Source organism: Nocardia arseniciresistens (genome assembly GCF_046764875.1).
In the GTDB taxonomy this organism is placed as follows: Bacteria; Actinomycetota; Actinomycetes; order Mycobacteriales; family Mycobacteriaceae; genus Nocardia; species Nocardia arseniciresistens.
On sequence record NZ_JBKORD010000018.1, the window covers coordinates 1 to 113,313 of the forward strand.

A 113,313-nucleotide genomic window follows, 5' to 3' on the forward strand; every position below is an offset into this window, starting at 1 on the left:
TTTCCGGCTTCGGTCAGCAGTAGCGCTTGTGGATCAACCTCGCACTGGGACCCCCATTCGAGTATCACGGTCACAGTCGAAGCGGTGATTGGAGCGTTTCCGCCACGTACGAGCTTCACGTTGTGCACACCGTTGATGCGGGGCCCCTTGTTACGCATGCGGCGGCGTGTCTTCTTTGCTGGTGGAGCTTGCGTGTCGTCGTCGCTGGTCGACACGTTCCCGGCCTCCAATCGCAGGCAGCCGCGGAGCTGCAGCCTGCGACCCAAATCGCAAGAGCAGATGGACAATCGGTGGTCGACGCAGAGGACTGAGTGAACGGGAGCCTGATCGGTGGAACGCTTCGATTTGATCTCCGTGGACGGCATCCGGCTGGATGCCGTTGTTCACCAGGCCGCGAGCGATCCGGCTCTCGGAGTGGTGCTGCTGGTACATGGCATCACGGTGGACAAGGACGAGGGTGGAGGGATGTTCGTCAGGTTGGCCCAGCGTTTGGCGGCCCAGGGGTTGAACGTTGTGCGGTTCAGCTTCCGCGGGCATGGGGCGAGCGCAGGCACTCAGGAGGGAGTCACAATCGCAGGTGAGTGCCTGGATCTGGAAGCCGCGGTGGTCGCTGTTCGTGAGCGATTCGGCGGGCAACGGTTGTCGATCGTGGCGGCCAGCTTCGGCGCTGTTTCCACCCTCCTGTCGCTGCACTGGCTCGATGACCTCAAACGGCTCGTGCTGTGGAATCCAGTCTTGGACCTACGCCACACGTTCGTTGCGCCGGAACTGGAGTGGGGAGAAGAGAACTTCGGTATTGATCAGCGGAAACAATTGGAAGACAACGGGTTCCTCCTCGTCGACGGCGAGTTCCGGCTCGGCCATGTCATATTCACAGAGTTCGAGCACTACGAGCTGTTGGATGCCTTTTCAGCCGCAGGGCCGCCGATGCTGATCGTGCATGGTGACCGTGATACAGCCGTCTCCTACGACATCGCCGCCGACACTGCGCGATCGCGACCGGACACCACGCTGCATACGGTTGTTGGTTCAGATCATGGGTTCGACTCTCGGGAGCGGGAAGATCAGGCAATCGGGGTGACAGTCGACTGGCTGGTCGCCCAGTCTGTAGTGGGGCCGTGAGAGTCGCGGACCTGTATGCACCTGTCCAGCTTGGTGATTCGGTCGCTGTGGGGAGCAGTGCACGCTCGGTTACCCGAATTGACGATGCGGGAGCACGGAACGTGAGACCGAGAAGAATCCGGTTGACCGTCGGCCTGCCCGCGGGGACGCTTCGACCCTGTGAACGAATTCCGGTCGTCAGTCACGCTCGAAGAGCTCAGCGAGGACAATCTCGGGCTGCTGCTCGAAGCGGCCGTCGCCGATGCCGATCCGCTCGAAGTGATGGCGGCTGTCGACGGGCCGCCGGGATGGACTTCGCGCCGCCGCTGGGCGTTCGTCGAATTCCATCGCGGGCGCGCGCTGCATCCGAGCGCGCCGACCGAACGAACCTTCGTCATCAAGGTCGACGGCCTGGCGGTCGGCGCCACCCGGCTGCAACCGCATGGTGCGGATGTCGAAGCGGGAATCTGGATTGGCCGCTCGTATCGCCACCGAGGTGTCGGCGGCATCGTCGCCGCCCAGGTGCGCGCGCTGGCCGCCGGGACCGGTGCGCGCCGGATCACCGCAGTGACGACGTCGGGCAATATCGCGGCACGGCGGCTCATCGAAACCGGTCTGATGGCACCGGTGCACATCGAGGGCGACGAGGTCACCGGCAGTTCCCACCTGGTTTGACGCCCGTAAGCGCGCTGATTGGTTCGCTGGCCGTCCCATGCGGTGCCACCCGCCCGTGCCGACCACGCTGTCACCGCGACGGATCTCGAACAGGTTCCGTCCTTGCAACAAGCACACAGAACGTTGCGCCGCAACCTACCGTCACCGAAACATGATGATGTCAAAATTCGCCTGCACCAACATCTTCAAATTGAGGGAGCCGCCGAGATTACCCGGTAAGTGCTGTCACAGATGACCTGTACAACCACGTCAGCGGGGTAACCGGCGTGTTGAAGGCCGGTCGCGGTGTCAGTGGAGTTGTCAGGTTGGTGTCCGTCAGCCCGGCGACAGTGTGTACATCGAACAAACGACCGGCACCGACACGGGCGGTGCCACAATCGATTTCGAGGAGTACACGACATGTCCATCACCATCGCCCTGACCGACCAGGACAAGAGCGCCCTGCGCACCGCCGCCCTCGACGCCGCTTGAAAAGGGGTGACGCAGCTGGTAGCTGCTCGCGGGGTCCTACCCCGCGCCTCAGCCACCAGCCGTGGAACTGAGGGTTGCCGATGCCTGAGCGACAACAGCCGCCACCACGCAGCATGTCGGTCCGAGAAGCGCTATAAAGCGAGCGATCCGAAAGAACCTGCGAGGGTCGCGCTGTCTGATTTCACCGATGCCTACCCGGCGGCGCGCCTCGCGCTTTGCAGTCTGACCGCGAATCTCGATGGCTCTGAATCCTGGTGGTAGGCAAGCCCCGCCGCCCAGTCCGGGCATGTCATCCACACTCGCTGCTCCGGCGAGTGTGACGGTGGTAGCTTCGCATGGTGCACAGCAATCCCGGTCAGATGCACGCCACGGCCGACCGCATGTCGTCCAGAGCCGACGAGTTCTGGGACGATATCGAGACTTTGCGCAAGGAAGCCGATGCGCTCATGTCCGCTGACTGGGTCGGTGAGGCAGCCGATACTCATGCCGCGCTGTGGACGGAGTGGGTCGAATCTGCCCGAACAGTCGCTGTCGCACTGCGTGAGGACGCGATGTTGGTACGTCAGGCCGCGGAGAGGTATACGAAGACCGACAGCGACAATGCGAGCGACGTCACCTATGTGCAGTTCGATCTGGGCGATTCTTGATGTCGGCCTATGTAGCGAACACTGACCAGATTCTGGCGCTCGTCGCCAAGGCTCGTTCGATCGGGCAGCAGATCGAGCAACGTATCGCCGACGTTGAGCGTGACGTTGCCGCGCTGCATATCGAATGGGAAGGCAGTGCGGCCGAAGCGCACCGGACCAAGCATGACACCTGGCAGCGCGAGATGCAGGACATGAAATCGGCACTCACCGAGCTCGAAACCGCTGCCGGAGCCGCGCGGGATCGATATCTTGCCAATGTCGAGCACAACAAGCGAATGTGGCCCTGATGGCACCTATCTCCGTGGACTCGCGCATCTTGTACAGTGCCGCGACACTGTACAAAGCTGCGTACCACAGTGCCGACAATGTCATCAAGACACTCGCGGCGGCACTCGACAAGGACTGGGGGTGCGCTGGCAGCGACAGCGCAGGGCGAACGTGGACAAACAGCTATGACCCAGCCGCATTCAAAGCTGTCGCCGCCGGAACAGATATTGTCAGCGCGTTCGGCAAGTTACACGACCTCCTCGCCTTTACTGCCGTCAACCACGCAAACACAGAGAAACTCAACAAAAACCCTCCCGAAACGTCCGACCCCGCCCCCGCGGTTCTCGCGGGCGTGACCGCACCGATATTCAAGGGCGCATTCGGTGGTGACTCCGATCCTCCATTCGGCTGGAGCATGATCAGCAGCTGGCTCCAAGGCCATACGTGGCCGAATGGAGATCCCGACAAACTGAGGAGGCTCGGCACCGCGTGGCGAACCGCCGCCAGAGGGCTACGTGACGCCAGCGCCGGAACGAGCCAGGCGTGGACGAATCTCGAGGAGAATGCGTCCGACGAACTACCGCAGGCTATCGACCAGATGGACGCGGTATGGATGGGCGTCGGTGAAGTCGCAACACAATACGAGAAGCTCGGCGGCGCATGTGAAGACTGGGCGCAGCAGATCGAGGACGCGCATCAGAAAATACTCGCCATACTCGCAGGAGCGATCGGGGTCGGTCTTCTCGCGGGCGTCGTGGTCGGCTTCTTCACTGCGGGAACAGGGGCGGTAGCGACAACAACCGCTACAGGCAGCGCCGCTGGCGCCGCCGTCGTCACAGTGCTCATCGCATTCGACACAACTGCAGCCGTTGCGACTGGGGTGACGGTCGCCGCGGGTGCGGCAGCTATCGGGGTAGCCACGGAGTTACAACCGCTCCTCGAAGCCAATCCTTCCCAGTTCAATACCAGTGCGAATGCGGGTGGGGGTGGAAGTAGTAGCAGTTATTCTCGCCCGCCTGAAGTTCCAAATGACTGGGTGCCTCGTACTGCGGACAATGGGAAGGGAGTGGTCTGGCAGAAGCCAGGATCGTCCGGGAATTCCGACACGATTCGGGTCATGCAGCCGAACTCGCAGTATCCGAATGGGTATGTCAGGTTTTACAATTCACATGGCCAGCCAGTCGATCTCGCAGGCAAGCCGGGCCCCAAGAGCACAACACATATCTCAATAAACCCAGATGGAACTTTCCCCAAGCCACAAGGATGGTAATGGAATTGCCGATTACCGGGCAGCGCGTCTCGGTCGCAGCCAGCGAATACATGGTCGAGGTCACGACCGCCGACGGATTCGAACTTCAGATCGAGGGAGATATGGAGATCGAATCCAATCGAGGCGACCGATGGGCTGTTGTGCTCGCGGACGGGGGCGGTTCGCAAAGCGATCTCGAACCTGTCCTTCGCGGCGCGATCACTTCCGCTGTCGTGAACTCTTCGGGAACCCTGACCATCGACTTGGACTCCGGGAACCGGCTCGTGGTCCCGCCAGATGAGGAATACGAGGCATGGACACTCGTTGGTCCGAACGGTTACCGGGTCGTATGCATGCCGAATGGTGAACTGGCAATTTGGACGGCCGACTGATCGGCTGCTCGCAGGCGCGTAGCGGCCGACCAGGTGTCGAACATCTTAGGAGTCCTGGTGGAATATTTGGACCAATGGAACGAAGAGCAACGTCGGGCCGCCGCGGACTGGCGGCGCAAGAATCGTCAGTTGCAGCAAGCACTCGCACAGATCACGGTCCGCGCCAGTTCCCGTAACGGCGAGCTGAGCGCGACGGTGGACGCACACGGCAAGGTCACCGATCTGCGGATAACTCCGCAAGCGCTACGGCTCGGAGAAGTCCAGCTCAGGAAAGCTCTACTGGAAGCCATCCAGCGCGCGCACTCGGACGCACAGCGCCAGGCCGAAGCAATCGCACGCCCATACACCGAGGAACCCGCTACCGCCGCCGCGATGACGTTCATCCGCGACATCCTGGGCCCCTCGACATGAACCGGTCGTCGGCATGTGCATCGTTGAGTTGTCATGTGCCCGAGACCATGTGGACGGCGAGGATGTAATTCGGGTGAATCCTCGGCGGGGCCTCGCAGTCGTCGTGTGGCGCAATGTCGATCCATGGCGCCTTCCTCGAGTATTGAGCAGGATAGGTCCGTGGCAGGGCCTGATATGACCGATTGGGCGGAATTCGCCAAGCGACTGGCCGAGCTGGCAGACACCCGATGTCGATCACCGACCGTACTGGTGGATCGAACTGCCATGGCCGATCAATTCAGCCATATACCGCCGGTTGTCGGCGATGGTGGTGACTGGACTCCGTGACGCTTTCCGAATCACCGACCCGGGCGCCTTGACCTACACCGCATGGAACAAGAACGAGGACGAGCGCGACCTTGACCTGCCCGTGCTCGGGCTGGCACGTCAGGTCTGATCGGTCGTCATACCGTCATGCGGACCGAAGTGATTGAAGATCCTGAACCATGGCCGATGATCTGGGCAGCATGACCCCTGTCCGCTGTCGGGTTGCCCCGCCGTTCGAGGGCCCTCCAGTCACCCAAACGGCTCGGCTGTCATCGGGGATACCGTGAAACCGATGGCGCACACCGGAATCGAGATCACCGCCGAGTTGGTGCGGGACCTGCTGTGTGACCAACACCCCGACCTCGCCCATTACCCCGTGCGGCTCGGCGCACGAGGCTGGGACAACCAACTATGGCGACTCGGCGAGGACCTCGCCGTCCGACTGCCCTGGGCAACAGAATCCGCCGACGCCCTACTACGCAAAGAACACACCTGGCTGCCCACCCTCGCCCCACACCTACCCTGCCGGTCCCCGTCCCCCAACGCCTCGGCGAACCCTCCCAACGATTCCCCCGCCCATGGCTCGTCACCACCTGGGTACCCGGCACCCCCGCCGACCACGCCCCCGCCACACACGCCACCGAGGCCGCCACCACCCTGGCCGCCTTCCTGACCGCACTGCACCAACCCGCCCCCGAAAACGCACCCACAGGCCGAGACCGCGGAGGACCACTGACCAACCACACCGAAGCGTTCGCCAAGCAACTCGCCTCAGCCACCGAACTAGCACTCATACCCGATCCAGACGTCATCCAAGCAGTCTGGGAAGACGCCGCCACCGCGCCCGGCTGGGCAGGCCCGCCTCTCTGGCTGCACGGCGACCTGCATCCAGCGAACGTCCTCACCGCCCACGGCACGATCTGTGGCGTGATCGACTTCGGTGACCTCTTCGCAGGCGATCCGGCCTTCGACCTCGCGGCCGCCTGGATCTTGTTGCCCGACAACGCCACCGACCACTTCCATACCGCCTACCGGCCGACCCCCGACGCCGCGACCCTGCACCGCGCCCGCGGATGGGCGGTACTACGCGCCTTCGCCGGAATCTTCATCGGCCACGCTGGGCTCCACAACCGCCCAGGCGGCAAACCCACCTGGGGTCCACCCGCCCAGGCTGCCCTGCAACGCCTCATTGCAACGACACATCGCTGATCAATCGTGAGCTGAGCCGGTGCTTCCCGCGCGGGGTGACGCGGCGGTTGCTCTCCACGGCAATAGCAGCGAACCCACCGGCAATACGACAGCCGCGTAATGCGTCTCGTTCTCTACCGCGCGGCATGCGGCATTACCCGATGCCAGTGTGCCTTGCTATGTAGTTCTTTCGGACCTTCAGCCGGGCCGCCTCGCCCGCCTGGGGCGTACTAGACACTTGACTGATGGAGGCAGTTTCACCGTGGTGGAGATCTGCAACTGCGCGATTTGCCGCGCTCAAGCAGCGCTCGATCGGCCGGGCGTGGCGGAGGTGCAGGTAGAAAGAAGCGCTCCATTCTCCTGCTGTGTGCTCGTCGAGCTCTGTTGGCCATCCAATCGCTTTGCAGCCCTCGGATATCCTGCTCGCTGCCTGATATGAGCCGCAGAAATTCAGGACCACGGTCTGTGGCGAATGATCGGTGTCGGCGATCGCGTCGACGACAGTGTCGATGTCGACATGTGCGTGTCCGCCGCTGCTGCGGAGGCACAAGCCAAGGTCGTTGACGTGTGCGCAGATGTGTAGCACTTCGGGCTTGTGCCGTTCGATTTCGATCGGAATGTCATCAAGGGTCACATCCAGCGCCGGATATGTCGCGATGTACCCGGTGGTCACGCGTTGGATCCTGCCGATCTCCTCGTCGAACCGGTTCTTGCCTGGATGGGGGTTGCCAGCGAGGATCAGGATCCCGCCTCGTAGCGCTCCTCGATAGGTTGTGGCGGCAGAACTGCTTTGAGTGGTGTGCTGTGAGAACGATTGGTTGCTGGATTGAAGGAAGGAGATGTTCTGCGTTGCAAAGAGCGGGCGGTCGGTTTCTTGGAGAGCAGGCTCTTTTGGCGCGACGATCTTCGGCTCACGCGCGGGCTCGCCGGGCTGATGTTTTGGCTCGGCTAGATTTCGCTGTAGCTCGGTTGCGATCGCGCTGCCAAGCCATCGTTCGATGTCATGCCAGCGCACGCCGTGGTAGCGCGCGGTGCGGGCACTCTCGCACAAGCGGCTCCAGTGGTTCTCTGCGGCGAACCATGACTTGGCCTGGATCAGGTCCTCGTAGGCGCGCCGAAGGAGCCTTTGGTACTCCGGCAGATCGGGCGAGCGCTCGATGGGCTGCATGTATTGCTCATCCACCGGCAGCGGTGGAGTTGGGCACAGCCGAGATGGTTTGGCCGACCACGTCTCGGAACTCCTGGCGGCGTTCGATGAGCCGCCGCAGGGTGGCCCGCATGGTTGCTCGGTCTTGTTCAGTGCTCTGGGCAGTGGCCTCGGCGAGGGATGCCGCGGCGCTACCGGTGTCGCCGTGTGCCAGCTGGGCGACCGCGGTCAGGAAAGGGCCGTAGCAGTGCATTTGGGCAAGTCGGGGAGCGGCGAGCAGAATCGGTTGCAGGAGTTCGGGTTTGCCGTCTTGGACGGCGTCGAGCGCAGCGTCGCGGGCGGCGATCGGGTCGGTGACTAGGTCGAAGACGTCGGATAGCTTCCACCGGCGCGCAAGCTGCACGATGCCGAGATGCTGGGCAGCGACCGGGTCGCCGCCACTGCCGGGGCGGTCGAGACCACCCAGGTGTGCCAGGATTTTATCGGTCCGGGAGTTGTTCAGTACGGTGTCGTGGATAGCCTGGTCGGACAAGAAGTTTTGGGACTCGCGCCAGGACTCCGTCCGGGTCCAGTCGTTCAGTAGTTCGAAATGTTCTTGGTTGTGTCGGTGTTCGGTGAGTACGGGGTCGAGGCCGTGTTCGGCGATATCGGAGGTGAGCTCACTGATTTGGGTGGCGCTGGAGTTTTCGGGGTAGAGGATGCTGATCGCGTGCAGTGTCGGCGTAGTGGAGGCCAGGGCTGCGTGGTTGTCGCGGATCAGCGCTTCACGCTCGCGCCATCGCGCAGCCCGGGTCCACGTGTTGAGGATGTCGATGATCCCCTCATCGAGATCCATCAGCGCCCAGGGTGGGATGTCGTCAGGAGCCTCGCCGTCACGGACGATCGCTCGAACGGTATCGCGTATCTCGCGTCGTGCCGGGCCGGCGCAGTGCGGGTCCTTCTCAGCCAGCGCAATTTTGATCGCGTCGAATAAATCCGCTATGGCGCCGGCCCGGTCCTCGTGAGCGTGTCGGAACCGAGCACGAGCGGCCAGTACCCGCGCACCGCTTGCCTGGCGCAGTTCCGCAGCCGCCACGCCAAATGCTGCTAACGCGTCGCTGTGGCGTCCGACCTCCGATAGCCGGGTGCCGAGGTTGTTCAACGACTTGGCCAGGTTTGGTAGGTAGGCGGCAGGGCTGGCCGCTGCCAGTCGGCGGTAGAGGGTGACTGCTTCCTCGACGGGGCTCAGTGCCTCGTCGCGGCGCCCGACCTCCGACAACATGGTGCCGAGGTTGCTCAACACGCCCGCCAAGCCCGGTAGGTAGGCGGCGTTGTCCGCTGCCAGTCGGCGGTAGAGGGTGACTGCTTCCTCGACGGGGCTCAGTGCCTCGTCGAGGCGCCCGACGTCTGATAACCGGGTGCCGAGGTTGCCCAACGACATGGCCAGGTCTGGTAGGTAGGCGGCAGGGCTGGCCTCGGCCAGTCGGCGGTAGAGGGTGACTGCTTCCTCGGCGGGGCTTAGTGCCTCGTCGAGGCGCCCGACCTCCGATAACCGGGTGCCGAGGTTGTCCAACGACATGGCCAGGTCTGGTAGGTAGGCGGCAGGGCTGGCCTCGGCCAGTCGGCGGTAGAGGGTGACTGCTTCCTCGACGGGGCTTAGTGCCTCGTCGCGGCGCCCGACCTCCGATAACCGGATACCGAGGTTGCCCAACACGCCCGCCAGGTCTGGTAGGTAGGCGGGGTTGGCCTCGGCCAGCTGGTGGTGGAGGGTGACTGCTTCCTCGGCGGGGCTTAGTGCCTCGTCGAGGCGCCCGACCTTCGACAACGCGGCGCCGAGGTTGTTTAACGACATGGCCAGGTCTGGTAGGTAGGCGGGGTTGGCCTCGGCCAGTTGGCGGTAGAGGGTGACTGCTTCCTCGACGGGGCTTAGTGCCTCGTCGCGGCGCCCGACCTTCGACAACGCGGCGCCGAGGTTGTTTAACGACATGGCCAGGCCTGGTAGGTAGGCGGGGTTGGCCTCGGCCAGTTGGCGGTAGAGAGTGGCTGTTTCCTCGACGGGGCTAAGTGCCTCGTCGCGACGCCCGACCTCCGACAACCGGATACCGAGGTTATTCAACGTGCCAGCCACGTTCGGTAGGTGGGCGGGGTTGGCTTTGGCCAGTTGGTGGTAGAGGGTGACTGCTTCCTCTGTGGGGGCCAGTGCCTCGTCGTGGCGCCCGACCTCTGATAACCGGGCGCCGAGGTTGTTCAACGCAAGAGCCAGGTCTGGTAGGTAGGCGGGGTTGGCCTCGGCCAGTTGGTGGTGGAGGGTGACTGCTTCCTCTGTGGGGGCCAGTGCCTCGTCGTGGCGCCCGACCTCTGATAACCGGGTGCCGAGGTTGTTCAACGCAAGAGCCAGGTCCGGTAGGCAGGCGGGGTTGGCGGCCAGCTGACGGTGGAGGGTGACCGCTTCCTCTGTAGAGGTCAGTGCCTCGTCGCGGCGTCCGACCTCCGACAACATGGCTCCGAGGTTGCTCAACGACGTGGCCACCTTCGGTAGGTAGGCGGCAGGGCTGGCCGCTGCCAGTCGGCGGTAGAGGGTGACTGCTTCCTCGGCGGGGCTTAGTGCCTCGTCGCGGCGCCCGACCTCCGATAACCGGATACCGAGGTTGCTCAACGACATGGCCAGGTCTGGTAGGTAGGCGGCAGGGCCGGCCTCGGCCAGTCGGCGGTAGAGGGTGACTGCTTCCTCGGCGGGGCTTAGTGCCTCGTCGCGGCGTCCGACCTCCGATAACCGGATACCGAGGTTGTTCAAGGCACCCGCCAGGTCTGGTAGGTAGGCGGGGTTGGCCTCGGCCAGCTGGTGGTGGAGGGTGACTGCTTCCTCGACGGGGCTTAGTGCCTCGTCGAGGCGCCCGACCTCCGATAACCGGAATCCGAGGTTGCCCAACGACATGGCCAGGTCTGGTAGGTAGGCGGGGTTGTCCTCGGCCAATCGGCGGTAGAGGGTGACTGCTTCCTCGACGGGGCTTAGTGCCTCGTCGAGGCGCCCGACCTCCGATAACCGGATACCGAGGTTGCCCAACACGCCCGCCAGGTCTGGTAGGTACGCGGGGTTGTCCTCGGCCAATCGGCGGTAGAGGGTGACCGCTTCCTCGTTGCTGTTCAGCGCTTGTCCCAGGTTGTCTTGGCCACCGAGATCCGACAGCCGCCCGCTGAGCGTGCTCAACCTGTCGGCTTGGGCTGCAAGCTTGCTGTTGCTGTTGCTGTTGTCGGGCGCGGTGTCGATGGCGTGTCTGGCCGCCACGGCCGCCAGCCGTGCCAGCGCCGAATGGCCGAAGGGGATAGCGGTAGCGAGCTGGGTGAGCGGCAGCGGAGTGTTCCCGACTCTCGCGAGGTCTTCCAATGCGCCCGCGAACGGACCGCCGATCGCCAACGCGATCGCGTACGCCGGCTCCCAGTGGATCCGCTGCTCCGGTATCCCGTTGCTACGCAACGCGGTTTCGGCAAGTCGAGCGGCTGCCAGCGGATCGGTTTGCGCCGAACGAGTAATCGTCAGATACACATTCAGCCGCTCATCGCGGCTCATCGTGTCTTCGTCGTCGATGATCACGTCCGTGCACCGATCGAGGCAGCGCAGCAACAATGGGCGGCTCTCCTCAGCGGTCAAACCGGGCTGCGGGTCCAGGTCTGCGACAAAGGTTGTCGCGGCGAGATGGTCGCCGACCGGGTCCGGTTGTAGCCGTAGCTGTCCGTCGCCGTCGTCGGGCAGCATCGCGGGTATCAGCTCGGCGAGTTCGGCTCGCTGTACCGGAGTGAGAGTTGGGCATGCCCGCAGGATCACCTCGAGCCGTCGAGTGGTTGTGCCGGTGGCGGTGACGCACGCCAATGCCTGCCGCAATGTCGCATCGGGCAGCGGCGGTGCCTCGATCTCCTCCCCGTCGGCCTGCGTTGTCGCGAAGCGTCTCGCGTACACGCGATTCCAATAGCGGATCTCGTGGCGCAGGATCTTGTCGTAGAGGGCTGTCGTGTTCTGCGGCGCTGCGCCTTCCGGGTCATGCGCGGCAAGCCAGGCGAACATGACGATATCCAAGGTGCTCAACTGTGCGGTCGGCTGCCAAGGCTCGCCGGTCCCACCGAACGAGTCGTATGCGCGGTAGAAGAGCCGGTCCGGGTCGGGGTGGCGTGGTTGCAGAGCGATCGGCAGGGGCCGAGCGATGTGCCGTTGCCCTTCCCGTGGCGGCTCTGCCAGCAGACTTGTCAGTGTGGCCCACCAGCTGCCCGGTTCGGTGGGCAGGGAGCGCGAGGTGAGCAGCACGCATGCACGGAGCCCGCGGCGATCGCGGCGCAGCGCCAGCAACAGCCGCTCTAGATCTTGTTGGCGGGCGGCTTCGGCGTAGTCCACGACCACCAACAGCGGGGTGACGGTGCGGGCGAGCCAGTCGATGTCCTGCTCGGTCGAGTTACGAGGCAGGAATCCGGTGATCCACCCGTTCTGCTCAGCTAGCCGCTGGGCCAGCTCGGCCGCCAAACGGGTTTTGCCTGCCCCGCCCTCGCTGTGCACGACGGCGAGGCGAATCGCGTCGGAATCAACGCCGCCGTACTCGAAATGGTCACGCAGCAACAGCAATTCCGGGCGCGGCGTGAACCGCACCGTCGGGAACCGTGCCCACAACGCCCGCAATGGCCGATCGTCCTGGTCGGGGTCGGGGTCTTGCGCAGGGTTGGCGTACGGGGAAGTCAACGGGTTCGCACCCGGCCACACCTGATAGCAGTCGCCGCCGTCGTACACCCGGCCCACATCGACACCGACCGACCACCTGTCACCTACCAGCAGCCCCGCCCCGGAGACGACCGCCTCCTCGAACGAGACAGGCGTGCGCTGCGTACTTCGCGCGGCCAGCGCGACATCTATCGCCAGGAATGCCCCGTGCCCGTCGGCCTCGTCACGCACAGCGCCGACCAGCGCGCCGGGGATGCCCGACATGGTGTGCGGCTCATCACCTAACGGAAAGTCGGGGTGCGTGCCGCCGCGCCACTCGCCGTCCATCCACACCACCACGAAGGCGTGCGCGGGCGCGTGCTCACGGTCCACCACGACAATTATCGGATGCAGTCCCGCGTGTAGGCAGGCGCCTGCGTAGATCAGCGACAGGTCCAGACAGTTACCGATGCGGGGAGAACCCAGTACCTCACCCGGGTCCCGGACATGCTGGCCATGCGCAGCGAATCTCTCATCGGCGTAACGGATCCCGGCGAACGACAACGCTCGATACGCCTCGCGGGCTCGTTCTAGCCGTGAGCCGCTTCCGGGCCCTGGTAGCCCGCCTGTTGTGCCGTCGCCGCGCCGCTCCACCATGGCGGCGACGATGTCCGGGTGCACATAGCGCCACAACTGCCCTGGCTCGCGGTGGCGGTCCCACACCGGCCATACGGGTATTTCGCTGCTCATCGGCCCGTCTCTCCTGGCAGTACCGCGATAAGGTCGGTGCAGGTCAGGTTGTCGTGGCCGGGAACTCGGGCGGCTGAGACCTCGACGCGATAGTTGCCGGGCGGCAGCGGATCCACCGTCGCCGCCCACCATCGACTGTCGGTCGAAGCCAAATACGGGTCGGCCACCGGCATTCCGAGATCCCCGCTCTCCGTCAGCGCTCGCACCTGGACACGAAAACTGGTGGCCGCGTCGGGCTCGATGCCACGCAACCGGGCGCCGATCCTGATCGGCTGCCCGCTGACGTACTGCTCATCCAGGTCCAGTCCCAGCCACGCCACCGGCGTTCTTCCAGGACCCCGAACAGGGTCTGCGGGAACATTCCAATATTTGCGCAGCCTGTCCACGATCGCGTCCGTGGTCGCGATGGCCATGTGCCGGCAACCCTTCGGGTCCAGATCGTGGTCATCGACGTACTCGTCGGTGTCGAACTGCCAGGGCACCGCCGACAGACCCGGCACGGTAGCGTCCCCGTCTGGTCGCGGATTGTTCTCGGCGTGCCACTCCGGGTCATCCTTGGTGATGCTCAGCTTGCCGTCGGTGATTTCGGCTCGCCCCAGCGTGGCATGGCCATAGGAGTACAAGCAGACGATCTTCGGCCGGAGGTTCTCCGAAATCGTGGACCAGTCGCTGTCCATCTTCTCGTGCAGCAGATACGCCTCGCGCGCCTTCGCACTGTCCAGGCCGGGAAGCTGCAACTGATACGGGCGCAGCAACTCGTCGCCGTCTTTAATCATTTCGTAGCGCGGCAGCAGCTCATACATCGACGGCCACTTGCGTAGCACTGCCACGACCCGCTCAGGCGCACCCGAAATCCCGGCCAGCCAAGCCAGTGCCTTCGGCGCGCCCCGATGCGGAGTGCCCAACGTCAGCAGGCGATTACACACCTGCCAGCCGCCCAGGACGCTAATCCAGTACCGAGCAACCACGCCACCCATCGAATGAGCCACGACAATCACTTCGCGGTCGCCCCGCCAGTCGTGGACCACCTGATCCAGGTACTCCGCCGCATACGCGACACTCCGGCGGAAGTCGTACGGCACCACGACAACATCGGCATTCGGATCAACCGGTGCTCCAGGACGCGCCGTGGCTATCGTCGCTCCGAGTGTGCTTTCCAGTCGCCGAAACAGTCGCCGATAACGCGGTACTCGCGGGAGCGCTTGCACCACCGCAAGATCGGGCATCAAACCAACTGGAACGAGCTCCCGATCCAGATCCAGCCCCGACGGATCGAGGAAAGCACCTGGCGCGGACAAAGTACTCCAGCGCCCACGATCACCATCCGGATCGTTCAACCGCGAACCGGCGATACCTGGCAGATACACCACCAACTGACGAGCCTTGCCCACACCCCTCCTTCCAAGACCCATGACGGGCCTACCCCACGTGGTGCTGTACCGACTTCGATGTGAAGGACGCGAAAATCCTACGCTTCATTGGGGAAGCCGGTCCCGAACCAGCGTAGAGACGACAAACACTCCCCACAGTCGTTCAAACAGCTCACACCACCACAACCCAACCAGCCAGGGTTCTGAGGCTCCACACATCAACCTTCGAGGCCGTCGTATCCGATATTCGGCAGAAGCGGACGTTCACCAACCGCGCGCCCAGCGGCAATTGAGGACGTCGAATCGGTGGCGCAAACCATAGCTCTCGGTCTTGAATGTCTTGCCAACAGACGATCCGTCTAAGTGTTCGTTTCATTCACGCAGTGAAGGATGGGCTTGGTTGATAACAGTGCAGCGCGGTCTGTGAGTCCGATTGTCGGAAGCAGGTAGCTGGCAAGGGGCGGAGGGATCGATCGCTGGCGTGAGATCTGATCGATGGTTTCCTACGCCGCCAGGGCATTCACGCCCACTCGAGACCCGCGATTTTCACGACCTTGGCGGAGGTGAATACGGCGCGCGGAGAAGAAACGGCCCTGTCCGTGCAGCCCGTTATCCTCGCGTCATGGGAGCAGCGATATGGGTAGATCGTCAGGGTGTGTCCGAGATGGCCAAGGCGGCAAGGGAATTCGAAGAGGGGTGGACACGGTTGGGAGTCGAGGGGTTGCTCGCACAAGTCTGGCCGAATGCGCGGATTTCTGGCACCGATGATCGGGTGGACCACATTGTCATCGTGGTCGCGGATGCGCGCGAGCTCGACGAGGGAGATTGTCGACCGGCGTTGGCGGCCGCCCTGCACGAGGTGAGTACCGAACTGTGGCGGCTGTGGGACGAGCCCAGTGGTGTCCGAGTGGCGGCGGAAACTGGTGCGAGCTGGACGTTTCCGAAGATCGTGGTCGGAGTGACGGTCGGTGAGCGCTCGATCGACCTGTGGCTGATCAACCCGGCCGAACAGCGGCGATTGGCCGACATTGAACAGCGGGCGGTGGCCGAGTTCATTACGTCGAAAGAATGGACCACGGTTGTCGCAGCAGTAGCGGTGTTGGCGCAAGCAGACCCGGACACCTGGTCGCGCACCGATATGGGCCGTACTTTCGGCGTGGTCGGGTGGACGCTCGAGGAGGACGAGTCGGGGACTGTCCGAGCCAACTCCGGTGCGGCCTCCCTGGGCGCATTGCGCTCGTCAGAATTTCAGCGCCGATACGGCTACGGCGAATTCCAGAGCATGTGGCTGATGGCGCGCCTGCCCGCGCAGGTCCTTGACCTGGCCTACACGGCTGCGTTGGCGGAGTGCGTGCAGATACTCGGTACTCCGTCGTTCGTCGGTGGTCCCAATGCCTTCGCCACCTGGCGGCGTAGCGCGACGACACTGATGCTGTCGCGGAGTGCGCGGTTGGGGACCGGTCTGCTCGAAATGGATCTGCTTCCAACCGAGGCGAAGGAGAACGCGGACTACTCCAACGCCAAGTGGGACGAGGATTGGGAGCCGTTGGAGTGCTGGCGGATCCGCCCGGATGACACGACGAGTCGCGCCGATATCGACGGGATGTGGTTGGCGTCGGATCCGAAGGCTACCGACTGGACGTCCTTCGATCGAAATGTGCAGCGGCTGTTCAGTTCACTTGCTACCGATTTGCCGGTGCTGCACCCGTACGCGACTGCGATCGTGTGGGTGATCGTTCCGGCGGACGAGCAGGGTTTCGTCGCTCAGGGATGGTTCGAGGCGACGCGCAGCCGGGTGGAGACCAAAGAGGGGGGTGAGACGGTGTTTCGTGACTTTCCGCCGGGTGTCGCCGCGGCCGAGGAGATCATCGCGATCACCCAGGCAGCGGTGCGGGTGGCGGCTGAGGCTCCGGACGGATTGCGGTATTACGCGTTCGCGACCGCGAAACCGCAGTGCTTGATGGACTTCCGGCTCGGTCTCGCCGACAGCGTCGACAGGTAGCCCGACAGGCTGTTGACATTCCCTGAGAGCACGGATGGTCGCCGGTGTGCGCCCACGGGAGGTCGATATGACACATCCACCCACACGCCCCGGTGCCGATTCGAGTGGCGTTGCCTACTGCATGGATAGGGCAGGTCAATCTGTCACCTGATCGTGCAGCAGTCCCGTTTGAGTCTGCGCCTATGGCGATCGCAGTATGCTCGCCCGGTGAACCAATCTGCGGTGCTGGCTATCTCGGCGGTGCTTGCACTCGTGCCGTTGATCGCCAACCTCAGTGCTTGGCTAAGAGCACGCCGAGCGACAGTTCGCATCAGTCTTGTTGTCGATGGGACGTCTATCGAGCTGCGTGGGAACAGTTCTGCCGATGCATCAGCCATCGCTCAAGCACTATCCAAGCTGAACATCACTGCGGACTTAACCGCCGAGGCCGAGGTCGAGTCTGCTGCAACCGAAAGCAAAGAACCGCCTCAGGAGACCCGGTATGACCGCGACTGACGTTCAAGCTCAAGTACGTCGGCGCAGATCAACCGGTCATATAGACACGAGGGGGCCGCGGGGCGGCAGTCAGATCGGCGGCGCCACTGGCGGGACCGCCCTTGTTGTAATCGCTCAACAGCTAGGTACCCATTCGTGGCCCGGGATGCTCTTGATGTATGCGGCACCGATGATCGCCGTCGGATACAGCGGCGTGCTCATGCAGTTGCACATGTTGGTTGAGTCGACAAGAAGGCGTTCGGAGGAGAAGGAAGCCCAGCGGAAGATCAATGCCGCCCATGCCGGTGTCGAAGCGTTACTGAAGAACTCGCACGCCACGGAGAAGCACAAAAGAGAGCTTCGCGGTGTACTGGAGGGTATCGAAAGGGAGGCTGCCAATCGTCACCTTGGTCATGTCAAGGCATTGAAATGAATGCCCGCCAAACGTCCTGTAGTCAGTGCGGGTTCAGGCGGTCATCGCAACGCTTGGTTGAGTGCTTCTGATGGTGTCTTGAACCCCAGGGTTTGTCGAGGTCGTTGGTTGAGTTCGTCAGCGATGGCATCGAGGTCGGTTTGGGTGTAGTCGCGCATATCGACGGTGCGGGGAAGGTATTGGCGGACAAGTGGAGTGGTGAACCGTCCCGGGTTTGATGCCCACCTTCTTGATTGGGAAGGTAGACATCATGCCGAGCAAGTACGACGCGGCGACGAAGGCGAAGGCGGTTCGTCTGGTTCGCGAGCACCGGGACGATTACGCCTCGGAGTGGGCAGCGATCACCACGATCGCGGGCCGGATGGGGATGACCCCGGAGACGTTGCGGAAGTGGGCTCGCCAAGCCGCGGTCGATGAGGGCGATTCCGAGGGTGTCTCCACGGCGGCCTCGCGGGAGATCCGCGAGTTGAAGCGCAAGAACGCCGAGCTGGAAAAGACAATCGAAATCCTCAAGGCGGCAACGTCTTTCTTCGTTCGGGAGTGCGACCCGAAACAGAGGTGATCTGCCGGTTCATCGCCGAGCATCGAGCTCGGTTCGGGGTCGCACCGATCTGCCGCGCGCTGTCCGCGCACGGCTGCAAGATCGCCCCGAGGACCTTCCATGCCTGGAACAAACGGGCACCTTCGAAACGGTCGCTGTGGGACGCGGCGGTGACCGAGATCTTGGCCGGCTATTACGAGCCCGATGAGCAGGGGCGGCGTCGGCCGGAGTCGTTGTATGGGTCGTTGAAGATGTGGGCTCACCTGCGACGCCAAGGCATTCCGGTGGCCAAGTCCACGGTGGAGCGGCTGATGCGCGCCAACAGCTGGAAGGGAGCCACCCGAGCCAGAACCGTGCGCACGACCGTGGCCGATCCAGCGGCGCAGCGGGCACCGGATCTGGTCGACCGTCAGTTTCGGGTACCGGCACCGAACCGCCTGGTTGTTGCCGATTTCACCTATGTTCGGTTGGCGACAGGGACGTTTGTCTATACCGCGTTCGTGATCGATGCCTACGCCGGAAGAATCATCGGCTGGGAATGCTCGACATCCAAGCACACCAGCTTTGTCGAATCCGCGATCCGGCAAGCGGCCGCGGTGCGAGCACGCGAAGGTAATCCATTGTCCGGAGCCACAATTCACCATTCGGACGCAGGGTCGCGCAATACACGTCGGTGCGGTTCGGTGAATCGCTGATGCTGTCGGGGATGATTCCATCGATCGGCTCGGTCGGTGATGCATTCGATAATGCGTTGGCAGAGACGATAATTGGGCTCTATAAGACCGAAGCGATACGAGATAGCTCACCGTTCCGGCGCGGCCCCCTCAACAGGCTCGCCGACGTCGAAACCCTCACCGCGGATTGGATCCACTGGTATAACACCAGCCGACTCATGCACCGACTCAGCCGCACACCACCGGTCGAATACGAAGCCGACTACTATGCACACCGCGCCGAGCAACCGGCCGGTGACAGATAAACCGGTGAGTATCAAACCCGGGACGGTTCAGTGACAGATAAACCGGTGAGTATCAAACCCGGGACGGTTCAGTGGTCCCCTGAAGTTGGACACCGTAAGTAAGCGTCCATCTTCAGGAGGGCAGGCCGATGTACTTGGGAAGCACGTTGAGTCAGGCCGACGCCGTCTCGGCCGTCGAACTGTTTGAACAGAGCTTCACCGCGAAGTCCGCGTCCCTGTCCCTTGACCTCGCCCCGAACCCCGTTCAAATGTTGTACCAGCGATGGCAGCTGAGAGGACGGGACGCGCTGGTGACGAGGGAACGCAGGCAGTACGACTTCGGGACCAAGCTCGAGATCGTGCTCCGTCATGTAACGGGCGAGTCGGGACGGGCTCTCGCCGAGGAATACGGGCTCCCCTCGCCCAGCACCGTCGCCAACTGGACGAGTATCTATCGACGCGAGGGCGAAGACGGGCTGCGACCCAAGACGCGCGGCCAGCCCCCGACCGATCGCGGAAACCCTCCACCGCAGAACGAGATCGAGACGCTGCGCAAGGAGAACGAGCGGTTGCGCGCAGAGGTCGCGTACCTGGGAAAATTGCGGGCCTTGAAGTCACAGGAACGACGCTGAAGGTTCAAGCCGTCGAAGACCTCAAGGCGCAGTACCCACTGTCGCTCTTGCTGCAGATCGCGCACCTTCCCCGGTCAACGTTCTACGACCACCGGAACAGAATCGCCCGCGCGGATCGGCATGCTGAGCTGAAAGAAGCCATCCGTCAAGCCTTTGAAGAGGCAAGACGCGCATACGGGCACCGGCGCATCCCGGCGATCCTGCTGCGTCGCGGGTGGCGGGTGTCGAAGAAGACTGTGCTGAAACTGATGCGCACGCTCGGCCTGCAGTGCCCTGTGCGCCGCCGGCGAAGATACAACTCCTTCCGGGGCGAGGTTGGCCAGGCGGCCGACAACGTGTTGAACCGCGAGTTCACCGCAGCGGTCAAGCACACCAAGTGGGTCACGGAGACCGAGTTCGCGATCGGTGCCTCCAAGGTGTATGTCTCGCCAGTCCTCGACCTCTATAACAACCGAGTCATCTCTGCCGCGGCCGGGCCATCACCGAGCGTGAAGATGGTCACCGATGGCCTGCGCACCGCAATCGACAGCCTGCAGTCAGGTGAGAAACCGCTGGTTCACTCCGATCAAGGATTTCAGTACCGCCACCCCCTCTGGCAGGACGTGCTCCGCGAGGCCGGCCTCACTCAATCCATGTCCAGAAAATGCACGTGCCTCGACAACGCCGTCATGGAAGGATTCTTCAGCCATCTCAAAGAGGAATGGTTCCGAATCCAGCAGCCCGCGACCATTGACGAGTTCCACACCGGACTGACCGACTACCTGCAGTGGTGGAACACGACCCGCATCCAACAACGGCTCGGCTACCTCAGCCCCGACGAGTACCTCGCCCAAACCTCCGCCGCCGCATAAGGTTTAATTCCAAGGTCCAACTTTTGGGGACCACTCCGGATTCCAAGGGGGCAATCGACCTGTACACCGAGAACGAGCCCTGTCCCGCGTGCGACAATGTTATCGAACAGTTCCGGCAGAGGTTCCCAGGAGTGAAACTCAATGTCACCTACACCAACGTTCCCAAATGACACCAGCCTGCGAGAAGCGGAACGCTTCCGGCAGGCTTTGCTTGACACCGGCTTCGCAACTGCTGACGAGATCGCCGGTTGCACCGATGAAGAGATATCTCGCGTTGCAGCTGTAGCAACTTTTCCGTTGCCCGATGAGTGCCTGGCTTTTCTGAAAGTGCTGGGCCGTAAGGCTGGAACTTTCTTTCAGGGGAAAGGAATGTTTTTTCCTGAGCCGTTGGATACTTACGAGGCGGCTGAGGGTATCGCGGCGGAGCCTGGTGAGGATTTGACCGTTGAGGACAGATTCTTTTTTGGTCACCATCAGGGTTATCAGGTCTTCTTTTTTGAAAAAGGTCGTCCTGAGGTGTTTGTGTACGTTGAAGGCCATCCAGGTGAAATACAGAAGCTCGGGGAATCGTTCTTTGGCTGGTTGTGGTTGGTGTGTGAACGGTCCCAGCTTCTGAGGGAGGATACCGAGCGGCGACGGGCGGAGAACGAAGCCGTAAGACAGCAGATGCGCGCCGAGGGGAAACTTTAGGTGATGGCTGAACCGAGTGACTGGGAAGCGAAGCAGCGTGAGGTAGTCGCGGACCTGACGCAAAGGTCACGTGCTGTGGAAGAGGCGCTGAGCCGGATAAAAATCCGAGTGCCGTCACGCAACGGCGAACTGGGCGTAGTGGTGAACGCGCAAGGTCACATACTCGACGTCCGACTCGCCCCGCAGGCACTCCGGTTGGGAACAGCCGGACTGGCCCAGGCGCTCGTGGAGACCATAAAACGAGCCGAGGGTGAAGCGGCGAAACAGGCGGCGGAAGCCGCGAAACCCTTGACGAGCGACCCACGCATCACGGCCACCCTGTCGGAATCACGCCAAATGCGCAACGAGGCGGACTCGACTCGATCAACCACTCGATGATGCAGATAAGCGATGTTATAGGCCATGCGAAGGTCAACCCGCGGTCTGATATCCGCCTGGCTACCTTCGAACCCGCTCAACGCCTGAATTCTGTTACACACTCCTGAACAGCGGCGGCCATCGGACCTACCACTGCTGCCGCGTTCAGGGCGGCAGGTGGCTAGGCCTGAGTCAGCAGAGGCCTCCGAGAGCACCGCCGGGCCACGATGTATGGATGTGCGGCTGCGCCGCTGACAGGCTGGTCTTGGCAGAGGACGTCTCGGTGGCGAAGGAGTATGAGGGGTTGTGTTGCGATAATCAGTTGAGACCGGCAATCCGCAAGCACGACGATAACGCGGTGGCCGACAACGAAGACTTTACGAATCGGATCGAATGGCGCGAGCTGCCCCGTTCAGCGCGGAATGCGGTCGAGCGCCGCCTCGGCTCGACGATTCGATCGGCGACCACCCAGAAGGGTGGGTTCAGCCACGGTGTAGCCGCTCGACTTGAATTAAGTGACGGCCGAACGGTTTTCGCGAAGGCAATCGACAACGACGATGCCCTCGTAACGATGTATCGCACCGAAGCCGAGACTGCGGCCCGACTGCCGCGCACCGTGCCCGCACCCGCAGTTCAGGCCTCGATCAATACCGCAGGATGGCTCATCACGATATTCGACGACGTCGAGGGCCGTCATCCCCGACTCGAGCAACCCATAGAACTGGCGGCCGTGCTCGCCGTGGTCGAGCGGCTGGCCGAGCTACTGACTCCCAGCCCACTGCCTGATGCACCGACGATCGCTGATGAATACGGACCAGAGCTGATCGCCTGGCGGCAGTTCGCCGAACACGGACCGCCCTCGGATCTCGACGAATGGTCGCTTCGCCACCTGGACCGTTTAGCCGAACTGGAAACGATGTGGTGCGAGGCGGCGGCGGGTGAAACGTTGCTGCACACCGACCTTCGCCCGGACAACATGCTGCTTCGATCCGACGGCAGCGTCGTGGTTGTGGACTGGGCGTGGCCATGCCGCGGCGCCACCTGGGTCGATCTGGTCTCCCTGGCACCCTCGATCGCCGCCAGCGTGATCGACCCCGACCCGATACTCGCCACCCATCCCACAACTCGTGACACCGATCCCGCCGCGATCAGCGCCTTTGTGTGCGCGCTGACCGGCTATTGGGAACGCAACAGCCGCAGGCCAGCACTGCCCCGGTCACCGAAACTACGTCGCTACCAAGCCCATGCGGCCTACGTATCCACTGAATGGTTGAGCCGCCGACTTGGCTGGCAATAGCGCCAGCCTTGGAGATTCCCGGCCTTTACGCCGACCACGCGGGGTATGCCGGGGGAATCACGATCCATCCGTGGTCAATGCTTTCGGCTTTGGCGTTCGCTCCGAGTTCTCGACGTAGATGTCCCCTGAGGTCACGAAAGGCGTCATCGACTGACTGTGGTGCCGCCTTATGTCTGCCACGAGGCTTCATCAAAGTGACCGATACTGGTTTGATGGCTGACACCCTTGAGGGGATCGCTGGTCGGGTGATGCAGGCGGTTCCGTCAGATCGCGCACTCGTCGCGATCGATGGCGTTGACGGGAGCGGCAAGAGCACGTTCGCATCGAAACTCGTGAAGCATGTGCACACTCGGCCCGCAATCGTGCTGCACGCCGACCACTTTTTCAATCCGTCCGCGGTCCGTCACGCGAGGGGCTGGAACTCCCCGGAGGGCTTCTGGCTCGACTCGTACAACTATGCCGCGCTGCGCTCGTACGCTCTTGAGCCTCTCCGCCGAGGTGGTGACGGTTGGTACCACAACGCTTCCTACGATTCGGCAACAGACACCACCACGTGCCCTCCCGAGATACAAGCGCCCCGCGACGCACTTGTGCTGGTCGAGGGGTTGTTTCTGCATCGCGATGAACTCGTGGACCTCTGGGATATGTCGATCTTTCTCCATGTGCCGTTTTACGAGACCGGGGCTGGACCCAGGAGCAACTGGACAAGGAAGTCAACAGCCTCCCCGAAAAGTTCCATGTCGAGGATTCAACCGGAAACCGAAGCGGCCGAAGGGAACAGAAGTAGATGACGCAACGAGACGAATGGGGCCGAACCCCACTGCACTACGCCGCCTTGAATGGTGATCTCGACGCGATCGAGCGCCTGCTCGCGACCGAGGATGTCAATGTCCGTGACAACGAGGACTGGACCCCGCTGCACTTCGCCGCGCAGGACGCGCACCCCGACGCAGTCGAGCGGCTCCTCGACGCTGGAGCCGACGTCGATGCGTTGACCGACAAGGGGATGCCAGCGATCTACTGGGCGGCCACCGCCACAGGCGGTGACCCTGTGGCCACGATCCGTGTCCTGCGTGCACGCGGTGCTGATCCGAGGCGGGAGACGATCAAAACCTACTTCGGTCCCAAGAGCCCGTTGCATTTCATCAACGAAACCACCAACAAACCCCACATCAAAGCTGAGTTCGCGGACCTGCTGTGAGTGACGGCCCCGACATCGACGCCGCGATCGAGGAGATGAAAACCAAAGCCGCGCAGGTGCAGGCAGCGCTCGCCAAGATCCGCGGCATCGGCACAGCAGGCAATGGCACCGTCACCGCGATCGTTGACTCGGGTGGGCATCTGCGTGATCTGAAGCTCCACCGCAGCGCCCTGCAATGGGGGGACAAGCTGTCAGGCATGATCCTGCAAGCGACCGTCACCGCCGAGCAGGACGCGGCGGCTAAAGCGGAGCTGGCGATACGTCCACTCACGCAAGACCAACGCGTCGAGGCCGGGATGCGAACGATCCGCGAAACACTCGGACAGGCCGAGCCCAAGCCGCGTGCCCCGGAAATTATGACCGAAGAGCAAATCCAGGCCGCCGACGATGCCTACTTCGAGCGCATGAACGAACGAGGCTGGAACCAGTAGTACCTGATCAACAAAGCCCACGAGGTACAAACAGCCTGCCCGTTGGCTTGTAGCTATCCGCCAGTCGATACCGAACTGTGGATGGGTGTGGAGTCGCACCCGGTGGTGCAGAACGGGATCGAGGCTGGCGATCGTCTCGCCGCCACACTGGGCGCGCACCGCACTGTGGGCGGAGTGTGCACCGTGTTCGTGAGGCGCACCAAGTCCGCGGTTTTCGTCTGGATGGGTGATCCGCCATCACTGCGGATAGGCAGCTTGACCGATGATGCACCGGTAACGGACCGGTTGGACATGATTGCTGTCATCCTGACGGACGCGGGCATCAGTACTAGGGTCTCTTCCGACATTCGCCAAGATCTATGGCGCAAACTGGTGTTCATCGCATCCTTCGGTGGTGTTGCCGCACTGTCGGATGCATCTGCCGGGTTGTGCGCGGCCAGCCGCGGACTCGAGGGTTGATCCATGCAGGTCTGCGCGAGTGGCGACGGTAGCGCGAGCGGCATCGGTCGATATCACCGAAGCCGATGAAGCGCGGCACTATCCAGACTGGACGGGTCAGATCCAGACGCCACAGCATCGATGATGCGAGATGTCTACGCTGGCAGGCCATTTGAGCTGTATGACCATACTGGTGCGGTCGTGCACTATGGGGAGTGGCTCGGCGTTCCTATCCCCACCCACACTGTTATCTACAGCGCACTACTACCGCGCGAACTGCGGGCACGTGGCGATATAACAGATCCGACTTGGTCGCCGTCACCACGCTGTGCCTGCCGGGTCATGCAGCCGTTATCTCAATAGGGAGGAGATACATCATCGCGCGATCCGCGAACACCTCGCATGACGCTGTTGTGGGTCCCAGACGGCTGGCTGCAAGAGGCCAAACCAGTTCGCGTGGTGTTTCGCCGTCGTGCCGATCATCTCGGCGATCCTGCACTAGCTACTCAGCTGCAAGACAAATTCTACGAACTGTTCCAGTGTCATGCTCCTGGTGTCGCTTCCGCCTGAAGACTGGATCTGGCACGGTTTGCGTGATTGACCCGACTCGGATTGCCAACGGGCGCTTGATGATCGATCATGTCGCTGGTGTTCTGATCTTGGACCGTTCGCGGTCTTGTTCCCGCATCTGGCTGGGCTGCAGGTCGACGGCGTGGCCTCGACCGGGCTTCGAGTGAACCTTGACGTGAGCACCGTCGACGAGGTGGCCACCTGTCCAGACTGCGCATCGCAGTCCTGGCGGGTTCATAGCCGCTATCGGCGGCGGTTGTCCGATACCGCGATCACCGGTCGGGAGGTGGTGATCAGGTTGCGGGTGAGGCGGTTGTTCTGCGATAACTCCGATTGCGGCAGAAGAACTTTCGCCGAGCAACTGCCAGGACTGACCGCGCGACATTCCCGGCGAACGGCCATTCTGCAGCGCTTGTTGTGTGCGGTCGCGTTGGCATTGGGTGGGCGTCCAGGTGCTCTCCTCTGGTCGGGTAAGGATCGCGCGGGCCTGGCGGATCTACTCGGCGGTCATGGCAGGTGGCCGGCCGAGGCGTTGCCCGCGGGCGCGTGCGGCGGCCAGCCCCTCGTTGGTGCCCTGCACGATGAGTTCGCGGATGAACTCGGCGAGCGCGGCGAACACGTGGAACACGAGCCTGCCGCCAGGGGTGGTGGTGTCGAGGGCTTTGTGTAGGGAGCGGAATCCGAGGCCGCGCTTGCGAAGTCCCGCGACGATCGAGATGAGGTCTTGCAGACTGCGGCCGGGCCGGTCCAGTGACGGCACCACGAGGTGTCGCCGGGGCACAGGTAGTCGTGGCACGCCGCCAGTTCCTCGCGTTCGGCGTTCTTGCCCGATTTCTTGTCGGTGAAGATTCGCTGGCATCCGGCCGTGGTGAGCGCGGCGATCTGGCGGTCGAGCAGCTGGCCCTTGGTTGAGACCCCGTGGCCGACGAGGGCGCCGCCGCCTCCGATCGGATCGAGTGCGTCACCGTCGAGTGCGAGCGGGTTCGGCGATGTCGAGGGCATGAGTCTGGCTGGCCATGGCCGAGACTGTACGAGAAACGTCCGACAGGACTTGCTGAACACCAATCGTTTTCGACACGTTTGTTGAACACCGTGTCGGCGCGAACGACTGTGACTCACAGCCATAAGTGGCGGTGATTTCGCGCTGTACGGTGGCGGCCGGTGATGAGGGGCGACGCTGCTGCGACCCCCCAGCTATAGACGGCGGTTCCCAGATTTTGTTGGGCTCGGCGATGGTCTGAAAGCCCTACGGCCCACTGGTTGATCATCTGTACGCGACGGGCCCTACGAGCATGGCGCGGCTGAGCATGTCCGATGTGAACCGCACCTGGGTGACTTTCGCGGCCAAGGCGAAAGCTCTCGGTACGGCGGCGTGGTAGTCGGTGTCCCAATCGCTCTCGTCGTCCCGTGTGTCCAGCGCCATGCCCAGCTCCCGCATGAACCCGTTGAGCCGGTCGGGCTCGGAGCCGTATCGGTCGTGCGCGCGCGTCAATCTGTAGCCCGTGACAATCGTGCCGTCGATCGCGTACTCGAGACTGTGCTCGGCGTAGTCGTGCCGAGTGATCGCCAGCACCTCACAGCCTCGCGACAATTCGGCCAGGACCTCGTGGAGCGTGCCCATCCACCCGAACAGCTCGATGGCTACGCTCCACTCACCGACCTCCAAGACACCCACGCTGCCGCCGCCGTACCCCCCGTCGGTCTTGCCGACGAACTCACGGACTTTCTCGGTGAGCCCATTGAAGGTCGACTCCTGGCCGTAGTCCTCGCCACAGCTGAAGCGGCGCACCACCTCCGACGGGTCGAGCCCGCGGAAAAAAGCCACGGTGAAGATCTCGCCCAGCAAGAAGTCCTTGCTGTTGTGGGTGTTGAGCCACTGGAACGGAGCCAACGGGTCGGCAGTCGTCATGCGGTCCATGTTGGCAGGTGTTACCGACAATCAGCGGCCCGCGCTGCTCCTTCGCCAGACGACATCTCGCCGACCTCGAGGGTGCGAACGGTTACAAACGCGGCCGTATATACACGAGCTTCACACTGAAACGACCGCTCATAGCCGCATACCGCTCTTCCGGACACTTCGGCGCAGATCGTGTACGTGGCCGCCAAGGAAACCTGGCAACACCCGCCAACTTCACCGGGGAATCGACGGAAACAGGCTTCTCAGCAGCTCCTCCGGGCTGCGAAACTCTCGATCGCGACTGGAGCAGCCATCGCGTTCACCTGAGAAGGGTGTCGGCAAACGAACTTGGGCTCAAGGAATCACTGCATCACCGCGTGGATGATCATGTCGGCCTGGAGGTTTGGGTGCGGGATTACGGGATGTCTGCTGCTCGCCAGGACGAGGTGTGGCGCCGGTGCGCCGCGAACGCGATCGAGACCTACACCCGACCCTGCTATGTGGTGCTGGATCCGATGTCCTGCATCGGGACTACCCTCGTCGAAGCCCTGCACCGAGGCCGCGGTGCCATCCGGGTCGAATGTGGATCTCGCTAGGCTGAGATCGCCCGCGTTAATACCGATCTCGCCCACACAGGAGGTCGCAAGATTCAATGGCTAGGTGGGCCGTGTTCTGCTTAGCTGAATGTGATCCCGGTGTGGGTGCAGTCGGTGTTGTCTGTGTCTCGGGGGTACATGGCGCTGAGTGGGTGGCAACGGGGAGCGGGGTGGGTATCGACGCAAGTGTGTTGAGGTCGGCTCGGCGGGCTCGGGGATGGTCACAGACGCGGCTGGTCTCCGCTCTGCAGGAACAAGCCGACCGCGACCGTGTGGGGTTGATGACGACTGCGAGTCTTCGGGTGGCGTTGTCGCGTTGGGAGAATGGCCATGTTGTCCCAGACGAAGTGCACAGCCGCCTGCTCTGCAGCGTTCTCGAGCTCGATGAAGCGAGTATCGCGCCAGTTCCGACTTCGCATGATGGCGCAGGCGATGGCTCGTTGTTCGCGCTGTTGAGTGGGCATACGAATAGTTTGCGGCTGCTGGATCGTCGGCTGGGCGCGCCAGCAGTGCGGGTTCAAACAGCAAGCCACGTCATCGCTTTGGAGACGTTATGGCGGGGGGCTTCGGGTTCGGACCGGGTGAGTATCGCGCGTGCGCAGGCTGACACGGCCGCGTTGGCCGCGTGGCAGGACCTCGATGTCGGCGACAACGACGGTGCATCACGGCACTACATGTTGGCCAAACAGGCTGCCTCGCGCGCCGGGGACTCGGCGTTGCTGGCTCACGCGATAGGCGAGCATGCGGTGATGCTCGCCGAGACTGGCAAAGCGGCCGAGGCCGCCGCCAACATTGCCAAAGCCGAGGCAATGCCGATGCTGCCGATGCTGCTGCGATCGTGGCTGGCCGCAACACACGCTCAGGTCGCCGCAACGCTGCCGGGCCACGAGCAACCCGTGCGGGCGGCGTTATCCCGCGCGGAGATTGACTTGGTCCGATCAACCGACGGCGACGAGGCATCTATGCCCTATCTGTCACTCAACGCTGTGCACCTGCAACGGTGGCAGGGCCATGTCCTCGTCAGAGCCGGTGACACGGCCGGTGCCGATGTAGCGCGAGCAGCGTTGAACGGCCTGCCCGAGGAGTTTGTTCGAGCCCGTTGCGGACAACTACTCGATCTTGCAGAGGCGAATCTGGGCCATACGTGGGACGAGGCGCGCGAGCACCTGGATGCCGCCGACTCGACGATCGCTCAACTCGGCTCAGTGAGACTCAGGAAGCGCCACGAACTGTTGTCCTGGCGACTGCGTTGTAGGTTCGCCCTTGAATAAGGCTGCGGCGGCGAGCATTCCGACTGCGGTCCCCGAACCTAACAGCATCCCTTTCGCCAGCAGGGCGGTGGTTTCCTCCAGCGGAATCCAGAGCAGTTGGGCCGCTTCCTCCGCATCGCTGGGCATCGCGACCTGGCGTGGATTGCTTCCGAGGTACACCAGGTGACGGGTTCGGACAAGGCTGGGCATAGGTTCGAGATCGGCCACGAGCGTCAGCTCGTCGATCTCAAAGCCGGTTTCTTCCAGCAACTCTCGCCGAGCACAGTTCAGCGGTTCCTCGTCCAGATCGACGATTCCGCCGGGAGACTCCAAGCCGATCGTGTCCACGATCCATCGGTGGCGGCGCATCAGGAGCGCGCGGTGATGCTCGTCGACGGCGATGACTGTGGCGACCGTGTTCAGCTGGATGGAGTGGTGGGTGCGGTCGAGTCCGTCTGGGGTCGTGATCTCGTTGCGGGTCACCTCGAGCCACGGAGTTCCGTCGTAGACGGTCCACGTCCGGTGAACGATGGTGCGCGGCGGTTCGATCATGGATTCACCGTAGCGGGACACCGGCGCTACGGGTTGCTACCTTCCGCCAGAGGCCCATCCCCGAGAATATTGGGGGGCGGCCAGTGATAACTACACTCGTATCGGCATGGCAACCGATCCGATTGAGGCTCCCGTGGTTGCCGATCTCAGACTTGCCTGGCCGACCTCGAGATCGGGGCGAGCCAGTCGCAGAGGCCCGCTCGTCGCGGTCCAGCTACCGAGAGGACTATTGCAGTCGTGACCCAGACCCGGGCCAATGCCCTTGACGAGCTCTCCTGGCGCGGGCTTGTCGCGCTGTCCACCGACGAGGACGCGCTGCGTGCTTCCCTGGAGGCCGGCCCGGTGACTACGGCTGCCCACAATCCGCGGCCAGTTCGGCGAGATATCCGACACCGCATCCCGCGAACAGATGTCTTACCGAGCCTTTCTGGCCGAGCTGCTATTGAGCGAATGCGATGACCGGGCGCGGCGCCGCTCCGAGCGCCGCATCCGCGCTGCCGGATTCCCACGCGACAAGTCGTTGCGCACCTTCGACTTCGACGCCAACCCCAACATCGACGCCGCCGCCATCCACACCCTCGCCACCTGCGACTGGATCCGAAAGAATCTGCCACTCTGCCTGATCGGTGACTCCGGCACCGGCAAATCCCACCTACTCATCGCTCTGGGCACCGAAGCGGCCATGCAAGGCTTCCGCGTCAAATACACCCTGGCCACGAAGCTGGTCAACGAACTCGTCGAGGCCGCCGACGACAAGGTTCTCGCCAAAACCATCGCCCGCTACGGTCGCGTCGACCTGCTTTGCATCGACGAACTCGGCTACATGGAACTCGACCGCCGTGGTGCTGAGCTGCTGTTCCAGGTCTTGACCGAACGCGAAGAGAAGAACAGCGTCGCCATCGCATCCAACGACAGCTACTCCGGCTGGACGAAAACCTTCACCGACCCACGCCTCTGCGCCGCTATCGTCGACCGGCTTACCTTCGGCGGTCACATCATCGAAACCGGCACCGACTCCTACCGCCTCGCCCACACCCGAGCTGCCAAGGGCTGATTCGAATCAGCTCACTGACACACGCTGTATTCAGCCAAACTGGATGCGTGAGTTGTCGCAAGGGAACTCAGGTCGAGTCGATGACGAAGTATTCTCTACGATGGTCAGGCGGCGACCGGATATTTTGCTTGGAAGGCGAGCCTCTGGTCGGCGTCTGCGGCTATCCGATCAAGCTCATCGTCGAGTGTCATGAACACCTGCCATGACTGTTGACCACCGACGGCACTCAGGTGCTGCACAACCAACTGTTCGAGCTCGGGAACCCGCTTGGCCTTCCATATCTTGTCGGCGAGGCTGACAAGCAGGTCCTCCACGCCGATATCGGCTTCGGTCCATGATCCGTGGGTTCGTGCGAAGCGAGCCGAACTGTTCTCGAAGCCCTGCGCCAGGAGAAGTTCATATCCGGCCTGTTCGTGGGCGGAGCCGGGGCCTGACAGCTCATTGGGATGGATGGTCTTTCCGATGTCATGCGTTGCCGCACCGAACAGCATGGCTGTCCGGTCGAAGCGCGCAGCGTCGTAGTGCTGTTGAACCCAGTCGGCCAATTGCCAGGCCACGTCGTGGACCGCACGCAGGTGAGCAGCCAGCCGGGGTGGGGCATTAAGGCTTTCGAGGAGAACCTCGACTCGTTCTGGCAAAGACCGCAGTGCCGGATAGCCGGTCTCAGCCAGGGCAAGCCGCAGCACAACGGAGGTCACCCGAGCCATGGTAATCCCGGGCAGCCGGATGTCCATCGGGACAGGACGCTGTCCGACACGCTGGTGGAGCGATGCCGAAATTCGCGACCAGAAACGGGCTGCAGGTGGCCCGACTGATGCCCGAATTCGCGATCAGCCGACCCCCGAATTCGCGACCGAAGCCACGGGTCCAAGCTCGGTGAGGGCTCGACGCCGTCGGCGATCCTGCCGCCGTAGTGCCTTGCCTTGCCCTGAGGGCTGCGAGATGGTGACCGGCCGCTCCCACTGCCAGTGGAGCACGGACCCGCCTCACGTCTTCCCTGGCAGTCAGTCGCGGAACGTGCGGGATGGGCGTTAGCGTGTCAGTTGAATCTCGTCAGGTTCGTGACCGAGCAGGGTCGCAATGACCTCGTTGGTGGGTCCGGCGACGGGGAACTCCCATTGATTGATGGATCCGAAGGCTTTCTCAAGAAGATGGTCGGCGGAGTTGATGCCGGTTCCGTCGACTAGCGCGACCTTCACGTCGTCGGGCGACCCTGGAGGGAACACCGCCAGCGCTGGCCCGAACTGCAACCCGGTCGGAGCACGGCGGGTGTGGATCGCAAGTCGCAAGGCTGTCATGTCGCGGTGACCACGGTGGCCGCCAATGGTGATCGTCTCCGAGAGGCGGCGGGCAACTTCTTGGTCGCGCACGTGGGAGGCGCGGATGTGTTCGGTCAGTGACGGTTCGTTAGTGGGGACCTTCCGTCGTGGCTGGGTTTTGTTGAAACGGCGGGCGTTCTCCCAGAGGTCGGAGAAGAGATCTACGACTGGGTCTTCGATTCGAGGCTCCCCGCGTACCTCCGTCGTAAAGTTCATGATGCTCTGCCCCGGTTTGAGCGCGAAGAGCCGTTCGAGGTTGTAGAACGTGTATGGGCTGTCCATCGATTGATCCGCGGGGATCTCTTTGACGAGGACGGTGTCGAGGCCGCGGAGATCGGCCCAATAGGTGGTGTCGCCAACTTCGGCGACACCAATTCCGATCGCGCGGTCCAGTCCCAGCGCTTCGCGCTCTAACCCGCCGGTCTGGGATCGTACGAAACGCATGGCCTCAAGTTGCCGCCAGGCGAATACGTTGATAGGCAGTGTGATGTCGGTACGCATCCACCACTTGCTCTGACTCCGCTCCATCTGCAGACCGGTTGCCATATTGAGGGCTCTGAAGAATCGCACCGAGGGAATCGGTTCGCTGGGGTCGACCACGACCTTGTCGACCGTGAAAGTACGCCCGAAAGACGACTCGTTGAGATCGTCGAGTATCCCAAGTGCGGCGGTCCGGAGCGCCTGGTTGTTGAACACCGCGGTCGCGAAGAACGGCTGCTCTCCAAAACGGGCACGGATGGCGACGCCAGGCGCGCCTCTCATCAACGGCGGCCGGATGTCGTCGATGAGCGCGATGAGGTCGTTGGTGTCGATGTCTTGGATGGCGAACGTCATGGATGTCGATTCGAGTCGGACCTTCTCCAGATGCGTCCGCGTGACGTGCTCGGCAAGGTTGGGAACCGCGACCTTGCGGAGCTCCCCCTGGATCCTTCCGTGCAGCACAGTGATGGCATGGCCGGTGCCGAAGTTCGGATCGATCCGCATCTGTTCGGAGGGGACCCCGGGGCTTGCGACACCCTCAGTCGCCACAGCCAAGCCGAGCGTTCTCAGTTTATCGAGCGACCTGATCAGGTTGCCTTCAGCACCGAACATGTTGCGAGCGTGCACGAGGATGGCATCTGCGGTAGTAAACGCCAGTTCGGACGGAGAGGTCAGCTCGATTGACGCGGCGGCCACAGCAATGTCCGGCAGATCGAGTGCTACAACCGCGGCGAGCATGGGATCCCTGTCCTGCGAAGCATGAGCGTAGTTCGCCATACGCGCGATCCGCACGACCAGACCGGCACTGATTTCCGGATTGGCTTCGAATTCGTCGATGAGCTCGTCGTACGCTTTCTGCCCGATTTCGCGACGCTCCTGATCGTCGAGGACGACATCCCACAGATGAGCGCGGCGCTGCTCATGGAACCACGCCATCCCATCTCGGTCGGTCGTGAGGATGCGTTCTCGGGTGAGTGCTCTCCGGATCGTGCCCCATTCGATCGCGGTTACTCCCATGTAGGTCGCGATCCGGTCACTCCGGGGCGGCTGGTTGAACGCGGCAAGCATTCGGGCCGCATGCTGGGCGTTCGGCGAGAGTCGGTCTAGGGCGGCATCGAGTACGCGGACAAACATGCCCGAGCCTCGGAAGTCGGCCGGGTCGCCACCCGCTTCGAGGTGTGCGAGCATGCCCTCGATGAGCAGTGGGTATCCTGCGGTGAGCGAGTGAACCTCTGCGGCCACTGCCGAGTCGATTCGCTCGTGATCCATCCATTGGCCGACGGCCCTTGGGGATAGGCCGGTCAGTTCGAAAACCGTCGCACCTGCATCCTGGAGGATTGCGATCCCGGATGCGTCGGGTGCAGCTGTCGACCAGGCGGCGACAATTCGAAAATGCGGAGATGAACGTGCCGCTAGTGACGCAAGGATTCGGCGGTCCTCGTCTGAGAGTCTATTGGCGTCATCGATGGCAAGGACGATGTCACGGTTGAGGGCTTCCGCTACCTGCTCGGCGAGACGTGCGATCTCCCGCACCACTGTCGCGTCGGAGCGGGAAAGGATGTCTCGGCGCAGTTCTGCGTCGTTGGACGTACGAAGTTCCTTCACGAAATGCGCCAGCGCGTCACCGGTTTCGGCGCCGATCTTTCCCTTCACGAACGCTAACAACTCTTTCGCGATGGCCTTCGCCAGATTCTTGCCGACCTCGCTGGCCGTCGCGAGCGCTGCCGCCTTGACCTCACGCCCGAGCTGCTCAATCTGACTACGTCCGGCCCGTCCGATCGCCAATGCCGACGCAAGCGAGTCGAGCAGGGCCGCCTGCAGCGCTCCGGTTTCGTAGCTGCATGACACCGGTGCGGGTGCCAAAAAGGTGGCCGCAGCGATACGTTGGGCGTCCTGCAGCACAAATGACTTTCCGGTACCAGAGTCGCCGATGAGGATCGCCACCGGTGCAGACGCTCCGGCCAGTGCCTCGGCCTCGCTGCGCTCGACTCTGAACAACATGAACGACCTCCCACCGACGGCTTCTACCAGCGACTTGTCGTGGGTGGACGCGACGACGTTACGCTGCCAGCGTAACGATACCGCCCACTGCTGACATGACCTCTGCATAAAGGTCGAGACCTCCACTGCGCCTGTACAAACTGGGCGAACTTGGTCACGAGACGAGCTAGTGTCTCGCCCAGGAAGGTTGATGCGGAAATCGAGTAGCGGGTTGCTCCACCTGGCGTGAACCATGATGCTGCTCGGTGAGGTGACGCCGGACGCTCGGAAGCCGGATGTGTTCGCCAGAGCGGTGACCCGGGAGATGGCCGCAAGTTGGCGCGCATCGCGCGGCGTAGTAGAGCGCCTACGAGACTCCGACCACCCGAAGAACCGCCGCTACGAGATCCAGTTACCTGAGTTCGGCAGAGTGACGGACGTGCAGTTGCACGAGGTCGCTGCCGCAGTCGAACTAGGCGACGCCGGAGAGGCTATCCGCATAGCCGAATCGATCGACGCATCGACCGTGTTTGCCGCACGGCGCGGTCGGCTGATGATCGATGTCGCGCGTGCTCGGGCACAACGGCGAAGTGTTGCGCGAGCTCTGGCCGCGTTGGCGGAAGCCGAGAGGTTGACACCCGAACAGGTCCACGCTCACCGGCTCGTGCATGCCTGCGTCCGCGATCTGATACCCATCGGAGACCAGCCGCAGCCGGGATTGGTCGAGTTCACGCAACGCGCGTTGGCATCGAGGTCTGACCAGACGCGCGATATGCGGCTATGAGCGGATTTTGGCTGCGGACATGATTAGTCGCAGGGCGATTGGCCAAGCGGTCAACGCCAGAAGCGGATGTTCGGGTTCAATTTCGTGCTTCCAAGTGGTCGCGCCGTGGCGACAGTGTGATTGGGCTGCGAGCAGTGTGTTAGTGACGCCAGGCGTGCCCGCTGCGGTTGTCAGGTTCACCCCGAACGGTGGACAGTGTTTCAAGCAGCGTGTGCTGCGACTGTCAGGGATTGCTCGTAGCGTACCGGGCTGAGCATCCCGATTGCGGAGTGGCGTCGGTGATTGCTGTACCAGTCGATCCAATTGTCAACCGAGGCAACAAGTTCGGACTCCATGGCGTAAACGTGTCGGTAGTAGTGTTCGTGCTGTGCGACGCGAAGTCGCGTGTGTGAGTGAGCTTCTCGATAGGAGGCTGGCTGTGCCAGACGGGTAGCTCTCGACCAGTGTTCGAGGTCGATCCCCGCCCTGACGTGCGTCGGCAGATCCTGTCTGTCCCGGGTGCGAAGCTCAGGGAAGAAGCCCAAGGGCCTGCGTTCCGTCCGCGGGAGCAACCGGGCCAGGGGAAGACCGGACGGGTGAACGCAAGTGAATCCTCGTTGATGCCTCGTCACACTAACTCCAGGGAGGCGGGATGAATGCCTGGTGCAGGACGGTGCCGCTGGAAGTGGCGGCGAGCGGCGACCGGTGAAGCACGGCCGGTCGTGTGAACACCGCTGGTCCCGGGGTCAAGAGGGCACCCAACCCGGTCGTATCTCATGCGCGTGGAACGCGGAAACCCCGCCGGGGTCCGGGCTTTTGGGCACCGGTAGGCCGATCGTGAGCGGAACGGAAGTCCCCGGCAGGAACAGGAAGCCCAAGAAGCGAATGCCGATGACCGAAAGGTGACGGGACGCGCGCCCCAGCGCCGCCGCTCCGGCGGTGGTCGCGGGGAACCGGTCGGATACCGGCCCTGGTGGCCAGGCTCGAAAGGGCGCTGACGTGGGCTGGTGAGCCTTGAAACATGCTGGTGCCGAGCAATATCACGAACCGGAGGGACAAGTTGGACACCGTCGAGGTGAACGGACCCCAGGGCGCTGCTGGATTGGTGTGGGGCGCTGTGGACTGGCGTGCCCATGAACAGAACGTAGCGAGGTTGCGGCGCAGGATCTTTCAGGCGACACGGAACCGGGACTGGGCGCAGGTCCGGTCCTTGCAGAAACTGATGCTGGTTCATGGTCGAACACGTTGTTGAGTGTGCGGCAGGTGACCCAGCGCAACGCCGGACGGCCGGAATCGACGGACAGACAGCGCTTTCCGCCGAGGCCCGCGCGGATGTTGCGGTGCGGGTGCATCGCTTACGGTCGTCGTGGGAACCGGCGCCGGTTCGGCGGGTGTATATCCCGAAGGCCAACGGCAAACAGCGGCCACTCGGAATTCCGGTGATCATGGACCGGTGCCATCAGGCCCGGGTCCGCAACGCACTGGAGCCCGAGTGGGAAGCCCGGTTCGAGCCCCGTTCGTATGGGTTCCGGCCGGGCCGCAGTTGTGCCGATGCGATCGGTGCCCTGTATCTGACGCTCAAAGGGCCACGCGCCCAACGGGTATGGATACTTTATGCCGATCTTTCGGCCGCGTTCGACAACATCGGACATGCCGCGCTGCTCGACCGCCTCAACTCGTTCCCAGCCAGGGATCTGGTCGAGGGTTGGTTGCCGGCCGGTGTGCTCGAAGACGGGGAATTCGCACCGACCGACCGGGGCTCGCCCCAGGGTGGTGTGATCAGCCCGTTGCTGATGAACGTGGCCTTGCATGGCCTGGAGGAGGCCGCAGGAGTGCGTTAGCGAACCGGCCGCATCACCGCCGGGCGGACGGTGACCGGCGCTCCGGTCCTGGTGAGGTATGCCGACGACCTGGCCGTCTGCTGCTATTCGCAGCAGCAGGCCGAACAGGTCAAGGTGAGGCTGGCGGAATGGCTGGTGCCGAGGGTTTGTCGTTCAACGAGACAAGACACGTATCGTGCATGTCGAGTCCGATGGCGGCTTCGACTTTCTCGGGTTCACCATCCGCCGGTATCGGCAGCATGGGCCCCGGCCCTCGAAGCTGCTGATAACACCGAGCCGGGACGCGGTCAAACGCATCCGCAAACGGCTCGCGCAGGAGATGCGCGGGCTGCGCGGCTCCAACGCGGCGGCGGTCATCGCCCGGCTCAACCCGATCATCCGGGGGTTGGGCGGCCTACTACCGGCCAGTGGTGTCCAGCAGAGTGTTTGCCGCGCTGGATCATTACGTGTGGTGGCTGACTTTCCGGTGGGCGTGCCGCACGCATCCCGGCAAGCCGAAGCAGTGGATCGCTCGCCGCTATTTCTGCAGGTTCAACAAGTTCCGCAACGACCGCTGGGTATTCGGGGACCGCGACCACCGCAGCAGTGGTGGCGGGGTTCCTCACCTGGTCAGGTTCGCATGGACGAATATCGTCCGGCACCAACTGGTTACGGGTTCGGCATCACCGGATGATCCCGAGCTGCGTGACTATTGGGTGGCCCGGCGGCGGAAGGTGCGGCCCGCACTGGATAGCTACAACCTGCACCTGCTCACCGAGCAGGACGGGCGCTGCCCTCTGTGCGGGGATCCTGTACTGTCCGGCGACCAGCCACCCGAATCGCCCGAGGAATGGGAACGGTGGTGGCTGGCCACCATCCGGCGCGCTATCGCCGCTGACCATCTCACTCACCATGGGCAGCCGGACGGAACCCGAACCCGCCTCGTCCACACCGCCTGCCACCGGTCCCTGCGGGCTCGACAACGCAGGGGCACAACAGTTTCCGCATCACCGTGAACGCCCTCGGGGCGTGCTTGAGCCGTATGCCGGGACAACCGGCACGTACGGTTCTGAGGGGGCGGGGACGCCGTAATGCGTCCCTGCTACCCGACTGAAGGTCGACCAGAATGATTCGGTGGGACTGTTGTCCCAACATATTCCGGTCTCGCCCATTGACCGGCGCAAGCCGTGCCTGTGGCAGGCTTTCGCGGTTAGCGCCGCGGTGAACTCGCCCTCCCCACCACGATCGGAATGCAGCACCGCGCCCGTGACCGGCCGTGACCGGGTGGCCACTGCGCGGTCGATGGCTTGGCAGACCATGTCGGCGCCGATGTGCTCGGCTACGACGTGCCCGAGCACCCGGCGGGAGTTCCCGTCCCGGATCGCGCACAAGAACATGTCACCTTCCCCGCAGTTCAGATAGACATCCCACGCGGGTGAGTTGTCAAGCGGTGGTGGTTTCGCGATTGTGGTAGTGGTCAGGCCAGGCGCCGTGTTCGTCCCAGGGTTGGTTGTTGACCAGGCACCACCACATGCGACCGAGGAGTTTGTTGGCGAGGTTGCGCAGGGCGGCGTTGTGGCGGTCGCCAGCGGCCTTGCGTTTGTCGTAGTGGGCGCGGGCACCGGACGATTTGGTGAGTGTGGCGAATGCCCACTGTGACAGGCGTCGCCGAGGCGTTTGTTGCGAACTTTTCGGGCCTTGACGAATCGGGATCGGCCCGACGCCACGGTGACCGGTGCAGTGCCAGCGAAGGCTTTCAAGCTGTTGGCGTCCGCGAATCGTTTTGGGTCGTCGCCTATTTCGGAGAGAAGGCGGGCGGCGAGGATCGGTCCGAGGCCGGGTGCGGACCGCAGGATTGGGGCTTGGGGGTGGCTGGCGAACTCACGTTCCATCTCGGCTTCGAGTTCGTCGACGGCTTGCTGCATCGCGGTGATGATCCTGATCTGTCCGATCACGGTGTGCCCGAGCGCTTCCTCGACCCGCGACGGTTGGCGCAGTGCCGCGGATTTCAGGTCGGTGAGGATCTGCTCGACCAACGTCGGATCGTTTCGCCGCCCACACTGTTTCAGCAGAGCGATCACCCGGACGCGGGTCAGCCTGGCCGCGGCAGCAGGAGTGGGCACCGCGGCGAGAATAGTCGTTGCGGCGCGATGCTGGAGATTTGAAAACGCTTGCAGTGCTTGCGGATAGAACTCCAACAGCACCGAACGCAGGCGACTGACCATCTGATGCAATGCCCAAATCGCCTCCTGGTGCTGACGCGCCAGCGCCTTCACCGCGCGGCCCTGCTCGCTCACAGCCGCAAGCGGTCGGTGCATCGGCCGGTCGGTGCGCAGAATATGTGCCAGCACCGCCGCGTCTCCGGGATCAGATTTGCCACCTGCCTGACCATGGCGTTCCCGGTAGCGTGCCACCGCGCGTGGGTTGATCGGATACATCGTGAACCCCGCCTCCGACAACGCGACGACGAGCAGGTTCTTGTCGGTCTCGATGGCTATCGGTGTGTCTTCTGGGCTGCCGCCGTGTTCGGCGACCAACGCCAGCAGAGCACCGAATCCTGCTGCACCGGTGTCGATTCGGGTTCTAGCGACAATTACGGCGTTGTCGTCGATCAGAGCGATGTCGTGATGTCCTTCTGCCCAGTCGATCCCGCATGTCATCGGCATGCGTGCCTCCGTTCTCGTGTGTAGTTGTTCTCCCTTCGTGAGCTCGAGGCGGTGCGGCGACCTAATGGAAGCGCTCGATGGCGCGGCATCTCACAAGCCGATCACCGGCCCTCGCGGCGGACCGGCAGGGTCACCGTCTATCTTGAGATCTTCGAAACGCAGTCCGTGTCATCACATGTAGTGATCACCTGCCGGCAGCTCGCTGTCGGATAAGACTGCGCCCGGATCGGTGATATCTCAGTGATCACCTACCGGTCCGCCTCTCGGCGTGTCGGACCGGGTCCGACTCTCCCATTACGTGATATCGGTGGTCCAGACGGCGTCGGGACGGCCCTGATCGAAGTGGCGGGCGACCAGGTCCGGCGGGAACGACGCACGCGGATGGACCACGGTGGTACGAACTTTGAAGGTGCGGGGGCTGATACCTTCGACACCGAGCTCGGCCATGAGCGCCGCGACGGTCTTCTCGTTCGCTCGCATCCCGCGTTCTCGCAGTTCGGTCGTGATCCGAGGTGATCCATAGGTGCCGTCCGAGGCGGCATGGGCGTCCAGAATCTTCACCGCCAGATCAGCGCGGCGTTGCTGACGCGGCGTCAGAACTGTTGCCGCCCTGCGTTTCACGTACTTGTAGTAGCCGGAGGTCGATACCTTCAGCAACCTCGCCATCCGGCGACCGGAAACCGCTGCCCTGCTCGCTCGGCGGTGTTGTCGAGGCCGGCGTACTTCACCATCGGATCGAACCGGGCCGGTTCTTCTGCATCACGGCAAAGTACGCCGAAGCTTTTACCAGGAAAGCGTTGTCTTTCTCCAACTCTCCGACTTGCTTTCGCAGCCGCAGCAATTCGGCTCGTTCGGCCGCGTCCAAGGGTTTCTCACCGTGGACCTCAGCGGCGGCGTTCCTGCGCCGCTCGTCCTTGACCCAGTTGCTCAACAGGCCCTCGTTGAGGTCCAGTTCGCGGGCGACTTCGGCGATCGTGCGATCGGAATCGATCACCCTATGGGCAGCCTCGACTTTGTACTCGGCCGTGAACGACCGACGCTTGCGAGGAGGCGTAGCAAACATCCTTACCAGCAGAACCTTCGATCCTGCTAACTCGGTGTCCACTTTCCGGGGTGAACCTCATTGCTTATCTCGCCTCAGTGTTTTCAAACCATGACGTAGGCTCGACGAGTGTCGGCCAACTCTGAAGCCCGGAGAGGCGCAGGAGGTGCGAGCCCGTATTCGACGGGAGGCGGTGGCACGGTCTTGGAGCATCGTTACGGCGCGCTGCTGCTGTCTCATCTGCTCACCGCTGAGCCGTTGCCAGAGCTTGGGGACGACGTCACCCCGAACGAAATCGCCTTCCAGGCGAGCGCTTTTAGCGCCGTGGACGACCTTGTACTGGGCGGGCTTTCGTCGGTTGGTACGGAGCGGCGGGTGTCGATCGGGGTCCGCAGGGATCCGACATTCGTGCCCAGTGACCAGGCAACCGTAGATTTGACCGGTTCCTATCTACGAGTGGTGCACGACCATCCAGAGGAAGTCAGCAAAGGAGAGTGGCGGCTTGCCCTCGTCGTTGCAAGCCCAAACTTTCACGTGCGGCAGATGCGCGAACTGGCGGGCATCGCAAGGGACACGAACAGCGATGAACAGTTCCGTAGTGAAGTTTCTCGCGCTGGCCGCGTGACCCAAGCAGTCCGAGAGCGACTGCGGCACTTTGACAGCGTTGTCGTCTTGGCAATAACAGGCGCTGTTATCAACACGAATCGAGTGCCCCCTGCGGAGTGGACTTGGCGAGTTCTCCGAGCGTTACGCCTGCGGGAGGTGAGGCTCGAAGGTGTAGACGAGACTGACAGAACGACCGCTGTCGGTCGACTCATGAGTGTCGTGCAACCGGGAACCCCCGAGGTCGCGGACCGTCTTTTTAGCCGACTCTACGAGCTGGTCGGCCGGTACGCTCCTGCGGCAGCGACAAAGACGGTTGATTCGCTGAGGCAGGACCTCAACGGATTTCCTCTCTCGGACAGATCCGAGCAGCACCTCGACCCTGATAACGATGGTCCGGTGAGGGAGCGTCGCCCCATGGTGCGCTCCGATTACCTAACCCAGGTACGGCGCATCGCTCCGCGGCGGCTTCTTGGACGTGAAAAGGAACTAGAAGAGCTGGCACATTTCTGCACGAATCCAGAATCGGAGCCGTACCTTTGGTGGCGTGCAGAGGCATGGGCTGGGAAATCAGCGTTGCTGTCCACTTTTGTGCTGGATCCGCCTGTCGGAGTTCGGGTGCTATCGTTTTTTATTACCGCCCGGCTGGCAGGAAATGCGGACAGAACTGCGTTTAGCGAGGTTGTCCTGGAGCAGGCACTGGAGCTTCTAGGTGAGCCCTTACCAACGCTTCTCACAGATGCCACACGCGAGGCGCATCTTCTAGGCGCTTTCGAGCGTGTGTCCGAACTTTGCCAGCGTAAAGGTGAGATTCTAGTCCTGATTGTGGACGGGCTTGACGAGGACCAGGGAGTTAGCCCGGCGCCGGACTCACATAGCATCGCTGCGATGTTGCCGGGCAATCCGCCAGCCCGAATGCGTGTAGTTGTCGCGGGTCGGCCGAACCCTCGAATTCCGGGAGACGTTCCTAACGACCACCCGCTACGCTGGCCGAGTGTCGCGCGGCCACTCGTGGCTTCACCGCATGCAGCAGTGGTTCGTTACGACGCCGAGCGTGAACTGAAGAGGCTCCTGCAAGCTAGTCCGGTCGAGAAGGACTTGCTGGGTCTGCTGACAGCTTCCGGGGGAGGCCTCTCCGAAGTGGATCTGGCGGAACTCACGGGGTTGGCCGAGTGGGAAATTGAAGATCACCTCGGGTCGGCATCCGCGCGTACTTTTACTCCGCGGGCCGGACGCTGGCGACAGGAGGTAGCGGTCTACGTCCTGAGTCACGAAGAGATTCAGCAGCAAGCGGTTCGATTCCTTGGCCCGGATCGTCTCGCGACATACCGCGAACGGATCCATCTGTGGGTTGACAGGTACCGTGCCAACAAATGGCCGGTGGAGACGCCCGAATATGCGCTCCGAGGCTACTTCAAGCTCTTGCAATCTGAGGGCGACATTCTCCGAATGCTGAGTTGTGCGACGGAATCCGACCGGCACCGCCGCATGCTGGATATCACCGGAGGTGACAGCGTCGCCCTCGCCGAGATCGCAGCGACTCAAGAGGCCATTTCCAATCGGTCCGTTCCAGATCTCGTCGCATTGAGCCGCCTCGCTGTCCATCGAATCAAGCTAATCCAGCGAAATGACCACATCCCGACCCACCTTGCGGTCGTGTGGGCGCAACTGGACAGATATGATCGGGCCGAGGCTACAGCCCGCTCGATCACAACGCCTGCGAAACAGGTCGAAGCCCTCGCATCTGTGGCTCGTCACATGGCGGCAGTCGGCGATCTGCGGCGGGCCCGCATCTTGGCAGGGCAGGCCGAGAGTCGCCTTCCCGCTATTGCCGACACTGGTGCCGCAGTGCACGGATACGCACATGTCGCCCGTGCGTTCGCTATTGCAGGAGACGCGCATCGCGCGCAGCGGCTGGTAGCCAGCGCGGGGAAGATTGCACGGTCGCAAACGGATGGGGCACAGCGAGATCGCGCACTCATCTCTGTCGCCCGTGCCACTGCGGCGGCAGGGGATATCGAGCGAGCAGTCAGCCTCGCGAGGTCTCTCAAGCACTGGTCTGAGAAGGCTGAAGCACTTAGTGCAGTGGCGAATGAGGCAGCGAATTCTGGCAATTGGAAAAGGGGCCGAGCCATTGCTTACATGGTTACCCCGCGAGGTGATCGAGCTCAAGCGCTGGCAGTTGTTGCGAGGGCGGCAAACGCGGCAGGCGCCCGTCGCGTTGCCGCAGTCATCGCGGAAGAGGCTGAGACGATAGCCATGGCTATAAGGAATCCAGGACGTAGGGCCTGGATTATGGCAACTGTTGCACATGAGGCTGCAAATTCTGGCGAGGATGCGAGGGCGAGGAGGATCTTGCGCGACGCCGAACAGGCAGCTCGCCTAGTAACGCACGGGGCCACCAGGGACGACGCTCTCCTCGCGATAGCGCGAGGGATGGCGCTATCCGGTGAGCCAGATCCGGCAGTGGCTTTTGCTCGAGAAGTCACCAACCAGTCTCGGCGGGCGAAGGCTCTGGCAGTCGTAGCTTCCAGCCTTGCCACAAGCGGCGACTCGCATCGTGCCGAAGTGATCGCGACCGAGGCAGAGGTTACCGCTAGGTCGGTGAGCATCCGATATCACAGCGGAAGCGAAGTAGCTATGCTAGTGCAGGCCATAGTATTGGTTGGGGATCTCGGTACGGCGGCGGAGATGGCCCAAACAATCTCTGAAATTCCGAGAAAGAACAGTACGTTGACAGTCGTCGCGGAGGCCATTGCAGTGCACGGCGATCTGACGTGGGCTGAGGAAGTTGCGGCCTCGATCGCCGATGTTTCCCAGCGATCGAAGGCGCTAATGCTGCTCGTCAAGGCGGGGATCTCTCGCGGCGAAACCGAGGTAGCTGAGAGAATTGCCGGTTCAATCGAAGCATCGAAAGTCCGCGTTAAGGCAATGGCATTAATATCGCAGGCCGAGGGCGAAATCGGCGAAGCGGATGAGGAGCGGGTCACGACTTTTAGATCTCCCCAAGATCGGTCATTTGCGGTGAAGTCAGACAATTTGATCGCCTCCGATCCACGCCCCGCTGAATTGCCGCTTCCGGACTCTTCCTCCGAACCGTATGTACTGGCTACGGGGCTGACTGCCCGCGCGTGCGCGGCTGTCGTGGATGGTGACATGGTTAGAGCGTGGGCGGCGGTCGAAGCAATCACTGTTCCGGTACTCAAAGCGAGAGCGCTAGTGTCCATGTCAACAGCATTGGCACAAACGGACGACCTGCAGGGAGCACTTGAGCACGCCAATCTCGCACTGACGGCAGCGGATGCGCTTCCAAGTGCGACGAATCGAGACCAGACGGTCCTCACGGTCGCGCAGCATTTCGCTGTACTAGGAGAGTTTGCACGTGCTGAGCGACTTATCGACTCCATTGTGAGTCCGCCGCTTCGCCAACGGGGCTACGGAGCTATTGCCATCGCAGCAGCAGGTGGCGGCGAGTTGGACCGGGCGGAGCACTTCGCGCGAAGGATCTCGGACGCCACCCGGAGAGCCAAGGCCCTGGCTTCTATCTCGGGATTTGCGGCGGAAGGCGGGTTTTTGGCGGAGGCGGAGCGCATCGCCCATTCGATCGCTGACCCGATCGTGCAGGCGCGCTCCCTGGGTGCGATTGCTCAGACGTGCGGAAAGGTAGGCGATTCCCAGCGTGCTGTGAAACTTGCTGCCGCCATTACTGATCCGGGCGAACGTGCAAAGGCTCTGGCAGTCCTTGCTGTCGACATTGAAATCAACAGGGCCGCAGCCGTCCTCGCGCAAGCACTATCATTCGGTCACTGGGGACCTTGCCTGCCAGCACTGGTCCGTATCGAACCGGAGGCTGTCACCGCCGTGTGTGAGGAGTTCCTGCGCGCCAATGATCAATAGGACAGTACGTGCTCAACGGGTTCATGATTGACGGATGTTGTACCTGGATGAGAGAGCGCGACCAGCCGTGTGGAAGCCCGCCCTCAACGCGTTCGCCATCACCTTCGAAGGCCGGATTACCCCGAGCGCGACTCTCAGGTGGCGCTTTCGCTGACGTGATGCGAGGCCAGCCGCCCCATCACCGAAAACTCTGAGCTGCTGCGACACCGGGCCCGTTGGTGCCGACGGAACAGGGTCAGCTTCGGTGCAATGCTCTCATCGCGACTGTTTTTGTGAGACCGGGCCGCGTAGCTTCTCGCTGGTGCGTTGTGCCCGTTGGTGACCGGCGCGTTGCCACCATGTGGTGGCCTCGGAAAGTTGTCCGCGGTAGCGCAGGCGGATCGCGAGGTTGTGCATTGCGTCGGTGTGGTCGGCTTCGGCGGCTCGCCGGTACCAGGTGAGGGCTTCGTCGAGGTGTCGGGATTTGTCGAGCATGATGGCGAGGTTGTACATGGCGTCGGTGTTGCCGGACTCCGCCGCTCGGCGCCACCAGAGTTCGGCGGCGTTGACCCGTTTTACCTGGTGTAACAGGGATGCCAGATTTCCCATGGCATCGATGTTGCCCCGCTCGGCGGCCACGCGATACCACTCGTGCGCTTCGCGGGCTTGACCCTGTGCATCGAGCAGGTTAGCGAGGTTGTTCATCGCGCCGGTATGTCCTTGCGACGCGGCGAGCCGCCACGAGTTCTCGGCCTGGGTGAGGTCGTCTTGGTCGGCGAAGCGCCGAGCGCTCTCGAAAAGTTCGTCGGCGTCGGTATCAGAGCTGGTGGGGCGGTCAATAATCGGCGCGATCGAAGCGCTGCCACCAGATATCGGTCGGAAGGCGGGTGGGGTGAACAGACGCAGTTCACCGGCGATGTTGACGGTTCGTCGTTGGGGGCGAGGGTAGCCATCGCGGTGCAGGGTCTGGTCGACCTTCTGATAGAGCTGATCGAGCGTGAGGCCGGTGTTGGTGGCGGTGCTGAGCAAGGCTGCGGTGAACGCGGTGTGGCGGTGACCTTCGGGCGCGACCGAAGGTTCGTGTCTGGCGGAGGAAGCGATGGTGTAGGTGCCCTGGATGTCGATTTGACCGTCGACGAGCGAGGAGGACGCCCCCATTGCCTCGAATGCTCGTCCTGAGAAGCAGCAATCCAAGATCAGGATGCGTGCGCGGGCCGGACTCGCGATGAGTTCATCGCGCAGCGTCGCGAACGGTACTGAGCTCCACTCGGGGTGGTCTCGGCTGGTGCCGGACAGCGCCAAAAACAGTCGCCCCCGCCGATCCACCACACCATGTCCGGCGAAGTACACCAACAGGACATCATCGGCTTCCCGTGCGGCGGAAGCGACCGCTTTACCGATCTCCGTGTTGTGCTCAGGATCGGTCAGGACTCTGCACTGGCGTTTGGTGAGCGCGCTGCCTGTGGATGCGGTCAGCAGCCGGGCGAGGTCCGTGACGTTGTTGAGAGCAGCCGGAATGTTGGGGAGCTCGGGATCGACGTACCGGCTCACCCCGATCAGGGCGGCACGCCACCCGCTGCGACTCGGTGCCGGTGTCACTGTGGGTCGTGGGGCCGCTCGAGCATGCTCTGCAATGCTTGGGTGATCTCCGGTGTCTTGATTCGCTTGGCGTCCAGGGTGATCTCGGTGTGATCGTCGATCTTGAGGGTGATGGCGATATCGGATCGGCGCACGGTGAACCACGCTGTCAGACATCGGGCCAGGGCTGGGGCGATTCCGCCCGCACCGACGGCGACGACAAGCACATCGGAGAGATCACCCATCTGGCCCGGGCGAATCTTATTCGGGGGCAAGCTCACTCGGCCTCGCAGCTCATCGTCGTCGTTGAACCATTCGAGGAGTTGGAACAGGTCATCGGCGTTGCCATGCGTGTGGATCGTCAACTGGCCCTTAGCTTCCGGCATGGCATCCATCCTGCCGCGCCGAGCCCCACCAAGCACAGTAAACCAGCGAGATCGCAACGTCGCCTGCCATCTGAATCTCAGACCGCATCACTGTGGGGACAGCGACTGGGCGCGGAGAACCGAGGCCTGATCGACATGTCCGGCTGCCGGACACTGGCGTGTCGACGCATGTTGTTGCGCAAGATCATTGCTGGCTGGTACTGCGGTGGCTGGCGAGGCTTTGACGGTATTCCACTGCCTCGGCGAGCTCATTGAACTCGAGGAGCTCTCCTGTCAGTTCCTGCAGGTGCTCACGTACTTCAGCGGGAGTGGCTTTGAAGAATTCGCGGCGCTGGTTGACCTGGTTGACGCGTTTGTGCGCCAGTCGGCGATGCAACTCGGCTTCGATTCCGGCCGCGTCGTCGGCGTAGAAAATGGCGTGGATATCGTATTTGAACGGCACCGATGCGTTGCTCAGGTCACGGATGCGCTCTGACGGGTCGTGGCGGCGGGTCATACCGATCTGGACTACACCCTCGCCGAACGCACCGATGTTGGAGATGACGTAGACATGGCCGATGCGAATGTCGTTCTCCTGGTTGGTGATCGTGGTGAGCACACGCTCCCGGGCCTCCAATCGTGCACGTAGATCTTCCGCGTCCGCGGTGTCCTTTTTGTCTGCGGCCTCGAGCACGGCGAGGGCCTCGCGGTCCTGCTGTTGCAGTTGTTCGAGTTTCGCTCGCTCGCGGGCTAGCTCTTCGTGTGCTTTGCGTTCCTCACGCAGGCGGTCGCGTTCGTCGCGCTCTTGCTGTTTCTGGTGGGCGAGCATTTCGAGATGATTAGCGGTCCACTCCAGCTCGCGGCGGCGGAGCTCGTGATAGCTCGGGGCTACGTGCAGCTTCATCGTCTTGCCCAGTCGTTCGATGGTGATCGCGATCTTGTCGAGGCGTTCGAGCGCTGAAGGTAGCTTGTAGGGCTTGAGGCTTCGGACGAGGTTGTCGGCCTCCGCGTTGTAGGCGCGCAGCATCAGCATCGAGTATTCGCGGATCATCTTGCGGCCCTCGGTGACCGACCCCTCGACCACCCACGTTTTCAGCGTCTCGATTGCACCGCCGTCGCGGCGAGCCAGTTCCTTGATTTCGCCTTGTAGATCTTTGAGCGCGTCGCGGTAAGCGACCGCGTCCGACAAAGGGTGACGGTATTCGTAGATGCCGATCTCTTGAAGCACCTGCTCCTCTCGAGTGCTGATCACTTGTGTTCGCAGGCTGTCCAGCAGCGTCTGCTGGTCGGTGATCTGCGCTGCGAGCTGGTCGCGTAGGCGTTGCAGTTCGGTGGCCTCGAGTCCACCGAGGCTCGCCAAGTGCGCTCGGAGTCTTTGGTTTTCGGTGAGCGTGTCGGCCAGTTCCTGTGATTGTCGTTTCGCGTAGGCGCGGGTGCCGAACAGTGGGACTTTCGGGGCCTGGGCGACGCTCTGCTGGGTCAGTCCGGTGATATCGACGGCAGAGACAGGTTTGCGGCCGCCGGTCCAGTCCGTGCCGCTCCAATACCTCAGGAAGCCCTCGTCCTCAGGGTCGGGATACCAGTTCGGTGGTGCGGTAGTCATGATCCCCTTGCTGCAGTTGCTGTTTCGAGGATGCCAGCATGCACCAACGTTTGGAGACCCATCGCACGAATTGCGGCGCTCTCTGAGCTGACGTCAGTTCAGCCCTCCGAGGTCCCCGCCGTGCCGCGTACCGCCTGATTGGCGGTCATGAGGTTGATGAAGGCCGAACAGGTGATAAGGAAGTACCGCGCGAGCTCCTGAGTGATGGCGGCGGCAGGAACCGCCTCGCCGCCGTGGCGGATGCCGTCTTCATCACTGGTCCAGCCGTAGAGCTTCGACCAGGCTTCGAGAAGTACAGGATGGCCGTAGTTGCCGTGCTTCTTCATCTTTGCCAGCGCCCTACCAAGTGTGTTCTCGCCGAGCTGGGGAGCGAGTAAAGACTCGACGGCGCTGATCGATTCTTTGATCGAGTTGGGGTAGTCAGGATTTTCTCGATCGGCCAGCAGCCGGATCGCTTGCTGCAAGTGGTGCTTTACTACGTCTTTTTCGGTGCGCAGCGCGGACTCAATCCCAGTGAGCTCGTGGCTGTCTGCGATGGGGACGATCTGTTTGTTCAGCAGTCGGTATCCAGCGAGGTTGTGCTTGAGCATCTGGTTGTAGATGTCGCTGGTGTCCTCCGATATGTCGATGAATTCCTCGACCAGGTCGTACACCTCGTACCAAGTCGCAGTCTTGAACCAATGCTTGATGATCGCTTCGAAGTTGTATGTCACCGGAAACTGATCGATGTCTTTCCTGAGGAGGCCAACCCAGATGCGGGTGAAGTTCAAGGGATGCGTCGCATGCGCGTACTGAGGTTCGAAGTAGAGCGTGTGGGTCACGTTCCACAGGTCAGTCCGAAGGTCGTCATCGATCTCTTCGACCTGGACCACTGACTTGACCGGAACGCATCCGTGGCGCTGTGAGAATCGCATCTCCAGATAGTGCCGCAGACAGGCCCAGCCAGCGACAATATTCACATCTCGGTCATACCGGCGGTCAGGTGTCCCTCGGGTCCTACTTGCGCCAGCGGCGCCGTGACCTCCGCGCGGGAACCCCTGCAGTGCCCTCCTTTTGAACGAGCGGGCTGGTTCCGGGCCGGGGCATAGCCGGTGGTCGTACTCGACCACAAATCCGTTTGTCTTCCGAGCGCCGAGCACGGACGATGGCCCGGTGATCTTCGATTGGTGTCGGCACTGTGGTGAGCACAAGGAGATGACGGAGGAGCACCTTCCTCCGCGGGCGACACGGAATGACTCTGAGGTCACTCTCTTCACGGAATGGGAGGACCCCGCGCGCGTTGTGTTGCAGCACTTCCGAGAGGGGCACGCGTTGCCGTCGCTCTGCGGCCCGTGTAACACCGGCGCGAGCAATCGGGGTCTGCCTCAGGCGTACACCGCCTGGAACCGCGATGTGATCGCCTGGATCCAGCGAGCCGTCCATGAGATCTGCGAGCACTTCGGCGCTGAGCCGGAGGACATTTGGAGCGTTCACCACACCGATGGGCGAGCGAAGGAACTTTGCATCGACCATGGCAAGGGCGTGGACCTCGACGGGATGAACAATCTCCACCCTGGCCGGATCGCACGACATGTGCTCGGGATGGTGCTGGCGGTCCAACGCACCGACGCCCTGCTGAAACAGCACCCGCAGTTGGCTGCGACGTACTTCTCGGAGGATTCGTCGTCGATCGCGCCTTTCAGCTTGCACGTCGCGCTGGCGGACGCGGGCATCAACTACCTGAACTCAGGTGCGATGCTGGCGACGATTCCACTCACAGCCGACGCGGCTGCCGCCATGGCCGACTCTTCTCCCGGGATCCGCTTCTGGATGATCAGTTTCCCCCCCTTCCTCATCTGCCTGACGGAAGGGGAGAAGTCGCCGATCACCGCCACCCGCATCGACCATTGGTTCGACCAGCCGACCAACAAGACATTTCCTAAGTCGATGCGAAAGACTGCCTACCCGATCGCGCTGCACAACGAGCCCGTAGTGAGGCACCTGTACGCCGGCCTCTACGAGGAGACGGAGCCACCGATAGTGCGCACGAGGAAACCCCACAGCCATGAGCCGCCGAGGTCGAGGACCGGCGGCTCGTAGTGCGGTGTCGCGATCTCCAGAAGTTAGGTTCAGGCACGTAGATAGGAGTAGACGGTTTCGCGGCTGATCCCGAACTCCCGAGCCAGCCCGATTACGGTCACCAGCGGCGGTCATGGGTTGGGCGGTCCGGTCGCTCAGCACGTCAACCGGGCAGCGGGACTCGATATCGATAAGGATCGGCCGTAGCTGTGGCCTCGGCGCAGGGCGAATTCGTCTAGCCCCGGAGAGACGGCGGTAGCACGATCACTTGGTTGATGGTGTGGTGGGCGTGGCAAGCTGTCGCCCGTGTCCGGCAGGTCGATTGATGCGGCGGTGGGATGAGCGGCGGCGTGACCGCGTGCACTGAAGTGTCGGTGCGGCGCCTGGGCGGGGACCAGGTGGATCGGTTTCCGTGGTCTGGGTTGACCGCTGAGCGGGGTTGCTGACGTCGTACCGTGGCGGACGTTTCGGTGGCGTGATGGCCAGCAACATTTCTCGGGTACCTACTGGTCGGCGACCGTGTCCGGGCATGTGATCTATGAGTCGCGGCTTGAGCTTGCTCGGCTGCTCCTGGCTGATTTGGAGCGCTCGGTGAAACATATTGTGGCGCAGCCTTTTATGCTCCATACGGTTGTCGGGGGCAAGGTGCGGCGGCATATCCCGGATTACCTATTGTTCACCGAGGGGTGTCCGGTCGTGGTGCATGTGAAGCCTCGGGTGCGTCTGCCCAAGCCGGCTGTGCGGTCGACGTTTGCGTGGACGCGTGAGCTGGTCGAGGGGCTGCGCTGGCGGTATGAGGTTGCAAGCCAGCCGGATCCGGTGGTGTTGGAGAACATCCGGTTTCTGGCCGGCTACCGTCGGGCCTGGCTGTTCCCGGCCGCGCTGTTGGAGGTGTTACGCGGTGGTGAGGTGGACGGGCTTCGGTTCGGAGCGGCATGTTCACAGGTTCGGGACTGGCCTGCGTCGTTGGTTCGGGCGGCGATTCTGCATTTGATGTGGACTCAGCACTTTCAGGTGAATATCGAGCGTCGGCTGGATTCCGGGCTGGCTCTGGCCGGGAGGGCCGCGGCGTGAGCGGTGCTGGTGTCCAGATCGGTGTCGGCACCCGGCTGGTTTATGACGGCGAATCCGGCGAGGTCGTCGAGATGGTGGCCGCTCGGTCCGGTGCGGTGGTCACGATCCGGTTGGGGCGGGGTGAGCGCATCGTGCGGGTTGGGGTGCGTGAACTGTTGGATTCGGGTCGAGCCCGCATTGTTCCAGGTAGTTCGGGGCCTTCGCCCGGTGATTCGGCTGATGTTGCGGCGGTGGCGTTATCTGCATTGCCGGATCCGGATCGAGAGTCGGTTTTGGAGCGCACCTCGAGAACACTGACACCTCACTCCGAGACCGCGCGATCACCGGCTTGGCCAGGAGTTTTGAGATTCCACTCCCGCTGCGGGCTGATTGGCGGATGGTCTTCGCCAGTTAGTTTCTGCAACAGGAGGTTTCGAGTTGGCGAGCGTGAGTGCGCCGAGGTCTCGGCGATTGGTCGGCGTCGATGCTGCGAGGTCGCTTTTCGGCGTGCCGATGGTTCCGAGCGGGTCCAGCCGCTGGAGGCTGTGGGGCTGAGATGTTGAGCAGGCGGTTCCGGGCGGAGGTTCCGCTGGTATCACGGCATGTGCGCCATCGAGGTGGACGGCTTCCGCACCCATGAAGCGGACCCGAAGCAGCTCGCCCGCGATGCGTTGAAGAACGAGATCTGCCGTCGCTATGACTTCCTACTGATGCGTTTGGCGACCACCGGAAGCAACGAAGCCGCACGGGTCCGCCGCTTCCTCGACCGACTGCCCTGAACACCACCGGAACGCCCGCCCGAAGCAGCACCGACCTACTTTTCCGCGGCCTGCCCTGAGGATCCGCCACGCGATCCCCAGCCGTTCCAACACAGCACTGTGTGAGTGAAGTCGTGGTGCAGTCGTAGGTGATTCTGCGTAACCCCTTCCAGGTATGCCGAAAAGTAAATGAAAATGGGAGGATTGAACAGAAAGAACGCAGCTCAGGAAGTGTGCTCCCCGCACGCGCAGGGATGAGCCCGCGCCGAACGAGGAGCGCGTTGATTGGCGGCGGTTCTCTGGTGGATGGGTGCGTCGACACAGGATCTCTCGGTGCTGGATGTGAGGATTCAATTGTCCGGGCGCCATTCCGCAACACCGCTCACCGTTGCGTCGATCCGACCGCCACGAGGTCGGCCTCGAGCCCAAACCTCCGCTTAGCGCTACTTTGGTGCCGATGTTCCTGCACTGTCGGCAAGATCAAAGACCAGCCCGATTCTGATCTCGATAAGTGAACCGAATCGGGCTGTAGCTATGACAATTGAAGGATGGGCAGACGCTTGCGCCGTCGATGTCCAGTATGTCGGACGGCACTTCCTCGCGGCGCTCATCCCCGGCGCCGCTACTGTTCTCCGGCCTGCGTCGCCCGCGCCTACCGTGCCCGTAAGAGGTTCGGTGCGGTGTATGAGCAGGTGCTAGCCGCTGGCCAGTGCCTGGTCGCCGCCAAGGAGCCGGAGGCGGGGATTATCTGTCCCGGCTGTGGCTGGTGGATATTTCCGGGCGGCAGGGACCTCCGCGCCGATGCCCGTCATTGCTCACAGACTTGTCGCCAGCGCGAATACCGCCGCCGCAAGCGCGAAAGAAGTTCGTGATCATGACGCATAGCCGTGACACAGTCACGGCTGTCGTCATGATCAGCGCCGATGCTGTCGGTACCTGGGTTCACACTGGCTCGACATGAAGTCCCACCGGCCATGAACGCGCCGGAAACCAAAGGGGGAGAAGCAATGTCAGGTTGCCCGTGGGTTGAGCGCGCAATCAAACCAGGAACCGGGACGACGACCGAGTTGTACGCGTACCTGCCCTACGAGAACGGCTCGAACCGGTACTGGCTCAAGAAAGTGCTCGGGAAACGGGTCAGGCTCACGCCGGTGCGGCGCAACGGCCGCACGGCGTGGAAGATCGGCCGGGAGCATATGCTGCGGCTCGCGTCGGCGATGGCCGACAAGTACGGCGAGATCGAGCTACAGCTCGAGATCTCGAAGACGATGCAGTGTGACACCAACTGCGAGGACGCGAACCCCGCCACGGTCTTCAAATGTGTCTGCGCCTGCGGCGGGGAGAATCACGGCGGAGTTGGCCGCTACAAGGACTGGTACCGCGCCGGACAAACGACCCTGCTCCGCAGCGACAAAACCGAAGTGAAACAGGTAATCATCACCCGCGGCCAGATCCAGCTGCCAAAACAGAGAACCGAAACCACCCGCCCCACAATCGCACCGGCTGCCCCGGTGGAGCCGCCCCACCAGCCACAGCCGGCCCCGCCACCGCCCCGCCAGACGACGTCACTGCCGTCACCTCCGTCGGAACCCGCACCTCGCACAGTGATTCCAGCGGCGAACCGCTTCGGTGATCCCGGACGTGGGCCCGCCGACTTCGTGCCGCGACCGCCAGCCAGCCCTGCGCCACCGGCACCCGAACCGGTACGGCGCAGACTCGGAGGCCCGTTGATCGCTGCTGTCCTGGCGCTCATCGCACTTGGCGCCGGGATCTGGCTGATCGCGCCGCCCGACCACCCCGCCGCGCGGCAGGTAACGATCCAGGAAACGATCCAGCCGCCTACCATGCAAGCGGAGCCGCCGCCCGCGCCACCGCTCACCAAGGCGACTCCGGCCCCACCGCCGCCGGAGGAAGCTCTGGCCCCGCCGCCACGGTTCCCGGTGGGCTGCTACCCGTTCCAGCCAGGCTGCTGAGGGGCGCCGGGATGGGAAGACGACGTGGTCGGCGCGGCCGCGGATCGGACGCGGCGGCGTTGATGTTCATGGCCGCCGTCGCCGCGCTGGTAGTAGCACCCAAGGTCGCGGACATCGCCGAACGGCAGGCCGTGGTACTCGCTTCTGCGGGGATGTGCGCGCTGGCAGCCGTCGCCGTCGCCGCCGTGCTGGTGGTACGGCATCGCCGCAGGGTGCGCGCTCGCGATGACGCGCGGGTGCTGGTGGCGCTACGGCAGAACTCGCTGAGTCCCTCCGAGTTCGAGGAGGCACTGGCCGCGTTGTGTCGGCGGGACGGCTGCAGCGATGTGCGGGTGGTCGGCGGATCCGGCGATCTGGGCGCCGACGTGATCGCCTGTGCACCCGATGGCCGCCGAATCGTGCTGCAAGCCAAGCGATACCGCAATGGCCGTAGCGTGGGAAGCCAAGACGTGCAGCGGTTCGGTGGAACCGCGCACACCATCCACGGCGCCGATGTGGCCGCCGTGGTGACCACCGCGCATACGTTTACCCCGCAAGCACGGGCGTATGCGGCCAAGGCCAGGATCCTGCTTGTGCCGGCAAGAGAGCTCGCAGCGTGGGAATCGCAGACCGGGCCGGCTCCTTGGGACTGAACCGGGCGAGTGGCTGGCCAAGCCCACGTGCCGTAAATCGTGGCGGCCGCCTGGTCTTCCACGCCTTTGCCGCTCTCGTCGAGTTCATCCGCGAGCTGATTTTCGACGGCACAACCGAGGGCGGTTTCGGATGTGCTGTGCTTCGGAGCAGAACGCCGTCCGGCGCCGATGGTCTCGCGAAGGGCGATCGCGGAGTGAGCCCCTTGACGACTGTTTGCTACGTCGTTGCCAAACGCTGAATCTGTCGGCGTGTTAAGAATTCGCCACACCGATGGGCATCGGTTCATGTGACTATGCTGCTGCGGCGCGGCGATATCTGGGTTCTCGGCCACTCGACGAACGACACGGAAACGACACGCTTTCAGCGGGAATTGACCGGATTCAACGGGATTCGTTGAGATCCCACCTTCCGGCGTCCGTGCAGCTCATGGGCAGTTTTGAGAACTCTCGAGAAGTCAGAAACACTGCCGACCCACAATCGGCAGGTTTCTGGTTCGAGTCCAGATGGGGGAGCATAGCTACCACGTCGGGCACGGTCACCGTGCCTGACCTGTTTAGTCTGCGGGCTGCGACCAAAATACGCCAAGAATTCCGGTCCAAACTCCTGGCGCGGGACCCTAGCAGGGCTTTTCGCTGATTCGCCCACAAGATTCTGACACTCTCCGTGCACGACCTATCTCAGGCGGTTGACAACCTCCGTGCTGTGTTGGAACCGCCAGATTGTTGACAGCCCTCAGCCGGTTGAGCGCGCATGGGTTAGGACGCTGCTAGGCGTGACTCCGTACGACTGCTTGAAGGCGCGACCGAAATGTCCGGCATCGGTAAATCCCCACCGGAAGGCGACTTCGGCAACCGTGTCAGTAGGCCGAGCTCGGGTGAGTTCGCGGTAGCACGCATTCAGGCGGCGGTCGCGGATTCGGCGGCTCACGGTGGTACCGGCTTGCTTCTGCGAAAACGAGTTGCAACGTGCGAACCGAGATGCCGTGGGCCGCAGCTATCGTATCGTATGGCCGTGTAGGTCGACCCCCTGTCGGAATGATGGACCAGTTGGACATGTTCCTCTGCGCGATCCGCGACGCGGCTGGTGCCGGACAGCGCCAACCTTCCGAGGCCACCACCCGGTGGCAACGCGCCGGTCATCGCCGGCCACAACGCACCAGCGAAAAGCTGCGCGGCATGGCCTCACGAAAACAAGCACGATGAGAGCGCTGGCCCGCGTCGCAATATTCGCCTCGTGCTCGGGCCGCAACCGGACTATCTCGTTCGTCACCGACCAGCCTTCGGTGCGAACCCGAGGCCGATACCCGAGCACTCATGCACCGAACAATACGTTGCAGGGCGGAGTGCTCAGACCCCCCGCTGTTGCAGGGGAGTGGATGTCGGGCGCCTTGGTAGATTTCTTGATGAGTGGCAAGCTCGGAACGGCAGCGATTTTCGTGTGGTCGTGGGCGGAGGGAGGGGAGAGCATGGCGGTAGAGGGCAAATCGCTAAACGTTGTTCCCGACGCGGTTGTGGCGGTCGGCAGGCATGCCGGTGATGTTGCGCAGCAGCTGAAGTCGGGATCGATGGCGTTGGATCGTGAGGTTCAGGCGTTGTTCGGCACGTGGAAGGGGAGTGCCGCGGATGCTTATCGTGAGGGGTGGGATGACATGCAGGACGGCGCGATGAAGGCATGGGAGGCGCTCACCGATCTGGCTTCGAAGCTCGGCGTCAGTGTGTCGGTGTTGCAGGATCAGGACAACTCCAACGTGGCGCCGATCAGCTCGTTGCAGTTGGACTGATGGCATGACCTCTGAATTCGAGTTCGACCTCGATCATATCGAGCAGGTGACCGCTCGTGCCCGCGGCTTCAAGGAGTTCTTCGCCGCCCATCTCGATCAATTGGACCGCACCGTGCAGGGGCTGGTTCAGAGCGGGCAATGGACGGGCGCGGCTGCGGCTGCTTACGCCGAGGAGCATCAGGTCTGGGTGGTGGCGGCACGTGAGTTGCTCGACGGGCTCGATCAGATGGAACAGGCCGCCCGAACGGCGCACGAGTCCTACTCGGACGCGGCTACTGTGAACCTGCGTATGACTGGGGGATGACGTGGCTGTTGTTGCGCCGCAAACGTATTACACAGCCGCAGAGGAGTGTTACAAGCTGTCGCGGGAGTTCCAGTCGGCATATAACCCGCTGCAGACGGTGTTGCTCGAAACCAGCGGGATGGCCGGTAGTTGCCAGGCGGTGAAGGTGTGGTCGCAGGCCTACGATGAGCGCGGGGGTGCCTTCACCACCGCGGCGACGAACTTCGCGAGGGCGCTGCAGCATTTCGGTGACATTTTGATCGCGTCGGGCTACAACTGGGAATGCTCCAACTATGCGGCGAACCGTAGTCCGAACAAGGGGATCGGTCCGGCTTGTCCGCGTACCATCCCGTCCGAATTGCCTTACGGTGCGGGTGTTGTCGTCGGTGTCGCGTCGTCGCGAAGCAACGGCCCTGGACTCGAGACCGATTTCCCAGAGCTGTACGACAAGGTCGTCGCCAAGCTCGGGGGCGACAAAGTTCCCGACGGCGACACCAACAAGCTCGATAGTGCGGCTCAGGCGTGGAAAGCCTTCGCCGACAACAACACGATATTCGCTGCCGGACCCCGGCTGCGAGTCGTCGCCGACGGACTCGGCAAGTTCGATGCACCCGATATCGCGAACCTGACCGGCCACCTCAGAACCCTTGCGACGAACGCGGACGACATCAAGCTGGTCGCGGACGATCTGGCGAAGTCGGCGGCTAGCCACCACGCTGCGGTCGTCGCGGTGCGCGCGGACATCAATACCCAGGTCGCGGCGACGCTCGTAGTCGCGTCGGTCGTAATCGCGGTAACCGCTGTGGCAATCCGTAATCCACGGGCGGCAACAGTGGAGGGACCTGCCTTGGACACCGCCGCGACCGCCATCGCCAGCGTCGTCGGGTCGTTCGTCACAGCGCTGGCCGGGATCAGGTTCAGCGCCGCAGCACTCGCGGTCGGTGCACTCGCCACCATCACCGGCTTGACCATCTTGTCCGTCGGTGGTGACTCGACATTCAACGCGAACTACAAGCCACCCTCGGATGCCTACAATCCCAACGGTTCCAAAGCGCCAGGTTTGCCTGGCGAGGCGGAAGGTTTCGTGCCGCCCAAAGGTGGTGAACGGTGGGTGCCGAATCCGAGCCCGAAGGGGCCTCGCTTCGGTTGGGAAGATGCCGATGGAAATGTGTGGGTGCCGACCGGGCAGGGCGGTCTCGCCCATGGCGGACCCCACTGGGACGTGCAGGGCAAGGACGGCGATTATGTCAACGTGTACCCAGGAGGCAAACGGCGATGAGCGACACTGAGATCGCGCTGGAGGCAACCGGCGTCGTATACAGGTCATCGCACGACGAAGCGGCCTTTTTCGAGTGGCTGGACAAGATTCCCGCCGTTCGATCGTACAAAGGTGAGTTGCGAACGCTCTATATCACCGTCGATGCCTCGGCCGATGACGAGTCCATCTACGAACTGGTAGCGCTGTTCCATCGATACCACGTCGACATGTCGCAGTTGCGGGTGTTCGACACGGATCGGATCGGCGAATGGTTTCGAAAGCCCAACAGCTACTGGTACGAGTCCGTATTCGGCACGTCGGGCTAGTGAGGATTAACCCGCTCCTGAGACGCGTGGACTGGAGGACGAAGCACACGCGGCTGCGGACGCGTTCCTCGAGCCCTTGCGCAGGAACACACCATGACCGATGAGATTTCACGACTGCTCGTCGAGCGGGTCGACGTCCTCCAGGGCAGCGGAAACATCGGTGTCATCGATGTCCAGCTCCCCAACAGGTTCCGCGGGCAACTGCTGAAAGGTTTCGGTCTGCGCGGCCTCCCGCAAGAACCGGGCCACCGACTGCATGTGGTCAGTGTGTTCGATGAAGTCGTGCAGCACGAGGCGGTCCATCGCGCCCCCGTTGGTGACCGCCCCGGATAGCCCGGGCGTCGAGACGCGATATCCGCGGTCTTTCGCGCGACACCGTTCGGATTTCGGAACGTGTCGCTGCGCACCTCGGCGGCGTGAATCGGAAGCAGTTGCAGGAGGCCGGATAGCTCGATGACCCGCGGATCAGTATCTTCGAGCTGACGCCAATTGTTCTGTACGACCAGATCGCACAGCTTCCCCGCAACGGCTCGACCTTCGACCGATCGACCCGATCGATACCCAACTCGGCGGCGACCTGCCCGGCCCGCAACCCGCCACCCGACTCGGCGAACACCGCCAGGATCTCGCCGTAATCCTCTGGCAGCGCCGACGCGTTCATCCCCGCTGCCCGCTGCGGCACCTGCACCAACTCGATCGGCGATCCATCCGGAATCGGCTGTGACGCAACCGTTCCCGCGCTATCGGCCGAATCTTCGCCCACTTCGGGCGGGGTCGGTTCGGCGGTCTCGGCGCAGAACTCGCTCAGCGGTTCCCGCGTGATCGTCAGCCGTGACAAGCGATGCTCCTCGGCATTCAGCTGTTCGGTCGGCTCCGCGATCTGGCGACGCAGCTGCTCGACTTGTTCAACAGCGGCCGCCTCACGCCGGTGCAGCTCCTCACGCCACGACACCATCGCCGCCTACATCGCCCACCCCACATCGACGATAAACTCCTGGCAACCACCACAACAGTGGCCCAAGCGTTTTCGCAGGTCAGCCGACGCGGGTCGCTAAACGATCAGTTCGGCTCACAGGCACCAAGACGCGCACAGAGGGTGCCGCAGATCGTCCGCAGTCGGGACCGTTGCCACGCGCCGCCGCCCGAGATATCGGCGAAGTTGCGCTGAGCAGGAATTTTGTGTGAAGGTGCTTCGGTGTAGAGCGGCCGGCGCGCGGCCGAGAGGGGAGGGAGATCTGATGTCGGAGACCTTCAAAGTCGACCCAGCCGCAGTCGACACGTTCGCCGCGGCTTTGAAGACGCTGGCCGAGGCCAATGCGAATGTCGCGACCTATCTGGACAAGTGGCTGGTCTTGGACAACACCGTGTGGGGCGACGGCGGGCTCATCCGTATCGGGCTGAGCGCCGTTGCCGAGGCGCACAACAAGCTGAAGCCCAATTACGTTGCCCTCGGCACCCTCTCCGAGGCCGCGGCGACCGAATTGACCAAGGTCGCGCAGGTTTACCGGACCACCGACCACGCGCGCGCCGACGAGTTGGACCGCACGTACCCCACAGGCAGCAACTGATGACCAAGACGCCGTCCGAGCACCTAGCGGAACCTTCGCTCGAGGACCCGCTCAACGACAGTTTCGAGTTCCTCATCACCTCGAACGCCATTTCCCCGACGTACTGGGCCTGTAAGTGGTGCGAAAACGTCCTCGGGACAGACCCGCTGAAGTGGCTCACCACCAAGATCTCCGGTGATTGGGAGTCCCTGCAGACGGCGGGCAAGGCGGTGGAAAACCTGGCTTCCTACAGCGCGAGCTTCTCCGAATCGGTCAAGTCCGCCGCGACGACTGTCGACGCGACGTGGGACGGTAACGCGGCGACCAACGCCCAAGCCTATTTCACGAAGCTCTCGGCAGCCATTTCCGCGCAGGTAGAGCCATTGAAGGAGATGGCGACCGAGATCAACCGCTTCGCGTCGACGGCGTACCACCTCTCCACGGCCATGAGTAATGCCTTGCAGACCTTGCTGGACTGGGGCGCCATGGCGGTGATCGAGCGGGCCGCGGCCGAGGCCTCCGCGCTCACCGGCGTCGGAATTTTCGCAACGGCGGCCCTGGTCGCCGCCGCTACCGCGACCACGGCGAAGGTGATCGCGGAATGGGGCCTGCTGGTCGAGAAGTTCAACGCCGCGTATGTCGCACTCGAGGCCATCGCCGGAGTCGGTTTCGGCGTGGTCGCGGTGGTCGAGTCCGCCGATCTGCCGAGCCTGCCCACCGCCACCTACGACCACCCTGGAGCCTGAATGAACGCGCCCGAGCCGATTCATGATCTGGCCCATGGCGATCTCGGGGCCTCGCGCCAACTGTCCCGGGCGATTCGGGTGTTGATGGATACCGCCACCGATCCGCAATTGAAGGAGCAACTGCGCGGTGTCCTCGAAGGCAAGGGCAGCGCACGCGAATTGATGCACAGCGAGGCATTCAATCGGGTGCTCGATCGCACGTTGCCCGCCGCCATGCAGCAGTTCGCGGACACGCCGGAGGAGGAACGGCAACGGCTGGCCGCCCGGGGCGAAGCCGAGTTGGTGCGACTCCGGTCTGAACCACTTGGGGACCAGCGGCCGTCGGACCGGCCGATGTCCCCTCCCGAGGATCGCCCGCCGCCCGCCGGGAACGCCGTTATCCCGGGCACCCGCAAGCCCAACCGCGATCGCACCGTAACCCCGACTGATGACGACGACGAGGACGACGCATACTTCCGCGACCACCAGCAGCGCGGATGGCTGCAGTGACCCGGGCGCAGGTGGTCTTCGACACTGAGATCAACCCGGATTGGACGCCGACTCTCGCGACGGCGCCGACGGAGCTCGTTCTCACCGAGCCGATGCCGGGGTTGTGCAGCGAGCACGGTTTCACCGCTATTGAGACCCGTTCCTTCGCAGTCAATTCCAGTGGCCCACTATCGGAGCTGCCGACACCGCGAGCCATGTTGCGCTCCATGAAACCCGGGCGGCGGGACCCCGTCCTGGCGCGCGTCCGCTTCGACTGCCCGGCCTGCGAGTTCTGTCTCCACGAGGTCCGGCGCTTCCGTCGAATCGCGCTGCTGGCACTGCTGGCGATACCACTGGCAATCGCGGCCGTTCTCATCGTACGGGCGCTCGAACTCGAACCGCTCTATCTACCTTTGGCTTTCGTGATCGTGCCCGGATGCATGCCGATCGCATTGCTGGTGGCGATGCTGTCCTGGAGTCGCTCCCGCTATTTCGCCGATGTCTGGATGAATGAAACAGTCGACCAGCTGATCGTTTTCGCGCACCCGGATTTCGTGGCCGCGGTAGAGCAAAATCGGGCCGGGAATCGCTGAACGCCCCACCGGGCCCACCACAACAGGGGCCTAAAGTCTTTTCGCAGCTCCGCCCATCGGAGCCACTAAAAGATCAGTTTGTTCCAGCACTTAGGTACCGGTCCGTGTGGATGCCGGTTCAAGCTCACGGGTAGGTTCTGTGATACTGGCCAGGCCGAAAACGGTTGGGGGTGTGTTGAAGACGGACGATGAGCCCGACAACGGCCAGTTCGTATTGGAGTGGGCGGAATCTGTTGCGCTCGCGGCGATGCAGATCACGTAACGAGCCAAATGGTGCAGTCGAATACCACTGCAACGCGCACGGTGTCGCTCGTCGATGTTGCCGGTCGTCGGTTCTCACCGGACGGGTCGGATCTGCTGGTGACCGTGGATGTCGAGTCATAGGTGGGGTGTGAGTCCTCTGATGCTGTCGAAGGGGCAGAACCTTTCCGTTGCCGGAAGATGTCGTCGTGATCGGTTGGGGGAGAGCAGATGTCGAGGTCGATGCCTCCGTGTTGCTCCTGGGGGTTGATGGAAAGGTCGGTGCCGATGGCGATTCGTCTTCTACAACCAGCCTGAGTCGCCGGATGGTTCGGTGCGGTTCGCGGGTGTCCAGGCGGCCGATCGCTGTGCTCAGCCGCGGATCGCTATCGACTTGTCTGCGCTTCCGGTCACTGTGGAGATTGTGGCGTTGGTCGGTAGCGTTGGGACCGGAAGTTTCGGGGAGCTCGGCGAACTCACGGTTTCGATCGTTGACCGAGGTGGGCAGTCGTTGGCCGAGTATGCCACCAGCGATGCCGCAACGGGATCGGCGTTTCTGTTCGGCGAGGTCTATCGACGCGGCGGCAAGTGGAAGATTCGCGCGGTTGGGCAGGGGTGGGCATCCGGCCTCGCGGGTCTGGCAACGGATTTCGGTGTTGATGTCGTCGATGAAGCGGAACTCGAGCCAGTCGATGGGCGATCCGACACACGGCCGTCGAGCGAGAGGAATGTGACCAGCAATACCGCTGGTGCTGTTGACTCGGCGTTTGACCACGTTCCTCGTGGCGCTGGTACGCATCGATGCTGCCGCCAGACCCCTGCGCACGAGCCCGTACCGGCTTGGTATTAGCAGGTACGGGCACGTGCCGTTCAGCCGCAGTGCACTTTGAATACCTGCCACTCGTCATCACCGATGAGGCCGCCCCAGTCGATGCATTCGCCCTTTGCCTCGACCTTCACCGGACCCGCGAACTCGGTGTATTTGGCGTCGTCGACGACTACGGCGCGACTATCCCCTGACCGCCGGAGCCCGGCGCCCATCCGCACGGGTTTCCCCGGCTGGTCCCGGACGGTGACAACGCAATTGTTCTTACCGTTGTAGGTCAGAAAGGCGGTGCCACCGACGATGTCGTGCGAATCGATCACGTCATATCCCTTACCGCACTGACCACCGTAGGTTGCCGCGGATGCCGTCGCGGGGAGGAATACCGCTATCCCGGCAGTGATTCCGATTACGCTCGCACACACGGCAATTGTCTTCTTGGCGTTGATCACGTAGAAACCTCTTCTTCTTGACGTGCAGTCTCGCGTACGCGGGTAGCGCAAGATCTCCGAACGGCGGTCGACGCTATTGACACACCGTCGACGGCTTACCAGAGGAAACGTTGTCCAGCACTTGATGGTTCACTCTGTTTCGAAATTTCCCGTTTGATCAGTAGCACTGCCCACCGGTCATACAGCGTCAGCGTGCCTTCTTCACCAAGTACATGCTGTACTGCGTCCACAACTGGAAAGGGGCGCCGTGTCACTCGCGTTTCTCCTACTCGCATCGACAGCCGCGGGCGGCGCATTCCTGACAGGGATGGGTCAGGCGCGGAAAATGCTGCCCGCACGGCGGCGTCTGCGCTGGTTCCCGACACAGGTGGCGATGTGACACGGATAACGACCGTGTCTCAACGGCGAGGCGAGCTTTCATCCTCGAGTCGATCGAGTCTGCGATCTCGCACCCATACCTCCGCACGCCAATGCCCGGGCCGCAGCTCGACGAGTTTTGCATCCCCCGGCACACCGACAGGACGCGGAGGTCGACCCGTCCTAGCCGCAAGCCACCTCCGGCCCTTCGTTGCTGTGCAATAGCTCTGATGCAGCCCGACGCCGCACGCCCGGCGACGAGGTCGCTGGTTGTGTAGTTCACAGCGATCGCGGGCCGCAATTTCGATCTCGAAAGTTTGACCGCGCCTTGGGAAATCACGCGATGGTCGCCGCGATGTGCAGGGTCGGCGCGTGTGGAGACAATGCCGCGATGGAATCGTTTTTCGCGTTGCTGCAAAAGAACGTCCTCGACCGGCGGGGCTGGGCGACCCGTGACGAGCTCAGGATCGTGATCGTCACCTGGATCGAACGGAACTACTATCGGCGTCGACGCCAGACCAGGCTCGGCAAATTGACCCGGTCGTCGAATACGAGACCATCATGACCACACCAGCTCTTCAAGCTGCCTAACCGCTGTCACCCGATCGTGCAGCAGTCCCGCATTCATGGTCGCGGTGACAGCATTCGGTGAAATGAAACCCCTGTACCAGTGGGGAGTCGATCCCCGGGCGAAGTGCAGCGCGGCGACGTTACGGAGACGAATGCGAGACGGATGGAATCCGGAACAAGCGATCACGCACGAGCCAGACTCTCGCAGCACGCTCGGCAACGGCGTCCCCTGCGCCGCGTTCGGGCATCGGATGGGCTTGGAGGACTGGGCGCGCCTGGCCCAAGTCCCGGCGGAGTTGATCAGACAACGAATGGACAGCTACGGCCTTACCCTTGAAGCGACCCTGTGCTCTTTCGGATGGGTGCCGCATGGTGCGGATATCGCTGAGCCGGATCTGTTGCAGATCCGAGCCGATGCACTGCAGCCTGGTGACACCATCGTGGCTATCGCTCAGGATTCGAACTCGAGTCACCTCTGTTTCACGGTGCGCCGGATCGGAATTCCCGCGAACAACCCTTAGCGAAACCGAACCTCGATCCATACAAACGGCGATACTTGCTCCCCATGGACCCAGGTTGGATCGCTCTGATCGGCGCCGCTGTTGGCGCGGTCGGAGCTTCGAGCACAGCGGCGATAGCGGGACGATCGGCTCGCCGTGTTGCTTTGTCCCAGAAGGCAAGTGACAGCACCCAGTGGCAGAGAGAGAAGCGACGAGACGCCTATGCCGCGTTTTTGGACGCGGGGGCACAGGCCCGGGACGAACTCATTTCGATATGGCGACTTGTCCGTTCGGCGGGTCTGGACGATGCGGGGATCCGAGCGCGATTGGAGTCGGCGCACGTGCTCACCGATCAGGTCAGACGCGCTAGCGCTACCAACTTTGTCGAAGGGCCGCAATCCATACTGGTGCCGACGCGCCGAGCCGAGGAGAGCATCGTCATCTTCCGGAGTCTGCTGGAAAAGTTGCTCTTGAAGCCCCTGCCGGAGCGGAACTCCGTGGAAGAGGCAGGGGTGTGCCTCGGCTTGGAGGCGCAGATTCGCATCGATCTCGACCGTTTCGCTGCGAGCGCACGCGAGGTACTGGATGCCGCCGAGCATCAGAGCGTTCTGATCAACGCAGAGTCTTTGCCACCTGCGGCGGCGGAGCTTCAGTGGCTGCTGGCACAGATACGCGGATTGCAGCCGGAACCGTGGCCGATCGACGTCGAACAACCGTTGTTCGCGACGGGAATCGACTCGCTGGCCTTGCTGGCGATCGGGAGAAAAGCGCGACATGAGCTCGCATTCGATGGCGAGAGCACCTGGCTGCTTTCCTCGATGACGACGAAATCGGTCGAAGAGGTGGCGGGGTATCTCGCACTGGGCAGAACCAATGGTGGACCAGGTAGCGCAGTCGCCTGAGCCGACCTTCCGAGCAAGTCAAACTCAAAGCCATTGCCCTCCCAGTTCACAACGCGACTCGGCCAGGAGGAGCCAACGGTTCTCCTGGCCCGAAATTGCATGGGGGTCCGATGCGCCTCGGCGGGTGCATTTTCGCGTGTTAGGTGCGGTCGATGGTTTCGATCAAGTAGTCCAGGACCTGCCGTGCACCGTCGGTGTACCCGGTCTGATGCACGCGCGAGTCACGCCCGGCGAGGTCAGCGGCGATCGGGGCGAGGCCGATGAGTTCAAGCCCACTGCCGAGCCAGTCCCCGGCAGAAGCTTTTTCGGCCGCGCGACACGCCATCTCTGGGCCGTGGCCGATGTCGGTGGCGACGCGGGCGACATCGACGCGGGTGAAGAATGTCCACGACCTGCGCTGCTACCGCAGTCCACCCCGGGGAGTCCAAAGGGCGCGGTTGGGGAACGTCTCGTCTATGCGATTGGGAGTGAGCGACTTCCGCGTCGTGACCTCGGCGTATAGCCAAGATGGCATACGTATCTGCGACAAACGTGTGTGACGCGTATTCTGAATCCGGCACTAGCGCAAGCGAAGTCGCCGACGGATCGACCTCCGTCTCGGGTGTCGTCGATTGGTCCCTCGTCGAGGGATGCGACACCTCGGGCTTTACGAAGCCCGGCACTCAGGATGGAGGTCGATGCATGAGGCGACATTTGCCACGACATGTCGTGGACAAGGCGAAGGCCGCTGCGGTTTTTTCTCCGCAGCGGCCTCACTGGTAAACGCTGCGTACGCGGTCTACCGGGTTGGCCTCCGCGATGAGAGATGCAGCGTTCTCGCACGTCCAACCCGCATGTGCATCTGTGACGGCAGTTCCGGACATCCGCACTCCTTGATCGTTCTCGGGGTTCCGGTAGTAATCGCCGAACTCCTCGGCCAGCTCCGTGAACATGAGAACTCGGCGGACGGCGGAGATATCGGCCAGTTCGCCAGCGAGATAAGAGATGATCCGGCATGGCCGGTGCCCTGCCCGGTTGACGACGCTCGCCGAAGTTCAGTGAGCGCCGTCATGGTGGCCAGGTCAGCCGAGGGAGAGGCTGATCTGCGACGAGGCGTTGTAGCCTCCCACGTTTGAGCTGCTGATCGACGGCGAAAGCTGGTAACCGGGGACGGTATCTTGCTGGCTGATCCTCGACACGGACGAGCTTTCCACCCAGAGGAACGATGCGACCTCGGTGCCTGCGTTGTTCTGGTCCGCCACGGTGATCACCCAATCGTCGGTGTCGCGGTCCACAGTTGGCTCTGCGCATCGGTGGTTTCCAACGGCCAGAGCACAACCGACGTGCCGGGTTGCATCCCGTCACCCTGCACGCCCAGCACGAGCGGCTGGTCGGTACCCATCACCTGGCTCATGATGTAGAAGACCTGATCAGGTGGAGGTGTCATCGGTGATCATCCTCTCCGAGGTCGCTGCAACCGGAACTCACACCAGCCGGGAGCGACCACGAGCAGATTCACCCCACCATCGGGGGACCGGTCACCTCCGACGAACGCCGATACAAGAGATGGCACCACGTGATCCACCATGAACAATAGGCGATCGTGAGCTCGGTCGATGCCACTTCCCGCAACATCAGGCCCTCCGAGAAAGCAAGGGACGCTCACGCAGGTCGCCCTCCCGCTGCTTGGCTGCGCATCTCCGTTTTCGGTTGGTAGAACGAGGATCGATTTTGCACGGCGCCTGGCGAAGTCATGGCCCGATCAGATCGACCACATCTTCGTCTGACCGATCGCGCGCCATTCGGAAGTTCCGGACGTTCCACACGGACGCCAACGGCCCGAGATAGCCTCGGGCCGTTGATCTTCGGACTGTTTCATCTGGCCGCCGTGCAGGGGTGCCGACAGTGTCATCGATTGCGAAATCCAGCTGGGGACTTCGAATATGCCGCTACTTGACCGAGTTGGCCAACTGATCCGCATATGGGGCAGTGAATTTTCCGACAATGGGAAGCCCAGCGCGGACACCGCCTGTGTTGTTCGTCTGGACCATGGCCATGATCCAGACGACGACTGCGAGGACCGCGACCGCGAGTCCGGCGAGGCTGAAGATGATCCCCAGGACTCCGAGGAGCGAGCCGACGATGCTCAGAACAATATTGATCACCGAGACCGCCCCGAAGAAGACGATCGATTGCGAGGCATGGAATTTCACGTCGGGATCGTTCTTTCCCATAAATAGGAAGATGATTCCGGTGAGCCACCCCAGCGCGTACGACAGGATCGCGCTGGTCTTTTTGTCCAAGCCGGCGGGCTGCGGTTGGTTCGTGGGAGATTGAGAAGATGTCATGGGGTAAGTAGATGCCGCGCGCGCCACCTACCGATCCCAGGTTTCAGCACGGCCCCACAGGTCGCGGGCCAGCTGGCGACCGGGATCCGGGACGTGGTTCTCTCGACCAGATGACTGCCAACGACCTCGAAACGCCTGGGTGATGGCTCATTACACAATCGAGCACCGAAAAGGCCGCAGAGTAGCCGAGTTGGTCTCCGAGCTGACTTCCGTCACGTCAGGTACTAGCGGCGGCGGATGATGTCCTGGGACACCATCGCGCAGGTTCCGCGCTCGAACCGGCACTGCAGCAGGCGGGCGACCGTCGACTTGCCAGGCCGAATTGCCTCGAATCACCGCAAGAGTGCTCATTTTTGAGGAATTGCTTCCGACCTGCGTGGGCTTTGGGGACGGTTGCCGGGCTCACAAGGTATCAGCAGTCGTGGTGGCCGGGAGGGCGTACCCGGTAGCTCGGATCGCCAGCGGTCAGGACCAACGGCCTGGATTCGACGGTCGGTGAAGTCCAGGCGGTAGATCGCAGGCATCGGCCATCGTCTACGACGAGCGCCGGTTCGTGGAGTGTGTCGCTGGTACGTGAATTACGTTGCGTCACTACTGATTCAGCTTGGGCAGACCCGTCCGCGAACTACCCGGGGCGTTCGCGGACGAGTCGAGCCGGGTCAGCCGCCGATCGAGCGGACCCACAGTTGCCAGCCGCTGCCTTGCTGGCCATAGACGCAATCGGGCCAGGTGTCGGAGCCACGGTACTGCTCCCCGGCTGCCACACACTGTGCATTGGTCTCGTACTCGCCGGCAAACACGCCTTCGGCGGTCGCGTTGCCCGCCGCCGCACCGAGAACAACCATCGCCGTGGCACCGGCTGCAAAAACTCCCCAAACTGTTCGCATGGCCGACAGCATGCCAAGGGGACACGGCTCCGCTGTTCCCCAAACTGGGGAGCGTTGCTGTCGCGTCCGTCGGTTGCTGACCGAGCGGCTGGACGAAGCCGGGGTCAACGCGCTGCTCTAGCCGCCTCCCGAGCTGGTGGCCCGGCGATAGTGGGCAATCGGGACCAAGATCGGCAGCCGATCGCCAGAATTGGAGCCATGTCGACAGGGGTCGTTTCAACGTTGGTTACGGGCCTGCTGCCATTACTCGGCGCAGGGCTCGGCGCATCGGCAACGCTTATGGTGCAACGGAGTTCGGCACGTTCGGCGAAGCTCAAGTTCCTTGCGGAAAGTCGTCTTGCCCGCAGAGAGGAGGTGAAGTCGGCGATCATCGACTACTTCGAGGCAACCCAGAGATTGCAGGGGGAGCTCGATATCCGTGAGCGTGGAGGTACCCCCGCCGATCTGAAGCGGCTGATCGAGAGCGTTTGGCTAGCAGAGAAGCGGGTCGAGATCATCTGCTCAGATGCTTTGCGGGACCGCGTAGTTGCTCATGCCCGGGGATTGCACGCCGCCGTGCGGGACCCTGCGACCTACCCTGACTGGTGGGCTCATTGCTCGGCGCTCCAATCCGACCTGCTCGCAGAAGCAAAGGCAGAGCTGATACCAAAGCACGATTGGTGAATGCGTTCAGCGGGCGGTGCGCCATCCGCTGCACTTCTGGACAGTGGGCGACATCATGGCGATGCCGCGATGGTGGTTCTCGATGCCACGGCGCTGGGCGAAATCGCCGAGGGATCGGTACTGCATCCGTCGCCAACGGCGATCCAGCGACCGGCATCGTCGATATGCCCGGAAACCGCCTGGCAGTGCTCACGGCCATCAACGGAAACCTGATCGCCATCAATCAGCCGGTTGGCCGGTAATTTCGCCATCTCTAAGTCGGCCTGCCACCGAGATTCGCCGAGACACGGATGCTGCGCGCATCGGCATGTGCGAGAAGTCTTCAGCTGCAGCAGGTCTCATCCGCTGACCGCGCGTTCCGCGGTAATAGCGTGGCACAACTGTCCGAAACTCGTCCAGGACAGCTGATACCACGCTAGAGTCGGCCCTCGAAGGGTGGAACTGGAACACGTTCCAATGGGAGGGGCTTCATCATGCCGAGATGGCGAATCGGATCATTGCTGTGCGCGGCCGCGGTGGCGGTGAGCATGGGCGTCGGGCCCGCACAGGCGGAACTACCGGTGGAATACAGCGCGTTCAGCGGAATACGTGCCGAGCTGGCCAACCCCGGCGGCTCACTGCCGGGCAGCAACAACTGGGACTGTAAACCCATTGCGGCACACCCGAATCCGGTGGTGCTGGTGCACGGCGGGGCCGGAGCAGGTGCCCAAACCAATTGGGGCACAATCACTCCGCTGCTGATCAACGAAGGCTATTGCGTTTACGCGTTGACCTACGGCGCCCTCGACCTGCCCTGGCCGGTTTCGGCGCTCGGCGGGATGACCGGCACCGCCGAGCAGAACGCGCGCACCATCGGCAGCTTCATCGAGCGGGTACTGGCCGCGACCGGCGCCCAGAAAGTCGATATCGTCGGCCATTCCCTAGGCACGCTGCTGCCGAACTACTACGCGAAACGATTCGGTGGCGCGTCTCGGATCGACCACTACGTCAGCTTGGCTCCGGTGTGGCAGGGCACCTTCGGCGATCAGTTGGCCACAGCTCGCGAGTACGCCGCTGCACTGGGCGTCGGTCCGTCCCTTGAAGCGGTATTGGCCGCCCAACCCACTGGGAAGGAAGCGCAGACCGGTTCGCCGCTCATGGTCGACCTGCATTCCGACGGCATGTACGTCCCCGGCATCACCTACACGAATATCGTCACCAGCCACGACCAGGTCGTCCTGCCCTACACCTCTGGCCTGCTGCCCGGCGACAAGGTGACGAATATCGTTCTGCAAGACGGCTGTTCGCAGGACATGGCCGATCACCTGGGCATCGTCGCCGATCCGCGCGCAGCCACCTATGTACTCAACGCCCTCGATCCGCGACACCCGCGCCCGGTGCCCTGCGCCGCTGGATAGTTCACGGCCGCGCGTCGATGCAAAATCCGGTGCTGGGCAGAGGAGTCTCGAGGCTGGCACGCGGGGTACTGTCGTCAGCCGCAGCGGGTCTCATCCGCTGACCGCGCGCTCCGCGGCATAGAAAGACGTTCTGCGCCGCGGTGTGGACGGGTGAACGTCCTCCTGATGTTCGGATGGCGTGCGGCTAGCGGTCCGCACGACATGGTCAGTGGCCGGGCGTCAAAATTTTGCAGCCTGGCACGCTGTGCTCGGTGGCTTCTGGTCGGCAAAACCGATTGTCAGGATCGGGGGCGCCAAGCAAGATTGGGCGCGTGGATACGTCAGGTTCTACCGTCCTGCGATGGCAGTTCGATCTGGTCTGGTCGTTGTTCGAGTTCCATCTCGATCGGCTGGAGGACGACGACTACCTTTGGGAGCCTGTGGGTTTGTGTTGGACCCTGCGCCGCGACGAACGCGGCGTCTGGGTGCCGGACTGGGCGGACTCCGAGCCTGACCCGATTCCGGTCCCAACCATCGGTTGGATCAGCTGGCACATCGGGTGGTGGTGGAGCGTCGCCATCGATCACATGCGGGAACGTGCGCCACGAGACCGGACCGAGATCGAGTGGCCGGGACCAGGACCTGCGGTCACCGACTGGCTGCACGGCCTGCGCAAGGAATGGCTGCGGATTCTGAACCAGATCGCCGAGGCCGACCTCGATGCCCCGGCGGCGTTTCCGTGGCAGGGCGAGTCCGGCATGTCCGTCGCTCACACCCTCGCATGGGTGAACGGCGAGCTGATGAAGAACGTCGCCGAGATCGGCCAGTTACGGCTGCTGCGCGCGGCCCGGAACGACGATTGACGCCGGACATCCCGGGGACGAAACGCGCGCATCGGCTACTTAACACTGGTGCACGGGCCTGATCCCGGCCAGGATCGGGTCCAGGTGCCCGGTGAGAAGCTCCCTAATCGGCTGCCCATTATGGTGCGTTGGTCGCACGGTTGAGGGGATCGACGCCGGCAAGCGCCGAACTGGCGGCCCATAGCTTGGCGGCGGTGTCGAGGTCCGTCATGTTTGGGTGGGGCGTTTCTTGATGTGGTCGTCCGCGAAGACCGAAAACTCGTGACCCCCAGAGTTGCCCGCTGGTGATCTCGGTGTCCAGAACGGCTCGGACGATGGGGTGGGCCCCCGCGTGCTTGCCGTGCAGCACCGCATTCGCGGGAGTCCGCGCAGGCGTTGAAAAGTGGTGTGAGCGAACAATGGTGGCCGGGCCGGAGTCAAGGTGTCCAGGGCGCCGCCGGGGTGGACGACAATGCTGGCGGTGCCGACGGCACGCAAACGGCGATCCAGTTCGAAACCGAACAGCATCTGCGCCAGTTTCGATCGCCCGTAGCTACGCTTGGGCCGATAGTCGTGCTCGGACTGCAGATCGGCAAGATCGAGCCGCTCCGACCGGGCCGCGAAGCTACCCACGGTGATCACCCGGCTGTTGGCGACTGCTCTCAGCATCGGCGCCAGATGAGCGATCAGCGCGAAATGCCCGAGATGGTTTGTCGCGAACATCAATTCGTGTCCCTGAGCGCTCACGCGGCGTTCCGGCCCCGACAGCATGACCCCGGCATTGAGCACGACCGCGTCCAAGCTGTCGACGCCGAGGGCATCCACCGTCGCAGGCAGAGAGGACAGATCTGCCAGATCCAAGCGAACCTGACGCAGCCGAGCACCCTCGACACGTGCCCGGATCGCCTGCACCGCCAGGTCGGCCTTGCCGGTGTCGCGGCAGCCGAGCACAACGGTGGCGCCGCTGGCCGCGAGTTGTTCTGCGGCGAAATACCCGATGCCCGCGTTGGCGCCAGTCACCAGAAACGTCTTCCCGTCGGCACGATGGCCGCTCTGCCAGGTCATGCCATCGACCCTCACACCAAACTCTTGCACCGCGCTCACACCTCACTGACATGCGGGCGCGGTGTCAAGTTCGGCTGCTCTGCTGGGTGATGCTCAATACCTCTGTGGAGGTGAAGATTTGGGAACCAGCGGCGGTGTAGACGGTGGAGCCGTCGCGACGCCGAAACATCACTCTCTCCGGCTCGGTTGGCCCGGCGGTTCGGAGCCGACGTCATGACGCATCGCAGCTAGCTGGCGTAGCTGAACAGCACCAGCTGCTCGCTGTCGATGAACGAGCCCCTAATCCGCCGGGCATCCCGCCCAGCAGTGCTCGCACCCCTCCGCAAGGTGCGCACTCGACGTTCCACCTCGACCTGGACGTCCGAGCCGCACAGCGTCCGAACTGAACTGGTGCGCGCCCGGTGACGTCAGCTGTGTATGCCATCCAGCCCGGAACGGATAGCAACTGTCCTGTTCGGGTATGGGTTTCGGGGGTTAGTTTTCGTGGGTGGTTGCGGAGTGCGGACATAGTTCGGGTTCTGAGCCGTGTCGGGTCGAGTGTGCTGCCCGGCGGGGCACCGCCGCCGGAGGCAGGGAGTTCGAGATCGCTTATGTCGATGCCGAATTCGGCGAGCAGCGGCGGCTGGGGTTGGCGGATGCGTGGTGGGGTCGGTCAGTGAACGGCCCTACTTCACACCCAGCCCACACCGCTGCTTACAGTGAGTTCGGCTGAGGACATCGCATCTGTGTCACTTCACTGTCAGGGTCGCCTCGATGGGAGCCGCATACTTTCTGAATGGCAAGGTGGAAGAAGACGCGGTGAAAGCCCTGGTCATCATGACTGCGGTAGTAGTCGACGCATTCGGCGCCAACCCGCAACCGGCAAGCGTAGAGGAAGGCGCGATTCTGATGAACGCGGCCGGAGTTCTGATCAACGCTGCATCCCTGGCATCAGACTCGGTAGCACTGCACACCGGCGAGGATTGGATGACTCGGGTCGTGGAGAGCGGCCTGCTGGTCGGGACTCGTTTCGAGTCGGCCGCGGTCTACGACCTAGCGAACAGCCGACTCGGGATCGCGCTGGCACTGGGCGGCCTGACCCCCACACAGTGGTTCAAGATCTTTCACTGGTCCCGACGGATCCCGAAACATCCCACTACCAGTCGTTATGGCAATTTCAGGATTCCGAACACTGCTCAGTACGCGGGGTGAGCGCACCGACGCTGGGAGCCCGCTGCTCTGATCGGCCGTCGTCTCGATAGTGAAGAGCGAGGCCAGCAGCCGACTGCTGTCGGTGCCGACAGCTACTGTCCGCGATATGGACACAGCCGGTGCCGACAGCACCGCCACCGAAGGTCTCACACAGATCAATCGACCTAACCGATCTGCTCGGCGGCGCGCCGAAAGCAACGATGGCGAGCTGCTCAACGCTGAGTTCTCCGTCGAGGCAGACGGAGAGGCATTTTCGTTGATCATCGAAAGTGCCGGCGGAAAAATCGTCGGCAGCGCACTGCCCCGCAACAGCGACTATGTACCTCTACTAGAGGTGCTCCTCGCCCGGCTGCGTGAGCTCGACGCGACAATTGTTGCAGCCGAAGTCATCTCGTCGAACGCCGCCAAACTCCCAGTTGGCGAACGCCGACTAGTTCACAGCCCCATCGCAATGTCCAGCATCTCCGACGTCCGCCAACTCCGGCTCGATCTCACCCGGACACAGGGGCGGGTCGGGCTGCCACCGTCCTCGAAAAAGGAAGGCAATGGCCGCAAACGAGTTCTCCTGCGAATCACCGTTGCCAACTACGGCCCCGAAGACGCCGATCAACTGGCTACAGACCTGTCCCGCAGCGCGGTCACGCTTGCAACCGAACACCTAAGCATCGGCGAAACGGATGGTCACGCCCAGGTCAGAATCCGGCGTGAACAGTCGCGACTCCGACGAATTCTATGTGGATCAGGCGAAACCGGCATCTGCGCCCTGTGCGGCCACGAGTTCCCGACCGGGCTTCTCGTCGCTGCCCACATCAAGAAGCGCCGGAACTGCACCCCGAATGAGCGCCGCGACCTGTCCAACGTAGCCATGCTCGCCTGCACCTTCGGCTGCGACGCCTTGTACGAAGACGGATGGGTCTCCGTCGATCACACAGGCCGCATCCTCATCGCCAACAAGGCAGTAGCCACCCCTGCGGTCCGGGACCGCCTGGCATCTCTCGCTGGCATCGTATGCGACGCACACAAACCCAGCTCGGAACCCTACTTTGCATGGCACCGCGCCACCGTCTTCCGTAGCAGGCCTTGAATTCACAATCAGCTCGACCGATCTGCCGGATCTCCCCCGCTTTCGTGCCCCGCTTGTTTAAGCTGCTCCAGGGTCAGGGGTCAGTGTCGATCCAGTGAAACCTTAAACGCCACAGTAAAGTTCGCAACAGCACCGCGATACGAATGCGCGCACAAGGGGTCTCGACTTAGCAGGGGGTTCGATTGAACAACGAAGCTATACTTGTCAATCAATATCTGAAGGCGGCTCAACACGCCCGGGAGACTCCGCTGCCCGACGACATCGCGTTCGAGCTGTTCGCGGCGCAGTGCGTCCTGCGGGAGTTCGACTTGTCAGATGAGGAGATCGAGCTGGGCCGCATCGGCGGAGGCATGGACGGCGGTATTGACGGGCTCTATGTCTTCCTGGACGGAGTCCTGCTCAACGAGGACTCAGGGTTGTTCGCTGACGACTACAAGGCGTCGAACGTACGCAAGAACGCCGAGCTCGACGTATGGATCATCCAGGCCAAACAGGAGTCGTCCTTCACAGAGACGGCTTTCGACAAGCTGCAATCCTCTCTCGGACGGCTCTTCGATCTGGCTAAGACCGACGAGCAGCTAGAGATCCTCTACTCCAAAGAGCTGATCTCGCGCGTCCGTCTGTTCACCGACGCGTGGTTGAAGCTCGGCATTCGTAAACCCCTGATCACCATGCATGTGGACTACGTCACAAAGGGTGACTGCAGCGCAGCAGGAAAAGCTGTCGAGCACAAGCGATCCGAGCTTGAGACATTCCTCGAGTCTCAAGTTAGCGGTGCCGCCTCAATCGCACGACTGGTCGGAGCGGCAGAGCTCTACCAGCTGTCGAGCACCGAGCCTGAGTATGACCTCCAGTTGCGGGTCGCACATTATGTGCCGAAGGGCACCGCCTACTCGGGGCTTGTGCGGCTAAACGACTACTACGACTTCCTCTCCGACGACCGGGGGCGGCTGCGCACGAACCTGTTCGACTCCAACGTCCGTGACTACCAGGGCGAGGTTATGGTGAACCGCGCCATCCAATCAACGCTGGAATCCTATGCCGACGAGGACTTCTGGTGGTTCAACAACGGCGTCACGATACTGTGCTCATCGGTGTCGATCAGCGGCGACAGCACGTTCACCCTCACTGGCGTGCAGATCGTCAACGGCATGCAAACCTCGCACGAAGTCCACACAGCTGTCAGCAAGAGCCGACTCGAAGACGAGCGGTGGCAAAATCGATCGGTTTCGGTCAGGATCATCCAGGCGCTCGACGAGGAAGTCCGAGACAAGATCATTCGAGCGACCAACAGCCAGACCAAGGTCCACGACGCTTCCCTCCACGCGACCGAGAAGATCCATCGTCAGATCGAGGCCCACTTCAAAGCTCACGGATGGTTCTACGACCGTCGGAAGAACTTCTATAAGAACACCGGCAAGGCTGCGGATCGAATCATCAGCATCCCCGCGCTGGGACAGGCCATCATGGCGATGGGCCTCTCACGACCGAACGATGCCCGCGCCCGTCCGACCACACTGTTGAACAACGCCAAGGATTACGGTTCTCTGTTCAACGAGAGGACCGATTTGGACGTGTACTTGTGGCTTGCCTCGGTCCAGCGCCGCGTCGACACCCTGATGCTGACCGCGGCCGAACGGTTCGTGCGGGCCAACTTGAGGTTCCACGTGAGCTGCTTCATCGCGACACGGCATCACGGTGCCGCGATCTACAATCCAAAGCAGTTGGCCAAGCTCGCGGCTGATCCGTTGAACTTTGATCTGGACTATGTATCGAAGGTGACAGAGCAGCTACAAGACCTTGCTGAGTCAGTCGGCAAGGGGAATGACTGGACCCTGGATCGGGTCGCGAAGAGCAAGCCGTTCGTCGAGGTGACCATCGCCGCGGCGCTTGAAGTCGTTTCCGAATAGTTCATTCCATCCGCCTGTAGCCCGGTACACCGCCATGATGTCCCCCTAGCGCTCACCCACAAAGAACGCTATTGACCGAGTCACCACGGGGCGGGCCGACGAGATACTTGGGGTCTTTCGCGAAGGCTGAGCCCGGCCAAAACTTGTCGGTGGGCGATGGGATGCTTTGGCGCATGATGCGATTGACGACCGACCAGTACTTCCGACTCGTTGCGGTCGAGGTTGGCGGCGTTGTCGTATCGTTGGTGCCTGGCGTTGGCATTGATGACGTCAGGGGAGTGACTGACCGGGTGGAAGGTTCCCGGCATCGCGACAGCCCCATGAATGGCTTTCGCGGACGCGAATTCGATCTAAGGTAGCAGCAGCTGATGTCCGTAGATATGTACGAGTACCGCTTTCGGCAAGAACTGGATAAAGTAGACAAGTTTGAACCGAAAGAGACACGCGACCCTCACGTCTGGCCCCGAGCCGGCTCCAAGGAAGGTGAATTCCCGGCCTGGCGAGCGTTGTTCTCCGCACGGCTGCTGCATGGGCACAGTACGGGTTATCGGCTGTTCTCCCATGAAGAATTCTTCATGTTCTGCGAGCAGTCCTACACCAAGCACCACCCGGAGCCGGAACGCTTCGCGGACTATTTCAAAGGGGACCTGCGTGCAGGAATGCATCAACGGGTCGGGGTTTGGTATGAGTCCGGAATGGCCGAGACATACCTTTACGTGTGTCTGGTGGAAGCGCTCGAGGATAAAGCGCAAGTCGGAATGGTGCTCTATGACACGCGCGTGGATTGGAAACTGAAGTCCGACATTGTCGTTCACATCAAGGGCCGCCACACGATCCGAGTGAACGCTCACGTAGGCCCCAGCGAGGAGCGCCCGAACATCGAGCGGCGACGCGATGGCATCGAACGCATGCGCAAACAGAACACCTCCGATTCAGCTCACTGGGGCAATAAGGCGCTAGCGGATATGCCAGTGTTCGAAATCTCGATCACCGACGACGACCTGCAGGTCATCAACGGATGCCGGGTGTTCTCGATGACTGCGATCAATCGCCTACTGAACCAGATGTATGTCCACGCTGAAGTAACAGGCGACAAGCGTTGGGTCTTCCCCTTGTCACGTCCGCGGTAAATCGGACGAAGCGACCGCCCGGCGGCTATGTCGGGCGGTCCCTGACCTGCGCCAACAGACTGGCAAGCGCACTGGGATCTCGCGTCTGACACTCCCAGATGATGAGAACGCACCAGCCTTCCGCTTCGAGTTCCTCGCGTCGGCACGCGTCTCGGGCGATATTGCCGTCGAGTTTGCTGGTCCAGTAATCCGTATTCGACGCTGGCCGTACAGATCTCGGGCAACCAGGATGCTGGTGCCAGAAACATCCATGGACAAACAATGCGATCCGTCGGCTGGGGAAAACAAGGTCCGGCTTCCCGGGTAGACGCCGATCGTGGAGACGATACCGCAGGCCTGCAGCATGGAGAAAGCGGCGCACAGCCATCTCTGGGGCGGTGTCGCGTGATGGAACTGCCCGCATCGTTCTGCTTCGTTGCTCAGGCGTCTCATTCATCAGATCGTTTTAGCCGAAAACAGGCAATAGATCGGAAATCTCGAAGCTGACGGCATACTGCTTCAGCCACCGAGCTCCGAGACCGTCACGCAGCCTGTTCCTCAGCCGAGGCGGGATGCTGGTCTGCAGAGACAGCGACCAATGGCTCAATCAAGTTCTGAGCAAGGAAGCGAACCACGTTCACCGCTACTCCGTCCCCCGCGAGATGGTACGCATCGTTGTAGCGCTCGGGCAGCTGGTAATCGTCCGGCAGCCCCATTAACCGAGCTGCTTCGCGTGGTGACAGCAACCGTGAGCGGACGCTGTCACCTTCGACGACGAGGATGGTCTGGCGACTGGAGCCTCCAGACGGGGTACGCAAGCAGCCGGCGACTTCGTCGAAACGGACCTCCGCCCGTTGCACCTTCGCCCGGATCTCTTTTCCGTCGATAACCGCGGTGACTTTCCCTTCCGGGCGCATCCGCTTGTAGACGGTCCCTATCCTGCGGCCGCCTTTTTCTTTCGTGTACTTTTTCGCTGCTTCAACTTTGGCTTGGTTGACCGGGTTCATCAGAACGTTTACGAGGCGTTCGGTTACCTCGGGACTGTTCCAAGCGACGCCCTCGGGTTCATCTCCCTCGATCAGGTCGGCGAAGGTCTGGTATTCGTCGCGCTTGGCTGGCGCCTCCGGCAGCTTCCACCACAGCCACGACTTCTTGGCAGCAGGCGCCAAGTGTCCATACGCCGTGCGCAGGGCCTTGGTGTGCCACAAGCCATCTGGTCCGTCTGTGACGAGGTGGTCGGGTACCGGTTGGCTCTTGTCTATCGCGATGATGAACAACCGCGGCCGGGACTGCGGCACCCAATGGGAGGCATTGATGACAACCGCGCCGAAGTTGTAACCGGCCTCCTCGAGTTCGTTCCCCAGCGTCGAGAATGCCTGGCCCTCCTCGGAGGTCAGCGCTCCGACAACGTTCTCCAACACCACTACCCGGGGAGCGGAGCCTGCCGCCCGGAAGCCCTTGACCAGGTTCCAGAAAGGATGAAATGAACCGGACCTCTCACCGCTGAGACCTGCGCCGTTGCCCGCCAGCGATAGGTCTTGGCAGGGAAATGATCCCCACACCAGATCGGCGTCGCCATGCTTGCGCGCGGCCTCAACTGTCAGCTTCGCCACGTCGCCAGGAACCATCACGGATTCCGATGGCTCAGGGTGCCAGTTCTTATTGTAGATGGTGACCTTTTTGTCATCAAAGTCGTTGGCGAGCAGGCACTTCCAGTTCGCGCCCAATCCTGCCCGAGCCATGCCGCCACCGGCGAAGAACTCGTAGAAGCTGTACTGGTGCATCTGTCCCCTCTTGTCTCTCCGCGCTCGTCCGCCGTTTTGCGCACAGCACGCCCGCATTGCCAGTTCCTATTGCTCACCACAGCGGTCACCATCGAACTGCTCCGGACTCGGGACTCACGCCAGCAACGCCTAGGTGCCACTTGCTCACCTGAATTACAACCCTGTCATTATCCATCCCATTCCGGCGGACACGCTACAGCACACACCCGACAGGCGCGGCTGACATCTGCCGGCAGGAGGGCTGCTCGGTGATGGTTTTGACCGCCGCACTGCCGCGCGTGCTTCCAAGGGGAACGCGCAGCAACGGTTGCCAGTCGACGTCTCCGAGACCCGCTTCATGCCCCCGACCGGTTAGCGAAACTTCGGTGAGGACTTTCTTACTGTCTGATGTCCTTTATCGTTGAAGTCAGTTCGGCATGGAAGCTCGACATCGATGCCCTGCCGATCATGATCGCAGTGCGAGGATCTCCCGCCCCAGGCTTAGAGGCAAAGGCCACAGTCCGCGGGTCAGCGGGTTACGCAGCGCTGCCTTCACCGCCGTGGACTATCGTCGGCACGGCGCGGTGGGTGCATCAGAACGCTCACAACCGCTGGACCTGCTCAGCGGGCTCCAGTCACTCCGCAGTGGGTTGAACCGACCTACGGTATTACGAACTCCCCGTATCTCGCCTCAGCGTTTATCGGCATCAATCCGGCTACGACTGAACCGGCCCCACCACAGACGAGCTGGCTACAGGTTCTCCGGAATCACAACCTTGAGGGACTGGTCCGCCTCGGCCACTTCGATGCGGGCGTTATAGATTTCAAGAAGTCGTCGCAGCTCAGCGCGCACTTTGTCCTGCCGGAACCCTGCCACCTCTTCGATGTTGGTTCCAACGAAATCCTCGATTGTCTGGATCGCGACTCTGTTCGCGATCCCCGCATCTTCAGCATGGACCTCGGCTCTGAGCAGCTGATCCTTCGGGACGAGCACACGCGGTCGAAAGCCTTGTTTAAGATTCTCAAGGCAGCGTCCCTGAAAGACGTCGGGCCCCGGTGCCATGGTGACGTGGATGGCGGTGTCGCCGATCTGGTAGTCGCCCGCGCGTTGGGTCTGGAGATCGGCGGTGGTGTAGCTCTCGCCGTTGATCTCTTCGAGGGGAAACCGGATCTCAAGTTTGGCGCCGACGAGATGCTGGACGATGGCGCCGGCGGAGTTGCCGCCCCGGTCGCGCCCGGCGGCTATCAGGCTAGCGACGACCGCGCGAATCGACCAGGCAGGGTCGATGTCAGCGCTGATCTTCTGCCGCCCGAAGTAGTCTTCCCAAACGCGGTCGACGAACCATGCCTGCAACAGCCGAGCCAGAGCGTGGCGCTCGGCGAGGCCCAGGGCGTGCACTCCAGCCGCCGTACCCGTGCTGTTGATCGTATCCGCGAGCTGCGCGGCGAGGACGATGGTTTTGCGAGAGGTGCGCCCACCTTCTCGGGTGAACTTCCGGATCTCCCCATGGTCGGCTAGCAGCATCTTCGCTCTATAGCCGCTGGCTCCCTTCACCTGGGTATCCGCCTTGTACACGGCGCGGCTAGGTACTCGGTGACGTAGAGCCCCGCGCACATCACGTTGGAGTCGACTTTGCCCTTGCCGCTCCGATTGCCTTCGTACCAGGGCTCAATCGCGGCTAGCAGCGCCCCGGCGATCGCGGTGATCTGTGCGGATTCCTCGTGCCCGTTCGGCTTGACCATGTCGTACAACATCCTTCTGTATGAAGCTGCCGACCTGAATGAGCGTCGTTGATCGTCGAAAAGTTCTTCCGGCCGTCAGAACCGGCCGCTACTCGGTCGCCAGTTCGCCGGAGAGATGCAGCCCAAGGCACTCGTCAGCCAGCCACTGCACTGCGTTCACGCACACCGCGTCGCCGAATCCCATGATTGATTGGTCACGGCTTACTGGAAGCGTCGATTGCGACGATCGGCGGTCGATTGCCAAAAGGTGCCCGAGCGCACACCGGCCAGGCCCTGTCGACCGCCTGCGATGAGAGATCGGTGCAGGGAAAGGACGCCCACGCGAGACTCAGGCTGGTCGGCAAGCGCACGGCCTTGATGTTGTTGGCGACTTTCCGGATTTTCCTGACGTGATAGTACATCTCGGTGTCGACGAAGTTGCCTGTGTACATGCCCTGCTTGTCAGGGGCGAAATCGTTCGCCCAAGTCACTTTGAAGGTCGCGTTCTGTGCCTTCTCCAGACCGAGTCGCGCCAATCCGATCCCGGCGGAAGAATTCCGCGACTTCGAATTCCATTGTTGTGCCGCCTGCCGGCACTGCCCTGAGAGCTCGCTCTCGCACGTCGACTGGGAGAGAGGGGCAGCCAAGGCGAGACCAAGATCAAGGGCGCAAGTCACGGAGCTGACCCTATGCGACGTCTCCGACAAGAAGTCCGTTCGCCGCGTGGAGAACATGGGAGTGCTCGCGTCGCTCGGCTGCGGCGACCTATTGTGATCGGGTGGGACAGATCACGGAATCGTGGGCATCCTCACCGGGTGCGCGTGCCAGCATGCAGGCCAACCGAAGTCGAGACACCCGGCCCGAGTTGGCGTTGCGGCGTGCCGTCCACGCGCTCGGTCTTCGCTATCGCGTCGCGGCTCGACCAGTGCCGAGTCTCCGTCGCACCGCCGATCTGGTGTTCATAGGTCCCAAAGTCGCCGTCTTTTTGGACGGCTGCTTCTGGCACGGCTGCCCCGAACATCACACGGTGGCGGTGCGCAACGGCGCTTACTGGGCCGAGAAGGTCGCGAAGAACCGCATGCGCGACGCGGATACCGACCGGCGGCTCGCTGCAGCCGGCTGGGCGGTTGTGCGGATCTGGGAGCATGAAGACCCTCTTCCGGCAGCCCGGCGGGTCCTCGGGATCGTCTCCCCTCGTCGGCAGATCCAACGAGGGGAGAAGGACTGCGGCTGAAGGTGATCAGCCGGTCTGCCGGCCACCGAGACTTCTCACGCTGAACCGAATCCGGAAACCGTGAAACCCGGGTCGAGAGTAAGGTTTGACCGTCTCCACAACTCCTTTGGAGGCGTGATCAAGGCTGACTTCTCCCAGACGAACCCGGTCGGGTCAGCCGGGACCATTCGGCGAAGTACGTGCGAATCAAGCTCGTAGACGGATTCGACATGCGACTGGTCGAGCTCTTCGACGACGAACGCCGCACTCTGGAAGACCACCTGCAGCAGACGCCATTCATCACCGTACTGCTGGCTCTTTTCGAACTCGTTGCGGGAGAGATGGAACGCCTGAGCTGTCCTCGGCCCCGCGCCCTTCACTTCGATTCGGTCCACAAATGGGTCTCGCACTTCGATGTCGTACCCGAAGACGTCGGATATACGGGCTACGTGGGCGGGTTTCAATCCGGAGTACCGCAGCGCTGCGAGCACGAAAAGCTCTGCGGCGTCGCCGATCTGCTTCTGCCATTCGGTCTGCGCGGAGAAATAGAGATTGTCGTAGGCGTCGATGAGAAGCCGGTCGAGATTCGGTTCGAGCCATCGCAGCGAATCGAGGTCGCTTGCCGGAATGTACTCTCTTGCAACGGCATCGTGGTTCACGGCCAGGCGTAGCCACGCAGGAGGAGCCGTGATCAGCAAGAGCCGAGCCACCTGGAAGAGCCCGTCGGCGTCGTGACAATCGGTGGCGGCGTCCAACTGCGGTGAGAGCTCCAACGATCGCCCGATTCGCGCCAGTCCGCTGCCGACGAGCATCTTCGCGGAAGCCTCAAGATCGAGGGCGGCAGCAAGGAACGAACCGTGCATTCGAGCTGCGGCAACCCAGTCGTCCACGCTACGACGGGGAGCCAGGGTTGCGGTACGGGCGAGCAGCAGGACTCCATAGCAGAATCCGTGTCTAGGTAGCATTTCCGTCTGCGGCTTGAAGGTACGCCGTCAACACCTCGGCGTCGTCGATCGCGACCGGCGGTTCGCTTGTTCCCGCGTCCGTCTCCGGCAGCGCAACTTGGACGAGCCCGGGGTCGTCCATCAACTGCGCCAGCGCCACGATCTTCTCGCGGAGACGTCCGTCTACGAGCTCGTCGATAGTTCCGCCGCTGATCAGCAAAGTATATCTAGTGAGCACGCCGTCCCGAAGCCCTAGACGATGAATTCGGTCCTGGCTCTGAAGATAGTGACCTGCGTTGAAGGTGCGGTCGATGTAGATAGCGTGGTGACACCAGTGGTGGAGGCTCACGCCTTCGCCGCACGCCGCTGGATTGGCCAGTAGGACGGTGCAATCGGGGTCATTGCGGAATCGATCAAGCTCGTCGTCTCGCGTCAGGACCCCCGGCGCGGCACCGTCGGCCGGCGGGACTCCGCCGTGGACGACGGCTGGATGGTAGTCCTTGAGATGCGGCGCCAGTATGCGCAGGTTGCGAACGAACGTCGACCAGACGATCACCTTCTCTTTTTCGCTCGCCGCTTTCGCGACGATTTCTGCGACTTTGTCATACTTCCAAGGGATCTCGTGTTCGCGATACCGCTGAAGCAAGTGGGCGAGGTGCTCGTCGCCTCGCAGTTCCACCGGCGGATGCGTGAACTCCTGCAGGTCGTGCTCGTCCGAACCAGCGACCAGCAGCATTGGATTCGTGGCGGCCTCGAGAAGGTACATCATCACGCGACCGATTCGGCCGAACTGACGCCGTGTATCGCGGTCCAGTGCGAATGCTCCTCGGTACTGTCCGAGAAGCGCGTCGTAGATCGCCTGTTGAATCGGCCGCATAGGCGCGGTGACCACGTCGAAGTTCGTCGGCGGCAGTTCGAGTCGGGACTTGGGCGTTCGGACGAAATAGCGTGAGATGGCAGCGCCGGTCTCGAGGAGTACATCCTGGTCGCGGCCGGAGCGCTCGAAGTATGCGCTGGCCGGAAGGATCTGCTGATCCTGCCCGGGATACAGGAATCTGATCGGCGCGATGAGGTCGAAAGCTCCCTGCGGAGCAGGGGTTCCGGTGAGGACGTCCCGTCGCCGTGCGGCATAGGCGAGGTCGAGTACAGCGCGGCCGTGAACCCCCTCCTCACCTCGCTTGATCCGGTGCGCTTCGTCGAGAATCACATGAGTCGGTCGCAGGTCGACGAACTCTCTGATCCGGTCGTAGTCAGACGCCACACGGTTGTAGTTGGTCAGCAGGATGTCGAGATCGTCCTGGATGAGCGATGCATTGCCTGTGTGTATCGCAATCGAGGGAGCAGACGACAGGCACTCTACAGAGTCCTCTTTCCATGCCTGGAAGGCTGCGATCGGAGCGACGACCAGCATCTGCTCTACTCGGCCTCTCGCACGGTTGAGGGTGAAGTTGGCGAGAGCGACTGTAGTTTTGCCCGCTCCGGGCACGGAGAAGTCCGCCCCGTGCGGGAGTCTCAGAATAGTGGCAAGATTCTCGAGCTGAAACGCCTTGAGCACGCGCTTGAAACCGGCGCTGCGCAGCTCGGCTTCGAGGTCGTCCGTCGGTGCCCAAACCGGTTCTGTGAACACCTTCTCTCGAGCTTTCCGATCTTGAGCGAGAGACCGCAGTTGGTCAGTGAGTGTCGGACCCAGCTGGATCTTCTGGCCGAACAGATCCCGCACTTCGCGAACGGCGGCGAGCTCGGCCAGGAACACATCGGCGCGCACGTCGGTCCGGTCAGTCGATCCGCCGACGATGCCGCGAGAGAGCGCTTCCTGCAGTCGAGCCCAGGCCCCGTCGTTCGCGTCATCCCGACGCTCGACGATCACGAGCGGGCGACCGGCTCGATACAGCTCCGCGAATATCAACGAGTCTCCTTGAGCGCCTTCAGGAGCTCCTCAATCTTGGCGATACCTTCTGTGAGGCTCGACTCGTCCCACTCGGGGAAGGCTCGGGCTTTGGGCAGTGCGGCGACCGCTCTCTGGAGTTCTTCGATCGCTTTGTTCACTCGCTTGATCGGCGATGAGAGTGCGCTCTTGTCCCGGCCCTGCTCCTCCGCCTCATCGGCCGCAGCAGTTATCGAGCTCTTCAAGCTGCTGAGCAGATCGTGCACGCTCACCTTCTCGCCGTCGACAAGCGTCAGGTTCGCTTCGGGACGCTTTGTCGCGACGAACCCCAGAAGGCTGTGCAGAGGTGAGGCGGGCACCGTCTCGCCCAGCACATCATCGAGGTCGTCGTCGACGTCCGACGATCCATTCGAAGTCTGAGCGTCGGCCGTTTCCAACAAAGGTCGAAGCGTTGGCTCTTTCTCTAGCTCCTCCCGGACTAGCTCGGCGGCGTCGGCGCGGCGGAGGTTGCGCAGCTTCCGGTACTCGGTTCCCGCGAGCGTTCCGAGGAAGTAGACCGCCTTCACAGCGTCGGCCTCCTGGGTCGGCTTGTTGCGGATGAACGCCGCCAGCTCGTCGAAGGCCGACTCGTTTCCTGTGAAGCTCAGATGGTCACGTGCACCCTCGGACAGTGCTACCAGCTGGTGAACCTGCTGCAACTTCTCGTACAGATCGCGAACATCGCTCGGCTTGCGGTGCGTGCGGGCCGCGACACGGTCCCAGTTCTTCCCCTCTCGGTTGTAGTGCTTCTCGATCCTGAGTGCCGTGTTGATCCAGGAGTAGCCCTCTTTGAAATCTCGCGCCACCTGCAGTTCGGTTTCGAGATCCTCCAGCTCGTCTGCAGTCGCGTCAGAGGGTAGGACCAGGCACTTCACGTATTTGGTCTTCAGAAAGCCGTCTTCGAATAGCGACCGCATCGCGGCTGAGCGTCGATTGCCATTGATGAGGATTCCGTCGGCGGTGATAATGGCCGGCTCCTGCTGGCCGCGTTCACGCAGATCGGCCTTGAGCGCCTCGAACCCGTCCTGGCTGCGAAGGATCTCGTACTGGGCCTTCTGCGCGTCGGGGCCCAGTGGATCGGAGCTGAAGAGATCAGGGCGGCTGGTGGTCTTGACCATGCGGAGCTGCTCGGCGCGGGTCCGGCCGTTGAGCGTGGAGAAGCGGATCCAGGTGACCTCCAACTCGACCTGCGGCATGTCCCTGTCCTCCCGCGGCCAGGCGGGAAGAGTGACAGGGTTCTTCTTCTCTCGGGCGGCGAGGAGCGCAGCGCGGTCCGGGGCGAGAGCAGGGAGGGGCATCGATCAGCTCCTGGAGGTCGTGACTCGGATGCCGCCGTAGCGGGAGGTGATTGTGGTGCGCAATGTGCTCGCACGGCGCTGAAAACCGATGTGGCCGGTAAAGGACTGCGCCTTCTCCTCGGGTATCCCGAAGGCCCCGAGCAGGATGGTCGGAAAGAACCGCTGCTGGGTGCCGTTCCAGTTCCACTCGTCCGCGCTGACCTCACGGTCCGGCATGACGTAGACGCAGGGCGGCGGTGCCTCGATCCCGCCGAAGGCCGCTGAGTTGGCGGCCTTCGGGCAGGGGCGTTGCCCGCGTCCGCAGAGCTGGTTGTGGAAGATCACGCCGTCGACGGTTCCGGGGAGCTCGCCGAAGAAGCGCTGGCGCAGGCGATTCACGCCTTTCGAGATGTGCTCTCCGGGTTCGTACCGCATGCTGTCGCACAGCCACCATAGATACGTCTCCTGCGCCCAGTCAGGCACTGACCAGCGGACGCTGTGGGCACCGTCGGGGCAACCCTTTTGGATGACGGCGACGTCGCCGTGCTCTTTGGTAGTCAACCGGTAAACAGTGTCGTCACCGTAGGTCGGTTTTTCGAGACCGACGATGTGTCCGTTCGCCAGCATTCCTTCAAAGAGCGTGCCTAGGAAAAGTCGTCTGTCGCCGACGCTGGCGCTCATGCTGCCGCGGATCCCCTCGATGGCAGCCGGCAGCGCCTCGCGATACTCCTGGGACGTGAGTCCATACCGTCCGAGGAGGTTCTCCTCGGACGACAGGTCAGTGATCAGGCGAGAAACGCTGTCGACGACGGCCGTTGGCGGTGCGCCCGCGTGTCGACACGGGGCGGCTTCCTCAGCGCCCATACCCATCCCCCTCCGTTTGGTCGGATATCCACGTGCGGCCGGTTCTGCCGAGCACCTCGTGCGTCGGCGCTGGGCCGAGTCCTCCGCCTGGGTAGCCCATCATTTGTATCACTCACATCATCTAAATCCGTTGAGACCCAGCTTTGATCGCTCAGGGTACCGGCGGGGGTGCGGCATGATTCCGACCCGTCAGTTCTCTATGAGGCCTTACTGATTCGCCGGCCTCGCGACCTTCGTTGCCCTCTTCCGCTCGGACCACAGGCGACGCGAAGATGCACGGCCAGTCCTAATGCCGGACCTTCCATCGCCGAAGGCTCGACACCGCACACCAAGGCAGCGCACCGCTAGGTACAACCGATGGTACGAGTTCGGTCGTCGGCCCTCCGCATGATCTCGGGAAGCGACGTAGGTTGTGTGGACGGGAATGCTGGGCACGAGAATTCGAGTGCTCGGCGAGCTCGCGGCGCGCATTCGCAGCCATGCCACCCACACGCCTGTCGCGGTCGTCTGAGCCACTTCTCGCCGCGTGCCTGTGTCGCATCCGCCGCACGGCGGGGCAGGAATGAAATCGCCTGCCCCACTACATAACTGGGGCACCAGATCGTCTGGCGGCCTACCAGCGCTGAATCGCGGCTCGCAGAGCAGGCACGGAGTCTTGACCGAATAGCCTCGCCGCGATGGCGATACACAGTAGGGACGCGGCTTGGGCGAGGATTGGCTCTGCGGAATTCACCATGTCGAACCCCGCGCGGTCGAGGCGGAGCACGCCGGCAGGGAGCTCGATGTCGGTCGCGGTGAGACCAGTCAGAACTGAATCGGCGAGATCCGTTGGCAGGCCTGCCGTGAAGGGGTGCCGCCATAGCCGACTGTGGCACGTCGGTTGCCCGTCAGCATCGAGCATTCCGAACGCTGCGACTCCTACCTCAAAGTCTGTGGTGGGGCCGGTTCCCGCGACGAACTCCGCCCCGAGCAGCGCACGCGGCGCGATACCGCCGAGGCGGCGTTGCACCTCGACCAGGATGCGCACATTCTCGTATCCGCCGCGTTGCGACGCAGGACTAGTTGCAGTAAGCATCCGCGCCGCCGGATACGCCGCGTCCGTGGCGTCCTCGTCAATGGCGGCGAGTCCGTGTCCCTCGACATCAATCACTATCATCGCGGCGGTAATCCGTTCATTTTTCGCCACCATGGGCCGAATTCTGGGTATTTGTTCGACCTCAGCCCGTCCTATGTAGTCGACGGCCTTGTCGATGCCGCGAACTTGGATTCGCGGCGAGTGGACTTCCGCATCATCGGTGAAAACAGTGTCGGCGTCCGCCCGGCGGTACTCGGGAATGGTCACACCAGCCGCAGACCTGCGCAAGGCTCGCGCAGTCGGGCATGATGGCCGGGACATGGCGTGACGAATTTCAGGGTTGGAGCAGAAAGGTGTGCACGAGGCGGCTATGAGGTTTATGAGTGACGAAATCGCCCGGATGTTTCGGGTATCTGTGACCGAGTCGCCGCGCGGGTGAGGGTGCCCAGAGCGTGGCAGGTGACGTCCGACGCGATGGGGGCTTCGTTTTCGCATACATACCAATACGGGCAGCAGGTTCAGATGCCACTGCCCGTATCCGAACTATCGGCCTTTATCATCTTGTCGTCGTTACGCTCGCGGACTGCGACGGCCGAACTCGGTCGATGACACCGGAATATCGATCCAACACTCCGATGATTCTCTCGAAATCACGTACCGAACGCTGACAAAACTCTCGATCAGCCCTAACTAAAAGATCCACAGCTTGTGCTTCGGTCGCCAGCCCGCGTCGTTCCTTCTCGGCCATTACTTGTGAAGGTACGAGCACCCAGTTTCGCCTCGTAGTGTCGAACAACCAATCGATCTCTCGATCGTCAGCGAACGCGGCTTGGTGCAACAGTTCAGCAACACGAGTCGGCCGCGGTTCAGGAAAGCGCCAGACAACAAGCGGCGGCACGGGAACGCCGCCATCATCGATACCGCCCGCATGGCGATACCACTCCAGGTCTCCGTACCGCTTCAATCGAGCAATAAAATCGCCAGAATTCATTCCCCTACCTTATTGATTGTAGCTTCAGAGCTATCGCGCATAGCAGTCTTTCGCCATTGCTCAATAGGGATGGGATTTAAGGCCGTACCACCGGTCATAGCTAGGCGACTCGCGAGCATGAGCTCAATATTTAAGACTTAATTCCAGAAATCGCAGCTAGGGCCTCGTTGATCGCATCTGGATAAAATCCTGTGCGGAACCGGGCCTCTTCACCACCAAGGGCCTCGAAAGCGGCTGTCAATAGATCAGGCCATAATTCAGCGACAGAGATGGGCATGTACCTCACAACATCGCCAGCCGAATCAACCCCGCCGGTCGCAGTCTCGGACCCATTCGGTCCGTAGGGGTCATCAAATTCCTCGTTGATGATGATGATCCGGACACGGGTCGGCGACGTTGTCTTGGAGGGTACTGATCGGGCAAATCTCTTCAGAAAGTCCCCATACTTCGGACTCCAACCTAGCCGAACCAAAGGTTCCTGTGGAAGGTTCGCCAGTTCTAATGTCAGCTGTCGAATCACCTTGAAATTTTCCGCCGTCACATCATACTCCCGGCGATATGCACCGACTGATTCGGGCATCGTAATAGGATCCTTTCCATCTATTCCAAGTCGTGGTCGAAGTACTCGCGCCCATCCTTAGGCGTCAATACCGTTCCCTTGCCATTGTCTTCGATAATAACGGCACCCTTTTCTGGATCCAAATATGCCACCCGCCCATTGTCCAGATATCTCTCCTCGGTTTGAACCTCGCCGTCGAGTACTTTTCGAACGTATTCAGCCAGATCCTTGGGAGCGACCCCTTCCACATAATGGGATCCATCTCCCTGCTGTGCTCGACCATTCGCATGGTCGGCGATCTTTTTCGCAATTTCTTGCGTGACCGGATCGTTTCCACCAAGAACTGCTGGCGTCGAAGGGTTGTCATCATCGATGAACACCTTCATGCCGATGATCGCGATGAGTTTCGCGGCATCAGTGAAGGTGGGGACCTTGTCGAACGCGGTGACCGTGAAAGCTGCCGCGCCCGCCACCGCTGCCGCGGTGCCGATTATTTTGATGAGTTTGCTGGCGTCGTAGGTGTTTTTGAGGACCCTCGCGGTGTTGCCAGCGATAGCTACGACGCCGATACCGGCGGCGACGTCGCTGAGAGCGGCGGTGATCCATGAGGCCGCGACTCCGACGACGACAGTCGTCCCGGCCGCTATCAGTGCGTTGGTGACCGCTGATTTGAACTTGTCGCGGACCTCGACAGTGGCGGTGTGGTACTCGCCGACGGGCAAGGCGAGATCGACCGACGCGGCGGCGAGATGAGTGGCGCCACCGTTGAGGGTGGTCAAATGCCCGAGGAGGGGATCAAGGCCCTTCTTGTCCTGAATGTCGTTGAACAGGTTGCTGATCTCGGTGATCCGACCGGCAGCGCCTTTGACGGTGGTGTGGTCGGCGAAGGTTTTCCAGGTGGACGCAGCCTTGCCGAGCTTGTCTTTATTGCCGTTGGGTAGTTTGCTTCCGAACTCGTCCTGGATCTTCTCGACCAGGGCGTCGTAGAAGCCGGGAATACCGCCGCCGCTTTCGATACCGTCACCGTTCTTGCCGACCGATGTCGGGATCGACACCTTGTACTCCGACATCACGGTCACGGTAGGGCGGTCGGGCATCGGGTCGGAGTTGTTGCTCAGCGCCCAGTTGTATCCGGCGGCGGAGAGCATGTACCCCATGTTGGTGAGAGCGTCGGCCAGATTCGTGCAGGTCTGCATCGTTTCCCCAGCGACGCGGTCATAAGTCTTGCCCCACTGCTCGCAGCCCGCCGTGTCGCCGGCCATGCCCGCGCACTCACCCTTGACCGCATCGTGGACCGGTTTGTCCGCGGCACGAAGATCAGTGGCCAGGGCGTGGCATTTCTTGGCGGCGTCGTAGTAAGTCTGCCAGTCGATGACCAGTACACCCATATTGTTCTATCCCCCGGAGAACATCTTGTAATTCGTGTCGACGGCGGTGGTGTAACGCGTGTGGGCTGCCTTGGCCGCGTCGCTGACATCCTTCACACCCTCGACGAATTCCCTTGCCCCAGACGCCCATTGAGCGTGGGCCTCGGTATATGCCTGGGCGGCAACACCTTCCCAACCGCTTCCGGTCAAAGTGGCTACCCGGTCATCGATCTCATCGAGATGCTCCCTGACGAACCCGGCCAAACCCGACAGGCGGGCCACGATCTCATCGAGATGGTCCAGATCGACCGAAAACCGGGAACTCACGGCAGATCCAAACTCGAAGAGTTCAATACCGCGGCGTTGCTCTCATCGCGGGCCTGGTAGGTGTCAGCGGTGACACCCAACTTTTCCGCCATACCGGTCAGGGCGGTCATGATCTGGGAGCCACCGTCACGGACTTCGGTCCACCCCTCGGAGAACTCGGCAGCCGCGTCACCGGTCCAGCTGCCATCGGTCAGCGAAGCGACATCCTTGGCCGCGGAGTCCAATGCCGATCGCAATGCCTCAGCCAATTCGTAGACGTACTTCCCGACCTCGCGCACCTTCTCGGGTACCACCGAGAGGTTCTGTCCAGAGGCTGGAGTCCCCCCATCACTCATGACGAGAAGCTTAACCGGTTCCATCAGCTGAGGTTCATGAAGCAGTGATGCTGCCAGGTCGTGCTCAGTCCGGGGATGATCCAGGTGGCAGTGTTCGCGGCGAAGTCCTCGGTGCGCTTGGCGGGTGCTGGTAGGTATGAGCAGTACTTCGTAGTGGCGAAAACGGATGTCCACGTGTGGAATCAGACGGGGTCTACCAGCGGGTGGTCGTTCGCTGACTCACCCGAATGCTTCGCGAGCCGCCGTGACCCCGGCGTCGTAGCTGTCGACAACCCGACCGCTTCCCGGTATGTATCTCGACCCGAGAGCCTCAGGATCGTAGGTCATGAAGACGACGTCGGGTCGGCCCTCGTTGTACTTGCGGTAGGTGTCATGGTCCCAACCCTCCGGAGCGAAACGGTCGTCCCAGGGAAGGCGGGCGGTGGGTGTGAATCCGCAGAAGGAGTACAGGTCGGGCAGGACGGTGTCGAAGCAGTTGAGGATCCGGCCGCCCTGCGACACTCGCACTCCGAGGAGTGCACTGGAGACGTGTGGGTAGTTGCCGTCCTTGTGAGCCCAGAGCGACATGAGTTCATCGCCCCGCAGCGCGCCACCGGCCTTGCCGTCGTCGGTGACGAACAACCGCATGTTCCGATACTCGTCGAGGCTGTGTACATTCACCGAGGCCGAATACCGGCTGCTGTCTTTCAGCGCTTGCATTTGCGCCTGAAAGTAGTCGGCATCGGCCGGGGCCAATTCGTAGACATCGGGTGTGCTCCGCCCATGTTTTCGTAGAAATTCGGAGTAGTCCTCCGGCAATGTGTGCCTTGCGATGGGCTGGATTTCGCGGTCACCAAAATTTAGAACCCGTAGAACTTCGCCATGTGGATTGCCTCGTCGGTCCACCTCTCCTCGATCAGGCGACGGTCCTGTTGGGGAAGTTCGGGACTCCACCCCATTGTCCGCCAGAATTCTTGGCGTTCGACTGAGGTCAACTCCGGTACCGGATCCGACATTTTGGATCTCCCTTCTTGTTTCGTGGTCCCTGTCAACGATATCGCTGACGCCCTTAAGCTTCCCGCCGGTCTCTCTGAGAGGTAGCTCGGCAGCTCTGGCCGCACCCTCTATGGCGGCGTTCACACCTTCGAGGAGCTCCTTCAACCACATGCTCGAGAAGTTCCTTCATCTGAACTGCTCGCAAAGCGCCACCGATCGCGCGATGCGAGTAGAAATGGTGCTGGCCAAGGCAATTCGGAATCAGTGCGAACAGGTCAGCGAGCCCTCCCACGTAACGAGCCGTGCCTGGACCATCGCCGGTCGACGGGATAGGTGCCCCCGATGCGAGTGCCGGTGCATGGTTACATCGATTTGAGCAAACACAAGTGTCAACATTCTCGGTCGGTATACGGTGGGAGGCGATCCTGCGTCGTACTGTCCCTGACGGTGCTCTTTCCGTCGAAAGTCAGCGGAAATAAAGCCGCGACGCCACCGATAGTTCGTTCCGAATCGTCCGTGGATCGCGGAGACGATAATAAGGATGAGCCAACCGACTGTCGATGATCCCGATCAGCGTGAATGCAATTGCCACGTCTATCGCCTGCAGGTAGTGGCAGACGGCAAATTCTCCGATGTATTCGGATAAGGTGATCGGTTCGGGAGGATCACATCGGGCACACCGCATTTGGGTTGGGCTCGGCTCGACCGGCGGCTTGTCCCGGAACAGGTGCAGCGCGCCGGATCTACAGACGGGTGTGCGCCGGTTCGATGGCCCCGTCGATGTAGCCGTGTTCGGCGGTGATCCACGAGGTGGAATCTTTGGTGCCGATGAGTATGTCGGTGTTGATCGCCCCTACACCGAACCCACGGCGCACCTGCCGTGAATGATCGACACCTGCGGCATATCCGGGCCGATAACTCCTCATCAGACGCCGATGCGATCGCGACGGCTCGGCTGATATCAGCGAGTCCGCCTGATCCAACTTTCACGGAACCGCGCAGCCAGCGACCCATGTGTCGCGAACAATTTCGTCGATGTTCGAATGCCTTGGTGACCAATTGATTTCGGTGAGCGCCTTTGACGGATTACTAACCAGGAAGGCGGGCTCATTAGCCGGTGGTCGGTGCTCTAACGTAATGCGATGGCCTGTCACGCGTTCGGCGGCGGCCACGACATCGAGGACGCTATTCCCGTGCCCGCTGCCGATGTTGTACCGCTGCACCACACCCGTAGTCGGGAAGTGCTCTATGCAGGCGACAAAGGCGCTGGCCGCGTCGGCAATGTGCAGATAGTCGCGAACCGCCGAACCATCCCCGTTCACTCCTAGTGGAGACTGCTTCGCGGCCGCCGCGAGCACCCGAGGCACCAGCCGCGTCGGGTCCGGGTCGATGCCGCCGGCGACGTTCAGCAACCTGACTATGACGGCAGAGAGCGCGCCGCCGTGGGTTTGCGCCTCAACAGCCAGTTCGGCGGCAAGCTTGCTGCTCGCATACGGGTGCGGTGGTGCGTCTGCGAGCTGTTCGGTCATCGGCTGGCGGTCAGAGGTTCCGTATATGGACGCCGTTGAGGCAAGAACAATTCTGGGTACATCAGCAGCAGCCATCGCATCGAGCAACGCGATCGTGCCAACGGTGTTCACGCGTAAGTATCGGAGCGGGTCGGCCACTGATTCGCGGGCCCGGCCGAGTCCGGCGAGATGGCAAACAGCATCGACGCCGACTACGGCTCGTCGAAGCCCGTCCTGGTCGAGCAGATCAGCGGCACGGATGTCCTCGGCCCAGGGAATCGCTGAACCGCGGGTATGGACCATCGCAACCGGGCGATGACCGGCCGCATGCAGCGCCGCGACAACCGCCCGTCCGATATAGCCAGCTGCCCCAGTGACAAGCACGCGCACACTCTCATCCTCTCACCGGGGCAGAAGCCAGGGCCCGTTGCTACCGCACGGCCGCAAAGCCGTCGGCGGATCGAGGCTCAGTCACCCGCAGTGCACTCCGAATTCCTCCCAGAGGTCGTCCTTGATGCGGCCTCCCCAGTCGATGCACTTGTCTTCCGCCTCGACCTTCGCATAAGCGAAGTCGGTAAATACGCGGTCGTCGTTCACGACCACCTGGGAGTGGTCCTTCGACTGCCGCACAGCGGCGCCCATCGATATCGGGGCGCCCGACTTGTCCCGCACGGTGACCACGCAGTTGGTCCTACCGTTGTAGGTAAGAAAGACCGTGCCGCCCTTCAGTTCATGTGAGTCGATCACCTTGAAGCCGTCGCCGCATTGGCCGGCATATGTTGCCGCGGACGCGGTGGCCGGGAGGAATACCGCCACCCCAGCAGTGATCCCGATTGCGGCCGCGCAGACGGCGATCGACTTTTTGGCGTTGATCAATGTATAACCTTTCCTCTTTCATGTGACATCTAGCTTTCGGCTTTACCCCGCGTGCTCGGCACCCAAACGCGGGCACCATTGCTGCTGCCGCGCCGAACCTACGGCGGCAATTGACGATCGCGTATTCTCGGCCTCTCAGATTTGGGAACCCTGTTCTGGCCGAGGCGTTCACAGAAGCCCTGTTCCGAAGTGTGGTCGGGTCGGACCGACGCCGCCTACTAGCCAATCGCGTTCGCGATCGAAGTCGCGAGTGGTGTTGCGTCGCAGGATTATCCGCAGACAGGTTTACAAAGCCTATGCGAGGTGTCGAACGAGCTGGGCCGGGTGGGTGAGTTGTGGATAGTGCCCGGCCTCAGCTGTCTCGGTGATTGATTGGTCGTGTGCGGGGTGGCCGAGCCCACAGTGACCTCGTTGGCGCGGGTGTCGAGAATGATGGACCGGCGTTACCCTGGCATACGAGATCGACGAGTCAGGGGTGTGGGCAGATGCGGCGGACGATGGCCATCGAAATCAGTCGGGCCGACCTCGCGGGTTATGAGCCGGTGGGGACTGTGGAGATGGTGCTGAGTCGGATCGGGCACGGTGACTTTCACGGCTCGATAGATGCAGTGGCGCGTGCTGCCGCTGGTGTCGGTGGTGATCATTTCTGGGTGGCGGACAGCGGTGGCGACCGCATAGTCGCGGTGGCGTGTCGGCGACGCAGTATGTCCAAGCGAGGTCGTTGCAAGTAGTTTGTGGGGATGCCACCCCCGATGGGATGCCGCGTCGCCTGCGACCCCCGGCCGATGTCGATCTCGCGCCCGTAGGGTCGTTCTAAGTCTCAGCGCCCGAGCGGGTTTCGGCGTGGGAGCGCGGACACGCCGGAGGGGATTTTTCCTGCGTTTTGCGGTGTCGTACTGTGTTCGCCAACGCACTGACCGGAGTGATCGACTACTCCGAATGCTCTTGTTCTCCCACCCCGGACCCCGGTGGATCAGATTGAATCCGACCGCAGATCATCATGGTATGGGATTGGATATGTAATGGGTGTTTTCAGGATCGCATCGCGGCTACTGGGCTCGAGTGAGGCGGGGGATTGGTTGAGATATTGGATGATTGGGTGATGCGGGATCGTACGTCCGCGCAGCGACTCGCGCTGGAATTCCCCGGGGTCTCGCCCGGCGTTATCAACGCGGCCATCGCTGGGGCCCGAGCGCAGCTGCGGCCCAATCTATCCGAATCGCTCGCCGAGATGACCGAATTAGTTGCGCGTCAGCGTATTCAGCTGATCGCCGGTTCGGTCGCCGACACTACCTCCGTCTGAGGCTGACGTCGGTGAGGCTGATCGCCGCGCGTGTGTGGCGTCAGGTGTCGAGGTGGTGGGCCGAACTCGACCCGCCGCTTTCGGCAAGCCGCGCCAGGCTGCGGCGGCAAGTCCGTCATGGACCGCCTGGACGGGCTCTGACCAGCAAGATCTGATGGTTGAACCGGCCGAGGGGCGGATGGCTCTGCGATTCGTTCTGTGGCACTGTTGGGTCGTGGGTCATCGATACTGGAAGGTAACCGCGGGAGTCTGTGCGTGGGGCATGCTGCTCTGCGGATGTGCGCATGGTTCGGCCGGTTCACAACAGAGCAGGCGGACCTCCAGTGCTGAGCCGGTGTCGTCGACCGGGTCGGCGTCGGCGGTTCCCATCGCCGACGATCGCGTCGTCGTGCTGGATCCGGGCCACAACGGCGGCAATGGCGCGCATCCCGAAGTGATCGGTCAGCTGGTGCAGGACGGGCGGGGTAGGACCAAGCCGTGCAACACGACCGGGACGTCGGCGAGCGACGGGTACGCCGAGCATGAGTTCAACTGGGATGTAGCGACATTGGTGCGTGATGCGCTCATCGTCCGTGGTATTCGTGTCGTGATGACTCGTGACGACGATGCCGGTGTCGGGCCGTGTATCGACGAGCGTGCCGCCATCGGAAACCGTAGTGGCGCGGCGGCTGTCGTATCTATTCACGCAGATGGCGCTGCCCCTGGCGCGCACGGATTTCACGTCGCCTACTCCTCGCCGCCGCTGAACCCAGCCCAGGGTGAGCCGTCGGTTCGGCTGGCAACGACGTTGCGCGACACCATGGTCGGGTCCGGTTTCGCCCCCTCGACCTATGTCGGCGCCGAGGGTCTGAACCCTCGCGGAGACCTGGCCGGTCTCAACTTCTCGGAACGTCCGGTGGCGCTGGTGGAATGCGGAAACATGCGCGACCCCGGCGACGCCGCCCTGCTCGAGTCACCCGACGGGCGAGCGAAACTCGCCGACGCCATCGCCGCGGCGATTACCACCTACCTCGGTTAGCGCCGGTCTGATCGGTTGGCGCCATGCTGATGGGATAGCGCCGAGCTGATCGGAAAACGCCGCGCGGAGCTGAATCATACTGACTCACAACCGATCTCAGTACGGCCCATCGACGGTACCGATCAGCGCAACGCCCCGGCAGCGGCAGCGGCGATCGCCACGGCTATGCCGCTGAGTGCGGGAGAGTCCAGCCGCCACTGTTGCCAGTACAACGGCACATCGATAAAGGCATCCCCATCGATCGCCACCAAGCGCCCCGCAGCCTCGTCGCCGCTGACTTGCAAGTCGGGGAGCATCCCCCACCCGAGCCCGAGCCGGACCGCCTCGGCGAAACCGGCCGACGACGGAAAGTAATGGCGCGGCGGGTCGATCGGTTGCCGACTCCGCCGTCGTAGCTGCCTGTCTTGAAGGTCGTCTTTGCGATCGAACAGCACGACAGGGGCCGCCGCGTAAGCCTTGGTGGTGGCTCCGCCGCCGAACCAGGTCTCGGCGAACTCCGGACTCGCCATCGGCCGGTATCGCATGGCGCCGAGCTTGTCGACCTTGCAACCCTGCACGGGCGCGGCGGTGGAGGTGATCGCGGCCATGACCGTGCCATCGCGGAGCAGTCGGGTGGTGTGTTCCTCGTCCTCGCGGTGGATCTCGAAGCACACCCCGGACGGAACTCTGGCCAAGGCGGGCATGACCCAGCTCTCCAGCGAATCGGCGTTGACCGCGATGGGTACCCGGACGGGTCGGCCGGTGGAGCGGCCGGAGTCACCGGCATCCTGGGCGGTGCCACCCAACTCCTGAGATGTATCCCCGGCGAGCAGTTCGATCTGCCTGGCCAGCCGCAGCACCGCGAGCCCGGACTCGGTGGCGCGTACGGGTTTGGTGCGCTGTAGCAGGATCCGTCCCGCCGCATCCTCGAGCGCCTTGATGCGCTGGCTGATCGCCGAGGGCGTGACCCGCAGGCTGCGCGCGGCAGCGTCGAAGGTGCCTTCGGTGACCGCCGCGTTGAGTGCCCGGAGCTGATCGAGTTGTAGGTCCATTAAGAAATCGTAAAGGTACATGAAAATCTTTAGCTGGTCTTGTCTATTTCCCGCGCCTAACGTCGGTGGATGTGACGGCTTCATCCGCTGCTCTCGCAGCCATTTCTGGACTCGGTTTCGGGCTATCGCTGATCGTGGCGATCGGTGCGCAGAATGCGTTCGTGCTGCGACAGGGGCTGCGCGGTGAGCATGTGTTCGCGGTCGTCGCGGTGTGCGCTGTATCGGATGTGGTGCTGATCGCCGCTGGTATCGGCGGTTTCGGGATGGTCGTCACCTCGGTGCCCGCGGTGGTGGTCATCGCGCGCTACGCGGGTGCGGCTTTCCTGGCTGGCTATGCGGCGATCGCCGCGCGCCGGGCATTCTCGGCAGGGGCACTCAACGCGGCAACCACCGGCGCTTCAGTAGCGCTCGGCGCCACCGTCGCCACCTGTCTGGCGCTGACCTGGCTGAACCCACACGTCTACCTGGACACCGTGGTCCTGCTCGGTTCCTTCGCCAGCACCTACGCCGCCCCGGACCGCTGGTTCCTCGGCGTCGGCGCGATGCTCGGCAGCGTCATCTGGTTCACCGCACTCGGCTACGGCGCCCGACTGCTCGGCCCGATGTTCGCCCGCCCTATGGCGTGGCGAGTCTTGGATTCGGTCATCGCGCTGGTAATGGTCGGCCTGGCCTTGGGACTGGTACTCACCGGTTGATCCGGGCAGCGAACGATTTTCTGGTAGTCGCCGACACGGTGCAGTCGCAGAACTCGATCGTGCTCGGGCCGTGACATGGGTCACTGAATTGTTGCGGGCTCGTTCTGTTCATGCTGAGGTAACGGCGTTACGCTAACTGCGTTAAACCTACGGGCAATCGAACAAGGGGAGTTGCTCATGCTCGTTCGGATCGCACATCTGGCCACCCGGCACCCGCGCACGATACTGGCCGCGGCGGCACTGCTCGCGGTGCTCTGCGGGATATTCGGCGCCTCGGTGACCTCGCATATGAAGACTGGCGGCTTTACCTCCAGCGACGCCGAGTCGACGCGGACATCGCGGCTGATCGCCGATAATTTCGGCGGAGCCGAACCCAATCTCATCCTGCTGGTCAGTAGCGAAGAAGGCGCTGACAGCCCGGCCGCGCGGGCCGTGGGCGCCAGGCTGGTCGAAAACCTGCGTGCTCGCGGTGACGTGATCGGGGTCCAGTCCTACTGGAACGTGCCGCAGCCGCTCGCCGCCGCGCTGCGCAGCAAGGACAGCAAGAGCGCGTTGGTGCTCGGCTACATCACCGGCGAGGAGACCGCGGCCCAGAAGGTGGCGGGCGAAATCGCCGAGCAGCTCACCGGGACCACCGATGGCGTCACCGTCGATCAGGGCGGCCTGAGCTCGGTCTATCACGATGTCAACGAACAGATCACCCACGATCTCGCCGTCGCCGAGGGTGTGGCGATTCCGCTGTCGTTCATCGTGCTCGTGCTGGTGTTCGGCAGCCTGGTCGCCGCGCTGCTGCCACTGGCCGTCGGCATCTTCGCGATCCTCACCACGCTGGCGATCCTGCGCACGCTGACGGTGTTCACCGATGTGTCGATCTTCGCGCTGAACATGACGACGGCACTCGGGCTCGCCCTCGCGATCGACTACAGCCTGTTCATCGTGAGCCGCTACCGCGAGGAGCTCGCGAACGGTTTGGACGTGGAAGCGGCGGTGGTCCGTGCCGTCCAAACCGCGGGGCGCACAGTGCTCTACTCGGCGCTGACCGTCGCGCTGTCGGTGGCCGCGCTCGGTGTGTTCAACCTGTACTTCCTGAAATCCTTTGCCTACGCCGGAGTCGCGGTCGTCGCCGCGGCAGCGGCGGCCTCGATCCTGATCCTGCCCGCCGTATTGATGGTGCTCGGACAGCGGGTGAACGCGGCCGATCTCCGTAAGCCGTTGGGGCGCTTGCTCGGCCGGGCTCCACGCGCCGATCTCGCACCCGAGCAGACGTTCTGGTACCGGACGGTGAGCCGGGTGATGCGGCATGCCGCACCGGTCGCCATCGCGATCATCGTGCTGTTACTGGCGATCGGATCGCCGTTCCTTTCGGTGAAATTCGGCTATCCGGATGATCGAGTGCTCAATGCCAACGCGACCGCGACCAGTCGCGAGGTCGGCGATGCGCTGCGCAACGACTTCAGCGCCAATGCGGCCACCAACACCACGATCGTGCTCGACGGATACCACGGCAACCCCGCCGCGCTCGGTGACTATGCCGCCGGACTGTCGAAGGTGCCGGGCGTGGCCGGTGTCCTCTCCGGGGTCGGCGTGTACTCCGGCGGTGCGAAGGTATCTGTAGGCCCGCCGACGATGTTGAACGACACCGGCGCATTCCTTACTGTCGCAACGACGGTCGATCCCTTCACCTCGGCCGGAAAGACGCAATTGGCGCAGCTGCGCGCCGTCCCGAGTCCGGCCCCCGCGCTCTTCGGTGGTGCCGCGGCGACCAATGTCGATGCGCTCGGCGCGCTCGGCTCTCGGCTCCCGCTGGCCGGTGCGCTGATCGTGCTCGCCACCTTCATCGTGCTGTTCCTGTTCACCGGAAGTGTGCTGCTTCCGCTGAAAGCGCTTGCCCTCAACACTCTTTCGCTGACGGCCGCATTCGGGGCGATGGTCTGGATCTTCCAGGAAGGGCACCTGTCGAGTCTGCTCGGCAGCTCCGCGACGGGGTATCTGGTGCCGACGATGCCGATCCTGATGTTCTGCCTCGCCTTCGGTATGTCCATGGACTACGAGGTGTTCCTGCTCTCGCGTATCCGTGAGGAATGGCTGGCTTCGGGCCGCACCGCGGCCGACAACGTGCGCGCGGTGGCGATCGGCGTCGCGCGTACCGGCCGAATCTTCACCGCCGCAGCGCTGTTGATGGCCATCGTGATGGCCGCAATGGTCACCTCGAAGGTATCGTTCATCCAGATGATGGGTCTTGGTCTGACTTTGACAGTCCTCGCGGACGCGACACTGATCCGCGGCCTGCTCGCGCCCGCGCTCATGCGGCTGATGGGCACGGCGAACTGGTGGGCGCCCGCGCCATTGGCCCGACTGCACGCCAAGATCGGGCTGAGCGAAGAGTCCGCCGTCTCCGATTCCGACGAGCCCGCACTGGCAGGTCGCCGATGACCTTTGCCCGCAGGCAGCGGTCGGCACGCGGCTCCGGGCAGGAGTTGCGTGCCGAAATCCTGAGCGCCGCCAAGGAATTGCTCGCGCGCACCGGCAGTGTCGAGGCAGTATCGATTCGCGAAGTCAGCAAGATAGTCGGCGTCAGCGCGCCCTCGATCTACCGGCACTTCGCGGACAAGGATCAACTCATCGATGCCGTGGTCGCCCAGGTCTTCGAGGACCTGGAGGCGGTGATGCGCGCCGCAGGCGACCCGAACGACTCGCCGATGGAGCGCCTGCGTAGGCAGGGGCTTGCCTACGTCCGCTTCGCCATCGAGCATCCCGAGCAGTATCGGCTGGCCACCGCTCCCGGCGAGAGCGCGGGTGCGATCGACCAGGTGCTCGGCAGCGGCGCCTTCACACATTTCGCCGCCGCGGTCAGTGCGTGCATGGCCGCGGGGCTGATGGAACCGGGTGACCCGATTCCGGTGGTGCTGGAACTGTGGTCGAGCGCGCATGGCATCGCCTCGCTGCTGATCGCGAAACCGTATCTGCCGTGGGGTGATCTGGAGGCGGTCGCCGACCGGGTGCTGCGCGCGGCCTGCGTTGGTCGTGTGGTGATCGACAACGTCCTCGGCCCCGACGTGACGCCGGAGGAGCTCACCCGATGGGTGGTCCAACAGCGTCAGCATCGCTGATCACGCCGTCAGTCTATGGTCGCAGGCACCCGCCCCGACTCGATCGCGGCGAGTAGGGCTCGATGGTCGGCGATCGTCTGATCGGCGTAGGCGAGGGCGAACTCGCCCATGGCACGGTCGAAAGCGTCGCCGGTACCGAGATAGGCGGCGATGGCGATGCGATCGCCCGAACGGGCGTGGGCGCGCGCCAGGGTATGTCCACACAAGGCCGAGTACCGGCGCAACGCGGTGCGGGACATGTCATCGATGACCGCGGAGCCCTTCATGTCTCGTAACTGCCGCAGGTAATAGTTGCGTCCGTCGGGGCCGGTGGCCCAGCCGAGAAAGATATCGCCGGAGGCCTGAATCAGCCGCTGCCCGTTGACGACTCGGTGCCCGTGGTGGCGGAACCTGCTGCGCTTGGTGTGCGGTGCGAGCACCGATTGCTCTGCCTCCTTGACCTGCAGGAACAACGGGTTGCCGGTCTGCTGGCCCGCGAGCAGCACAATGAAGCAGCGGGTACCGACGCTGCCGACCCCGACCACCTTGCGTGCTATATCCAGCACCCGGTGTCGTTCCAGCAGCACCCGGCGTTCCTCGGCAAGTGTCCGACGGTAATCGGCGAACACATGGTCGAGCGCCAGCGAATCCACCTTCTCGATCGGCGTGAGCAGCGGTGGTCGACTGCGGATACGGGGAATGCCGTCGGGCCCGGCCTCGGTGAGTTTGCCGAGGGCCTGGAGGCTGGTATTCGACTTGGCCTGGGTGAGCGCCTTCTCGACGCCCTTGCGGTGCTTGGGCTTTGCCACCAGCGCCGCCACCTGCTCGGCATCGACCTGCTCGTACCAGACGCTGAGCTCGTCGAGTCCGGAGAGGCGGTTCATGGACTCGCGGTAGGAGCGCGCGGCGGCCTCGGCGGATTGCCGCGCGTCGGCATCGTCGCCGCTGTTGGCGCGCGCGGCCACCGCGATACTGGCGACCAGCCGCTTGACGTCCCACTCGAAGGGACCGGGCAGGGTCTCGTCGAAGTCGTTGAGGTCGAATACCAGCGCGCGTTCCGGCGAGGCGAAAAGCCCGAAATTGGACAGGTGCGCGTCACCGCAGAGCTGCACGGTCAGCCCGGTATTCGGGGAGCAGGCCAGATCGGCGGCCATGATCGCGGGCGCACCACGCAGGAAGGGAAACTGTGCCGCCGCCATTCGGGCGTAGCGAATGGGGACGAGCTCCGGAACCCGGGTGGCGGCCTGTTGTTCGAGCACCGAAATCGGGTCGACACGGTCGTGGGCGGCCGCCCAGCTGCCGAGCGCGGAACGGGGGACCCGCTGCCGCGCCGCCCGCCCGATATCGGCAGCAGCCTGCGCGGTCGTCGCGATCGTTGGGTCCGACATCCGTTAAGTCTCGCCCGTCCGATCTGCTGCCGCAACCATTCGGCAATCAGCTGGCGCGTCGGACCGCCGTGATGTGCGTGCGGTCGGCCGAACGCACCTCGATGGAGCGACCTGCCCGGGGCAGACTATCGGGCGGGAACGATCGGTGTGTTTCCGCCAGGACCCGGTGCGGGCGGAACCAATGCGCCGGCAGGGGTGTTCGAGGTCGGCGCGGGCCTTGCGGGCGGTGGAGCCAGTATCGACATCGGTAGTGGTGGTGGCGCGACGGCGGGCCCTCGCCCGGGTCGTGCCGCGGCGCCATCACATGCGGGATCTGTTGTCGCGGTCAGAGTTTCGCCGCATCCCGCCGCCGGAGCGGCCGGGACGATCGGTTCCGCATAGGCGGTCGCGGCGGCAGCGACGAGGGATACCGCCGCGCCCGCCGGTGCGATCCAGCGGCGCCATCCACGCATTCGGATCACAGCCATATCGGATCCCCGTAGACCGCGACCGAATTGTCGGCGGTGGTTGTGGATATCGAGACGATCGCGAACGAGCGCAGACTGACCGCACCGGCACACGCATCGATCTTGATCTGCACCTGGTCGACGGAAATCGAACCGTGCGGTCCACCAAGCGTTTTCGTCCCCAGCGTGATGCTGCTGATGGTGCCGGGCTTGATCGTCGCCGAAATGCTCGGCAGCGCGAGCGCGCTGCCGCCGACCGCGACGCTGGGTTGCGGGATCACGGTCACCATCGCGTTCGGGCCGATCGCCGCCGAAAGTCCGAGGGACAGACCATTGGACACATCGGCCTGACAGCCGATCTGATACCCCAGCTGTACTGTTCCTGAATTCACCGCCGCCTTGCCTTCGCCGCTGATGTCGGCCGCCGCCGACAAGCTGACGAAACCCTCACGGGAAAAAGGCGTAGCGGCCAGATTGGGCACGTGCTGAACGTCTTCCGCGGTCTTGCTTATCCGCAGATCCCAGCCGTCTTCGGTGCCGATAGAGCGGGATTTGTCTGCCAGTTGATCAGCGGTCGCGGTGGCGGCGGTCATGCCGACTGCCGCCGCCGCAGCGATGCTCAGCATCGCTATGGTCGAGCCCTTCAATGATCGAATCCTTAGCGCTAGTCACAGTCGGACGTCATAGTACGGGCTCGGCTCCGCAACTCAGTATCGGACGGCTGACCCATTGCCTGGTATTCGCTGCCGTGGCGGCGGTTAATCGGCAACCAAATGGTTCTGTCCCCGTCCGTGTTCGCGTTGGCGACGGATCACGTAGCGGCCCGGTGCTATCGCGCTGGCGCCGTGCTCCGGGTGAATGAGGTAGGCGAACGCCGAAGCCTCGAGCATGCCGATCGCTAAACCGGTGGTGTCGCGAATGAATCTGTTCCAGCGGCAGGTTCGATCGTCGGCGACCAGTGCATGGGGATTACCGCCCGCCGCGCTGCGCAGCAGTTCCAGTCCGCCGGTGGGGACATCGTGCCAGTAATGGCCGTGGCTGAGCTCTGTGACGGCGTGCTCGACGAGCGCGAAGGGGATGACGATCAGGTCGCCTTGGGCCTGGATGCCATCGGTGACAGGGGTGGTCAGTTCGCGCTCGAGATGGTCGAGCACTTCCAACCCGGTGCGGGCGGTGAGATCGGCGAGGGTGCGGGTAGCGGTCGATGAAGAAGTCATGAATCACCTTGGGAGAAGTCAGGTTCGGCGGACGAGCTGCGCGTACTGCGCGCCGCTCAGTCCATAGGTCCATCCGGCGGCATCCACCGGGTTGTCGATCCAATACGGGACATCGAGCCCGTAGCGGCGGCGTTGGCCGTCGCGCTCGACCGAGCCGTTCACCGCGAGCAACACTCGACTGCCGCGGCCCCACTCCGATGGCGAATCGTAGAGTTGCAGCGCCGAGCCGGGATTGCCGGGATCATCGGCCTCGCCGACGAGTGTGAGCTGGGCCTGGTCGAGGTAGGCGTCCCAGCCGAGTCGCTCGATGGCGCAGCGGCGGATCTCGATATTGCGTTCGTTGCCGATGCGTTCGGCGGTCGGGTCGAGCACAACCCACTCGGGGACGATGGTCCCGTGGTGCACGAAGACCTCTGTGCCGTCGAGGAAACCGAGGGCGGGCCCGTCGGATTGGTGGAGTCTTTGTTCGTTGTGGCGGCTGTTCGGGGTCGGTTCGGTGTGCAAGGTGGTGGGCCGCTCCGCCATGACACATACCTGGCCGAGGGCCCACCACCATCCGGTCGACTGTGCCAGCGCGGATTGCACATCGAGCAATGCCAGATCGTCGTGGCGGAAGGCGGCAATGCCTGCACGCCGGAATGCGTCGTAGTAACCGATGCGATGGGCTTCCTGCTGGCCGTACCAAGGTATGCCCAGCGCGTCGCGCGCGGCGTGTGGCACCAGCGTGCGCACGGCCGTCGCGACACCGTCGAACAGCGTGGTCCGCAGTGAATTACGCACCGCCACATCGAGAATCACCTCGATGCGTGCCCCGTTGCGCGCCAATGCCTCGGCCGACTGGATTCGGATTTGCGCCATGCGGAGCTGATCTCTCCAGGGATCGTGCCCCGGCCCGATGCGTGCGTCCATGCGATATCGCGATGCGGATAGCAAGGCCGCGATCCGACCCGAGGGTGGCAGCCGGTGCGCTGCCCGTGGCCACCACGATTCGGGGTCGAGTCCGAGTTCCGCTGCCGCATGTGGTGCTGCGGAAGGTGAAGGGACCCATACGAATTCGGGTTCTGGCGCGCCGACCAACCGATACAGCTCGGTAACGGCGGCTTCCGTGGTGGGTCGATCGGAGGGTTCGGTGCAAAGCCCGTGCCGAACCCATTCGTCACGCAGGCTGATTGCCGAGACGATGTGTTCGGATGGTGGGATTGTGCTACCGAGGAAGGATGTGCGGCGTTGCGCCGCGGGCAGAGTGGACACGGCGCTCACCTGATGGTGGTGGTGTCAGCCTTTCCTGTGGTCATGGTTACCGATGGTGGCACGGGTGCGGCGGTCGCGCAACTGTCGCTCGGCGTGCGCCCGATGCGGTGTTGTCCGCGCAACGGCCTCTGACCAGGAATGTGGTGGTCCCGATCAGTGGCCGAAACTGCTTGTAAGACAGGCGTATCACTCAAGGCTTTGCTGATCTGCCGGGTATCGCGGCCAGGCACAGCGCGCCGAAGGCTAGGACGGCGGCGACGGTTCGCACCGCATGGGAGATCTGCCAGCGGTCGCGGACGCTTGCCCAGTCGGTGGGTGGCATCGACACGATCCAATCGCGTTGATCGGCGTTGATCGGCAAGTTGACGATCACGGTGAGGATTAGTACACCGGCGAGCAGGGCGAACGCCACGATGGGCAACCATCGGGCGAACCCCTTGTTTCGGAAGGTGATCGCGATGACGATCGCGGTGGCTACGAGCGTGGGCAGCAGCGTCACCGTGGCGAGCACATCGAGACCGACCAGCTCGATGTGCCGCATCTGGGTGTAGACGATGCCGTCGACGTCGCGCATCGAGAGTTCCAATACCAGCACCGCGACCAGGAATCCCGCGAAGATACCGCCGAACAGCAGCCCGGCGAGGCGGGCGAGGCGGAGCACTGTCGGATTTCGAAGGGGGCTCTCGATGGTTTCGGTGGCAGGGAGCATGGCGACATCCATTCTTCGAGTTCCATAACGTAGGGAACTCATACTAGATGCCCGATGGTGGTCAGATGATATGAGTTACGTAACATCTTGCGTACCCACGCCAGGTCGCTCGGTGTCAGGCCAGCATGCCGATAAGCAGGACGAGCAGACCCGCACTGATCATCCGGCGGCGTGCCTGCGCGGCCGCGGCCTCGCGGAGCACGGCGGCGGCGCGGACACCGGGGACGGCGGAATGGGACGTTTCGGCTCGGCCAGGCACTCCTCGACGAGGACATCGGCGAGCTCGTCATCGAGGTGCACCGCGGACGCCAGATATCGCGTGGCCTCATCGGCTGGGTCGATCACCGGAATGCCCACGTCGGTCCCCCCCACCGCGAATTCGAGATCGGAGGCGCCGACGGCATCCGACATTGGTTGAAACCCCTTGAGGTGCAGAGGGCATCAAGGTCATCGCGGCTCCACGTCCGAAGTCGGGAGTTTCGCCGACAGGCCGGATTCGATGGCACCCGGCGCACCAGTAGCCGAGTTCGCGGCCGTTGCGCAGCGTGCCGTCACGCGGTGACAGCATCCGGCCCGGTTACCGTGGCCAGGTGATCTTGCTCGTCATCGGATTGTGTTTGCTGGGTGTCTTCGCGCTGCGGTTCCGAAAGGATCGACGGCGACTGAGCAATGGCAGCTATCTACTACTCGGGCTGATATTCACAGGTGTATGGCTGGCCGATTCGGGCGCACAGGGTGAGTTGCCCGTCGAGTTGCTCGGGCTGCTTATAGTGCTCTCGCCGCTGCTGGTGCTGGTGCTGTCGGGGTTATTTGTTCTCAATGGTGCGCTCATGGTGCGGCGCGAGGGCTTGCGCGCGGCGAATTTGCTGTCGATGGGGCTCGGCATCGCCCTGCTCGTGCCGTATGTGCTGCTGGTCGCGGCGATTGTCACCGAGCATCCGTGGCTTGTCGTTGTCTTCGCGTCACTGGTCACGGTGATCAGTTACCTGAGCTTCGTGTTCCTCAATTTTCTGCTGTACTCGCTGTTTTACGGCCGGCTGCCGTACAAGCGGGGCATGGACGCGATCGTGGTGCACGGTTCCGGACTGATCGGAGCGGGGGTGCCGCCACTGCTGGCGAGTCGGCTCGATCGGGCAATCCAGGTCTACCGCGCCGAGGTCGCCTCGGGGCGCCATCCGCTGCTGATCACCAGTGGCGGAAAGGGATCCGACGAAGCGGTCTCCGAAGCGTCCGCGATGGCGGGCTATCTCGTCGATAAAGGCGTGCCCGCCGACAGCATCGTGCAGGAAGGCCGATCGACAACTACCCACGAAAACCTGCTCTACACCAAGGAACTCTTGGGTGCGCGCGGTACGTCTACCCGAATGGTGTTGGTTACCAGTAACTTCCATATCCTGCGGACGGCCATTCTGGCGCGCGGCCTGCATCTGGACGCCGAGGTCGTCGGTGCCCCGACGGCGTTCTACTTCTGGCCGAGTGCCATGTTGCGGGAGTTCGTCGCGATCTTGGTCGAAAGCAAATGGGTCAACATCACCGCGTGTATCGCGCTGGCGGCGCTACCGGTGATCGCCGCGCTGGCGAGCGGCTTTCATACCCGGTAGCGCCCAGCGTGCTCAGAAGCTCTTGTGCGGGACGCCTACGGTGAGGCCGCCGTCGATGATGAATTCGGCGCCCGTCGAATACGAGGACTCGTCGCTGGCCAGGAAGGTCACCAGCGCCGAAACCTCAGCGGGTTCGGCGGCGCGGCCCATCGGGATCTGCAGGAAGTCGGCGGGAATGCCCTCGGTCATCGGGGTGCGGATCAGGCCAGGGTGTACCGAATTCACTCGAATTCCGTACTGCGCCAACTCGAGTGCGGTGGATTTGGTGAGGCCGCGGACGGCGAATTTGCTGGCCGTGTAGCCGTGCAGGCCTGGGCTGCCGCGCATGCCTTCCACCGAGGAGATATTGATGATCGACCCGCCGCCGGCTTCGGTCATCGCGGGGGTGGCGGCCTGCATGCCGAGGAAAGTGCCGGTGAGATTGATGTCGATGATCCGCTGCCATTCCGACAGCTCGAAGTCGACGAGCAGGTTGCCGTTGACGATGCCCGCATTGTTCACCAGGACATTCAGCGCACCGAAGCGATCGACCGCTGCGGAGACCGCGTCGCGCCAATGCTGCGGCTCGCGGACGTCCAGGTGGACGTAGGCGGCATTGTCGCCGAGTTCCTCGGCGAGCGCGGCGCCTTCTTCGTCGAGAATGTCACCGAGCACCACCCGCGCGTCCTCGGCGATCAGGGCCTTGGCGTGTGCCGCGCCCATGCCGCGCGCCCCGCCACTGATCAACGCCACCTTGCCGGTCAACCGCGCCATCGCGGCACCTCCATTTCTCGTTCTGTTGCCGAACACCGTCAACTTACTGGAACGCGTTGCAGAAATGTGCTCGATAACTCTATGGCATCATCGATGTAGAACGCGTTCTAATTCTGTCCGATGTGAACCCTGCCGCAGGAGGCTCACGATGACGAACCCGAACCGCGGTGCGGCGATGGCGATGCGACGGTTCGGCCGGCGCGCCGGGGTGCCCGATATTGCCGAAGTGCCCGGCGGGCGGCTGGTGGAACTGCCAGGACGTGGCCGCACCTATGTGGTCGACATTCCGGGGCCCGAGGGCGCGCCGACGCTGGTGTTGCTGCACGCCACGGCCTGCACCGGGTATCTCACCTGGTTTCCCGCGCTCGATGCGCTCGCCGAACGATTCCGGGTGATCGTGTTCGACCAGCGCTGGCACGGCCGCGGTATTCGTTCGGAACGGTTCTCGGTCGAGGATTGCGCCGACGATGTTGTCGCGGTGCTCGACGCGGTGGGCGTCGAGCAGGCGATGTGCGCCGGGTACTCCCTCGGCGGCGTCGTCGGATTGCTTGCCGCGCACCGGCATCCGGATCGGGTGAGTGGTCTGGTGCTGTGTGCCACGCCGTATCGCTTCCAGGAGAAGCTCCGTGAGCGGGCCTTCCATCAGACCTTCGGCGCACTGGCCGATGCGTTCGGGCCCTATGCTTTTCAGCGTGCGGAGTTGCATCACGGACGGCTGCCGGAACTACCGGAACACACCTGGGCGCCGGGCCGGTTCGAACGGTGGGCGTTGACGGAGTTTCGCAGCACAAGTGGCTGGGCACTCGCGCAAGTCATCGCCGAGGTCGGTCGATTCGACTCCAGCCTTTGGCTTTCCACGCTGACGATGCCGACGGCTGTCGTCGTAACCACCCGTGACCGGGCGATACCCGTCTATCGGCAGTTGGAGATGGCGACCATGATTCCCGACGCGAGCATTCATCTTGTCAAGGGCGGCCACGCGTCCTGCGTGCTGAGCGCCGACCGGTTCGTGCCGGTACTGCTGGAGGCCGTCGCCGCTGTCGCTGCACGAGTGACGTCGGGCCGGGCCAGGTCAGGAGAGTGATTTCCACATCGGCCACGCGGGGAGACTGCACCCCGCTGGGCGGGGGATAGGCGTCGCCGCCGATGCCCTGTGAGCCGGGTTGGCAACCCCTGTTCGGCGGCGATGGCGAACAGGGCGGCGGTGGATCAGCTCAGGGCGCGTGCCGCGGCGAGCAGTTCGTCGACCACATTCGGAACGGCCTCGGCGAGTGCTTCGATATCGGGCACCAACTCTTTGCACGCGATGAAGCCGAAATCCAGGTCATCGTTATTGGACAGCACGGTGACCGTCAGTCCCGCGCCGTGGAAGACCGGGCCGAACGGATACATGCCGTCCACGCGAACGCCGAGGAAATACAGCGGCATCGGTGGGCCGGGAACATTGGAGACCACCAGGTTGTGCACCACCGGGTGGCGTTCGGCCAGCTTCAGCGACGAGTAGACGCGGGCCGCGAGCTGAAAGGTGTTCGGCGGTGCGTACTTCGACCAGTCCTGTAGGAAGTCTGCGCCGATGAGCTCGTACTCGTCCTTGGCCCCCCGGTTGAACTCGGCCACTTGCCGCAGGCGTTCCGCGGGATCGGCGATGTCGGTGCCGAGGCGCGAGAACATTGTGGAGACCTTGTTGATGCCATCGGTGTGGCGGGAGTCGTCGTGTGTCGAGACCGGCACCGAGGCGATCAACGAGCGGTCGGGTAGTTCGTCGTGCTTCTCCAAGTACGCGCGCAGCACCCCGGCGACGACGGTCAGCACGACGTCGTTGACCTTGACCCCGAACGCTGTCTTGATCTCCTTGATGGCATCGAGATTCGTCTCGGTGAACGCGACCGCGCGATGCGGGGTGATGGCCCGATTGAACGGGGTTCGCGGCGCGGTCAACGGTAAGGCCATGCCCGCCTTGTTCTCCCGGCGTCGCTGCACGAACCCGGCCACCATGCCGAGGGTCTTCGGCATCATGCCGACGAGCCCCAGCTTGTTCGGGAGGTTGACAAGCGCTTCGGCGGCCAGTTTCCAATCGCTCGGCTCCGCCTCGGGCCGCCATTGCTCGGCCGGTTCCTGCGGTGACGACCCGGGTTCCAGATCGCACAGGTGCATCATCATGCTGGTTCCGGTGACGCCGTCCACCGCCGCGTGGTGGTATTTGCAGATCACCGCGATCTTGTCGCCGTCGAAGCCCTCGACCACGTTCATCTGCCATAGTGGACGGTCGCGATCCATCGGCCTGCTCGCGATGTCGCCGACGAGTCCGGCCAGTTGCTCGCGCCCGCCGGGGCTCGGTATGCCGATGCGGCGAATGTGATAGTCC

Annotated in this window: 113 protein-coding genes, 7 pseudogenes and 1 other annotated feature (1 of these 121 only partly in view); of the genes and pseudogenes, 66 read left to right on the plus strand and 54 right to left on the minus strand. The window is 62.9% G+C overall.

Features of this window, described 5'->3' with window-relative positions; all coding sequences use genetic code 11:
* Positions 1–215, minus strand: a 215-nt coding sequence (locus tag ACLMAJ_RS29345; protein WP_412017097.1) for a hypothetical protein, incomplete at its 3' end; no start/stop codon positions are given.
* Positions 216–330: 115 nt separating this feature from the next.
* Here ACLMAJ_RS29345 and ACLMAJ_RS29350 point away from each other — a divergent pair.
* From ACLMAJ_RS29350 to ACLMAJ_RS29390, 9 genes are all read left to right on the plus strand, one after another.
* The gene (locus ACLMAJ_RS29350) at positions 331–1,122 is read left to right on the plus strand and encodes an alpha/beta hydrolase family protein (RefSeq protein ID WP_412017098.1); all 792 of its coding nucleotides are present in this window, start codon (positions 331–333) and stop codon (positions 1,120–1,122) included.
* Positions 1,123–1,281: 159 nt separating this feature from the next.
* Positions 1,282–1,776 carry a GNAT family N-acetyltransferase gene (locus ACLMAJ_RS29355; protein WP_412017099.1) on the plus strand — a complete coding sequence of 165 codons (495 nt, stop codon included), beginning with the start codon at positions 1,282–1,284 and terminating at the stop codon, positions 1,774–1,776.
* 806 nt (positions 1,777–2,582) lie between these two features.
* On the plus strand, positions 2,583–2,894 hold the full coding sequence (locus tag ACLMAJ_RS29360; RefSeq protein ID WP_412017100.1) for a WXG100 family type VII secretion target: 312 nt from the start codon (positions 2,583–2,585) through the stop codon (positions 2,892–2,894).
* Complete coding sequence (locus ACLMAJ_RS29365) at positions 2,894–3,181, plus strand: WXG100 family type VII secretion target (RefSeq protein WP_412017101.1); 288 nt, start codon at positions 2,894–2,896, stop codon at positions 3,179–3,181. Before ACLMAJ_RS29360 ends, ACLMAJ_RS29365 begins: the two co-directional genes overlap by 1 nt.
* Complete coding sequence (locus ACLMAJ_RS29370) at positions 3,181–4,431, plus strand: WXG100-like domain-containing protein (protein WP_412017102.1); 1,251 nt, start codon at positions 3,181–3,183, stop codon at positions 4,429–4,431. The genes ACLMAJ_RS29365 and ACLMAJ_RS29370 overlap by 1 nt, the downstream gene beginning before the upstream one ends.
* The gene (locus ACLMAJ_RS29375) at positions 4,431–4,802 is read left to right on the plus strand and encodes a DUF6188 family protein (RefSeq protein WP_412017103.1); all 372 of its coding nucleotides are present in this window, start codon (positions 4,431–4,433) and stop codon (positions 4,800–4,802) included. Before ACLMAJ_RS29370 ends, ACLMAJ_RS29375 begins: the two co-directional genes overlap by 1 nt.
* A gap of 57 nt (positions 4,803–4,859) precedes the next feature.
* Positions 4,860–5,213, plus strand: coding sequence for a YbaB/EbfC family nucleoid-associated protein (locus ACLMAJ_RS29380; protein WP_412017104.1), 354 nt, complete (start codon positions 4,860–4,862; stop codon positions 5,211–5,213).
* A gap of 181 nt (positions 5,214–5,394) precedes the next feature.
* A complete protein-coding gene (locus ACLMAJ_RS29385; protein WP_412017290.1) occupies positions 5,395–5,649 on the plus strand; it encodes a TY-Chap domain-containing protein in 255 nt (84 codons plus the stop codon).
* A gap of 281 nt (positions 5,650–5,930) precedes the next feature.
* Positions 5,931–6,728 (plus strand): phosphotransferase, encoded by a 798-nt coding sequence (locus ACLMAJ_RS29390; RefSeq protein ID WP_412017105.1) that lies wholly within the window; start codon positions 5,931–5,933, stop codon positions 6,726–6,728.
* A gap of 133 nt (positions 6,729–6,861) precedes the next feature.
* Here the strand turns inward: ACLMAJ_RS29390 and ACLMAJ_RS29395 are convergent, their stop codons facing one another.
* Genes ACLMAJ_RS29395 through ACLMAJ_RS29405 form a run of 3 tightly spaced genes read right to left on the minus strand, consistent with a single transcriptional unit; the run spans position 6,862 to position 14,655 of the window.
* Entirely contained in the window at positions 6,862–7,875 is a 1,014-nt protein-coding gene (locus tag ACLMAJ_RS29395; protein WP_412017106.1) for a hypothetical protein, read from the minus strand.
* A gap of 7 nt (positions 7,876–7,882) precedes the next feature.
* Positions 7,883–13,264 (minus strand): tetratricopeptide repeat protein, encoded by a 5,382-nt coding sequence (locus tag ACLMAJ_RS29400; protein ID WP_412017107.1) that lies wholly within the window; start codon positions 13,262–13,264, stop codon positions 7,883–7,885.
* Positions 13,261–14,655 (minus strand): alpha/beta hydrolase, encoded by a 1,395-nt coding sequence (locus ACLMAJ_RS29405; RefSeq protein WP_412017108.1) that lies wholly within the window; start codon positions 14,653–14,655, stop codon positions 13,261–13,263. Before ACLMAJ_RS29405 ends, ACLMAJ_RS29400 begins: the two co-directional genes overlap by 4 nt.
* A gap of 601 nt (positions 14,656–15,256) precedes the next feature.
* On the opposite strand from ACLMAJ_RS29405, the gene ACLMAJ_RS29410 reads away from it, so the two are divergent.
* The 16 genes and pseudogenes from ACLMAJ_RS29410 to ACLMAJ_RS29485 all read left to right on the plus strand — a co-directional run bounded on the left by ACLMAJ_RS29410 (position 15,257) and on the right by ACLMAJ_RS29485 (position 26,179).
* Positions 15,257–16,636: a DUF6301 family protein gene (locus ACLMAJ_RS29410; RefSeq protein WP_412017109.1), complete on the plus strand. Its 1,380-nt coding sequence runs from the start codon at positions 15,257–15,259 to the stop codon at positions 16,634–16,636.
* Positions 16,637–16,843: 207 nt separating this feature from the next.
* On the plus strand, positions 16,844–17,131 hold the full coding sequence (locus ACLMAJ_RS29415; RefSeq protein WP_412017110.1) for an effector-associated constant component EACC1: 288 nt from the start codon (positions 16,844–16,846) through the stop codon (positions 17,129–17,131).
* On the plus strand, positions 17,118–17,543 hold the full coding sequence (locus ACLMAJ_RS29420) for a hypothetical protein (protein WP_412017111.1): 426 nt from the start codon (positions 17,118–17,120) through the stop codon (positions 17,541–17,543). The genes ACLMAJ_RS29415 and ACLMAJ_RS29420 overlap by 14 nt, the downstream gene beginning before the upstream one ends.
* A 250-nt stretch (positions 17,544–17,793) precedes the next feature.
* Positions 17,794–19,063 (plus strand): annotated as a pseudogene (locus ACLMAJ_RS29425) (IS3 family transposase).
* Positions 18,063–18,194: a sequence feature (AL1L pseudoknot), on the plus strand. Its footprint overlaps the pseudogene before it by 132 nt.
* Positions 19,064–19,311: 248 nt before the next feature.
* Positions 19,312–19,533 (plus strand): annotated as a pseudogene (locus tag ACLMAJ_RS29430) (helix-turn-helix domain-containing protein); the annotation flags it as partial.
* Complete coding sequence (locus tag ACLMAJ_RS29435; protein WP_412017291.1) at positions 19,482–20,525, plus strand: IS3 family transposase; 1,044 nt, start codon at positions 19,482–19,484, stop codon at positions 20,523–20,525. The pseudogene ACLMAJ_RS29430 and the gene ACLMAJ_RS29435, both read left to right, overlap by 52 nt.
* Positions 20,444–20,695: a deaminase domain-containing protein gene (locus ACLMAJ_RS29440; protein ID WP_412017292.1), complete on the plus strand. Its 252-nt coding sequence runs from the start codon at positions 20,444–20,446 to the stop codon at positions 20,693–20,695. Before ACLMAJ_RS29435 ends, ACLMAJ_RS29440 begins: the two co-directional genes overlap by 82 nt.
* Positions 20,667–21,215 (plus strand): SMI1/KNR4 family protein, encoded by a 549-nt coding sequence (locus tag ACLMAJ_RS29445; protein WP_412017112.1) that lies wholly within the window; start codon positions 20,667–20,669, stop codon positions 21,213–21,215. Before ACLMAJ_RS29440 ends, ACLMAJ_RS29445 begins: the two co-directional genes overlap by 29 nt.
* Before the next feature lie 3 nt (positions 21,216–21,218).
* Entirely contained in the window at positions 21,219–21,593 is a 375-nt protein-coding gene (locus ACLMAJ_RS29450) for a YbaB/EbfC family nucleoid-associated protein (RefSeq protein WP_412017113.1), read from the plus strand.
* A 337-nt stretch (positions 21,594–21,930) separates the two neighbouring features.
* Positions 21,931–22,869, plus strand: coding sequence for a phosphotransferase (locus ACLMAJ_RS29455; RefSeq protein WP_412017114.1), 939 nt, complete (start codon positions 21,931–21,933; stop codon positions 22,867–22,869).
* Positions 22,870–23,081: 212 nt separating this feature from the next.
* Entirely contained in the window at positions 23,082–23,660 is a 579-nt protein-coding gene (locus ACLMAJ_RS38045; RefSeq protein WP_423246481.1) for a nucleoside/nucleotide kinase family protein, read from the plus strand.
* Positions 23,657–24,070, plus strand: coding sequence for an ankyrin repeat domain-containing protein (locus tag ACLMAJ_RS29465; protein ID WP_412017115.1), 414 nt, complete (start codon positions 23,657–23,659; stop codon positions 24,068–24,070). The genes ACLMAJ_RS38045 and ACLMAJ_RS29465 overlap by 4 nt, the downstream gene beginning before the upstream one ends.
* On the plus strand, positions 24,067–24,501 hold the full coding sequence (locus ACLMAJ_RS29470) for a YbaB/EbfC family nucleoid-associated protein (protein WP_412017116.1): 435 nt from the start codon (positions 24,067–24,069) through the stop codon (positions 24,499–24,501). Before ACLMAJ_RS29465 ends, ACLMAJ_RS29470 begins: the two co-directional genes overlap by 4 nt.
* A gap of 81 nt (positions 24,502–24,582) precedes the next feature.
* Complete coding sequence (locus ACLMAJ_RS29475) at positions 24,583–24,960, plus strand: ketopantoate reductase family protein (RefSeq protein WP_412017117.1); 378 nt, start codon at positions 24,583–24,585, stop codon at positions 24,958–24,960.
* A gap of 87 nt (positions 24,961–25,047) precedes the next feature.
* Complete coding sequence (locus ACLMAJ_RS29480; protein ID WP_412017294.1) at positions 25,048–25,302, plus strand: ketopantoate reductase family protein; 255 nt, start codon at positions 25,048–25,050, stop codon at positions 25,300–25,302.
* Between the two features lie 400 nt (positions 25,303–25,702).
* On the plus strand, positions 25,703–26,179 hold the full coding sequence (locus ACLMAJ_RS29485) for a transposase family protein (protein ID WP_412017295.1): 477 nt from the start codon (positions 25,703–25,705) through the stop codon (positions 26,177–26,179).
* Here the strand turns inward: ACLMAJ_RS29485 and ACLMAJ_RS29490 are convergent.
* Positions 26,102–26,634 (minus strand): annotated as a pseudogene (locus ACLMAJ_RS29490) (recombinase family protein); the annotation flags it as partial. The gene ACLMAJ_RS29485 and the pseudogene ACLMAJ_RS29490 sit on opposite strands and share 78 nt — an antisense overlap.
* Positions 26,635–26,773: 139 nt before the next feature.
* Positions 26,774–27,418, minus strand: a complete 645-nt coding sequence (locus ACLMAJ_RS29495) for a DUF6461 domain-containing protein (protein ID WP_412017118.1) — start codon at positions 27,416–27,418, stop codon at positions 26,774–26,776.
* Positions 27,419–28,304: 886 nt separating this feature from the next.
* Here ACLMAJ_RS29495 and ACLMAJ_RS29500 point away from each other — a divergent pair.
* Complete coding sequence (locus ACLMAJ_RS29500) at positions 28,305–29,273, plus strand: NsdA family TPR-like regulatory protein (RefSeq protein ID WP_412017119.1); 969 nt, start codon at positions 28,305–28,307, stop codon at positions 29,271–29,273.
* On the opposite strand, the gene ACLMAJ_RS29505 is transcribed toward ACLMAJ_RS29500, so the two are convergent.
* Positions 29,205–29,735 (minus strand): NUDIX hydrolase, encoded by a 531-nt coding sequence (locus tag ACLMAJ_RS29505; protein WP_412017120.1) that lies wholly within the window; start codon positions 29,733–29,735, stop codon positions 29,205–29,207. The genes ACLMAJ_RS29500 and ACLMAJ_RS29505 overlap by 69 nt on opposite strands.
* A gap of 415 nt (positions 29,736–30,150) precedes the next feature.
* Here ACLMAJ_RS29505 and istB point away from each other — a divergent pair.
* Positions 30,151–30,858, plus strand: a pseudogene (gene istB, locus ACLMAJ_RS29510) (IS21-like element helper ATPase IstB); the annotation flags it as partial.
* A gap of 104 nt (positions 30,859–30,962) precedes the next feature.
* Here the strand turns inward: istB and ACLMAJ_RS29515 are convergent.
* Positions 30,963–31,556, minus strand: coding sequence for an HD domain-containing protein (locus tag ACLMAJ_RS29515; RefSeq protein ID WP_412017121.1), 594 nt, complete (start codon positions 31,554–31,556; stop codon positions 30,963–30,965).
* Positions 31,557–31,889: 333 nt separating this feature from the next.
* Positions 31,890–34,784: a hypothetical protein gene (locus ACLMAJ_RS29520; RefSeq protein ID WP_412017123.1), complete on the minus strand. Its 2,895-nt coding sequence runs from the start codon at positions 34,782–34,784 to the stop codon at positions 31,890–31,892.
* Positions 34,785–34,890: 106 nt separating this feature from the next.
* On the opposite strand from ACLMAJ_RS29520, the gene ACLMAJ_RS29525 reads away from it, so the two are divergent.
* Positions 34,891–35,421, plus strand: a complete 531-nt coding sequence (locus ACLMAJ_RS29525; protein WP_412017124.1) for a hypothetical protein — start codon at positions 34,891–34,893, stop codon at positions 35,419–35,421.
* A 200-nt stretch (positions 35,422–35,621) separates the two neighbouring features.
* Here ACLMAJ_RS29525 and ACLMAJ_RS29530 read toward each other — a convergent pair whose 3' ends face one another.
* Positions 35,622–36,032, minus strand: coding sequence for an IS3 family transposase (locus ACLMAJ_RS29530; protein WP_412017125.1), 411 nt, complete (start codon positions 36,030–36,032; stop codon positions 35,622–35,624).
* A 389-nt stretch (positions 36,033–36,421) separates the two neighbouring features.
* Between ACLMAJ_RS29530 and ACLMAJ_RS29535 the strand changes: the two genes are divergently transcribed.
* The 3 genes and pseudogenes from ACLMAJ_RS29535 to ACLMAJ_RS29545 all read left to right on the plus strand — a co-directional run.
* A complete protein-coding gene (locus ACLMAJ_RS29535) occupies positions 36,422–36,652 on the plus strand; it encodes a reverse transcriptase N-terminal domain-containing protein (RefSeq protein ID WP_412017127.1) in 231 nt (76 codons plus the stop codon).
* A complete protein-coding gene (locus ACLMAJ_RS29540; protein ID WP_412017128.1) occupies positions 36,633–37,241 on the plus strand; it encodes a reverse transcriptase domain-containing protein in 609 nt (202 codons plus the stop codon). Before ACLMAJ_RS29535 ends, ACLMAJ_RS29540 begins: the two co-directional genes overlap by 20 nt.
* 395 nt (positions 37,242–37,636) lie before the next feature.
* Positions 37,637–38,236 (plus strand): annotated as a pseudogene (locus ACLMAJ_RS29545) (group II intron maturase-specific domain-containing protein); the annotation flags it as partial.
* On the opposite strand, the gene ACLMAJ_RS29550 reads toward ACLMAJ_RS29545, so the two are convergent.
* The 3 genes from ACLMAJ_RS29550 to ACLMAJ_RS29560 all read right to left on the minus strand — a co-directional run bounded on the left by ACLMAJ_RS29550 (position 38,228) and on the right by ACLMAJ_RS29560 (position 40,991).
* Positions 38,228–39,886 (minus strand): IS110 family RNA-guided transposase, encoded by a 1,659-nt coding sequence (locus tag ACLMAJ_RS29550; RefSeq protein WP_412017129.1) that lies wholly within the window; start codon positions 39,884–39,886, stop codon positions 38,228–38,230. The pseudogene ACLMAJ_RS29545 and the gene ACLMAJ_RS29550 sit on opposite strands and share 9 nt — an antisense overlap.
* 294 nt (positions 39,887–40,180) lie before the next feature.
* A complete protein-coding gene (locus tag ACLMAJ_RS29555; RefSeq protein ID WP_412017130.1) occupies positions 40,181–40,552 on the minus strand; it encodes an IS3 family transposase in 372 nt (123 codons plus the stop codon).
* A gap of 58 nt (positions 40,553–40,610) precedes the next feature.
* On the minus strand, positions 40,611–40,991 hold the full coding sequence (locus ACLMAJ_RS29560) for a transposase (protein WP_412017131.1): 381 nt from the start codon (positions 40,989–40,991) through the stop codon (positions 40,611–40,613).
* 141 nt (positions 40,992–41,132) lie between these two features.
* Here ACLMAJ_RS29560 and ACLMAJ_RS29565 point away from each other — a divergent pair, with 141 nt between their 5' ends.
* Positions 41,133–45,428, plus strand: coding sequence for a hypothetical protein (locus tag ACLMAJ_RS29565; protein WP_412017132.1), 4,296 nt, complete (start codon positions 41,133–41,135; stop codon positions 45,426–45,428).
* Positions 45,429–45,683: 255 nt separating this feature from the next.
* Here ACLMAJ_RS29565 and ACLMAJ_RS29570 read toward each other — a convergent pair whose 3' ends face one another.
* From ACLMAJ_RS29570 to ACLMAJ_RS29585, 4 genes are all read right to left on the minus strand, one after another.
* Complete coding sequence (locus ACLMAJ_RS29570) at positions 45,684–47,006, minus strand: caspase, EACC1-associated type (protein WP_412017133.1); 1,323 nt, start codon at positions 47,004–47,006, stop codon at positions 45,684–45,686.
* Complete coding sequence (locus tag ACLMAJ_RS29575; RefSeq protein WP_412017134.1) at positions 47,003–47,371, minus strand: effector-associated constant component EACC1; 369 nt, start codon at positions 47,369–47,371, stop codon at positions 47,003–47,005. The genes ACLMAJ_RS29570 and ACLMAJ_RS29575 overlap by 4 nt, the downstream gene beginning before the upstream one ends.
* 184 nt (positions 47,372–47,555) lie before the next feature.
* Entirely contained in the window at positions 47,556–48,953 is a 1,398-nt protein-coding gene (locus tag ACLMAJ_RS29580) for an SNIPE associated domain-containing protein (RefSeq protein ID WP_412017135.1), read from the minus strand.
* 98 nt (positions 48,954–49,051) lie between these two features.
* The gene (locus ACLMAJ_RS29585) at positions 49,052–49,912 is read right to left on the minus strand and encodes an AbiJ-NTD4 domain-containing protein (RefSeq protein ID WP_412017136.1); all 861 of its coding nucleotides are present in this window, start codon (positions 49,910–49,912) and stop codon (positions 49,052–49,054) included.
* A 622-nt stretch (positions 49,913–50,534) separates the two neighbouring features.
* Here ACLMAJ_RS29585 and ACLMAJ_RS29590 point away from each other — a divergent pair.
* The 5 genes from ACLMAJ_RS29590 to ACLMAJ_RS29610 all read left to right on the plus strand — a co-directional run bounded on the left by ACLMAJ_RS29590 (position 50,535) and on the right by ACLMAJ_RS29610 (position 55,427).
* Complete coding sequence (locus ACLMAJ_RS29590) at positions 50,535–51,032, plus strand: hypothetical protein (protein ID WP_412017137.1); 498 nt, start codon at positions 50,535–50,537, stop codon at positions 51,030–51,032.
* A gap of 408 nt (positions 51,033–51,440) precedes the next feature.
* Complete coding sequence (locus ACLMAJ_RS29595; RefSeq protein ID WP_412017296.1) at positions 51,441–52,085, plus strand: TnsA-like heteromeric transposase endonuclease subunit; 645 nt, start codon at positions 51,441–51,443, stop codon at positions 52,083–52,085.
* Positions 52,086–52,666: 581 nt separating this feature from the next.
* Positions 52,667–52,843: a DUF2726 domain-containing protein gene (locus ACLMAJ_RS29600; protein WP_412017138.1), complete on the plus strand. Its 177-nt coding sequence runs from the start codon at positions 52,667–52,669 to the stop codon at positions 52,841–52,843.
* Positions 52,844–53,829: 986 nt separating this feature from the next.
* A complete protein-coding gene (locus ACLMAJ_RS29605; protein ID WP_412017139.1) occupies positions 53,830–54,795 on the plus strand; it encodes a hypothetical protein in 966 nt (321 codons plus the stop codon).
* Between the two features lie 11 nt (positions 54,796–54,806).
* A complete protein-coding gene (locus ACLMAJ_RS29610; RefSeq protein WP_412017140.1) occupies positions 54,807–55,427 on the plus strand; it encodes a restriction endonuclease in 621 nt (206 codons plus the stop codon).
* Positions 55,428–56,160: 733 nt separating this feature from the next.
* On the opposite strand, the gene ACLMAJ_RS29615 is transcribed toward ACLMAJ_RS29610, so the two are convergent.
* Entirely contained in the window at positions 56,161–56,355 is a 195-nt protein-coding gene (locus ACLMAJ_RS29615) for a helix-turn-helix domain-containing protein (protein WP_412017141.1), read from the minus strand.
* A gap of 475 nt (positions 56,356–56,830) precedes the next feature.
* Between ACLMAJ_RS29615 and ACLMAJ_RS29620 the strand changes: the two genes are divergently transcribed.
* The 10 genes and pseudogenes from ACLMAJ_RS29620 to ACLMAJ_RS29665 form a co-directional block, all read left to right on the plus strand.
* On the plus strand, positions 56,831–57,208 hold the full coding sequence (locus ACLMAJ_RS29620; protein ID WP_412017142.1) for a WXG100 family type VII secretion target: 378 nt from the start codon (positions 56,831–56,833) through the stop codon (positions 57,206–57,208).
* A 4-nt stretch (positions 57,209–57,212) separates the two neighbouring features.
* Positions 57,213–57,512, plus strand: coding sequence for a WXG100 family type VII secretion target (locus tag ACLMAJ_RS29625; RefSeq protein WP_412017143.1), 300 nt, complete (start codon positions 57,213–57,215; stop codon positions 57,510–57,512).
* 1 nt (position 57,513) lies between these two features.
* The gene (locus tag ACLMAJ_RS29630; protein ID WP_412017144.1) at positions 57,514–58,770 is read left to right on the plus strand and encodes a polymorphic toxin type 37 domain-containing protein; all 1,257 of its coding nucleotides are present in this window, start codon (positions 57,514–57,516) and stop codon (positions 58,768–58,770) included.
* Positions 58,767–59,075 carry a hypothetical protein gene (locus tag ACLMAJ_RS29635; RefSeq protein ID WP_412017145.1) on the plus strand — a complete coding sequence of 103 codons (309 nt, stop codon included), beginning with the start codon at positions 58,767–58,769 and terminating at the stop codon, positions 59,073–59,075. Before ACLMAJ_RS29630 ends, ACLMAJ_RS29635 begins: the two co-directional genes overlap by 4 nt.
* A gap of 93 nt (positions 59,076–59,168) precedes the next feature.
* Entirely contained in the window at positions 59,169–59,408 is a 240-nt protein-coding gene (locus tag ACLMAJ_RS29640) for a hypothetical protein (protein ID WP_412017146.1), read from the plus strand.
* A 905-nt stretch (positions 59,409–60,313) separates the two neighbouring features.
* Positions 60,314–60,643 carry a type VII secretion target gene (locus tag ACLMAJ_RS29645; RefSeq protein ID WP_412017147.1) on the plus strand — a complete coding sequence of 110 codons (330 nt, stop codon included), beginning with the start codon at positions 60,314–60,316 and terminating at the stop codon, positions 60,641–60,643.
* Complete coding sequence (locus ACLMAJ_RS29650; RefSeq protein WP_412017148.1) at positions 60,643–61,368, plus strand: WXG100 family type VII secretion target; 726 nt, start codon at positions 60,643–60,645, stop codon at positions 61,366–61,368. The genes ACLMAJ_RS29645 and ACLMAJ_RS29650 overlap by 1 nt, the downstream gene beginning before the upstream one ends.
* Positions 61,369–61,857, plus strand: coding sequence for a hypothetical protein (locus tag ACLMAJ_RS29655; RefSeq protein ID WP_412017149.1), 489 nt, complete (start codon positions 61,369–61,371; stop codon positions 61,855–61,857).
* Positions 61,845–62,429 carry a hypothetical protein gene (locus ACLMAJ_RS29660; protein ID WP_412017150.1) on the plus strand — a complete coding sequence of 195 codons (585 nt, stop codon included), beginning with the start codon at positions 61,845–61,847 and terminating at the stop codon, positions 62,427–62,429. Before ACLMAJ_RS29655 ends, ACLMAJ_RS29660 begins: the two co-directional genes overlap by 13 nt.
* Before the next feature lie 544 nt (positions 62,430–62,973).
* Positions 62,974–63,519, plus strand: a pseudogene (locus tag ACLMAJ_RS29665) (TerD family protein); the annotation flags it as partial.
* Positions 63,520–63,539: 20 nt separating this feature from the next.
* On the opposite strand, the gene ACLMAJ_RS29670 reads toward ACLMAJ_RS29665, so the two are convergent.
* Positions 63,540–63,944, minus strand: a complete 405-nt coding sequence (locus tag ACLMAJ_RS29670) for a spore-associated protein A (RefSeq protein ID WP_412017151.1) — start codon at positions 63,942–63,944, stop codon at positions 63,540–63,542.
* Positions 63,945–64,575: 631 nt separating this feature from the next.
* Between ACLMAJ_RS29670 and ACLMAJ_RS29675 the strand changes: the two are divergent.
* The 3 genes and pseudogenes from ACLMAJ_RS29675 to ACLMAJ_RS29685 form a co-directional block, all read left to right on the plus strand.
* Positions 64,576–64,892, plus strand: a pseudogene (locus ACLMAJ_RS29675) (IS3 family transposase); the annotation flags it as partial.
* 131 nt (positions 64,893–65,023) lie between these two features.
* On the plus strand, positions 65,024–65,392 hold the full coding sequence (locus ACLMAJ_RS29680; RefSeq protein WP_412017152.1) for a hypothetical protein: 369 nt from the start codon (positions 65,024–65,026) through the stop codon (positions 65,390–65,392).
* Positions 65,393–65,436: 44 nt separating this feature from the next.
* Entirely contained in the window at positions 65,437–66,273 is an 837-nt protein-coding gene (locus tag ACLMAJ_RS29685) for a hypothetical protein (RefSeq protein ID WP_412017153.1), read from the plus strand.
* A 139-nt stretch (positions 66,274–66,412) separates the two neighbouring features.
* Here ACLMAJ_RS29685 and ACLMAJ_RS29690 read toward each other — a convergent pair whose 3' ends face one another.
* From ACLMAJ_RS29690 to ACLMAJ_RS29710, 5 genes are all read right to left on the minus strand, one after another.
* On the minus strand, positions 66,413–66,598 hold the full coding sequence (locus ACLMAJ_RS29690; RefSeq protein ID WP_412017154.1) for a hypothetical protein: 186 nt from the start codon (positions 66,596–66,598) through the stop codon (positions 66,413–66,415).
* 736 nt (positions 66,599–67,334) lie between these two features.
* Entirely contained in the window at positions 67,335–67,547 is a 213-nt protein-coding gene (locus ACLMAJ_RS29695) for a hypothetical protein (RefSeq protein WP_412017155.1), read from the minus strand.
* A complete protein-coding gene (locus ACLMAJ_RS29700; protein WP_412017156.1) occupies positions 67,520–67,699 on the minus strand; it encodes a hypothetical protein in 180 nt (59 codons plus the stop codon). Before ACLMAJ_RS29700 ends, ACLMAJ_RS29695 begins: the two co-directional genes overlap by 28 nt.
* A gap of 502 nt (positions 67,700–68,201) precedes the next feature.
* Entirely contained in the window at positions 68,202–68,627 is a 426-nt protein-coding gene (locus ACLMAJ_RS29705) for a DUF4870 domain-containing protein (RefSeq protein ID WP_412017157.1), read from the minus strand.
* 632 nt (positions 68,628–69,259) lie between these two features.
* Entirely contained in the window at positions 69,260–69,445 is a 186-nt protein-coding gene (locus tag ACLMAJ_RS29710) for a hypothetical protein (protein ID WP_412017158.1), read from the minus strand.
* A 240-nt stretch (positions 69,446–69,685) separates the two neighbouring features.
* Here ACLMAJ_RS29710 and ACLMAJ_RS29715 point away from each other — a divergent pair, with 240 nt between their 5' ends.
* From ACLMAJ_RS29715 to ACLMAJ_RS29725, 3 genes are all read left to right on the plus strand, one after another.
* Positions 69,686–70,150 carry a hypothetical protein gene (locus ACLMAJ_RS29715; protein ID WP_412017159.1) on the plus strand — a complete coding sequence of 155 codons (465 nt, stop codon included), beginning with the start codon at positions 69,686–69,688 and terminating at the stop codon, positions 70,148–70,150.
* A gap of 473 nt (positions 70,151–70,623) precedes the next feature.
* Positions 70,624–71,547 (plus strand): esterase/lipase family protein, encoded by a 924-nt coding sequence (locus tag ACLMAJ_RS29720; RefSeq protein ID WP_412017160.1) that lies wholly within the window; start codon positions 70,624–70,626, stop codon positions 71,545–71,547.
* A 311-nt stretch (positions 71,548–71,858) separates the two neighbouring features.
* The gene (locus ACLMAJ_RS29725) at positions 71,859–72,389 is read left to right on the plus strand and encodes a DinB family protein (protein WP_412017161.1); all 531 of its coding nucleotides are present in this window, start codon (positions 71,859–71,861) and stop codon (positions 72,387–72,389) included.
* Positions 72,390–72,596: 207 nt separating this feature from the next.
* On the opposite strand, the gene ACLMAJ_RS29730 is transcribed toward ACLMAJ_RS29725, so the two are convergent.
* Complete coding sequence (locus ACLMAJ_RS29730; protein WP_412017162.1) at positions 72,597–73,433, minus strand: SDR family NAD(P)-dependent oxidoreductase; 837 nt, start codon at positions 73,431–73,433, stop codon at positions 72,597–72,599.
* Between the two features lie 753 nt (positions 73,434–74,186).
* Between ACLMAJ_RS29730 and ACLMAJ_RS29735 the strand changes: the two genes are divergently transcribed.
* From ACLMAJ_RS29735 to ACLMAJ_RS29750, 4 genes are all read left to right on the plus strand, one after another.
* Complete coding sequence (locus ACLMAJ_RS29735) at positions 74,187–74,624, plus strand: hypothetical protein (RefSeq protein WP_412017163.1); 438 nt, start codon at positions 74,187–74,189, stop codon at positions 74,622–74,624.
* A gap of 106 nt (positions 74,625–74,730) precedes the next feature.
* Positions 74,731–75,708 carry a hypothetical protein gene (locus tag ACLMAJ_RS29740; protein ID WP_412017164.1) on the plus strand — a complete coding sequence of 326 codons (978 nt, stop codon included), beginning with the start codon at positions 74,731–74,733 and terminating at the stop codon, positions 75,706–75,708.
* Between the two features lie 182 nt (positions 75,709–75,890).
* Positions 75,891–77,618: an AIPR family protein gene (locus ACLMAJ_RS29745; RefSeq protein WP_412017165.1), complete on the plus strand. Its 1,728-nt coding sequence runs from the start codon at positions 75,891–75,893 to the stop codon at positions 77,616–77,618.
* A gap of 368 nt (positions 77,619–77,986) precedes the next feature.
* Entirely contained in the window at positions 77,987–78,748 is a 762-nt protein-coding gene (locus ACLMAJ_RS29750) for a hypothetical protein (protein WP_412017166.1), read from the plus strand.
* Positions 78,749–78,773: 25 nt separating this feature from the next.
* Here ACLMAJ_RS29750 and ACLMAJ_RS29755 read toward each other — a convergent pair whose 3' ends face one another.
* The 5 genes from ACLMAJ_RS29755 to ACLMAJ_RS29775 form a co-directional block, all read right to left on the minus strand.
* The gene (locus tag ACLMAJ_RS29755) at positions 78,774–79,184 is read right to left on the minus strand and encodes a very short patch repair endonuclease (RefSeq protein WP_412017167.1); all 411 of its coding nucleotides are present in this window, start codon (positions 79,182–79,184) and stop codon (positions 78,774–78,776) included.
* 85 nt (positions 79,185–79,269) lie between these two features.
* Entirely contained in the window at positions 79,270–80,511 is a 1,242-nt protein-coding gene (locus ACLMAJ_RS29760; RefSeq protein ID WP_412017168.1) for a DNA cytosine methyltransferase, read from the minus strand.
* Between the two features lie 730 nt (positions 80,512–81,241).
* Positions 81,242–82,015 carry a DUF4928 family protein gene (locus ACLMAJ_RS29765; RefSeq protein ID WP_412017169.1) on the minus strand — a complete coding sequence of 258 codons (774 nt, stop codon included), beginning with the start codon at positions 82,013–82,015 and terminating at the stop codon, positions 81,242–81,244.
* Between the two features lie 26 nt (positions 82,016–82,041).
* The gene (locus ACLMAJ_RS29770; protein ID WP_412017170.1) at positions 82,042–82,233 is read right to left on the minus strand and encodes a hypothetical protein; all 192 of its coding nucleotides are present in this window, start codon (positions 82,231–82,233) and stop codon (positions 82,042–82,044) included.
* A 194-nt stretch (positions 82,234–82,427) separates the two neighbouring features.
* Positions 82,428–82,889 (minus strand): DNA cytosine methyltransferase, encoded by a 462-nt coding sequence (locus ACLMAJ_RS29775; RefSeq protein WP_412017171.1) that lies wholly within the window; start codon positions 82,887–82,889, stop codon positions 82,428–82,430.
* 152 nt (positions 82,890–83,041) lie between these two features.
* On the opposite strand from ACLMAJ_RS29775, the gene ACLMAJ_RS29780 reads away from it, so the two are divergent.
* Positions 83,042–83,446 (plus strand): very short patch repair endonuclease, encoded by a 405-nt coding sequence (locus ACLMAJ_RS29780; protein WP_412017297.1) that lies wholly within the window; start codon positions 83,042–83,044, stop codon positions 83,444–83,446.
* Positions 83,447–83,481: 35 nt separating this feature from the next.
* Here ACLMAJ_RS29780 and ACLMAJ_RS29785 read toward each other — a convergent pair whose 3' ends face one another.
* The 4 genes from ACLMAJ_RS29785 to ACLMAJ_RS29800 form a co-directional block, all read right to left on the minus strand.
* Positions 83,482–84,180 carry a protein NO VEIN domain-containing protein gene (locus ACLMAJ_RS29785; protein ID WP_412017172.1) on the minus strand — a complete coding sequence of 233 codons (699 nt, stop codon included), beginning with the start codon at positions 84,178–84,180 and terminating at the stop codon, positions 83,482–83,484.
* Between the two features lie 199 nt (positions 84,181–84,379).
* Positions 84,380–86,236 carry a DEAD/DEAH box helicase gene (locus ACLMAJ_RS29790; protein ID WP_412017173.1) on the minus strand — a complete coding sequence of 619 codons (1,857 nt, stop codon included), beginning with the start codon at positions 86,234–86,236 and terminating at the stop codon, positions 84,380–84,382.
* 35 nt (positions 86,237–86,271) lie between these two features.
* Positions 86,272–87,591, minus strand: a complete 1,320-nt coding sequence (locus ACLMAJ_RS29795) for a ParB N-terminal domain-containing protein (protein WP_412017174.1) — start codon at positions 87,589–87,591, stop codon at positions 86,272–86,274.
* Positions 87,592–87,594: 3 nt separating this feature from the next.
* Complete coding sequence (locus ACLMAJ_RS29800) at positions 87,595–88,434, minus strand: hypothetical protein (RefSeq protein WP_412017175.1); 840 nt, start codon at positions 88,432–88,434, stop codon at positions 87,595–87,597.
* A gap of 880 nt (positions 88,435–89,314) precedes the next feature.
* Between ACLMAJ_RS29800 and ACLMAJ_RS29805 the strand changes: the two genes are divergently transcribed.
* Entirely contained in the window at positions 89,315–89,818 is a 504-nt protein-coding gene (locus ACLMAJ_RS29805; RefSeq protein WP_412017176.1) for a hypothetical protein, read from the plus strand.
* 247 nt (positions 89,819–90,065) lie between these two features.
* Here the strand turns inward: ACLMAJ_RS29805 and ACLMAJ_RS29810 are convergent, their stop codons facing one another.
* From ACLMAJ_RS29810 to ACLMAJ_RS29855, 10 genes are all read right to left on the minus strand, one after another.
* Positions 90,066–90,500 carry a hypothetical protein gene (locus ACLMAJ_RS29810; protein ID WP_412017177.1) on the minus strand — a complete coding sequence of 145 codons (435 nt, stop codon included), beginning with the start codon at positions 90,498–90,500 and terminating at the stop codon, positions 90,066–90,068.
* A gap of 130 nt (positions 90,501–90,630) precedes the next feature.
* Complete coding sequence (locus ACLMAJ_RS29815; RefSeq protein ID WP_412017178.1) at positions 90,631–91,080, minus strand: hypothetical protein; 450 nt, start codon at positions 91,078–91,080, stop codon at positions 90,631–90,633.
* 20 nt (positions 91,081–91,100) lie between these two features.
* Positions 91,101–92,447 carry a hypothetical protein gene (locus ACLMAJ_RS29820; RefSeq protein WP_412017179.1) on the minus strand — a complete coding sequence of 449 codons (1,347 nt, stop codon included), beginning with the start codon at positions 92,445–92,447 and terminating at the stop codon, positions 91,101–91,103.
* 6 nt (positions 92,448–92,453) lie between these two features.
* The gene (locus tag ACLMAJ_RS29825) at positions 92,454–92,753 is read right to left on the minus strand and encodes a WXG100 family type VII secretion target (RefSeq protein WP_412017180.1); all 300 of its coding nucleotides are present in this window, start codon (positions 92,751–92,753) and stop codon (positions 92,454–92,456) included.
* Complete coding sequence (locus ACLMAJ_RS29830) at positions 92,750–93,088, minus strand: ESX-1 secretion-associated protein (RefSeq protein WP_412017181.1); 339 nt, start codon at positions 93,086–93,088, stop codon at positions 92,750–92,752. Before ACLMAJ_RS29830 ends, ACLMAJ_RS29825 begins: the two co-directional genes overlap by 4 nt.
* A gap of 219 nt (positions 93,089–93,307) precedes the next feature.
* Positions 93,308–93,886, minus strand: a complete 579-nt coding sequence (locus tag ACLMAJ_RS29835) for a hypothetical protein (RefSeq protein ID WP_412017182.1) — start codon at positions 93,884–93,886, stop codon at positions 93,308–93,310.
* Between the two features lie 41 nt (positions 93,887–93,927).
* Complete coding sequence (locus ACLMAJ_RS29840) at positions 93,928–94,083, minus strand: hypothetical protein (RefSeq protein WP_412017183.1); 156 nt, start codon at positions 94,081–94,083, stop codon at positions 93,928–93,930.
* A gap of 723 nt (positions 94,084–94,806) precedes the next feature.
* Entirely contained in the window at positions 94,807–94,989 is a 183-nt protein-coding gene (locus ACLMAJ_RS29845) for a hypothetical protein (RefSeq protein ID WP_412017184.1), read from the minus strand.
* Positions 94,990–95,049: 60 nt separating this feature from the next.
* The gene (locus ACLMAJ_RS29850) at positions 95,050–95,961 is read right to left on the minus strand and encodes an NAD-dependent epimerase/dehydratase family protein (protein WP_412017185.1); all 912 of its coding nucleotides are present in this window, start codon (positions 95,959–95,961) and stop codon (positions 95,050–95,052) included.
* Between the two features lie 81 nt (positions 95,962–96,042).
* Positions 96,043–96,447 (minus strand): spore-associated protein A, encoded by a 405-nt coding sequence (locus ACLMAJ_RS29855; protein ID WP_412017186.1) that lies wholly within the window; start codon positions 96,445–96,447, stop codon positions 96,043–96,045.
* A gap of 1,102 nt (positions 96,448–97,549) precedes the next feature.
* Here ACLMAJ_RS29855 and ACLMAJ_RS29860 point away from each other — a divergent pair.
* Both ACLMAJ_RS29860 and ACLMAJ_RS29865 read left to right on the plus strand, forming a co-directional pair.
* Positions 97,550–97,750 (plus strand): hypothetical protein, encoded by a 201-nt coding sequence (locus ACLMAJ_RS29860; RefSeq protein WP_412017187.1) that lies wholly within the window; start codon positions 97,550–97,552, stop codon positions 97,748–97,750.
* Positions 97,751–98,012: 262 nt separating this feature from the next.
* The gene (locus ACLMAJ_RS29865; protein WP_412017298.1) at positions 98,013–98,768 is read left to right on the plus strand and encodes an N-acetylmuramoyl-L-alanine amidase; all 756 of its coding nucleotides are present in this window, start codon (positions 98,013–98,015) and stop codon (positions 98,766–98,768) included.
* A gap of 122 nt (positions 98,769–98,890) precedes the next feature.
* On the opposite strand, the gene ACLMAJ_RS29870 is transcribed toward ACLMAJ_RS29865, so the two are convergent.
* Positions 98,891–99,799: a LysR family transcriptional regulator ArgP gene (locus tag ACLMAJ_RS29870; protein ID WP_412017188.1), complete on the minus strand. Its 909-nt coding sequence runs from the start codon at positions 99,797–99,799 to the stop codon at positions 98,891–98,893.
* Positions 99,800–99,870: 71 nt separating this feature from the next.
* Here ACLMAJ_RS29870 and ACLMAJ_RS29875 point away from each other — a divergent pair, with 71 nt between their 5' ends.
* From ACLMAJ_RS29875 to ACLMAJ_RS29885, 3 genes are all read left to right on the plus strand, one after another.
* On the plus strand, positions 99,871–100,494 hold the full coding sequence (locus ACLMAJ_RS29875; RefSeq protein ID WP_412017189.1) for a LysE/ArgO family amino acid transporter: 624 nt from the start codon (positions 99,871–99,873) through the stop codon (positions 100,492–100,494).
* A gap of 177 nt (positions 100,495–100,671) precedes the next feature.
* Positions 100,672–102,927, plus strand: coding sequence for an MMPL family transporter (locus ACLMAJ_RS29880; protein ID WP_412017190.1), 2,256 nt, complete (start codon positions 100,672–100,674; stop codon positions 102,925–102,927).
* The gene (locus ACLMAJ_RS29885; RefSeq protein ID WP_412017191.1) at positions 102,924–103,604 is read left to right on the plus strand and encodes a TetR/AcrR family transcriptional regulator; all 681 of its coding nucleotides are present in this window, start codon (positions 102,924–102,926) and stop codon (positions 103,602–103,604) included. The genes ACLMAJ_RS29880 and ACLMAJ_RS29885 overlap by 4 nt, the downstream gene beginning before the upstream one ends.
* Positions 103,605–103,612: 8 nt before the next feature.
* On the opposite strand, the gene ACLMAJ_RS29890 is transcribed toward ACLMAJ_RS29885, so the two are convergent.
* The 7 genes from ACLMAJ_RS29890 to ACLMAJ_RS29920 form a co-directional block, all read right to left on the minus strand.
* Positions 103,613–104,971: a DUF2252 domain-containing protein gene (locus ACLMAJ_RS29890; RefSeq protein WP_412017192.1), complete on the minus strand. Its 1,359-nt coding sequence runs from the start codon at positions 104,969–104,971 to the stop codon at positions 103,613–103,615.
* A 125-nt stretch (positions 104,972–105,096) separates the two neighbouring features.
* On the minus strand, positions 105,097–105,438 hold the full coding sequence (locus tag ACLMAJ_RS29895; protein WP_412017193.1) for a hypothetical protein: 342 nt from the start codon (positions 105,436–105,438) through the stop codon (positions 105,097–105,099).
* Positions 105,429–106,064, minus strand: a complete 636-nt coding sequence (locus ACLMAJ_RS29900; protein WP_412017194.1) for an MspA family porin — start codon at positions 106,062–106,064, stop codon at positions 105,429–105,431. The genes ACLMAJ_RS29895 and ACLMAJ_RS29900 overlap by 10 nt, the downstream gene beginning before the upstream one ends.
* 111 nt (positions 106,065–106,175) lie before the next feature.
* Positions 106,176–106,634 carry a hypothetical protein gene (locus ACLMAJ_RS29905; RefSeq protein ID WP_412017195.1) on the minus strand — a complete coding sequence of 153 codons (459 nt, stop codon included), beginning with the start codon at positions 106,632–106,634 and terminating at the stop codon, positions 106,176–106,178.
* 18 nt (positions 106,635–106,652) lie between these two features.
* Positions 106,653–107,894 carry a DUF6745 domain-containing protein gene (locus ACLMAJ_RS29910; RefSeq protein WP_412017196.1) on the minus strand — a complete coding sequence of 414 codons (1,242 nt, stop codon included), beginning with the start codon at positions 107,892–107,894 and terminating at the stop codon, positions 106,653–106,655.
* A 181-nt stretch (positions 107,895–108,075) separates the two neighbouring features.
* The gene (locus ACLMAJ_RS29915) at positions 108,076–108,594 is read right to left on the minus strand and encodes an anthrone oxygenase family protein (RefSeq protein ID WP_412017197.1); all 519 of its coding nucleotides are present in this window, start codon (positions 108,592–108,594) and stop codon (positions 108,076–108,078) included.
* A gap of 159 nt (positions 108,595–108,753) precedes the next feature.
* Positions 108,754–109,005 (minus strand): hypothetical protein, encoded by a 252-nt coding sequence (locus ACLMAJ_RS29920; RefSeq protein WP_412017198.1) that lies wholly within the window; start codon positions 109,003–109,005, stop codon positions 108,754–108,756.
* A gap of 179 nt (positions 109,006–109,184) precedes the next feature.
* On the opposite strand from ACLMAJ_RS29920, the gene ACLMAJ_RS29925 reads away from it, so the two are divergent.
* Entirely contained in the window at positions 109,185–110,195 is a 1,011-nt protein-coding gene (locus tag ACLMAJ_RS29925; RefSeq protein WP_412017199.1) for a YdcF family protein, read from the plus strand.
* Between the two features lie 12 nt (positions 110,196–110,207).
* On the opposite strand, the gene ACLMAJ_RS29930 is transcribed toward ACLMAJ_RS29925, so the two are convergent.
* The gene (locus tag ACLMAJ_RS29930; RefSeq protein ID WP_412017200.1) at positions 110,208–110,948 is read right to left on the minus strand and encodes a glucose 1-dehydrogenase; all 741 of its coding nucleotides are present in this window, start codon (positions 110,946–110,948) and stop codon (positions 110,208–110,210) included.
* A 148-nt stretch (positions 110,949–111,096) separates the two neighbouring features.
* Here ACLMAJ_RS29930 and ACLMAJ_RS29935 point away from each other — a divergent pair, with 148 nt between their 5' ends.
* Positions 111,097–112,032 (plus strand): alpha/beta fold hydrolase, encoded by a 936-nt coding sequence (locus tag ACLMAJ_RS29935; protein ID WP_412017201.1) that lies wholly within the window; start codon positions 111,097–111,099, stop codon positions 112,030–112,032.
* A 125-nt stretch (positions 112,033–112,157) separates the two neighbouring features.
* Here ACLMAJ_RS29935 and ACLMAJ_RS29940 read toward each other — a convergent pair whose 3' ends face one another.
* A protein-coding gene (locus ACLMAJ_RS29940; protein WP_412017202.1) for a WS/DGAT/MGAT family O-acyltransferase crosses the window boundary here: on the minus strand, positions 112,158–113,313 show its 3' portion. 242 nt of this gene lie beyond the right edge of the window; only the last 1,156 of its 1,398 coding nucleotides appear in the window; its start codon lies beyond the right edge, outside the window; the stop codon is at positions 112,158–112,160.

Coding starts and splice junctions, on each gene's coding strand:
- ACLMAJ_RS29360 (WP_412017100.1), top strand. CDS start 2,583: ATGGTGCACAGCAATCCCGGTCAGATGCACGCCACGGCCGACCGCATG.
- ACLMAJ_RS29365 (WP_412017101.1), top strand. CDS start 2,894: ATGTCGGCCTATGTAGCGAACACTGACCAGATTCTGGCGCTCGTCGCC.
- ACLMAJ_RS29370 (WP_412017102.1), top strand. CDS start 3,181: ATGGCACCTATCTCCGTGGACTCGCGCATCTTGTACAGTGCCGCGACA.
- ACLMAJ_RS29375 (WP_412017103.1), top strand. CDS start 4,431: ATGGAATTGCCGATTACCGGGCAGCGCGTCTCGGTCGCAGCCAGCGAA.
- ACLMAJ_RS29390 (WP_412017105.1), top strand. CDS start 5,931: ATGGCGACTCGGCGAGGACCTCGCCGTCCGACTGCCCTGGGCAACAGA.
- ACLMAJ_RS29395 (WP_412017106.1), bottom strand. CDS start 7,875: ATGCAGCCCATCGAGCGCTCGCCCGATCTGCCGGAGTACCAAAGGCTC.
- ACLMAJ_RS29400 (WP_412017107.1), bottom strand. CDS start 13,264: ATGAGCAGCGAAATACCCGTATGGCCGGTGTGGGACCGCCACCGCGAG.
- ACLMAJ_RS29410 (WP_412017109.1), top strand. CDS start 15,257: ATGGGAGCAGCGATATGGGTAGATCGTCAGGGTGTGTCCGAGATGGCC.
- ACLMAJ_RS29420 (WP_412017111.1), top strand. CDS start 17,118: ATGACCGCGACTGACGTTCAAGCTCAAGTACGTCGGCGCAGATCAACC.
- ACLMAJ_RS29445 (WP_412017112.1), top strand. CDS start 20,667: ATGTCACCTACACCAACGTTCCCAAATGACACCAGCCTGCGAGAAGCG.
- ACLMAJ_RS29450 (WP_412017113.1), top strand. CDS start 21,219: ATGGCTGAACCGAGTGACTGGGAAGCGAAGCAGCGTGAGGTAGTCGCG.
- ACLMAJ_RS38045 (WP_423246481.1), top strand. CDS start 23,082: ATGGCTGACACCCTTGAGGGGATCGCTGGTCGGGTGATGCAGGCGGTT.
- ACLMAJ_RS29465 (WP_412017115.1), top strand. CDS start 23,657: ATGACGCAACGAGACGAATGGGGCCGAACCCCACTGCACTACGCCGCC.
- ACLMAJ_RS29475 (WP_412017117.1), top strand. CDS start 24,583: ATGGGTGTGGAGTCGCACCCGGTGGTGCAGAACGGGATCGAGGCTGGC.
- ACLMAJ_RS29495 (WP_412017118.1), bottom strand. CDS start 27,418: ATGACGACTGCCGACCCGTTGGCTCCGTTCCAGTGGCTCAACACCCAC.
- ACLMAJ_RS29525 (WP_412017124.1), top strand. CDS start 34,891: ATGATGCTGCTCGGTGAGGTGACGCCGGACGCTCGGAAGCCGGATGTG.
- ACLMAJ_RS29535 (WP_412017127.1), top strand. CDS start 36,422: ATGCTGGTGCCGAGCAATATCACGAACCGGAGGGACAAGTTGGACACC.
- ACLMAJ_RS29540 (WP_412017128.1), top strand. CDS start 36,633: ATGGTCGAACACGTTGTTGAGTGTGCGGCAGGTGACCCAGCGCAACGC.
- ACLMAJ_RS29550 (WP_412017129.1), bottom strand. CDS start 39,886: ATGCCGATGACATGCGGGATCGACTGGGCAGAAGGACATCACGACATC.
- ACLMAJ_RS29555 (WP_412017130.1), bottom strand. CDS start 40,552: ATGGCGAGGTTGCTGAAGGTATCGACCTCCGGCTACTACAAGTACGTG.
- ACLMAJ_RS29575 (WP_412017134.1), bottom strand. CDS start 47,371: ATGCCGGAAGCTAAGGGCCAGTTGACGATCCACACGCATGGCAACGCC.
- ACLMAJ_RS29580 (WP_412017135.1), bottom strand. CDS start 48,953: ATGACTACCGCACCACCGAACTGGTATCCCGACCCTGAGGACGAGGGC.
- ACLMAJ_RS29590 (WP_412017137.1), top strand. CDS start 50,535: ATGGTGCTGGCGGTCCAACGCACCGACGCCCTGCTGAAACAGCACCCG.
- ACLMAJ_RS29600 (WP_412017138.1), top strand. CDS start 52,667: ATGTGCGCCATCGAGGTGGACGGCTTCCGCACCCATGAAGCGGACCCG.
- ACLMAJ_RS29605 (WP_412017139.1), top strand. CDS start 53,830: ATGTCAGGTTGCCCGTGGGTTGAGCGCGCAATCAAACCAGGAACCGGG.
- ACLMAJ_RS29610 (WP_412017140.1), top strand. CDS start 54,807: ATGGGAAGACGACGTGGTCGGCGCGGCCGCGGATCGGACGCGGCGGCG.
- ACLMAJ_RS29620 (WP_412017142.1), top strand. CDS start 56,831: ATGAGTGGCAAGCTCGGAACGGCAGCGATTTTCGTGTGGTCGTGGGCG.
- ACLMAJ_RS29625 (WP_412017143.1), top strand. CDS start 57,213: ATGACCTCTGAATTCGAGTTCGACCTCGATCATATCGAGCAGGTGACC.
- ACLMAJ_RS29635 (WP_412017145.1), top strand. CDS start 58,767: ATGAGCGACACTGAGATCGCGCTGGAGGCAACCGGCGTCGTATACAGG.
- ACLMAJ_RS29640 (WP_412017146.1), top strand. CDS start 59,169: ATGACCGATGAGATTTCACGACTGCTCGTCGAGCGGGTCGACGTCCTC.
- ACLMAJ_RS29645 (WP_412017147.1), top strand. CDS start 60,314: ATGTCGGAGACCTTCAAAGTCGACCCAGCCGCAGTCGACACGTTCGCC.
- ACLMAJ_RS29650 (WP_412017148.1), top strand. CDS start 60,643: ATGACCAAGACGCCGTCCGAGCACCTAGCGGAACCTTCGCTCGAGGAC.
- ACLMAJ_RS29655 (WP_412017149.1), top strand. CDS start 61,369: ATGAACGCGCCCGAGCCGATTCATGATCTGGCCCATGGCGATCTCGGG.
- ACLMAJ_RS29660 (WP_412017150.1), top strand. CDS start 61,845: ATGGCTGCAGTGACCCGGGCGCAGGTGGTCTTCGACACTGAGATCAAC.
- ACLMAJ_RS29680 (WP_412017152.1), top strand. CDS start 65,024: ATGCGAGACGGATGGAATCCGGAACAAGCGATCACGCACGAGCCAGAC.
- ACLMAJ_RS29685 (WP_412017153.1), top strand. CDS start 65,437: ATGGACCCAGGTTGGATCGCTCTGATCGGCGCCGCTGTTGGCGCGGTC.
- ACLMAJ_RS29690 (WP_412017154.1), bottom strand. CDS start 66,598: ATGGCGTGTCGCGCGGCCGAAAAAGCTTCTGCCGGGGACTGGCTCGGC.
- ACLMAJ_RS29700 (WP_412017156.1), bottom strand. CDS start 67,699: ATGACACCTCCACCTGATCAGGTCTTCTACATCATGAGCCAGGTGATG.
- ACLMAJ_RS29710 (WP_412017158.1), bottom strand. CDS start 69,445: ATGGTTGTTCTCGGTGCGGCGGCGGGCAACGCGACCGCCGAAGGCGTG.
- ACLMAJ_RS29715 (WP_412017159.1), top strand. CDS start 69,686: ATGTCGACAGGGGTCGTTTCAACGTTGGTTACGGGCCTGCTGCCATTA.
- ACLMAJ_RS29720 (WP_412017160.1), top strand. CDS start 70,624: ATGCCGAGATGGCGAATCGGATCATTGCTGTGCGCGGCCGCGGTGGCG.
- ACLMAJ_RS29730 (WP_412017162.1), bottom strand. CDS start 73,433: ATGACCTGGCAGAGCGGCCATCGTGCCGACGGGAAGACGTTTCTGGTG.
- ACLMAJ_RS29735 (WP_412017163.1), top strand. CDS start 74,187: ATGGGAGCCGCATACTTTCTGAATGGCAAGGTGGAAGAAGACGCGGTG.
- ACLMAJ_RS29740 (WP_412017164.1), top strand. CDS start 74,731: ATGGACACAGCCGGTGCCGACAGCACCGCCACCGAAGGTCTCACACAG.
- ACLMAJ_RS29750 (WP_412017166.1), top strand. CDS start 77,987: ATGTCCGTAGATATGTACGAGTACCGCTTTCGGCAAGAACTGGATAAA.
- ACLMAJ_RS29755 (WP_412017167.1), bottom strand. CDS start 79,184: ATGAATGAGACGCCTGAGCAACGAAGCAGAACGATGCGGGCAGTTCCA.
- ACLMAJ_RS29760 (WP_412017168.1), bottom strand. CDS start 80,511: ATGCACCAGTACAGCTTCTACGAGTTCTTCGCCGGTGGCGGCATGGCT.
- ACLMAJ_RS29765 (WP_412017169.1), bottom strand. CDS start 82,015: ATGCTGCTAGCCGACCATGGGGAGATCCGGAAGTTCACCCGAGAAGGT.
- ACLMAJ_RS29770 (WP_412017170.1), bottom strand. CDS start 82,233: ATGGTCAAGCCGAACGGGCACGAGGAATCCGCACAGATCACCGCGATC.
- ACLMAJ_RS29780 (WP_412017297.1), top strand. CDS start 83,042: ATGCAGGCCAACCGAAGTCGAGACACCCGGCCCGAGTTGGCGTTGCGG.
- ACLMAJ_RS29795 (WP_412017174.1), bottom strand. CDS start 87,591: ATGCCCCTCCCTGCTCTCGCCCCGGACCGCGCTGCGCTCCTCGCCGCC.
- ACLMAJ_RS29800 (WP_412017175.1), bottom strand. CDS start 88,434: ATGGGCGCTGAGGAAGCCGCCCCGTGTCGACACGCGGGCGCACCGCCA.
- ACLMAJ_RS29810 (WP_412017177.1), bottom strand. CDS start 90,500: ATGAATTCTGGCGATTTTATTGCTCGATTGAAGCGGTACGGAGACCTG.
- ACLMAJ_RS29815 (WP_412017178.1), bottom strand. CDS start 91,080: ATGCCCGAATCAGTCGGTGCATATCGCCGGGAGTATGATGTGACGGCG.
- ACLMAJ_RS29820 (WP_412017179.1), bottom strand. CDS start 92,447: ATGGGTGTACTGGTCATCGACTGGCAGACTTACTACGACGCCGCCAAG.
- ACLMAJ_RS29830 (WP_412017181.1), bottom strand. CDS start 93,088: ATGAGTGATGGGGGGACTCCAGCCTCTGGACAGAACCTCTCGGTGGTA.
- ACLMAJ_RS29840 (WP_412017183.1), bottom strand. CDS start 94,083: ATGTCGGATCCGGTACCGGAGTTGACCTCAGTCGAACGCCAAGAATTC.
- ACLMAJ_RS29845 (WP_412017184.1), bottom strand. CDS start 94,989: ATGAGGAGTTATCGGCCCGGATATGCCGCAGGTGTCGATCATTCACGG.
- ACLMAJ_RS29860 (WP_412017187.1), top strand. CDS start 97,550: ATGCGGGATCGTACGTCCGCGCAGCGACTCGCGCTGGAATTCCCCGGG.
- ACLMAJ_RS29865 (WP_412017298.1), top strand. CDS start 98,013: ATGCTGCTCTGCGGATGTGCGCATGGTTCGGCCGGTTCACAACAGAGC.
- ACLMAJ_RS29870 (WP_412017188.1), bottom strand. CDS start 99,799: ATGGACCTACAACTCGATCAGCTCCGGGCACTCAACGCGGCGGTCACC.
- ACLMAJ_RS29880 (WP_412017190.1), top strand. CDS start 100,672: ATGCTCGTTCGGATCGCACATCTGGCCACCCGGCACCCGCGCACGATA.
- ACLMAJ_RS29885 (WP_412017191.1), top strand. CDS start 102,924: ATGACCTTTGCCCGCAGGCAGCGGTCGGCACGCGGCTCCGGGCAGGAG.
- ACLMAJ_RS29890 (WP_412017192.1), bottom strand. CDS start 104,971: ATGTCGGACCCAACGATCGCGACGACCGCGCAGGCTGCTGCCGATATC.
- ACLMAJ_RS29895 (WP_412017193.1), bottom strand. CDS start 105,438: ATGGCTGTGATCCGAATGCGTGGATGGCGCCGCTGGATCGCACCGGCG.
- ACLMAJ_RS29905 (WP_412017195.1), bottom strand. CDS start 106,634: ATGACTTCTTCATCGACCGCTACCCGCACCCTCGCCGATCTCACCGCC.
- ACLMAJ_RS29915 (WP_412017197.1), bottom strand. CDS start 108,594: ATGCTCCCTGCCACCGAAACCATCGAGAGCCCCCTTCGAAATCCGACA.
- ACLMAJ_RS29920 (WP_412017198.1), bottom strand. CDS start 109,005: ATGTCGGATGCCGTCGGCGCCTCCGATCTCGAATTCGCGGTGGGGGGG.
- ACLMAJ_RS29930 (WP_412017200.1), bottom strand. CDS start 110,948: ATGGCGCGGTTGACCGGCAAGGTGGCGTTGATCAGTGGCGGGGCGCGC.
- ACLMAJ_RS29935 (WP_412017201.1), top strand. CDS start 111,097: ATGACGAACCCGAACCGCGGTGCGGCGATGGCGATGCGACGGTTCGGC.